We start from the raw sequence: 81,976 nt of genomic DNA on the forward strand, positions 1-81,976 counted from the left end.
ACCTCCGGCACCACCGGTAAGCCCAAGGGCATCCTGCACACCACCGGCGGCTACCTCACCCAGGTGGCCTACACCCACCACGCCGTCTTCGACCTCAAGCCGGAGACCGATGTCTTCTGGTGCACCGCCGACGTCGGCTGGGTGACGGGCCACTCCTACATCACCTACGGTCCGCTCGCCAACGGCGCGACGGAGGTGCTGTACGAGGGCACGCCGGACACCCCGCACCAGGGCCGCTGGTGGGAGATCGTCCAGAAGTACGGCGTCTCGATCCTCTACACCGCGCCCACCGCGATCCGCGCCTGCATGAAGTGGGGCGACGACATCCCCGCCAAGTTCGACCTGTCGTCGCTGCGCGTCCTGGGCTCGGTCGGTGAGCCGATCAACCCCGAGGCGTGGATCTGGTACCGCAAGCACATCGGCGCCGACCAGGCCCCGATCGTCGACACCTGGTGGCAGACCGAGACCGGCGGGATGATGCTCAGCCCGCTGCCGGGCGTCACCACCACCAAGCCCGGCTCGGCGCAGCGGCCGCTGCCCGGTATCGCCGCGACCGTCGTGGACGACGAGGGCCGCGAGGTACCCGACGGCGCCGGCGGCTACCTCGTGCTGACCGAGCCGTGGCCGTCGATGCTCCGCACCATCTGGGGCGACGACCAGCGCTACCTCGACACGTACTGGTCGCGCTTCGCGGGCAAGTACTTCGCGGGCGACGGCGCCAAGAAGGACGAGGACGGCGACATCTGGCTGCTGGGCCGGGTCGACGACGTCATGCTCGTCTCGGGCCACAACATCTCCACCACCGAGGTGGAGTCGGCGCTGGTCTCGCACCCGAAGGTCGCCGAAGCCGCGGTGGTCGGCGCCACCGACCCGCAGACCACCCAGGCGATCTGCGCCTTCGTGATCCTGCGCGGTTCGGCGGATGCGGAGGACGAGTCGCTGGTCGAGGAGTTGCGGGCGCATGTCGCCCAGCACCTCGGGCCGATCGCCAAGCCGAAGCGGATCATGCCGGTCGCGGAGCTGCCCAAGACCCGCTCCGGCAAGATCATGCGCCGGCTGCTGCGGGACGTCGCCGAGAACCGCGACCTCGGTGACGTGAGCACGCTCACCGACTCCTCCGTCATGGACCTCATCCAGGCGAAGCTGCCCGGCGCGTCCAGCGACGACTGATCCGTGCGCGGCGAGCGCCGCACCGGCCCGTGGGGGCACCGGCGAGACGGCCGGTGCCCCTTCGGCGTTCCCGCTCTCGGCGAGGACCCGCGACCCTTCCGATATGTCCGTAAAGTAAAAAACGCCCCGCAGCGCCTTGCGCCCGCCCGGTAGAGTGGGGAGCGGCGTCAAGAAAACGCCAAGATCTCAGGGTGCGCCGGGAAGTCTGGTCGGCAACTACCACAGCCGTACTCAGCTGCCGAAACCGCCGGAGGTCAGCCCCCGTGAGCGCACCCCAGAATCGCCGTTCCCTCTTCCTCGGCCGACTGCCGCTGCCGGAACGGAACTTCCTCACCAATGCGCTCCGCACCGAGACGGTCGGCGGTGTCCTCCTTCTCATCGCCGCCATCGCCGCGCTGATCTGGGCAAACGCTTTCGGCGACAGCTACGAGGCGGTCCGCGGCTTCCACCTCGGCCCCGCCTCCCTCGGCCTCAACCTCTCCCTGGAGCACTGGGCGGCCAACGGTCTGCTCGCGATCTTCTTCTTCGTCGCCGGTATCGAGCTGAAACGCGAACTCGTCGCCGGTGAGCTGCGCGACCCCAAGGCCGCCGCGCTCCCGGTGATCGCCGCGCTCTGCGGCATGGCGATGCCCGCCATCGTCGACCTCGTCGTCAGCGGCATAGGCCACGGCTCGCTCGACGGCTGGGCGGTCCCCACCGCCACCGACATCGCCTTCGCGCTGGCCGTCCTCGCCGTCATAGGCACGTCCCTGCCGTCCGCGCTGCGCGCCTTCCTGCTCACCCTGGCCGTCGTCGACGACCTCTTCGCCATCCTGATCATCGCGGTCTTCTTCACCTCGCAGATCAACTTCCTGGCGCTCGGCCTCGCCGTCGTCGGCCTGGGCGTCTTCTACCTCCTGCTGCGCAAGGGCGTCCGCGGCTGGTACGTCTACGTGCCGTTGGGCGTCGTCATCTGGGCGCTGATGGAGAACAGCGGGGTGCACGCCACGATCGCGGGCGTCGCGATGGGCCTGATGCTGCGCTGCGCCCCTCGCGAGGGCGAGACCCACTCCCCCGGCGAGCACATCGAGCACCTGGTCCGCCCGCTCTCCGCGGGCCTGGCCGTGCCGCTCTTCGCGCTCTTCTCCGCCGGGGTGGCCGTCTCCGGCGACGCCGTCCGCGAGGTCTTCACCCGCCCCGAGACGCTCGGTGTGGTCCTCGGTCTCGTCGTCGGCAAGACCCTCGGCATCTTCGGCGGTACGTGGCTGACCGCCCGCTTCACCCGCGCCCGGCTCAACCCCGACCTCAAGTGGCCCGACCTGTTCGCCGTCGCCACCCTCGCCGGCATCGGCTTCACGGTCTCGCTGCTCATCGGGGAACTGGCCTTCGGCGACAACCCGGCGCTCGCCGAGGAGATCAAGGCGTCCGTCCTGCTCGGCTCGCTGATCGCCGCGGCCTGCGCCACCATCCTGCTCAAACTCCGCAACAACAAGTACCGCGCCCTCCTCGCCGAGGAGGAGCGCGACGAGGACCAGGACGGCATCCCCGACGTCTACGAGGAGGGCGACCCGGCGTACCACCTGCGGATGGCCGCGATGCTGGAGGCGAAGGCCGCGGAACACCGGCGGCTTGCCGAAGTGGCCTCCGGCGCCGAGCCCGGGGACGATGGTCCGGCATGATCTGAGAGGCTTTGCCTACGCAGCAGACATAAGGGAGACGGCGATGAGTTCAGCCGACGACGGCGCAGACCGCAGCCTCGGCCAGTTGGTGGCGACGGCCACCGCCGAGTTGTCCGCACTCGTGCACGACGAGATCGCACTGGCCAAGGCCGAGCTGCGACTGGACGCGAAGCGGGCGGGCATCGGCGGCGCCGCCTTCATCGTCGCCGGCGTGCTGATCCTCTTCGCCCTGCCGGTGCTGAGCTTCGCGGCGGCGTACGGCATCCACAACCTCGGCCTCGGCCTGGCCTGGTCCTTCCTCATCGTCGGCGGCGCCTTCATCGTCATCGCGCTGCTGCTGGCCCTGATCGCGCTGGCCAAGGTGAAGAAGATCAAGAAGCCGGAGAAGTCGATCGCCTCCGCCAAGCAGACCGCGGCCGTCCTCCAGAACGCCAAGCCGCACCCCCGCCCGGAGCCCGCGGACCACCCGGTCCTGGAGTCCGTGACACGCACCTCGGCATGACGGTCCCCGACAGCACCGCACCGGTCGTACGCCCCGACGGTCCCTGGACGCACCGGGACGTCGCGGCGAACGGCGCCCGTTTCCACATCGCGGAGATGGGCGACGGCCCGCTGGTGCTGCTGCTGCACGGCTTCCCGCAGTTCTGGTGGGCCTGGCGGCACCAGCTGCCGGCGCTCGCCGAGGCGGGCTACCGGGCCGTCGCGATGGATCTGCGCGGCGTCGGCGGCAGCGACCGCACCCCGCGCGGCTACGACCCGGCCAACCTCGCCCTCGACGTCACCGGCGTCATCCGCTCCCTGGGCGAGCCGGACGCCGCGCTCGTCGGCCACGACCTGGGCGGCTACCTCGCCTGGACGGCGGCGGTGATGCGGCCGAAGCTGGTGCGCCGCCTCGCCGTCGCGTCGATGCCGCACCCGCGGCTGTGGCGCCGCGCGATGCTCGCCGACGCCCGGCAGACCCGGCGCAGCGCCCACATCTGGAGCTTCCAGCGGCCCTGGCTGCCCGAGCGGGCGCTGGTCGCCGACGACGCCGCCCGGGTCGGCGAGATGCTCCACGACTGGTCGGGCCCGCAGCCCCCGGACGAGGACGCCGTCACCGTCTACCGGCGGGCCATGGGCATCCCCTCGACGGCCCACTGCTCCATCGAGCCGTACCGCTGGCTGGTCCGTTCGCTGGCCCGCCCCGACGGCCTGCAGTTCAACCGCCGGATGAAGCTGCCGGTACGCGTCCCGACGCTGCATCTGCACGGCTCGCTCGACCCGGTGATGCGCACCCGCACCGCCGCGGGCTCCGGCGCGTACGTCGAAGCGCCGTACCGCTGGCGGCTCTTCGACGGGCTCGGCCACTTCCCCCACGAGGAGGACCCGGTGGCGTTCTCCACGGAGCTGGTCAACTGGCTCCGGGACCCCGAGCCGGACCGCTGACGGGGCCCCGCCCAGCGCCCCGGAAGCGGCCCGGCGAACCGGGGACGAACACGGCGGTGACGGGTGGCCAATTGCCCGGCGCATAGGCCGATTGGCGGGCCGCCCGGCGGTTACGGACCTCGGGCCACGGGCAGAGTCGAGGGTATGGGCTGGACGCACGACTACCGTGACGTGGCACGCAACCGCCGCAGCAGTGCCGCTGCCGTGGGTACGCGGGACAGGGGCACTCCCGACCTCCGGGCCGGCGGGCCCGCGGGTCCCCCGCACCCGGACTCCGCGCACCCGATGGGCATCCCCCGCATCCTGCGCCGCAGAGCGCGGTGGATGTCTGCCCGGCTGCGCCATCCCCGCGGCTGAAACGCCGACGGCGGGCACCGCACGGAGCCCGTGCCGGTACCCGCCGCCTTCCGGTTGGTTCAGATCGCGCATCCTTGACTGTCGACGGGCCGGGTGGCCTGCCGCCCCTTGACGACGTCCTGGCGGACCTCGTCGGCGGTGAGCGCATAGCCGGTCTGCGCGTCGTCCAGGGACTTGGCGAACACCACGCCGTACACCTCGCCCTGCGGAGTGAGCAGCGGGCCGCCGGAGTTGCCCTGCCGCACCGTCGCGTACAGGGAGTACACATCGCGGGCGACCGTGCCCCGGTGGTAGATGTCCGGGCCGTTGGCCTGGATGCGGCCGCGGATACGGGCCGAGCGGACGTCGTAGCCGCCGTTCTCCGGGAAGCCCGCGACGATGGCGCTGTGGCCGCTCTGCGCGTCGGTGCCGGTGAACTTCAGCGCGGGCGCCCGCAGCGCCGGGACGTCGAGGACCGCGATGTCGCGCTCCCAGTCGTAGAGCACGACCTTGGCGTCGTACGTGGTGCCCTCGCCGCCCACCTGCACGGTCGGCTCGGAGACGCCGCCGACGACATGGGCGTTGGTCATCACGCGGTGCGGTGCGAAGACGAAGCCGCTGCCCTCCAGGACCTTGCCGCAGCTGGGCGCCGTGCCGACGACCTTGACGATGCTCTGCCGGGCGCGCCCCGCGACGGGGCTGTGCGCCAGCTTCGGGTCGGGCGCCGGGACGGAGGTGATCGGCTCGTTGGAGAACGGCGTGAAGACCTGCGGGAAGCCGTTCTGCGCGAGCACCGAGGAGAAGTCCGTGAACCATGTCGTGGCCTGCTGCGGCATCACCCGCGAGACACCCAGCAGCACCTTGGAGTTGCGGACCTCCTTGCCGAGCGTCGGCAGCGACGTACCGGCCAGCGCGGAACCGATCAGCCAGGCCACCAGCAGCATCGCCACGACGTTGACGAGCGCGCCGCCGGTGGCGTCCAGCGCCCGCGCCGGTGACCACGTGATGTGGCGGCGCAGCTTGTTGCCCAGATGGGTGGTGAGCGCCTGGCCGACCGAGGCGCAGATGATGACGATGGCGACGGCGGCGATGGCCGCGAAGGTGCCGGGGGTGGCGTCGTCGGTGACCTCGTTCCAGATGACGGGGAGTACGTAGACCGCGATCAGGCCACCGCCGAGGAAGCCGAGCACGGACAGGATGCCGACGACGAAGCCTTGCCGATAGCCGACGATCGCGAACCACACGGCGGCGACCAGCAACAGGATGTCCAGGACGTTCACGCCGGACACCGTCTCACGCGCTCCGGTCCAGCGGGACCTGCTTCGTGCGGTCCCACGGAATCTCCCAACCCGCGAAGTGCAGCAGGCGGTCGATGACCCCGGCGGTGAAACCCCAGACCAGGGCCGACTCGACCCGGAACGCCGGACCGGTGTGCCCCCGCGGATGGCGGGCCGTCACCCGGTGGGCCGGGTCCGTGAGATCTGCCACGGGGACCGTGAACACCCGGGCGGTCTCCGCCTGGTCGACCGCGCCGACCGGGCTGGGCTCGCGCCACCAGCCGAGCACCGGCGTCACCACGAAGCCGCTGACCGGGATGTAGAGCCGCGGCAGCACGCCGAAGACCTGCACGCCCGCCGGGTCGAGCCCGGTCTCCTCCTGCGCCTCCCGCAGCGCGGCCCGCACCGGACCGCTGCCCTCCGGATCGCCGTCCTCCGGGTCGAGCGCGCCCCCGGGGAACGAGGGCTGCCCGGCGTGCGAGCGCAGCGTCCCGGCGCGCTCCATCAGCAGCAGTTCGGGGCCACGGGCGCCCTGCCCGAAGAGGACCAGCACCGCGGACTGGCGGCCGCCGTTCTCGGGCGGCAGAAACCGGCTGAGCTGGTGCGGTTCGACGGTCTGCGCCGCCCGGACGACCGGGTCCAGCCACTCCGGCAGCCCCTCGGTGCTCACCCGCGCCTGCGGGAGCCGCCCGGCGCCGGGGGCCTCGGGCACCGCGGGCGGCACGCCGGTGGCGGTGGGCGGCACGCCGGGCCCGGACGGGGCCTCCGGACCGTCGCCGGGCAAGATCCGGCCGCTCCCCGGGGCCGCCGCGGGCCGCCCCTCCCCGGCCCGGCCGCCGGTCCGTTCGCCGGTCCGTTCGCCGTACTGCTCCCGTGCACTCGTCATACGCGCCCCCTCAAGGCCCTGGTTCGGTGTGCGGCGCCCGGGCGCGGGGCCGCGCGGCCCGCCTCCGGGGCCGCCGGTGCGGCCCGTACCGCCGGTGCGGCGGTGGCCGGTGTCATGAGGCCGTGGCCCCCAGCGGGGGCGCGGGACGGCCGGGAAAACCGGCGGGTGGGTTGAGCCGCTGCCCCGGCTGCCCGCCCAACTCGTACTTGAGCAGCTTCTTCGCCTTCTCCGGATCGGTCTCGCCCTCGCCGTACGACGGGCAGAGCGGGGCGATGCCGCAGGCGCCGCAGGCGGGCTTGCGGGAGTGGCAGACGCGACGGCCGTGGAAGACGACGCGGTGCGACAGCATCGTCCACTCGCTCTTGGGGAAGAGCGCGGCGACGTCCGCCTCGACCTTCTCCGGGTCCTCCTGGGCGGTCCAGCCGAAGCGGCGCGCCAGCCTGCCGAAGTGGGTGTCGACGGTGATGCCGGGCACTCCGAACGCGTTGCCGAGGACGACGTTGGCGGTCTTGCGGCCGACGCCGGGCAGCGTGACCAGGTCCTCCAGCCGGCCGGGCACCTCACCGCCGAAGCGGTCCCGCAGCGCCGCCGACAGGCCGAGCAGCGACCGTGCCTTGGCCCGGAAGAAGCCCGTCGGCCGGATCAGCTCCTCCAGCCGCTCCGGGTCCATCGCCGCCATGTCCTCCGGTGTGGGGCAGGCGGCGAAGAGCGCCGGGGTGGTCTGGTTGACCCGCAGGTCGGTGGTCTGCGCGGAGAGCACCGTCGCGACCAGCAGCTCGAAGGGGTTGGTGAAGTCCAGCTCCGGGTGGGCGTACGGATACAGCTCCGCCAGCTCCCGGTTGATCCGCCGCGCCCGGCGCACCAGCGCGACCCGCGATTCCGGCTTACGGGCGGCGGTCTTCTTGGCGGTCTTCTTGGCGGCGGCCGGCTTCTCGGTGGCAGCCGACTTCTTGGCGGGCGTCTTCTTGGCGGGCGCACCCGCCGCGGCCTTCTTCGCGGCCTTCTTCGCGGCCGCCTTCTTGACCGCCGCCCTCGACGTGGCCGCCTCCGCGCCGTTCCGCCCGGCCGGGGGTGCGGTCGTCTCCGTCGTCTTCGCTGGGTGTTTCACGCCGCCCTCTTCCGTACCGACTCGTGCCGTGCCGACTTCCGTACCGGGTCCGCCGCCGGGCGCCTCCCGGGGCGCGCCGCGACGGGGGTCCGCGGCGTCCGCGGTGCCTGCCACGCGTGCCTCGGCGGGACCGGCGATTTGGTGCTTACGTGCGCTTCCGGGGCGTTCACCGACGGCCGTTCGCCCAGAGCGGAATCACATTCGGCGGTCACTCGCCCAGCCCCCCTCGTCCCGTGTTCTCACCGGCGTGTTGGACACTCGGCCAGACTACGACCACCCACCGACATCCGACTCGATCACCGGTTTTCACCACCCCGATCGGCCCCCTGGCGTAGGGCTCGGGCCATCGGTCCGGCAAACTTGTGATTGATCGCACTGTTTTGCATTCCGGCATGATGGGGACCACAGTCCCCCGGAGCATGTCGACAAGGAGAGATCTCGTGGACGACGTTCTGCGGCGCGCACCGCTCTTCGCGGCGCTCGACGATGAGCAGGCGGCGGAGCTGCGCGCCTCGATGGGAGAGGTCACGCTCGCTCGCGGCGACGCCCTGTTCCACGAAGGGGACCCCGGCGACCGCCTGTACGTGGTCACCGAGGGCAAGGTGAAGCTGCACCGCACCTCCCCGGACGGCCGCGAGAACATGCTCGCCGTCCTCGGCCCCGGCGAGCTGATCGGTGAGCTGTCGCTCTTCGACCCGGGCCCGCGTACCGCCACCGCCTCCGCCCTCACCGAGGTCAAGCTCCTCGGCCTGGGCCACGGCGACCTCCAGCCGTGGCTGAACGCCCGGCCCGAGGTGGCCACCGCCCTGCTGCGCGCCGTCGCCCGGCGCCTGCGCAAGACCAACGACCAGATGTCCGACCTGGTCTTCTCGGACGTCCCCGGCCGGGTCGCCCGCGCCCTGCTGGACCTGTCGCGCCGCTTCGGCGTGCAGTCCGAGGAGGGCATCCACGTGGTGCACGACCTGACGCAGGAGGAGCTGGCCCAGCTGGTGGGCGCCTCCCGCGAGACGGTCAACAAGGCCCTCGCCGACTTCGCGGGCCGCGGCTGGCTGCGCCTGGAGGCCCGTGCGGTGATCCTCCTCGACGTCGAGCGGCTGGCGAAGCGCTCCCGCTGACCCCCGGGCGCCGCCCCCGCGGCGGCGCCCCGCTCCCGGCCCGTACGGCGCCGCGGACCGGCTGGGTGCGCCCAGGTCCGCCGGGGCCGGGAAAACCGCCTGAGCGGCCGCGTACGGCGTCTGAGTGGGCATGTACGCGCCCAGGCCCCACGCTCCCGGCCGCGAAATCCGGTGGCCCGGCCGTCGGCCGCGTCGTCATGCTGGCGCCATGACCGACTCCACCGGCCCGGGGCTCGACCAGGACGGCTACATCCTCCGGGAGGGCGCGCTCTCCCTGATCACCGACGAGTTCGCCCCTGTGGCGGCGGCCGCGCGCGAGCGGAGCGCCGCGCGCTTCGGCGACCGGCTGCACAGCGCGTACCTCTACGGCAGCATCCCGCGCGGCACCGCCGTCCCCGGGGTCTCCGACCTCGACCTGCTGCTCGCGCTCCACGCACCCCCCACCCCGGACGACCACGCCACGGCCGACGCGCTGGGCGCGGAACTCGACGCGGAATTCCCGCAGATCGACGGCGCCGGGGTCCTGACCGAGGGCGTGCCACGGCTGCTGAGCGCGCCCGAGCGGTACGACCTGGGCTGGTTCGTGGCCTGTCTGTGCACCCCGCTCAGCGGCCCCGACCTGGGCGAACGGCTGCCCCGCTACCGTCCGACCTCACTGCTGGCCCGGGAGACCAACGGGGACCTCTTCCGCGTACTGCCCGGGATGCGCGAGCGCGCCGCGGCGGCGCGTACGGAGGCGGAACGGCGGCGGCTGACCCGCGGGATGAGCCGGCATCTGGTGCGTACCGGCTTCACGCTGGTGATGCCGCGGTGGGGCGGCTGGACCAGCGATCTGACCGAGATGGCCGAGGTGTTCGGCCGCTACTACCCGGCGCGCGCCGAGCAGATGCGCGCCGCGGCCCGCGCCGCCCGCGCCCCGGCGGACCACCCTGAGCTGCTCGACGCGCTGCTGGCCGATCTCGCGCCCTGGCTGGCCGACGAGTACCTGGCCGTCCACGGCCCGAAGGCGCCCCGCCCCTGAGCGGCCCGGCGCGCCCCGGGTGCGTCAGATCAGCCCGTGCTCCCCCAGGTACTCCAGCTGCGCCCGTACCGACAGCTCGGCGGCGGGCCACAGGGAGCGGTCGACGTCGGCGTAGACCGCGGCGACGACCTCGGACGCCGTGCGGTGGCCGTTCTCCACCGCGGTCTCCACCTGGGCGAGCCGGTGGGCACGGTGCGCCAGGTAGAACTCCATCGCGCCCTGGGCGTCGTCGAGCACCGGGCCGTGCCCGGGGAGCACCGTCGTCACGCCGTCGTCGACGGTCAGCGAGCGCAGGCGGCGCAGCGAGTCCAGGTACTCGCCGAGGCGTCCGTCGGGGTGGGCGACCATCGTGGTGCCGCGCCCCAGGACGGTGTCGCCGGTCAGGACGGCGGCGTCGGCGGGCAGATGGAACGAGAGCGAGTCGGCGGTGTGCCCCGGGGTGGGCACGACGCGCAGCTCCAGCCCGCCGGTGGTGATCACGTCACCGGCGCCCAGCCCCTCGTCCCCCAGGCGCAGCGCCGGGTCCAGGGCGCGGACGGCCGTGCCGGCCAGCTCCGCGAAACGGGCGGCGCCCTCGGCGTGGTCGGGGTGCCCATGGGTGAGCAGGGTCAGCGCGACGCGTTTGCCGGCCTGCTCGGCGGCGTCGGCGACGGCCCGCAGATGGCCCTCGTCGAGCGGCCCGGGGTCGATGACGACGGCCAGCGGGGAGTCGGGTTCGGCGACGATCCAGGTGTTGGTGCCGTCCAGGGTCATCGCCGACGGATTGGGCGCCAGGACGCACCGGGCGCGGTCGGTGGCCGGCCCGGAGACCACCGCGCCCCGGGGCTGTCCGGGGAGCGCTGCCGCGTCGGTCATGCCCGGCCCCCTTCGGCGGGGCCGGCCGTCCCACCGGGCTCGATGTGCTTGGTGAACTCCTCGTGCCCCGGCCAGCTCAGCTCGATCTCGCCGTCGCGCAGCCGGGCGCGGGCCAGCACCGGCGTCAGATCGCACCGCCCGGCCGCCTCCAGGGCAGCGGCGGCGGACCCGTGCGGCTCCAGGGCGCGCAGGGTGGCGAGGGTCGGCGGCATCATCAGCAGCTCGCCGCGCTCGTATCCGGCGATGGCGTCGGCCGGGCGGGTCCACACGGTGCGGTCCGCCTCCGTGGAGGCGTTGCGGGTGCGCTGCCCCTCGGGGAGCGCGGCGACGAAGAACCACGTGTCGTAGCGGCGCGGTTCGAACTCGGGGGTGATCCAGCGCGCCCAGGCGCCCAGCAGGTCGGAGCGGAGCACCAGCCCGTGGCGGTCGAGGAAGTCGGCGAAGGAGATGTCGTGCGCGACGAGAGCGGCGCGGCCGGCCTCCCAGTCGTCGCCGGTGGTGTCCGCGACGACGGTCGTCGCGGACGGGCCCGCGAGCAGCACCCCGGACTCCTCGAACGTCTCCCGTACCGCGGCGCAGACGACGGACTGCGCGGCGGCCTCGTCGACGCCCAGCCGCGCGGCCCACTCGGCACGCGACGGCCCGGCCCAGGCGACCGGCCGTTCGTCGCGCGGGTCCACCGAGCCACCCGGATAGGCGTACGCGCCTCCGGCGAAGGCCATGGAGGCGCGTCTGCGCAGCATGTGGACGGCGGGGCCGCCGTCGCCGTCCCGCAGCAGCAGGACGGTCGCGGCGCGCCGGGGCTCGGCGGGGGTCAGCTCACCGTTCACGAGCGCCCGGATGAGGCCCGGCCACTCCGGCGGGTACCACTGGCCATTGGTCGTCGACGACATGGCCGGATGCTATGCGCTCACGCGCGGATGTTCGAGGGGCTCTTTTCGGCGCCCCGCCGCCGGCGCCCGCTGCGGGCGCGGCGCGGATGTCCGCCCGCGCCGCGCCCGGTTCCCCGGGGCGGCCGGGCGTACGGACGGCCGGAGGTGCGGACTACTCCGCGATCTCGACCTGGATCTCGACCTCGACGGGCGCGTCGAGCGGCAGTACCGCCACACCGACCGCGGACCGGGCGTGCACGCCCTTGTCGCCGAGGATCTCGCCGAGCAGCTCGCTGGCGCCGTTGATGACACCGGGCTGGCCGGTGAAGTCGGGCGCGGAGGCGACGAAGCCGACGACCTTCACGACGCGCTGGATCCGGTCCAGGTCGCCGACGACGGACTTCACGGCGGCGAGCGCGTTGAGCGCGCAGGTCGCGGCCAGCTCCTTGGCCGCCTCCGGGGTGACCCCGGCGCCGACCTTGCCGGTGGCCGGCAGGGCGCCGTCCACCATGGGCAGCTGGCCGGAGGTGAAGACGTAGTTCCCGGAGCGCACCGCGGGCTGGTAGGCGGCCAGCGGCGGCACCACCTCGGGGAGCTTCAGCCCCAGCTCCGCGATCCTCGTCTCGACGGCGCTCACGCCTTGGCCCGCTTCAGGTAGGCCACCAGCTGCTCGGGGTTGTTCGGGCCCGGAACGACCTGGACCAGCTCCCAGCCGTCCTCGCCCCAGGTGTCCAGAATCTGCTTCGTCGCGTGTACGAGAAGCGGCACGGTCGCGTATTCCCACTTGGTCATGGGGCGAGCGTAATGCCTGCCGGGACGGCCCCGGACGCCGCCGCCCCCCGGCGTCGCGGCGGCGGACGCTCTCCGCCGGGAAGCGCGGGTCAGGCGGCCGGAGTGCATGGTTCCGCCCCGGCCTCCCCGTCCGCCGCCCGGCGCCGCAGGCGCTCCAGGCGCGAGGGCGTCCAGCATTCTCCGGCGACCTGCCCGCGCATGCCCCGACCATGTCCGGACAGCACCGGGAATGCCCGCCGCGAGCGCACTCCCCGCACCCGGCGGGCCGACCCGTAGGGGAACGTCTCCGGGACGGATCCGGGGTCGTCCCGTGCGTAGCCGCGGCGGGGACTGGTTAGGCTCCTTGACGTGAGCAGGCTCCATGTCGTCAGCGGCAAGGGCGGCACCGGAAAGACCACGGTCGCCGCTGCCCTCGCCCTTGCCCTGGCCGCCGAGGGCCGCCGGACCCTCCTGGTCGAGGTCGAGGGCCGCCAGGGCATCGCCCAGGTCTTCGAGACCGAGGCCCTGCCGTACGAAGAACGCAAGATCGCCGTGGCACCCGGCCCGGACGGCGCCGCGGCCGGTGACGCCGCCCGCGGCGGGCGCCGCCCCGGTGAGGTGCACGCCCTCGCCATCGACGCCGAGCGCGCGCTGCTGGACTACCTCCAGATGTTCTACAAGCTCGGCAGCGCCGGCCGGGCCCTGAAGAAGCTCGGCGCGATCGACTTCGCCACCACCATCGCCCCGGGCCTGCGGGACGTCCTGCTGACCGGCAAGGCGTGCGAGGCGGTGCGCCGCAAGGACAAGCAGGGCCGGTACGTGTACGACGCGGTGGTGATGGACGCCCCGCCCACCGGCCGCATCACCCGCTTCCTGAACGTCAACGACGAGGTGGCGGGCCTGGCCAAGATGGGCCCGATCCACAATCAGGCCCAGGCGGTCATGCGGGTCCTCAAGTCGCCCGAGACCGCGGTGCACATGGTCACACTCCTGGAGGAGATGCCGGTCCAGGAGACCGCCGACGGCATCGCGGAGCTGCGCGCCGCCGGACTCCCGGTCGGCGGCGTCGTCATCAACATGACCCGTCCCGCCGTCCTCGGCACCGGCGATCTCGACATCGCCGCCCGCGGCGCCCGCGCGGGCGTGGCCAAGGCGCTGTCCCAGGCGGGGCTGGGCGGGGCGCGCCGCGGCGGGCTGGCCGAGCGGCTGATCGACCCGCTGCTGGAGCAGGCCCGCGAGCACGCCGAGCGCGTCGATCTGGAGCGCGCCGAGCACGCCGAGCTGACCGCGCTCGGCCTGCCCACCTACGAGCTGGAGCTGCTCCCCGAGGGAGTGGACCTCGCCGGTCTCTACCGCCTGGCGAGGGAGCTGCGGAGACAGGGGCCCATATGACCGCCGACGACCCGACGCTGGACGCCCCGGCCCCGTGGCTGGAGGTCGACGCGCTGCTCGACGACCCCGGCACCCGCATCGTGGTGTGCTGCGGCTCCGGCGGTGTCGGCAAGACCACCACGGCCGCCGCGCTGGGCGTACGTGCCGCGGAGCGCGGGCGCCGGGCCGTCGTCCTGACCATCGACCCCGCCCGCCGGCTCGCCCAGTCCATGGGCATCTCCGAGCTGGACAACGTCCCCCGCCAGGTCAAGGGCGTCGACGGCGCAGCCGGCGGCGAGCTGCACGCGATGATGCTGGACATGAAGCGCACCTTCGACGAGATCGTCGAGGGCCACGCGGACGCCGCCCGCGCCCGGGCCATTCTGGACAACCCCTTCTACCAGTCCCTGTCGGCCGGTTTCGCGGGCACGCAGGAGTACATGGCCATGGAGAAGCTCGGCCAGCTCCGCGCCCGCGACGCGTGGGATCTGATCATCGTCGACACCCCACCCAGCCGCTCCGCGCTGGACTTCCTGGACGCGCCCAAGCGCCTCGGGTCGTTCCTGGACGGCAAGTTCATCCGGGTGCTGATGGCCCCGGCGAAGGTCGGCGGCCGGGCCGGGATGAAGTTCCTCAACGTCGGCATGTCGATGATGACCGGCACCCTCAGCAAGCTGATGGGCGGCCAACTGCTGCGCGACGTCCAGACGTTCGTCGCCGCGATGGACACGATGTTCGGCGGCTTCCGCACCCGCGCGGACGCCACATACCGGCTGCTCCAGGCACCCGGTACGGCGTTCCTGGTGGTGGCGGCGCCGGAACGGGACGCGCTGCGGGAGGCGGCGTACTTCGTCGAGCGGCTGGCGGCCGAGCGGATGCCGCTGGCCGGCCTGGTGCTGAACCGCGTGCACGGCAGCGGGGCGGCGCAGCTGAGCGCGGAGCGGGCGCTGGCCGCCGCCGAGACGCTGACCGACCGCGCCGCGGAGGAGGCCGAGGCCGACGCCTCCGGCGGGGACGCCCCGGGCCCGGCGGAAAATCTTGCGCCGGGCGGCATTGTGGATCACGGCGACGGGAAGGCTGCTTCCGGTACCGCCGACGGCCCCTCTCCCGCCCCGGCGGCGCCTGACGGACACCCCCCGGTCTCCGCCGAGCAACTCGCCGCCGGTCTCCTGCGTCTGCACGCCGAGCGCATGCAGGTGCTCGACCGTGAACGTCGTACGCGGGATCGTTTCACCGCTCTGCATCCGGAGGTCCCGGTCGCCGAGATCGCCGCGCTCCCCGGTGACGTCCACGACCTCGACGGTCTGCGGCTGATCGGCGCCCGCCTCGCCCTCGACCCCGCCCGCACCGGCACAACCGACTGACCTCGCTCCCCCGGCCGCCCGCCCCGGCAGACGCCGGTCCGGTGGCCCGGCCCGTCCCACCCGCCGTTCGTCCCACCTGCCGTTCGCACGCACGGCGTTGGCGCCGTACGGACACGGCGGACATGACGGCCCGACAGCCCTGCTGTCGACACGGCGAACTCACGGCCCGGCTCGCGCGCTGACGCGTCGCCGGCCCGGTGGCCGTGACGTCTCTCTGCGGTCAGCTGACCGCCGCATAGGTGTCGTACGCCTCGTCCTCGCACTCCACGGGCAGCATGCCGGTGGAGCGCTCGTACTCCGTGCGCGCCGTCTCCAGCAGGCGCCGCCATGACGTCACGGTCGGACGGCGGCGGAGCAGCGCGCGGCGTTCGCGCTCGGTCATGCCGCCCCAGACGCCGAACTCCACCCGGTTGTCCAGCGCATCGGCAAGGCATTCGGTGCGTACCGGACACCCGGTGCACACGGCCTTGGCGCGGTTCTGGGCCGCCCCCTGGACGAAGAGCTCGTCCGGGTCGGTGGTGCGGCAGGCTGCTTGTGCGTTCCAGTCGGTTACCCAGCTCATGCTGGCGCCGTCCTCTCCCGAAATCGAGGCTCCCCCACGGCGGCAAGCGGCATATTCACCGTTGCCAGTTGAGGACGTTACGGAAGGCAGGCAGGGCGCAACACCCCCTTCGGGCCCAATCTTGAATGGTCCTAACGGACTATGCGTACGCGGCAGATCACCCAACGGAGTGAGCGAGCGGCATACGTCGCTTTTCTCGCATAGCAGGACAGGTCGCCGGGGGCATACCGGAATTCCGGCGACACGAGCGGATGTTCGGGGCGCGGCCCCACGCGCGGGCGGACCGGAAGGGGGAGGACGGGCACGCTGGGGCGGAAAGCTCCGCTGTGGCAGATGTGAAACAGCGTAGGCGAACAGTTGCGCCCCTGTCCGGCGATTGAGAACGTAGGGTGCCCTCATGGGTAAGAAGCGCGACGGCAGGGGTCTGAGCAAGACCCAGCAGGCCGCGAGATTCCTGGGTGTCAGCGTGCTGGCCGGAGCCGTTCTCGCGGGTCTCGCCCTTCCCGCCGCCGGAGCACTGGGCCTCACGGCCAAGGGCACCGTCGAAGGGTTCGACGAGATCCCCTCGGACCTCAAGGCGCCACCGCTGAGCGAGCGGACGATCATCCAGGACGCCAACGGCACCGAGATCGCCAAGATCTACTCCCGTGACCGCACGGTCGTGGATCTCAAGAACATGTCGCCGTACGTCCAGAAGGCGATCGTCGCGATCGAGGACGCGCGCTTCTACGAGCACGGCGCGGTCGACATGAAGGGCATCCTGCGCGCGGTCAACAAGAACGCGCAGTCCGGCGGCGTCTCCCAGGGCGCCTCGACGCTCACGCAGCAGTACGTGAAGAACGTCTTCATCGAGGAAGCCGGGAACGACCCCGACAAGGTCGCGCAGGCCACGCAGCAGACCATCGGCCGCAAGATCAAGGAACTGAAGTACGCGATCCAGGTGGAGAAGGAGCTCGGCAAGCGCAAGATCCTGCAGAACTACCTGAACATCACCTTCTTCGGACAGCAGGCGTACGGCGTCGAGGCCGCCAGCCAGCGGTACTTCAGCAAATCCGCCAAGGACCTCAGCCTCGGCGAATCGGCTCTGCTCGCCGGTCTCGTACAGTCCCCGACGCGCTACGACCCGCTCAACAACCGCGACGAGGCCACCCGCCGCCGTAACACCGTGCTCCAGCGGATGGCCGACCTGAAGGACATCACGCAGGCCGAGGCCGACGCCGCGGCGAAGCAGCCGATCAAGCTGGCCGTCAGCCGCCCCAAGAGCGGCTGCATCACCGCGACCGACGGCGCCGGCTTCTTCTGCGACTACGTCCGCAACGTCTTCCTCAACGACAAGGCGTTCGGCAAGACCGCCAAGGCGCGCGCCAAGCGGTGGAACCAGGGCGGTCTGACCATCCGCACCACCCTGGACCCGCAGACCCAGAAGTCCGTCCAGGCGTCGATAGGCGGTCATGTCCACAGCGACGACCAGGTCGCCAGCGCCGCGACGATCGTGGAGCCCGGCACCGGCAAGATCCTCGGCATGGGCCAGTCCCGCCCCTACGGGTTCGGCAAGAACGAGACGGTGCTGAACCTCTCCGTCAACCACGACATGGGCGGCGGCGCCGGGTACCAGCCCGGTTCGACGTTCAAGCCGCTGGTCGCCGCCGCCGCGCTGGACCAGGGCATGAGCCCGTACCAGGAATACTCCTCGCCGTACCGGATGCAGTACCCGAGCCCGGTGCAGACCTGCGACGGCGAGTGGCAGGGCCACGACTCGACGCAGAACGAGAACAAGTCGGAGGTCGGCCCGTACGCCATGAAGGAGGCGACCGCGAAGTCGGTCAACACCTACTTCGTGCAGCTGATCAGCGACATGGGTATCTGCCCGGCGGTCAAGATGATCGACAAGCTGGGCATCGAGCGCGCCGACGGCAAGCCGATGCAGGAAGTGCCGTCGATGACCCTCGGCGTGCAGGAGATGTCGCCGCTGACCATGGCGGGGGCCTACGCCGCCTTCGCCAACAACGGCACCTACTGCACGCCCGTCGCCATCGCCTCGATCACCGACGCGGCCGGCAAGCCGATGAACGTCCCGCAGACCGACTGCAAGCAGGCGATGTCCGAGAACACCGCCAAGACGATAAATGCCCTGCTCAAGGGCGTGGTCGAGGACGGTACGGGTAAGGAGGCCGGGCTCGGCGGCCGGGACAGCGCGGGTAAGACCGGCACCAGCGACAGCCGCTACGCCGCCTGGTTCGTGGGCTACACCCCGAACATGGCCGGTGCCGTCTGGGTCGGCGACCCGATGCACAAGCGGAAGATGTTCAACATCACCATCGGCGGCACCTTCCACGAGAAGGTCTACGGCGCCGACACCCCCGGCCCCATCTGGCGGGACGCGATGAACGGCGCCCTCGCCGGACGTCCGGCACCGGACCTGCCGACCGTCCAGATCGACGACCCCGGCGACCAGCCGGCGGACGACGGCAAGGGCAAGCCCGCAAAGGGCAAGGGCAAGCCGGGGAAGCCGGGCAACCACGGCAACAAGCCGGGCGGTGGCTGGCACCTCCCCGGCGACATACTGGACCGCCTCAAGCAGCACCACTGAGGCCGCTCGCCGAGCACGCCGAAGGGGCGCCTTCCCACCGGGGAGGGCGCCCCTTCGGCGTGGACGGCCGGCGCCTCAGCCGGCCAGCAGCTTCTTGACGACCGCGGCGACCCGGCCGCCCTCGGCCCGGCCCGCCACCTTCGGGTTCACGATCTTCATGACGGCACCCATGGCCTTCGGGCCCTCGGCACCGGCGCCGGTGGCCTCCGCGACGGCGGCCGCCACCAGGCTCTCCAGCTCCTCGTCGGTCAGCTGCTTGGGCAGGTAGTCGGCGAGGATCTCGCCCTCCGCCCGCTCGCGCTCGGCCGACTCGGCGCGCCCGCCCTTGTCGAACGCCTCGGCGGCCTCGCGGCGCTTCTTCGCCTCCCGGCCGATGATCTTCTCGACCTCGGCGTCGGACAGCTCGCGCGCCTCGGTGCCCGCGACCTCCTCCTTGTGGATGGCGGTCAGCGTGAGACGGAGGGTGGCGGAGCGCAGCTCGTCGCGCGCCTTGATCGCGACGGTGAGGTCGTCCTGCAGTCTGGACTTGAGCGTGGTCATGCCGTCGAGTATGCCCGCCCCCACCGGCAACCGTCGCACCTTTTCCCTGCCCGACGGCCCCTTGTCACCCCCGGGAACAGCCGGAACGCCGGGCCTTCGCCGCTGCCGCCGCGGGCCCGGCACTCTGCGACGATGGAACCATGCGCGCGCGATACGGAGTTCCCCTGTCCCTGACCGCAGTCGGCGCGGCCGGCCTGGCCTACGCCGCCGGCTTCGAGGTCCGCTCGTTCCGCCTGCGACGCGTCACGGTGCCCGTACTGCCCCGGGGCATGCGGCCGTTGCGCGTCCTGCAGGTCTCCGACATCCACATGGTCGGCGGCCAGCGCAAGAAGCAGCGCTGGCTGCAGTCGCTCGCCGGGCTGCGCCCCGACTTCGTGATCAACACCGGGGACAACCTCTCCGACCCCGAGGGCGTCCCCGAGACCCTCGACGCCCTCGGCCCCCTGATGGAGTTCCCCGGCGCCTACGTCTTCGGCTCCAACGACTACTACGGCCCCAAGCTGCGCAACCCGGCCCGCTACCTGATCGAGAAGGTCCAGGGCCGCCACGGCCTCAACGGCAACGCCCCCGCCGTCGGTGTCGTCCACAACCCGTGGGAGGAGCTGCGCGACGCGTTCGAAGCGGCCGGCTGGGTCGGCCTGTCCAACACCCGCGGCCGCCTCAAGCTGGAGGGCGTCGAGATCGCCCTGACCGGTCTGGACGACCCGCACATCAAGCGGGACCGCTACGCCGAGGTGGCCGGCGGCCCGGAATCCGGCGCCGACTTCTCCCTGGCCGTCGTCCACGCGCCGTACCTGCGCACCCTGGACGCCTTCACCGGCGACGGCTATCCGCTGATCCTCGCCGGGCACACCCACGGCGGTCAGCTCTGCATCCCCTTCTACGGGGCGCTGGTCACCAACTGCGATCTCGACACCAACCGCGTGAAGGGCCTGTCCACCCACACCGCCGAGGGCCGGACCTCCTTCCTCCACGTCTCCGCCGGCTGCGGCACCAATCGCTACACCCCGGTCCGCTTCGCCTGCCCGCCCGAGGCCACCCTCCTCACCCTCACCGCCAAGGAGTGACCCCTCCGCGGGGCGCCCGACGAACCCCAGGCGGGGCGCCCCGCACCGGTCCCCCGGGAGCGGATTTCACCTCTGGGGATCAGTCCGCTAAAGTAGAGCTCGTTGCTTCGGGGTGTAGCGCAGCTTGGCAGCGCGCTTCGTTCGGGACGAAGAGGTCGTGGGTTCAAATCCCGCCACCCCGACTGAAGGAACACAGGTAAGAGGCACCTACCGGATTCGGTAGGTGCCTCTCCTGCGTTGGGGGCGATCAACTGCGTGACCGGGTCTTCCGATTCGCTCGGGAGCAGTTCTGTGATGTGACTCACTCGCCTTTCTTTTCCCTGAGGGTGCCGTTCGCCCTCGGGGTGATTTCTTTTGCCGGCGGATGGCGGCGGTCGCGGTGAGGGGGATACCCCCACTCCCTGGAGGGGGCCCGCCCCATGGGCAATGACAGGTGCGGGCGGCGATCGTGTCGTCTTCGGGGCTCCGCTCGTCCGGTGGCGGCGAGCCGGGTGGGTGGTGGCGGGAGCCGACTGCCTGTCAGGTGTTCCGGGGCCACTTCAACGATCACGAGGGGGAACGGTGGATCGTCCGGGAGAACGGGGCATTGCGCGGCGCGCGGTGCCGGCCGGGGTGGCCGGGGCGGGGGTCGCGTGGGGAGGTGGCGGGAGGGCCGTGGCCGGCGGATGGGCGCAGGGGCTGCCGCAGGGGGTGGTGGACGGCGAGGTGGCGCGGCTGGAGCGGGAGCTGGTCGGGCTGCGGCGGGACATCCATCGGCATCCCGAGGGGCCCGGGCAGGAGCGGCGTACGGCCCGGGTGCTCGCCCGGCGGCTGCGGGGCCGGATCGGTCGGGGTGCGGTGGTCGAACTCCGTGCGGCCTTCCCGCCGTTCAGCGGTGAGGACTTCGCCCTCTACCTGGACCGTGTGCCCGGCACGTTCACCTTCCTCGGTGTCCGCGCCCCGGGCGCGCCCGTCACCACCTGCTACCCGCACTACCCCGACTTCGCCCCGGACGAGCGGGCCATCGGCATCGGCGTACGGGGTATGGCGGGGTGGATCACGGAGCGGAGCGGGAGCGGCAGTGCGGTGAGGGCCTGATCCGCGGGCGCGGGGCAGGCTCTCGGTCTCGCCGGGCGGCAGCAGGCCGGCGGCGGCAGGCGGAGCCGCCCGGGAACGCCGCCCGGCCCCTGGACAGCCCGAAGGCCCGGCCCCGTCGGATGACGGAACCGGGCCCCACGCCGGGCCATCGGCGTTCGGCGGCTGGTCAGACGCGGTCCGCCGCGATCAGGACGTACTGGAACGAGCCGTCCTCGTAGGAGTTGATGAAGGCGTCCTCGATGCCGGTGACGAGGGAGGACGTGGCGCGCAGCTTCCAGTACGGGAGGGTGGCGGGGGTGAGGTCGATGACGGCCTGGGGGACGAGGCGGTTGTCGGCCATGGCGCGGAGGTATTCGCGGCGGGAGTGGATGTTGCACTCGAAGTGCGCGTTGATCTGCGAGACCCACTTCGAGGGCTGGCCGTAGCGCGGGTTCCAGCAGCCGGTGATCGTGACGTAGCGTCCGCCGACGCCGAGGATGCGGGAGTGCTCGGCGAAGAGGTCGTGCAGGTCGACGTACATGCTCGACTCGTTGTTCCACGAGGCGGCGGCCTGGCCGGTCTCGAAGGGGGTGTCGAGCATGTTGCAGACGCGGGCGCGGACGTGGTCCTCGATGCCGAGTTCCCGGGCACGGTTGTTGGCGAAGTCGGCCTGCTTGGCGGAGAGCGTGACGCCCTCGACGTTGCAGCCGAACCGCTGGTGGGCCATGACCATGGAGCCGCCGCGGCCGCAGCCGGCGTCCACCAGGGTGTCGCCGCTGTTGATCGCGCCGAGGTTCTCCAGAAGGACGTCGGCCTGGGCCGACTCCAGGCGGTGGAGTTCGGCGATCAGCTTCTTCTCGTACTCGCTGTCGGCGGGGTCGCCCAGCGCGGCGTGGTCGACGGCGCCGATGCCGTAGTGGTGGTGGTAAAGCCCGTCGACATCGCCGAGGCGCAGGTTCACGGGCCTGGCCTCCTGGTCCCAGTAGCGGGCGATCTCTCCCTGGTAGGGCGAGGCCGCGCCGGGGATGAACACAGAGGTGCCGGTGGTGAGCTCGGTGCTGGTCACAGAGAAATCCACTTCTTACCAGAAATCGGGCAGGCTGTATCGGTAGGTGTTGGTCTGGTGCCAGTAGTGGTTGCCGTCGACCCATACGGCGACCCCGCGCAGGAAGCGGAGCACGGTCGGCACGGGACAGGCGGCGGCCAGGGCGGCGGCTTCGGATTCGAAGGTGTGCATGAGGTCGTTGTGGACCTCGACCGCCTTCAGATAGGCGTCCCGGTCGGAGACGCCCTCCCGTTCGGCGATCACCACGGGCAGATTGAGGTGACGGCCGGGGCTGTTGAGTTCCTTGGTGTACGAGTAAAGGTCGTTGACGATCGTGGTGGCGTTCCCGGCGAGCGCGATCACCCGCTGCATGGCGGGCAGCGCGTGCAGATCGGCCGGAAGTTCGTAACCGCCGACGGTGTCGGTGATGGTCGGGCAGGGGCGGAAGTTGTTGAACTGACGCATCGCCAGGTACTCCCACACCTCCGGCACATGGTCCTCCTGCGCCCAGGCGGCCTCGGCGAGGTAGCCGAGGTGCAGGCGGGCCATGTCGTGCCGGTACCGGTCGGCCTGGGAGTCGCTGGATTGCCGGACGAAGTACTCCATGGCGGAGCGGTAGGCGCGCCGGGGGGCGTCCGACTGGAGCGAGGCGAGCCACGCCGGTTCGTACTCGCTCGTGGTGTGCAGCGGGTCGAGGGCGGTGTGGGCGAGCAGGAGGCGGCTGCCGAGGCCGATGGGTGAGCCGCCGTGGTCCTCGCAGTAGCAGTCGTCGACGGCGTTCTCGGCGACCATCAGCCGGGTGGCGATCATCAGGTGGTCGACGGTCGGCGCGTCCGGGTGGCAGGCGACCATGTAGCGGCCGACGGAGAACCCGTCGAACTGGTCCTCCCACTCCGGTGGGTACGCCTGAACCTCGTCGACCGCCCACCGCTTGATCCGTTCGCCGACCTCCTCGACGCGCACCGGGTCGGGCTCCGGCACCGGGTGGTGGTAGAGCCCGGGGATCGGCGAGCCGGCGGCGGGCGGGCCCGACGGGGCGGGCTCCTGCGGCGCGGCCGGCTCCTCCCGGCGGCGCGGCCGCAGGCCGACGGTGCCGAGGCCGCTGGGGCCGCGCAGGATCCTTTCGACAGCGGGCCGTTCCACCGCGGCGGCGCCCTCCCGCGCGGCGCCGCCGGCCTGCGCGCCGCCGGGCGCGCCCGTGCGGACGGTCCGGGCGAACGAGGGCGGGCCGGGCAGCGCGGACCGGGCGCCCGCGGCGGGGCGGGCCCCGGCGCGGGCCGCAGCGGCGGGAAGACCCGGCTGCAGGGAAGAAGGCCCGGGATCGGACATCCGTAGCTCCTTGGTGAGATGGGGTGGGCTGCCCCGGATCCCGGGCGTGCTCGCCCGGGAGGGTCCGGGCCGTCGTGGCCGGTGCGGCCGCCGTCCCGCCGTCCGCCCGCGGGACCGGGCGGAGGGGCCCCAGGGGGTGTCTTTTCGGTCTTCGAGGATCAGGTCGTGGCGTCCGGTGCCGTGGATCGCAAGGCGGAGCCTCTCCCGCGGACTGGTCGTCCGTGGGTGGGGCGGCAACGCGGCGAGGTGCGGTGCCGGGCGTCACGACCCCACGAAGACCGGGAAGACGCCCCCTAGCTGCGCCGATGGGCGATCTGCACGTTCTCCAGCACGCCGAGCGCGTCCGGTACGAGTACGGCGGCGGAGTAGTAGGTGGAGACCAGGTACGAGATGATCGCCTGCTCGTTGATGCCCATGAACCGCACGGACAGGCCCGGCTCGTACTCCTCCGGCAGGCCCGTCTGGTGGAGACCGATGACGCCCTGGTTCTCCTCGCCGGTGCGCATGGCGAGGATGGAGCTGGTGTTCTCCTTGGTGACGGGGATCTTGCTGCACGGCAGGATCGGGACGCCGCGCCAGGCCGGGACCTGCTGGCCGCCGAGGTCGACGTGGTCCGGGTAGAGGCCGCGGGCGTTGAACTCGCGCCCGATCGCGGCGATCGCCCGGGGGTGGGCGAAGAGGAACTTCGTGCCGCGGCGGCGGGAGAGCAGGTCGTCGAGGTCGTCCGGGGTGGGCAGGCCGGAGTGGCTCTGGATCCGCTGCTTGAAATCGGCGTTGTGGAGCAGGCCGAACTCGCGGTTGTTGACCAGCTCGTACTCCTGGCGCTCGCGCAGCGCCTCGATGGTGAGCCGGAGCTGTTCCTCGGTCTGGTTCATCGGGCCGTTGTAGAGATCGGCGACCCTGGTGTGGACCCGCAGGACCGTCTGTGCGACGGAGAGTTCGTACTCGCGGGGGTTCAACTCGTAGTCGACGAAGGTGCCGGGGAGTTCGGGCTCGCCGGTGTGGCCCGCCGACATCGCGATCTCGGCCTCACCGTGCTTGTTCTGCCGCTGGTGGGGCAGGGAGCGGACCTGCTCGACGTGGGCCCGGAGCTGCGGTGCGTTGTCCATGACCGCGTCGAAGTCGGCGCGGGAGAGGGTGAGGAGGGTACCGGCGGTCTCCGCGGTGGCGGTGGTGTCCCAGGTGGCCTCGCCGTCCAGGAGGGCCTGCTCACCGAAGTGGCCGCCGTCGGCGACGATGTTGACGGGGACGTCGCTGCCGTACTTGCCCTCGGCGGTCTGGCTGATCCGGCCGTGGGCCACGAGGTGGATGCGTTCGGCGGGGGCGCCGCGCTCGGCCAGCACCTCACCGGCGCGGAAGTCGCGCTGGACGCAGCGGTCGGCGATGGTCTTCAGCACCTGATCGTCGTCGAAGCCGCGCAACACGGCCAGTTCGCCCAGCTCGCGGGGGATGACGCGGACGTCGGAGCCGTCCTGGACGAACTCGATGCAGCCGTCCCCGAGGGTGTAGGTGAGTCGGCGGTTCACCCGGTAGGCGCCGCCCTTCGCCTCGACCCAGGGCAGCATCCGCAGCAGCCAGCGGGAGGTGATCTCCTGCATCTGCGGGGCGGACTTGGTCGTGGTGGCGAGATTGCGGGCAGCCGCGGTGCTCAGGCTGGACTGCTCGGAGGGGGCCGGCAGGGCCTCCTGGCCGGTCTCAACGGTCATCTGGCGAGCTCTCCTTCGCAGGGGGTGGCGGCGTGCGCGGGCCACCGAGAAAAGGTGGAAAGAGGATGGGGGGCGCGGGGAAATTGCGGTAAGCGGACGGATTTCAGAATTCCGTCCGACTCCCGGAGACCAGTAAAGGGGCAGGACTCCCAGCTCACGCAAATAAGAGCGCCGGTGTTACCTCGATGCGGTGACCTTGGGCGGCTTGAGGTTTAGCAGACGGGTCACATGTTTTCGGACTTCCCGATACGGAGCAGGTCAGCAATACGAAAAGGGACCTGCGGGGAATCACTCTTCTGATATATGGGGGAACTTATTTGACGCCCCGTTGGCCCGTGACGAACGGGGCGGGCCGGGGCGGCGGGGCCCCGTAGGTGCGTCTCCTCACCGCCCCGGCCCCCGTCGGCCGCGCCCGGCACGCCCGGCGCACCCGACGGCCCGCATTTGACATTCACCGACACATCGCAAAAAGTAGATGCGACGCGTCCGAGGTGGACGCGGCGACCGGAGCGGAGGGAGCGGCACCATGGACCCCCTGGCGATCTACAAGGCGCTGGCCAACCCCGCGCGGCTCCAGTTCCTGGAGTGGCTGAAGGATCCGGCCGCGCACTTCGACGAGGACGCCTACCGCCGGCAGGGCCTCGGCTTCCACATCGGGGTCTGCGTCGGTCACATCCGGAGCCGGTCGGGCCTCTCGCAGTCCGTGGTCTCCAGCTATCTGCAGATCCTGCGGGACGCGGACCTGCTGGAGTCCGAGCGGATCGGCAAGTGGACCTACTACCGGCGCAACGAGCGCACCATCGAGGCGTTCGCGACGTACGTCCGCGAGACACTCTGAGTCGCCGGACCCGGCCCACACCCCGGCCCGGCCCGTGAACCGGCGAGCCGCCCGTAACCCCTGAGCCCCCTGAGCCCTGACAGGCCCGGGAGCCACACAGGCAAACATATCGAGAAACCCCGGTACGTAGATCAATGGATGCCGCTGCCCGCTGCACCGCTGCTTCTACGGACAGGAACCCACCCCGAAGGAAAGGACCCGGCGATGAGGAGAGAGGCGGTGGCGCTTCCGGCGCTCGCGTTGGGGGTGTTCAGCATCATCACCACGGAAATGGGGATCGTCGGCGTCCTGCCGGAGATGGCGGCCCGGCTGGGGGTCGGCACCGGCACCGCGGGCCTGCTCGTGGGCGTGTTCGCGCTGGTCGTGGCGGTGTCCGGGCCGTTCATGACGCTGGTGTCGTCGGCGGTCGACCGACGGGTCGTGCTGGCGGTGACCATGGGCGTCTTCGCCGTGTCGAACGCCGTCTACGCGCTCAGCACGAGCTTCGGGCTGACGCTCGCCTTCCGGGTCGTACCGGCGCTGCTGCACCCGGTCTTCTTCTCCGTCGCACTGGCCACGGCGGTGCGGCTCGGCGGGGCGGCGGAACCGGCACGGGCGACGGCGCGGGTCTTCGCGGGCGTCACCGTCGGCTTCGCCTTCGGGGTGCCGCTGACGTCCTACCTCGCCGACCACTTCTCCCTCCCCGCCGCCTTCTGGTGCGGCGCCGCGGTCAACCTGCTCGGCCTGGTGGCCCTCGTGCGGTTCCTGCCCGCGATGCCGGTGACCGAACGGCTCTCGTACGGCACGCAGTTGGGGGTGTTGCGCAGCGGCCGGACGTGGCTGACGCTCGGTTCGGTCGTCCTCGTCTTCGCGGCGCTGTTCTCCGTCTACGGCTACTTCGCGGCGTATCTGGCGACCGTCACCGGTATGAACGGCTCCTGGATCAGCGCCATGCTGCTGGTGTTCGGCGTGGTGATGATCTTCGGCAACTTCGCCTTCGCCGCGCTGCTGCGCCGCGGGGTGCGCCGCACCGCCGCCGCCTTCCCCGTCCTGTGCCTGGCCGTCTTCGCGGCGCTGTTCGCCCTGGGGGCGCGGCTGCCGGCCGTGGCGGCGCTGGTTCCGGTGTGGGCGGTGGTGCACTCCGGCGGGCTGATCGTGTGCCAGAGCTGGCTGGGGCGCGATACGCGGCAGGCGCCGGAGTTCGGCAACAGCCTCTTCGTCTCGTTCTCCAACCTGGGCATCACGGTGGGCACGACGGTCGGCGGCTGGTCGCTGGCGGCGCTCGGCACCCGCGCGCTCCCCTGGACCGGCGCCGCGTTCGCCCTCGCTGCGCTGGTCGCCGTGGCGCTGCGGCTGGCATGGGGCGAGCGGCCGGGCGCGGCGCCGGAGCACGGCGCGGTGCCCGCCGGGCCCGACGTGGAGGCGGCGACCGCCGGCGACGTATTCCCCTGACACCGCGAACCGCGGCCGGGTACGTTCCTTGGCGACGCCGACGAGATGAGGGAAGTCCCCGTGTCAGAGCACCAATGGAACGCCGTCGAAAGCTACTTCGCCCCGCTGCTCGCCCCCCACGACGCCGCCCTGGACGCGGCGCTGCGCGCCAGCGACGCCGCCGGGCTGCCGCCGATCGCCGTCTCCCCTACCGAGGGCAAGCTGCTGCACCTCCTCGCGCAGACCCAGGGCGCGCGCCGGATCCTGGAGCTGGGCACCCTCGGCGGCTACAGCACCATCTGGCTGGGGCGCGCGCTCCCCGCCGACGGGCGGCTGATCTCCCTGGAGGCGGACGTGGCACACGCCGAGGTGGCGCGCGCCAACCTCGACCGGGCGGGGCTGTCCGGGGTGGCCGAGGTCCGGGTCGGCCCGGCGCTCGACTCGCTGGCGGCGCTGGCGGACGACGGCGCCGAGCCGTTCGACCTGGTCTTCATCGACGCGGACAAGCCCAACAACCCGCACTACCTGGAGTGGGCGCTGCGGCTCACCCGCCCCGGGTCCTTGATCATCTGCGACAACGTCGTCCGCGGCGGAAAGGTCGCCGACCCGGCCGCCCCGGAGCCCGCGATCCGGGGCACCCGTCGCTGCCTGGAGATGATGGCCGCGGACCCGAGGCTGTCGGCGACCGCGATCCAGACCGTCGGCAGCAAGGGGTACGACGGTTTCGCGCTGGCCCGGGTGGTCGCGTAGGGGTACTCCCGCGGGGGCGCCCGCCGGGGGCGCCCCCTGTCCGGTCAGGCGGGCCGGGTGGCCTTGAGGGAGTACATCAGCGGGATGCGCGGGCGGCCGGCGGGCAGGCGGTAGAAGCCGTCGGCGTCGCGTTCCAGTGCGCCGAAGCGCTGGAAGAGCGTCATGTCGTGCTCGTGGAGGAACTCGATCCGCAGCCCCGTCGCGGCGACCGCGCTGACCACGTCGCCGATCGGGTGCTGCCATTCGACGGAGCGGTTGTTGACCGTCGGGGCACCGAAGTCCGTGTACGAACCGGAGGTTTCCTCCACCCACGCGTCGCGGCTGAAGTAGTCGTGCGTGACCCGGGAGCCCGTGGAATCGTCCAGCGCGTCGCACAAGGGGTGGAACTCGGCGAGGTAGAGGAAGCCGCCGGGGGCGACGAGGGACGCGGCGGTCTCGGCCCACCGCTCCACGTCCGGCAGCCAGTTGAGGGCGCCGAGGCCGGTGTAGACGATGTCGTAGGCGCTGTCGGGCACCGCCTCCACCGCGTCGTACACATCGGCGACGACGAAGGAGGCGCGGTCGGTGTCGTGGCCGAGGTCGGCGGCGGTCTCGCGGGCGGCGTCGACGGCCGGTTCGGAGAAGTCCAGGCCGACCACGCGGGAGGCGCCGCGGTGCAGCCACGAGAGGGTGTCCTGCCCGAAGTGGCACTGCAGGTGCAGCAGGGAGCGACCGGTGACCTCGCCGACCTCCGCCGCCTCGAAGGGGCGGATCGCGTCCCGGCTGCGCCGGAACCCCTCGTGGTCGTAGAAGTCGCTCTCCAGGTGGAGCGGGACCCGCTCGTCCCACCGTGCGCGGTTGGCCTCGCGCCAGTCGTCGGGGCCGGTGTGTGGTCGCATACCGCGAAGCTATCCACCGGTGTGGACGGTCGCCACACATTTTGCGGGCGCCGGTGCCGACCGCCGCCGCCGGGCACCGCGTCCTCCGGGGCCGTGTGCCGGCCGGTCACGACGGGCCCGGGAACCGCCCGTGGAACGGCCCGTGCACCGTTTGCGGCGTATCAGGTTTGATAGGGAGCATGACTGACGCTGAGTCCATGCCCACCTGGGAGAAGCGGTTCCGCGCACCGCGCGTCTCCCTGCCCGACTGGGCGGAGGACGCCCCCGACCGTTCACTGTTCGTCTCCAACGCGACCGGCACCTTCGAGCTGTACGCCTGGGACCGGAAGACCGGTCACCAACGTCAGGCCACGGACCGGCCGAACGGCACCACCGACGGCACGCTGTCGCCCGACGGCGAGTGGATCTGGTGGTTCTCGGACACCGACGGCGACGAGTTCGGGGTGTGGCTGCGGCAGCCCTTCGACGGCGGCGCCGACGAACCGGCCACGCCCGGTCTCGCCCCCTCCTACCCCGCCGGACTCGCCCTCGGCCGGGACGGCTCCGCCGTCGTCGGCCGCTCCACGGACGAGGAGGGCTCGACGATCCATGTCGTGCGGCCCGGCCAGGAGCCGGTGGAGATCTACCGCCACCAGGAATCGGCCGGCGTCGGTGACTACTCCCACGACGGTTCGCTGATCGCCATCGAGCACACCGAGCACGGCGACGCCATGCACTCGGCGATCCGCGTCGTCCGGCCGGACGGTTCGACCGTCGCCGAGCTGGACGACACCAAGGGCGGCACCGAGGAGCTGGGGCTGTCCGTGATGGGCTTCGCGCCGGTCGCCGGCGACACCCGGCTGCTCGTCGGCCACCAGCGGCGCGGCCGCTGGGAGCCGATGATCTGGGACCCGCTGACCGGCGTCGAGACCGCCCTCGGCATCGACCTCCCCGGCGACGTGGGCGCCGACTGGTACCCGGACGGCTCGGCCCTGCTGATCGAGCACGAGTACCAGGCCCGCAGCGAGCTGTGGCGCCACGGCCTCGGCGCGGACGGGGCCGGACTGACGCGGGTGGACACCCCCGCGGGCACCGTCTCGGGCGCGACGGCACGGCCCGACGGCACCGTGGAGTTCCTCTGGTCGTCCGCCGCCCGGCCGCCGGAGGTCCGCTCGACCGGCGGCGCGGTCGTCCTCGACCCGCCCGGGATGAAGGCCCCGGCCTCGGTCGAGGTCACGGACGCCTGGGTGGAGGGGCCGGGCGGCCGGATCCACGCCCTGGTCCAGCGGCCCGCGGGCGACGGCCCGTTCCCCACCGTCTTCGACATCCACGGCGGTCCCACCTGGCACGACAGCGACGCCTTCGCCTCGGCGCCCGCCGCCTGGGTGGACCACGGTTTCGCGGTCGTCCGCGTCAACTACCGCGGCTCGACGGGGTACGGCCGCGCCTGGACGGACGCGCTCAAGCACCGCGTCGGGCTGATCGAGCTGGAGGACATCGCCGCGGTCCGCGAATGGGCCGTCTCCTCCGGCCTCGCCGACCCCGAGCGGCTGATCCTCTCCGGCGGCTCGTGGGGCGGCTACCTCACCCTGCTGGGCCTCGGCACCCAGCCGGACGCCTGGGCCCTCGGCCTCGCCGCCGTCCCGGTCGCGGACTACGTCACGGCGTACCACGACGAGATGGAGGCCCTGAAGGCGATGGACCGCACCCTCCTCGGCGGCACCCCGGAGGAGGTCCCGGAGCGCTTCGAGGCGTCGTCCCCGCTCACCTACGTGGACGCGGTGCGGGCCCCGGTCTACATCTCCGCGGGCGTCAACGACCCCCGCTGCCCGATCCGGCAGGTGGAGAACTACGTCGAGCGCCTGGAGCAGCGCGCCCACCCGCACGAGGTCTACCGCTACGACGCGGGCCACGGCTCCCTCGTCGTCGAGGAGCGCATCAAGCAGGTCCGCCTGGAGCTGGACTTCGCGCTGCGGTACCTCAAGGAGCGGGAGAGCTGAGCCGAGGCGCGGAGGGGGAGCCGCTAACCGGCCGGAACGCCTTCCGGCTCCCCCTCCGCCACATCGGCCCCGATCCCCAGCGCCGCGTCCCGGGCCGCCTCCACCTCGCGGCGGAGGAGCCGGAACCACATGAAGGCGACGAACCCGCCGAAGACGAACCACTCAAGGGTGTAGCCGAGGTTCTGGAACGCCTTGAGGTCGAGTCCGCTGCCCTCCGCGGCGGCCGGCGGTACGGCCTTCAGCGGCGCTGAGGTCTCGCCGAGCGTGATCCAGGCGTCGTAGACCGGGTACGGCACGATGTTGACCAGCGAGGCGGCGCTGATCATCCCGAGCTGCCCCGCGGGCAGGCCGCCACCGGACCGCACGCCGCTGGTGCCGACGTTCTCGGACGCCTGGAGGGCGCCGGTGACGGTCACCTCACCGGTCGGCGGGGCGGGCACCTCGGCGGTGTCGGCGGGGTTGTCCGCGTCACCGGGCAGCCAGCCGCGGACGACCGGCAGCGCCTTGCCGCCGTCGGTGCGCAGCGGCGTCAGGACGTAGAAGCCCGGGCGGCTGCCGGCCTTGCGGTCGAGGGTGCGGTCCGGGACCAGCAGCTGGTGCCGGGCGTCGTACGTACCGCGGGCGCGGGCCTGGCGGCCGGAGGTGACCTGGTCGACGGGGAGAAGGCTGTCGAGCGGCCGGGCGGCGGCCGTCTCGGCGGCCGCGGCCCGGTCCGCCTGCTGCTGATGCGAGTCGACGCGGTCCTCGAAGCGGCCGAGCTGCCAGCTGCCCATGAAGACGCAGAAGGGGATCGCCAGTACGGCGAAGACGTTGATTCCCCACCACCGCGGGGTCAGCAGGAACCGGTACACGCCTCCCACGGTACGGGGCCCGCGCCACGCTCCCGCACCGCCCCCTCGCAGAGCGCCGCCCCCTGCCGGGCCCGCCGGAGGCGGCCCCCACGGCGACCGGCCCTTACCCGTACCGGCTACTTCCCGTACCGGCTCTTCCCCGTACCGGCTACTTACCGTTGAGCACGCCGGTCCGGTAGACGGTCCCGGCGCAGGCATCGGTGAGGGTGGCGTCGGCGGCGATCGGGTCGCCGGATTCCGGGGTGTGGCTGAGGACGATGCCGCCGGCCGCGGCGCCACCGCCGCCCGAACTGCCGCCGCTCCCCCCGCCGGAGTCACCGCTCCCCCCGCCGGTGTCCTGCCCGTTGTCGTCGGCGGCCGGGGCCTCCGAGGGGCTGGACGGGGAGGCCGACGGCGAGGGCTTGGAGCCGTTGCAGCCACCGGACGCCGGAATCCAGGCGAACTTGATCTCGTATGCCTGCCCCGGCTTGAGAACGAGCTGGTCAGGGGCGGTGGCAGGGTCGGGCAGGCCGGTGGCCTCATCGCCGCTGGTGTGGTCGACGACATGGATGCGGGCGGTGTCGGCGGCGCCCTGCGCCACGACGTCCACGGTGCCGGCGCCGTCGACGGAGCAGGGGGTGGCCGAGGTGTTGACGACGCGGAAGGCGCCGTAGACGCGGCCCTCGGAGTCAGCCGGGGCGACATTGCCGGTGCCCTTGCCGAGCTGGTCGCGTCCGCAGGCCGGCGAGGTGACGTCATCCGTCTCGTACGGGTCCGGGCTGCCCGCGCCGTGGCCGTCCCCTGGGCGGTGGGGCTCCGCCGAGGTGCCACGGCCGCCGGCGGGGTGGCCGCTGCCGCCGTCCGCCGCGCCGCCGTCGGCGGGCTTGCGTCCGCGGGTGGTGGCGCCGCCGTCCGGAGCGCCGTCGGTGGCGTCGGTCTGCCGGTTCCCCGCGGCGTTGGCCGGCCGGTCGCCGGGGGCCTCGTCGAGGTGGACGACCTGCACCATCGCCGGGATGGAGGTGCCGCCCAGCAGCAGGGCCGCGGCGGCGCCGACCACGGCGTGCCGGCGGCGCTTGCGCCGGGCGGGGACCGCGTGCCGGATCTGGTCCAGGGCGTCGGGCGCCGGTTCGAGGTCGCCGACGGAGGACTGCAGCAGCCGCCGCAGCGCCTCCTCGTCGCCGAATCCGTCGCCGCCGGAGCCGGGGCTCTCGCCGCGGTGGCCGGCGTCCCGGGCGCCCTGCGCCCAGCCGGGACCGGCGTGGCCGCCGTCCCCACTTCCGGAATGCACGACATCTCCGGCACCGTCCGGGCCGACGGGATCGCCCGCCCCGGAGTGTGCACGGGCCGGGTCGAGGGGGTTGCCGTTCATGCCGGTGCCTCCATCGCGACGCGGAGCGCCGCGATACCGCGTGAGCCGTACGCCTTGACCGAGCCGAGCGATATGCCCAGCGTCTCGGCGACCTGCGCCTCGGTCATGTCGGCGAAGTAGCGCAGCACCAGCACCTCGCGCTGGCGGCGCTGGAGCCCGCGCATCGCCCGGATCAGCTCATCGCGTTCCAGCAGGTCGTAGGCGCCTTCCTCGGCGCTGGCCATGTCCGGCATCGGCTTGGAGAGCAACTTGAGGCCGATGATGCGGCGGCGCAGCGCGGAGCGGGAGAGGTTGACGACGGTCTGCCGCAGATAGGCGAGCGTCTTCTCCGGCTCGCGGACGCGGTTACGGGCGGAGTGGACGCGGATGAACGCCTCCTGGACGACGTCCTCGCAGGACGCGGTGTCGTCGAGGAGCAGCGCGGCGAGCCCGAGCAGGGAGCGGTAGTGGGCGCGGTAGGTCTCGGTGAGGTGGTCGACGCTGGTGCCGGTGGCCGCCGGGTCGTCGGCGTCACCGCGCTGGTCGGCGTCGCCACGCGGGGCGGGGAGCTTGCCGGGCCGCGTGGTGGGCCAGGGCGCGATCACCGGCATGCCCCCGGCGCCACGGGCGTGCGGCGGACGCACTGCCGCGCCCGCTGCGCCCCCCGGGGCGATCGTGAATGCGAGAACCTCTGCCACGCCTGTTGGACACACATCTCCCCGTCAGGGTTGTACGCGCACGCCACCGTCTCCGGTGTCGCGTTGTATGCCCTCATTGCGCCCCAGCTCTTCCTCGGTGCCCCATATATCCCGACGCGTCCACTCCGGCCTCAGCTGCGCCGGGACCGCCGCCGGTACGCCGCGACCACCCGGGCGCCGCGCACCCCGGGGCCCTCGCCCGTCCCGACGCCCCGCGGGGCAGGGCCCAAGACGCTCCGCTCCCGACCGCCGGTTCCCGGACGGTTCCGGGCCTCCTGACCGGATGCGCCGAGACGCCTCTGACCAGGCACAGGACACCGGAATCCCTGGCCCGATCACAGAATCTTCACACGTTTCGCAAGTATGTCGTAGGGGGTCGGCGCCGCGACACCCGAATCCCGGAACGCCTTTCGGAACGCCTTTCCCCGACCGGCCGGTGACGCTCCGAAGCCGCCCGGCGCCGCCGCTCCGCGCCGGCCAAAAAAGCGGGCGGCCCGCCCCCGCGTCACGCGCGGGGAGCGGACCGCCCGGTCCGTACCGGTGGGTCAGCGCCCGGTGCCGCCGTAGACCACGGCCTCGTCGCTGTCCGTGTCGAGCCCGAAGGCGGTGTGCACCGCGCGCACCGCCTCGTTCACGTCGTCGGCGCGCGTAACCACCGAGATACGGATCTCGGAGGTCGAGATCAGCTCGATGTTCACCCCGGCGTTCGACAGCGCCTCGAAGAACGTCGCGGTGACGCCCGGGTTGGTCTTCATCCCCGCGCCGACCAGGGAGATCTTGGCGATCTGGTCGTCGTAACGGAGCGAGTCGAAGCCGACCGCCGCGCGGGTCTTCTCCAGGGCGGCGACGGCCTTGCGGCCCTCCGCCTTGGGGAGCGTGAAGGAGATGTCCGTCAGTCCGGTCGAGGCGGCCGAGACGTTCTGGACGACCATGTCGATGTTGACCTCGGAGTCCGCGATGGCGCGGAAGATGCGCGCGGCCTCGCCCGGCTTGTCCGGCACGCCGACGACCGTGACCTTCGCCTCGGAGGTGTCGTGTGCGACGCCCGAGATGATTGCCTGCTCCATCGGCTGGTCCCCTTGCGGTTCGTTGCTGACCCACGTGCCCTTGAGCCCCGAGAACGAGGAGCGGACGTGGATCGGGATGTTGTAACGGCGTGCGTACTCGACGCAGCGGTGCAGCAGCACCTTGGAACCGGAGCTGGCCAGCTCCAGCATGTCCTCGAAGGAGATCCAGTCGATCTTCCGGGCCTTCTTGACGACCCGCGGGTCGGCGGTGAAGACGCCGTCGACGTCGGTGTAGATCTCACAGACATCGGCGTTCAGCGCGGCGGCCAGCGCGACGGCGGTGGTGTCCGAGCCGCCGCGGCCGAGCGTCGTGATGTCCTTCTTGTCCTGCGAGACGCCCTGGAACCCGGCGACGATGGCGATGTTGCCCTCGTCGACGGAGGTCTGGATGCGGCCGGGCGTCACATCGATGATCCGCGCCTTGTTGTGCACGGAGTCGGTGATCACACCGGCCTGGCTGCCGGTGAAGGACTGCGCTTCATGACCGAGGTTTTTGATCGCCATCGCCAGCAGCGCCATGGAGATTCGCTCTCCGGCGGTCAGCAGCATGTCGAACTCGCGCCCCGATGGAATCGGGGACACCTCCTGAGCGAGATCGATCAGCTCGTCCGTCGTGTCGCCCATCGCCGAAACCACCACGACAACCTGGTTGCCGTTCTTCTTGGCCTCGACGACTCGCTTGGCAACGCGCTTGATGCCCTCGGCATCCGCAACGGATGAGCCGCCGTACTTCTGCACGACAAGGCCCACGTGCGCTCCTCGCAACTGTCTCTTCGGGAGTTTCCTCCCGGACCCCCGGAAATGGGGGTACTGCGGTCGACTCAGTTTAACGAGCAGGCGGAAACCGCCTCGCTGATACCGCATGGTGAGACACAATGCTCAGCCATCGATCATCTTCGTACGCCGATGATCACCGTGTCCCGCGGCGGCTCCGCGTGGCGCCCCGTCGCGCCCGCTCGGCCAGCACATGCCCGCTCCGGCACGGAGCACACGGGAACGTAAGCCAGGTCACACACCGCCACGGCCCCGGCGCACACGGTTTCCGCCACTCCGGCCGCGCCCCGCCCACCCCTCCGGTACCGCCCCGCACACCGGCCACGGACCGCGCCCCCCGGAGGCTTCGCCACCGCTTCGGCCCGGCCGTCCGGAGACCGCCGGGCCCGGCGGCTCAGGCCCGGTCCAGCCCCAGCGGCCCGGCGATCTCCGCCGCCATGACCTTGCCCGCCTCCTCGGCGAGCCGCTCCTCGTCGCCGCCGGCACCGCTGTCGGTGTCCAGCCCGTCGAGCGCGTCCAGCGGCTGGTCCAGGCGGACGTGCGCGACCAGCGACTGCAGCGCACGCAGCGACGCCGACGCGGTCGGACCCCAGTTGGTGAGGTAGGAGAACTGCCACCACCACAGCGCCTCGCTGACCCGGCCCGCCCGGTAGTGCGCGAGCCCGTGCCGCAGATCGGTGACGATGTCGGCGAGGTCGTCGGAGATCCGGCAGGCCACCGGCTCGCTGCGCGGCACGTACGGGTCGAAGACCTCGGAGTACACGTCGACCGGGTCCAGGAGGCGGGCGAACTGCTCGCGCAGCTCGTCGGCGTCCGGCTCCGGGCCGCTGTCCGGTTCGTATCGCTCGTCCGGGACGATGTCCTCGTGGGCGCCGAGGCGTCCGCCGGTGAGCAGCAGCTGGGAGATCTCCAGCAGCAGGAACGGCACCGCGCTGTCCGGCTCGTCACCCTTGGCGACCTCGGTCACCGCGACGATGAAGCTCTCGATCGAGTCGGAGATCGATACGGCGAAGTCATCGGGATTCTGCGTCGCGTTGTGCAGCGTGGCATCAGACATCGAGAAGTCTCCTCCCTTCGAAGGCCCGCCCGAGCGTGACCTCGTCGGCATACTCCAGGTCTCCCCCGACCGGCAGTCCGCTGGCCAGTCGCGTCACCTTCAGCCCCATGGGCTTGATCATGCGTGCCAGATAGGTGGCGGTGGCCTCGCCCTCCAGATTCGGGTCGGTGGCCAGGATCAGCTCGGTGACGGTGCCGTCGGCGAGCCTGGCCAGCAACTCCCGGATCCGCAGATCGTCCGGCCCCACGCCCTCGATCGGGCTGATCGCCCCGCCGAGCACGTGGTACCGGCCGCGGAACTCCCGCGTCCGCTCGATCGCCACGACATCCTTGGGCTCCTCGACGACGCAGATGACCGCCGGGTCGCGGCGCGGGTCCAGGCAGACCCGGCACTGCTCCTCCTGTGCGACGTTGCCGCACACGCTGCAGAACCGAACCTTCGCCTTGACCTCCATCAGCGCGTTCGCGAGCCGGCGGACATCGGTCGGCTCGGCCTGCAGGACATGGAAGGCGATCCGCTGCGCGCTCTTGGGACCGACGCCGGGCAGCCTGCCCAGCTCGTCGATCAGATCCTGAACCACGCCTTCGTACACGGAACGTCTTCTTTCTCTTCTGCCCTGCTCAGTACGCTAGTTGGCCACCGCCGGAAAGGGGAGACCGCGGCCGGCCCCGGGCCTCAGAAGGGCAGGCCGGGGATTCCGCCGCCCAGGCCCTGCGCCAGCGGGCCGAGCTTGCTCTGCTGAAGCTGCTGGGCGCTGGCGTTCGCGTCCCGGACGGCCGCGAGCACCAGGTCGGCGAGGGTCTCGGCGGTCTCCTCCGCGGAGTCGACATCGACCGCCTTCGGGTCGATGACCAGGCTCTTCAGCTCACCGGAGCCGGTCACCGTCGCCTTGACGAGGCCGCCGCCCGCCGAACCCTCGACGGGCGTCTCCGCCAGCTCCTGCTGGGCGGCCGCAAGGTCCTGCTGCATCTTCTGGGCCTGCTGGAGCAGCTGCTGCATATTGGGCTGACCACCGGGGATCACGACGTGACTCCTGCCATACGACAACGATTGGTGCGGTAGCCCGAGCCTACGTGCTTCCCGGGACCGGCGCCTTACGCCGTACGGACGAGCCGCCACCCGTCCGCCCGGCCTGCTCCGTCCCCTCATCCTCCCCCTACGGGGTGAACGGAACGGAGCCGTCCGACCACCCGCGGCGGTACGGGCGGCGGCTGCCCGCCGGAACCTGCGCGGAGCGGCCCGGCGGGGTCCCGGACACCTCACCCGGGCCCGGGGCACCCCGCCGTCTCACTCGTTGTTGAACTCCTCCACCACCGTCGCGCCCAGCTCCCGCACGATGAGGTCGTGGCCGCTCAGGGCGGAGTCGACGAGATCGGGGTCGTCCTCCTCCGGCATGTCGTACTCGACGGACACCGGCGGCGGCTCGGGCGAGACCTCGGGCTCCGGGGAACGGCCGCCCGGGCCGCCGGCCGACGGCGACGACACGGCCTCCCGCGCCATCCGGGCACCCTGGCTGCCGCCGGAGGCGCCTCCCCCGGCCGCCGGGCCGCCCTGCGCGGGCGCGGACGACGGCGGGCCGGAGTGCGCGGGGCCGCCGTAGCCCCCGCCCTGACCTGCGCCGTAACCGCCGCCCTGGCCGCCGAAGCCACCCCCGCCGCTGCCACCGCGGGCGCCACCGGCCGGCGGGTTGGCGCCGCCCGAGGGGTCGACGATGGCCTCGACCCGCCACTGCACATGGAACGTCTCGGCGAGCACGTCCTTGAGCACGTCCTCACTGCCGCCGTTGGCGAAGCTGTCACGTGCCCCGGCGTTGGGGAAGCCGATCTGGAGCGTGGTGCCGTCGAAGCCGGAGACCTGGGCGTTCTGGCTCAGCAGAATCCAGGTGAAGCGCCGGCGGCCCTTGACCGCATCCAGGATCTGCGGCCACATCTGCCGTACCTGCGCCGCGCCCTGCCCGCCCCCGGCCGGGGCCCGCGGTGCGGGCGCCGCCGCGGCGGGCTGCTGCGGAGCCGCTGCGGGCACCGGGGCGGCCGGACGCGTCCCCTGTCCCGGGGCCGCGGCCGACGGCCAGCCACCGGGCCGCCGCGCGGTCTCGCCCTGACCTGCGCCACCGCTGCCGGGCCAGGCACCGGGCCGCGCGGGAGCCGGGGCCTCGCCCGCCGCGGCGGGCGCCGCAGCGGCCGTCTCCGGCGCACCGGCCGCCGGGCCGCCCGCACCGCCGGGCCAGGCGCCGGCGGGGCGCGCCTGCTCCCCGGCCTGCTCGGCCGCGTGCGAACCGCTCCGCGGCGCCGCGACCTCGGCGGGCCCGGCGGCCGGCGGCTGAGCGGCCGCGGGCGGAGCCGCGGCGGGCTGGGCCGCAGCGGGAGCGGCCGGAGCGCCGGTCGCCCCGCGCACCGCCGCCCGCGCCGCCGCCGGACCCGCCGGACCCGCGGGCGGGCCCACCGGATGTGCCTCCGGCCCGGGCACGTACCCGACGGCGGGGCCGCCGCCCTCGACCACCGGCGCACCGCCGCCCGCGAACGCGGCCCCGCCGCCCCCGGCGAGCCCGGCCGCGCCGACACCGCGCTCCAGCCGGTCCAGCCGGCTCTGCACGGACCGCTCGTCGTCGTACGCCGCGGGCAGCAGCACCCGGGCGCAGATCAGCTCCAGCTGGAGGCGGGGCGAGGTGGCGCCGCGCATCTCCGTCAGACCGGTGTTGACCAGATCGGCGGCGCGGCTCAGCTCCGCGGCGCCGAACACGGACGCCTGTGCCGTCATCCGCTCCACGACATCGGCGGGCGCATCGATCAGCCCCTTCTCCCCCGCGTCCGGCACCGCGGCGAGAATGACCAGGTCACGCAGGCGTTCCAGCAGATCGGCGACGAACCGGCGCGGGTCGTTGCCGCCCTCGATGACCCGGTCGACGACCTCGAAGGCCGCGGCGCCGTCCCCGGCCGCGAACGCCTCGACGATCGCGTCCAGCAGCGATCCGTCGGTGTACCCCAGCAGCGCCGTCGCCATGGCATACGTCACACCGTCGTCACCGGCGCCGGCGAGCAGCTGGTCCATGACGGACATCGAGTCACGCACCGAACCGGCACCGGCGCGCACCACCAGCGGCAGCACCCCGTCCTCGACCGGCGCCGACTCCCGCTCACACACCTCGGAGAGGTAGTCCCGCAGAGTCCCGGGCGGCACCAGACGGAAGGGGTAGTGGTGCGTACGCGAACGGATCGTCCCGATGACCTTCTCGGGCTCCGTCGTCGCGAAGATGAACTTCAGATGCTCCGGCGGCTCCTCGACCACCTTCAGCAGGGCGTTGAACCCCGCCGAGGTGACCATGTGCGCCTCGTCGATGATGTAGATCTTGTACCGGCTGGAAGCGGGCCCGAAGAACGCCTTTTCCCGCAGGTCACGGGCGTCGTCCACGCCACCGTGGGAGGCGGCGTCGATCTCGATCACATCGATCGAGCCCCGGCCGTTGCGCGCCAGGTCCACACAGGACTGGCAGGTGCCGCACGGCGTGGGGGTGGGACCTTCCTCACAGTTCAGGCAGCGCGCCAGGATGCGCGCACTGGTCGTCTTGCCACAGCCGCGCGGGCCACTGAACAGATACGCGTGGTTGACGCGGTTGTTCCGCAGAGCCTGCTGGAGCGGATCGGTCACGTGCTCTTGCCCGATGACCTCGGCGAAGGTCTCGGGTCGGTAGCGGCGGTACAGCGCGAGGGACGACACGCATACGACGATATCGGCCCCCACCGACAATCGGGCCGCCCGCAAACGCAAACGCCCCTCACGCACCCGCCAGAGCCGACCTACCCTTGCTGCCTTCCGGCCCTGGGGGAGTTCAGTCAGATAGCGCCACGTGAGGGGCTGCGCACCACAGTAGCCGATCCCCGCCCCCGAACACGACCCGCCCCCACCTGCGACTCCCTCTCACCCCCACCCGGATCCCCGCCCTCCGGATCATGGTCGCGAGCACCCCTCAACGTCTTGTATTGTTTGCGGCGGAGGATTCGCCTAGTGGCCTAGGGCGCACGCTTGGAAAGCGTGTTGGGGGCAACCCCTCACGAGTTCGAATCTCGTATCCTCCGCCAGTGCCTCACCGGGCACGATGTTGAAGGGCCCCGCTGCTTGCAGCGGGGCCCTTCGGCGTTCCTCAGACCTCGTTGGCCTGGTTTTGTCCACAAGAGCTTTGGGCGAGGGCCCCGGATGGCCTCCGCGAGCTTCTGCGCCACGTTCTTCAGCATGGCGTCGGGCACATGCAGGTACCGCGCGCTCATCCGGGCGGATGTGCCCGCCTCCCGACCCGTGATCGAGTCGATCACGACGTCCGGGACGCCGAGAATCAGGAGCACGGTCGCGGCGGTGTGGCGAGCGTCATGAGGACGGCCGTCCCGTGCGCCCGCATCCCGAAGGGACCGCTTCCGGACGTGGAAGTTCGGTGTTCGGGCTCAGCGGTCCACCTACCGGTGAGGCGAACACGTACCCCTTGCCCTCCCCGTCGGCGTCGGCCGCGACCTGTTCCCGCTCCTGTACCTCCTGGCGCCGGCGAAGGATCTTGATCAGCGGATCGGGCACGGGCTGGGCAGGTCACCTGAAGGTTCACCACTAAGATCCATCTGGCGTGCGAGCAGGGCCAGAAGCCGCTGTCGCCGCTGGTCACGGCAGGCCGGCGGGGCGACAGCCCGCAGTTCGAGCCGGTCCTCGGAGCCATCCGCCTTCCCGAGCCCGGCGATGGGCGCCCCAGACGCAAACCCCTGCGAGTGCGGTGAGACAGGGCGTACTCCCCGCGCGCCAACCGTGCTCACCTGCGCAGACACGGGATCCGGAGCACGATTCCAGAGCCGGCCGATCAGATCCGCGACCGGAAGCACCGGGGACGTGTCCACGGGCCTGACGTCATTTCCGGATCGACGGAACACGAAGCACCCCGGCGGGATTCAGCGGCACAGGGCGGTATCCACCGCGCGTTCGAGGCTCCTCCGGGCCGCCGCGCCGGTGAGCTGCGTGGTGACCGCGACATCGGCGGCGCGGCCGTCGTCGGTGACACCGCCCCGCGTCTCGTACCCGGGGAAACTGCCGCCGTGGCCCCAGGAGAGGCCGCCGCACCGTAGCGGCCTGCTGACGAGTCCCAGACCGTAGCGGGCGCCCGGGCCGAAGGTCGCTTCGGCCGGGACGGTGGCGCGCATCTGGGCGAGCTGGGCCGAGGGCAGGAGGCGGCCGGCGAGGAGCGCGGTGAAGAAGCGGTTGAGGTCGGAGTTGGTGGAGATCAACTGGCCTGCCGCCCAGCCCCAGGACGGGTCGATCTCCGTGACGTCGCGCAGCGGCGCCTTCGCCGATTCCCGGTAGTAGCCGTGAGGGTGGGGCTCTCGGATGCTCGCGTCACCGGGAGCGGGGAAGTAGGTGTGACGCAGCCCGACGCGCTTGATGATGCGCCGGTCGATCTCGTCGGCGAGTGGGTGGCCGGTGACCTTCTGGACGATCAGGCCAGCGAGCACGTAGTTGGTGTTGCTGTACTTCCAGCTCTTCCCGGGGGCGAATTCGGCCGGGTAGCGGAGTGCTGTGGCGAGCAGTTCACGGGGGGCGTAGTACCGCACGTCGTCCCCGAGATGGCTGCTGTACTCCGGAAGTCCGCTGGTGTGCTGGAGGAGCTGACGGACCGTGATGCGGCGCCCGTCGATGCCCTCTCCGCGTACGAGGCCGGGCAGGTAGGTGTCGACGGAGGCGTCGAGGTCGACTTTTCCCTCGCCGACGAGCTGCAGCACCACGACCGCGGTGAACGACTTGGTGTTACTGCCGATTCTCACCTGACCGTCCCTGGGCACTTTCGACCCGGTGGCCAGGTCACCGGCTCCGGCGGTGTAGGTGCGGGTACGGCCGTTCCGGTCCTTGACGCTCGCCAGTGCGGCAGGCATCGCCTCGTCGCGCACCAGCGTGTTCAGGGCCCGCTGCACGGCGTCCGGCCTGGCGGAGGCGGACGCGGACGCGGAGGCGGAGGCGGAGGGCGGAGCGAGGATGCCCGCTGTCATGACGCCGATGGTGACTGCGGCCGCGGCCGTCACGGCCCGTCGCCGTCGGCCGCACTGGCGCCGGATCGAGAAGCGAAGGCCCTGCCGTGTCTGAGCACGCATAAGTCATCTCCCGGAAGATCGTGGTCGGGACAGGAATCCTGGCTCGCGGGGCCCTTCGGCCACATCGCGGGAAGGCAGGAGAAGTCGCTCCCCCGATCGGGGGAGGCCGCCGGTGGGCCGCCCGGCGATACTGACGGCCATGATCAGGGGATTTCGGCCGTTGCTGCGTGGCTCCACGTACTCAGGTGTGCTGTTCGCCTACTGCGGCGCGTTGGCGAGCCTTCCGCTGCTGCCTTTCGCCCTGCTGCCGGCGCTGTCGTGGCGATCCGCCCCCGAGAACGTGCAGGTCGTCGTGGTCCTGCTGGTCTGGGCGGCGCTGGTCGGCGTGGTCGGACTGGCGCGCCCTGTACGGCGAGCACTGGTCGTGTCCGCCCGCCGGATGCTGCGGGTGCCGCTGCCGAATCCGGTGACCGGCCGCCGCGCCTCCGGTTCACTCGGCCTCGACCGCTGGCGGACCCCGCTCTGGCTGGTCCTGCACGTGGCCGTCGGGTGGACGGGGGCGCTGGCAAGCGGAGTGCTGTTCGTCATGGGCTTCTCCCTGCCGGCGAACTGGCTCGGCGGCGAGGTGCGGGTGAGCCTGTTCGGCACGTCGGTCCGGCTGTCGGGCGGGTGGAGCTGGGTGGCGGCCGCGGTGTGCCTGCTCCTGGCGGTCGCCGTCTGCGTACTGGTGGCGAAAGCCCTGCGGTGGTCGGCACCACGGCTGCTGGGACCGTCGGCGGCCGAACGGCTCGTGCTGGCTGCGGAGCGGGAACTGCTGCTGGCCGAACGCAACCGGATCGCCCACGAGTTGCACGACTCGATCGGGCACACGCTGACGGCGACCACCATCCAGGCGGCGGTGGCCGGCGAGATGCTCTCCGAAGACCCTGCTGCGGCGCGGGCCGCCATGCGCAGCATCGAGGACTCGACGAGGGCAGCGCTGGAGGACCTGGACTACGCGCTCGGAGTGTTGCGGGAGGAACAGCCGGGAGCGGCACCGACCCGCACTCTGGCCGACCTTCCCGAACTGCTGGAACGCCTGCGGCACACGGGGGCGGTGGTGGCACCGGAGGTTTCGGGTGAACTGGCACAGGTGCAGGGGACGCTCTCCCGGGCGGCGTACAGGATCCTCCAGGAGGGCCTGACGAACGCGCTGCGCCACGGGGCGGGCGGCCCTGTCGAGGTCCAGGTGGCGGCCGGACCGGACAGTCTGGATCTCGTGGTGGTCAACCGGACCGGAGCACGGACGGGGCCGGCCCCGGGCCCCTTCTCGACGTCCGGTCACGGCCTGCCCGGACTGGCCGAGCGCGTCAGGCTGCTGAACGGTGAGTTCCGGTCCGGCCCGGACGGGACGGGGCACTGGCGGCTCGCTGTCCGGCTGCCGGTACGGGCGTCGGCGTGAGGGGATCCGGCGCGGACGGCGACATGGCCCTCACCGCAGAAGCCGGCCCCGCCGTCACCCTCCTGATCGCGGACGACGACGAGGTGACCCGCAGCGGCCTGGGCATGCTGCTCGGCGCGCAGCCGGGGATCACGGTGGTCGGCGAGGCCGCCGACGGTGTCGAGGCGGTCGACCGGGCACGGAGCCTGCGGCCGAACGTGGTCCTCATGGACGTCCGGATGCCCCGTCTCAACGGGATTGACGCCACCCGCCGACTGCTGGCCGGAGCGGACGACCCGCCGAAGGTAGTAGTGATCACCACCTTCGAGAACGACGGCTACGTCACCGCCGCCCTCAGCGCGGGCGCCAGCGGCTTCGTCCTCAAACGCCTCCCGGTCCGCCGGATCGCCGAGGCGGTTCGGGTGGTGGCGGCAGGCGAAGCGGTTCTCTTCCCGGCCGCACTGGGCCGCATGGTCGCCGCCCGCCCGAGGGGCTCCGCAGAGGCCCTGCCGCAAGCCGCCCTGACCGGCCGGGAGGAGGAGGTCCTGCGCCTGATGGCTGTCGGGCTCTCCAATCCGGAGATCGCGGAGTCCCTCACGGTGAGCCTGGAGACGATCAAGACCCACGTCGGAAACGTGCTGACCAAGCTCGGCGCGCAGAACAGGACCCACGCGGTGGTGATCGCCTACGAGTCCGGCCTGGTCGTCCCGCGCTTCGCCGAATGACCGGCTTCCGCCCCCCTCACGGCCGCCCGCACGGATCTCCGGTCTCAGCCCTGGTCTCGTTCAGCCCCGTCCGGAGACGTTCGGACGAGGACAACTCACACCCTCAGCCGCAGGCCAGGACAGGTACGGCCCCCGCCGCAGGCGCACACCCCTCGGTGCCCGTCAGCATCGTCGCCGCTCACTGTTCACCGCGTGGCTGCTCGTCTTCCTGGTACGTGCGCACCGTTCCGGACGCCGCGAAGGAGATATCCGACATGACGTCGGCCACCGTGGAGAAGACCGTCCTGACGCGCCCCGTCGGCGGGGGGCCGACACCCGGGAGCCCGACGGCATGGCCGTCGCCTCCTTCGTCCTCGGCCTTCCCGGGCTCCTGGTGGCCAATGTCTTCCTCGGCCCCGCCGCCGTCGTACTCGCCGTCCTGGTGGTGTTGGTCACCGCGGGCGGGACGGTCTCATGGGTTCTGTGACGCCCGGCGGCACCACAGCAGCGCGGCGGCGGTCAGCACCGCCGGCCACACCAGATACACCCCCGTCAGCGCGAGCAGGACGCAGATGAGCAGAAGGGAGACGAGGGCGGCGGCCGTGCCCCGGCGGGTGCGGGTGCGGAGGATGCGGGCGCCGGCGGCCGAGCCGACGGCGTAGACGGCGCCGAGGCAGGCGGTGGTGCTCAGGACCAGGGGTTGTACGGGGGCTCTGGTGAGGGTGGCCGCGGTGAAGACGGTGGTGGCGATCGCGGCGACCACGGCCAGGCTGCGGCGGGGGACGCCGCCCGGTTCGGCGCCGGTGCCCAGGGCGCGGGGCAGGGCGCCGTCACGGGCCAGGGCGGCGCCGAGTTTGGCGGTGCCGGCGATGTAGGCGTTCATGGTGCCGAGGGTGGTGAGGATCGCGATCACCCCGGCGAGGACCGCGCCCGGCGGGCCGAAGCCCAGCTCCAGCAGGGCGGCGAGGGAGGTCGCCGAGGTGCCGGCGGCGGCGTCGAGGGCCAGCACCGTGACGGTGGCCAGGGCGAGGTAGAGGACACCGATGGTGAGCAGTGCGGCGGCGGTCGCGCGTTTGATGTCGCGGCGCGGGTGGGCGAACTCCGCGGAGAGGTGCGTGACCGTCTCCCAGCCCGTGAACGACCAGACGAGGAGCGCCGCGGCGGGGCCGACCGCCGACCAGCCGTGCGGGGCGAAGGGGTGCAGCCGCGCCGGGTCCGTGTGCGGGAGCGCCACCAGGATGCCGAGGACGAGCAGCAGGGCCAGGGAGCCGGAGAGGAGGAGCTGGACGCGTCCGGAGACCCGTACGCCGAAGGCGTTGGCCAGGAAGCCCGCGGCGAGCAGGGCCGCCGCGTAGCCGGTGGTCGCCGCGGGGCCGCCGCCGGTGCTGCGTTCCAGGTAGGACGCGCCGAACAGGGCCAGCGCGGGGATGCCGACCGGGGCGCCGAGGTAGAACCACCAGCCGACGACGGTGGCGGCGCGCCCCCCGAACGCCCGTCGTACATACGTCGACACGCCGCCCGGGTCGGGCTGCCGGGCGGCCAGTGCGGCGAAGGTCGCGGCGAGCGGCACCGACAGCACGACGAGCGCCGCCCAGGCCACCAGCGACGCGGGACCGGCGGCCCGTGCGGTCAGTCCGGGGAGGGCGAGGACGCCGGTGCCCAGCACCGCCCCGACGTAGAGGGCCGTGCCCTGCGCGAGGCTGAGCCGCCCGGGGCCGGCCGGAACGGGGGCCGCGGGGTGCGGTGAGCGGGGCGGTCGGCCCGGATGCGCGGGGCGGTTCCGGGGCGGGGTGGCGGGCGCCATTTCGTCCTCCTTCGCGTCGGCTTCACGCTAGGGCGCGCGTCTGCCGCCCCCACAGGGGAAGTTGAAGGAGTTCGGCGGCCTTCACCTGGGAAATTTCCGTATTCTTGGCCGATGGCTGAAGAGGTGAAAGCGGCGCTCGACGCGACCGATTGGCGGATCCTGGAGGAATTGCAGGCCAACGCCCGCATCACCTTCAGTGAGCTGGGACGACGGGTCTCCCTGACGCCTCCGGCGGTCACCGAGCGGGTCCCGCGGCTGGAGCAGTCCGGGATCATCGAGGGATACCGGACGCGGGTCAATCTGCCCGGGCTCGGACTGCCGATCCTGGCCATCGTCAACATCGTGTTCCCGGGCAGCAATTACCAGGAATACCTCCGCGTATTCCGCGACTGCCCGGAGATCGTGGAGTGCCACCACGTGACCGGCAGCGACTGCTTCGTCGCCAAGGTGGCGGCCCGTTCGATGGGCCATCTCGAAGAGGTCACCGCGCGCATCACGAAGATCGGTTCGCTGTCGACGACGATCGTCTACTCGACGAACGTGAGCGACCGGGTGATCACCCGCGAAATGGCCGAGCCCGGCCGCCGCGCCCGGCCGCCCGTGCACGTCGACGGGGGCGGAGGCGGAGGCCGGGCCCGGCCCGGGGACAACACCTAGGGGGAACGGGCCCGGTGCCGGGCCCGTGGTCACTCGTGGGCGCTGATCTCGCCGCCGGCGGTGAGGACGATGGAGATGCCGTTGGCGTCGACGCCGTCGGCGTGCTCGTTCGCCTCCAGGGTGGCGTCCACCGATCCCTCGTGGCCGATGATCTCGGCGCGGAAGTGGAGTTCGCCGACCTTGGTGACCTTGGCCTGCCAGCCGCCCGCGAGGGTGAAGGTGCCCGGTCCGGTCTGTGCGCCGCCCTCCCAGGAGTGGACGTCGCCGCCCATCGTGAGCAGGACGTACATGCCGTTGAGGTCGGCCGCGGCGTCGGAATCCTTCGTCTCCAGCGTGGTCAGGACCTCACCGTCGTGGACGATTCGGGCGCGGAAGTTCTGGTTGCCGAGGTCGTAGACCTCGGCCTTGCTGCCGTCCACCAGGGTCACGGTCTTGTCCGGGGCACCCGACTCACTCCTGGCGGACGTACCGCCCGACCGCGTGGCCTCGGCGCCGGACCGGGTCTCGGCCGCGTTGCCCGCCCCGGCACCGGAGCCGGCCTTGGCACCGGCGGCGGCGCCCGTCCCCCCGGCCTCGGCGGCAGCCGCCTGGCCTGCGGGCTTGCTGGCGGCGGCGTCCGCGCCGGAGCAGGCGGTCAGGGTGAGTCCGGCGGCCACGGTCAGGGCGGCGAGGGCGACGCGCAGGGTGCGGCGGCGCGGGGTGCGGGCGGTGGTGCTGGCGTTCATGCGGGGTCTCCCCGGGGCGTCGGTGTCGTGATCTCCTCGGTACGGCACCGACTCTGCCGGGGGCCGCTACCGCCTGACTGCCCCGTCGCTAACACCCGGCTAACCGTCCGGTCCCGGCGGCGGCCGGCGCCGGGAGGCTGTGGTCGGCGGCCGGGTCGGTGAGGACCGACTCCAGGACCGGGCGGAGCAGGTCGCCGCGGAGGGGCGGGGTGTCGAGCGCCGCGGAGAACTGCGACTGACCGCCCGGCCGGTGCAGGAAGATCACCATCTCCCGGGCGATCTCGCGGGCCACCTCCGCACCGTGGTCGTCCTCCACCAGCGCGAGCGCCAGGTCGATGCCCGCGCTGATGCCCGCCGAGGTGACGTACCGGCCGTCGCGGAGGTGGAGCGCGTCCGGCTCGACGCGTACCCGCGGGTGGCGGCGGGCGAGGGCGGCGGCGTGCCGCCAGTGGGTGGTGGCGCGGCGGCCGTCCAGCAGGCCCAGGCCGGCGAGGACGAAGGCGCCGGTGCAGACGGAGGCGATACGGGCCGCCCCGGGGACGAGCGCACGGACGGTCGCCAGGAGGGCGTCGTCGGGCGGCTCCTCGGCGAGGCGGTCGCCGCCGGCGACCAGCACCGTGTGGATCGGCCCGGCCCGCTCTGCCGTGACGGTGCCGGTCAGCGCCGGTCCGGCGGCGGTGGTGACCGGCCCGCCGCCGGGTGCGACCAGCACCACTTCGTACGGGCACCCGAGGCGGCCCGCCTGGTGCAGTACCTCCGACGGGCCACTGACGTCGAGGAGGGTCACCCCGTCGAAGACGACGAACGCCACCCGCCGGGGCGTGGCCGCGCCCCGGCGGGATGTCCGAATCTGTGGTTCATCCGGCCGTGAGGACATGGCATCAGGGTAGGGACGGGGGTGAGTCTGGGGGGGAGCGGAAGAGAGGACGGGTACCCATGAGTGCATCGATCGCGGGAGTGCGGATCCCGGACAGCGCGCTGGCGCGGGAGGCCACCGAACTGGTGCGGGAGGCGGCGTCGCCGCTGGTCTTCGACCATTCGCGGCGGGTGTTCCTGTGGGGCGCGCTGCGCGGCCGGGAGCAGGGGCTGACGTTCGACCCGGAGCTGCTGTACGTCGGGGCGATGTTCCACGATCTGGGGCTGACCGCGCGCCACCGCCGGACGGATCAGCGGTTCGAGATCGACGGTGCCGACGAGGCCCGCCGGTTCCTGCACGCCCACGGCGTCACCGGCGAAGCGGCCGACCGGGTGTGGACGGCCGTCGCGCTGCACACCACACCCGAGATCCCGCTCCACATGGCGCCGGAGATCGCGCTGGTCACCCGGGGTGTGGAGCTGGACGTGCTGGGCATCGGCTACCACGCGGTCTCCGACGAGGAGCGGGCCGCGGTGGTCGCGGCGCACCCCCGGCCGGACTTCAAGAACGGCATCCTCGCCGCGTTCACGGAGGGCATCAAGGACCGGCCGGGGACGACGTTCGGCAATGTGAAGGCCGATGTGCTGGCGCATTACGTGCCCGGGTTCGTCCGGGGCGACTTCGTCGAGGTGATCAAGAACTCGGAATGGCCGGAGTGAGACCGCACCGCTCGGCCCCCGCCCCGGGAGAGGTCCGGCCTTCCCGGGGCGGGGTGCCGCTCACCGCCCTCCGTTGATCTCCGCCCGCTCCACGGCGCACTCCGCCACTCCCCACTTGCCGAGGATCTTCCCGTAGGTGCCGTCCTCGATGAGCCGGTCCAGGGAGGCGCGGACCGCGTCGCGGAGCGCCTGCTGGGCCTTGGCGACGGCGATGCCGAAGGGGCGCGGGGCGATCTGCCCGCCGGTGGTGACGAGGGCGGTGTGGACGGTGAGGGTGCGGACGGCGACGGGGTACTCGTCGAGGCAGGCGTCGGAGCCGCCCTTGAGGACGTCGGCGTACGCCTCGTCGGCCGTGTCGAACGCGCGGACCTTCGGCTTCCGGTGGCCGAGCCCGGCCAGGTGCTCACCGGCGGCCGAAGCCCGCTGCACCGCGACCGTCCTGCCGGTCAGATCGTCGAGCCCCTTGATCGTCGCGTGGGCGGTGCGGGGGACGACGAGGGCGAAGCCGGAGCGGAAGTAGTCGATCAGGTCGACGCCGCCGCCCGGCTCGGAGGGGGTGCCCCGCTGCCGTTCCACGGTGTCGGTGAGGGCGGAGAGCACCAGGTCGTAGCGGCCCGAGGCGAGACCGGGCAGGAGCGAGTCGAAGGAACCGTTCATGATCTTGACGTCGATGCCCAGGTCGCGGCCGAGGGCCCGCGCCAGCTCGATGTCGAGCCCGGCGGGTTTGCCCTCCTTGACGAACTCCATCGGCGCGTAGCTGAGGTCGGAGCCGACGACGAGACGCCCGCGGTCCCGGACCTCGGCCGGCAGCCCGGCCCTCGGCGAGCCGCCGGACGACGGCTTCCGGTCGGGCGGTGTGGAGCCGACGGACGGATCCCGGCCGGCCTCCCCCGCGGGCCACAGGAACCAGGCCAGGGCGCCGGCCCCGACGGCGGACAGCCCGGCCAGCGCACGGCGGCGGGTGGGGCCGCCGGGGCGTCCGCCGGGGGCCGTCCCGCCCGCGCCGCCCGTTCCCCCCGGGTACGGGGCCGGGCCGTCCCCCGGGGGCGGCATGACCGGCGCCGGACCGTACCGGCCCTGCGGCGGCGTCGGGGCGAGGCCGTGGGACGGGCCGGGCGCGCCGTGTGGCGGGGCGGCGGGGGCGGTGGGGAGCGCGTGGGGCGGGGTGGCGGCGCCCGGGACGGCGGCGCCCCAGGGCGCGGCGGGCGGAGTGGCGGCGCCGGGGGCGAGCGGGCCGGCCGTACGGTCCGCGCCGTCCGTCGCGCCCTCCGGCCGCCGGGGATCACGCAATCGCTCGGAGAGGCCGCGGAGCTGCGCCATGACCGGCTCCGGGAGCCAGTTCCCGTACGGGCCCGGGGCGCCCACACGGGCCGCGAGGTCCGGCACCGAGGGCCGCCGCTCCGGCTCCTTCACCAGGCAGGCCGCGGCCAACGCCCGGACGGCTTCCGGGACTTCGTCGAGCCGGGGCCGTTCGTGGACGGTGCGGTACATCAGGATCTGCGGTTCGGCGGCGCCATACGGGCCGCTGCCGGTCGCCGCGTGAACGAGGACGCCGCCGAGGGCGAAGACGTCGGCGGCGCCGGTGATGTCGCCGCCGGAGAGCGTGAGTTGTTCGGGCGCCATGAAGCCCGGGGTGCCGAGGGCGGTGCCGGTGGCGGTCAGGGCGGTGTCGGTGGCGGAGTGGGCGATACCGAAGTCGATGACGCGGGGGCCATCGGCGGTGAGCAGGATGTTCGACGGCTTGAGGTCCCGGTGGACCAGGCCCTGCGCATGGACCGCGGCCAGCGCCTGGAGCAGCCCGGCCGTCAGCGCCCGCACGGTGGGCACCGGCAGCGGCCCGGTGTCGTGCACGGCGTCGCTGAGCGAGACGCCCGGTACGTACTCCGTCGCCATCCACGGGATCTCGTCGTGCGGCGCCGCGTCGACGACCGGCGCCACGAACGGCCCGCCGACCTGCCGGGCCGCCGCCACCTCCCGCGCGAACCGCTTGCGGAACCCGCGGTCGTCGGCGAGTTCGGCCCGCGCGGTCTTCACCGCCACGGTCCGCCCGTCCGCCCCGCGCCCCAGATAGACCCGCCCCATCCCGCCGCCCCCGAGCAGCCCGACCAGCCGGAACGGCCCGATCTGCCGCGGATCCCCCTTACCCAGCGGACGCACCGCTTCCCCCTGCCTGTGGCGTCAGTTGCGTAGGCAGTATCGCGGACGGGATGGGGTGGGGTGGGGTGAGAGGGGCGGTTTCGCGGGGCCCCGGGCGGCGGGGCGGACGGTGCTCACTCCGCGGGTGAGGTGCAGCGGCAGGCCGCGAGGTGCTGCCGTATCTGCGCCGCGGCGGCAGTCCGGCCGACTGCGGCGGTGGCGCGGGCGAGGCGCTTCGCGTAGGCCGCACGCTCCGGTGAGCCCGGTGCCAGACCGAGGGCGTCGACCAGCCGGACGGCGTGCTCCGCCGCCGCGTCGTCCGGGTGGGGGTGCCGGCTCCGTTCGAGAAGGCGGTGGAGTTCCCGGGCGCCCGCCTCCTTACGGAGCCGGGACAGCTCCGCGAGCCGGGCGCGATCGGCCTCGTCCAGGTTCAGGTCCGTGTCGTCCGCGCGGACGGTGATCCGGGCCGCGGGATCGGTGTACGGGCAGCCCAGCTCGCCCCGGAGCAGCAGCAGGGCCGTCTCCCGGTGCTCCGGGTTCTCCCCGGCGACGAGGGCCCGGGCCCGGGACACCACGGTGGACACGGCGAGGTCGGCGAGGCCCGGGTCCCGAGGACTCGCGTCGGTACGGGCGGGACGCCACCGGACGGTGGCCGAGAACAGGAAGGGGTGGTCGGGCCGGGCGCTCTCCAGCCGGACGGGGTCCACCCAGCGTTCCTGCCACGGCAGTTCCGCCGGGAGCGGGGCGGGTCCGGTGTGGTGCGCCCGCTCCCCGGCCCGGAACCGGTCGACAGCGGCGAGAGACGGGACCAGTGCGGCCAGATCGTCGGCGATGCGCCGGAGATCGGCGTCGGCGGTGCGGTGGTGGAGCCGCCGGTACTGGAGGTCCGCGAGTGCGGCGAGCGCTTCGGGCAGTTCGGTGCGGCGGAGCCGGGCGACCGGGCCGACCAGCACCGGAACGACCGTCGTCGCCGCTCCGAGCGCCTCTTGGAGCTCCCGTTGCGTCCAGTCCCCGGGGGTGCCCGGCGCGCCGCCGTCGGCGGGGCGGGCCTCCGTCCAGCGGGGGCCGATCACCGCGAGCAGGACGTGGCACCGCCGGACGGCCGTGAGCAGCGCCTGCGGGAAATTGCGGCCCGCTGCGATGGACTTGCTCGCGCGGAAGATCCGTTCGCTGCCGAAGCGCCGGGACAGTTCACGGTCGAGCAGGGTGGCGGTGGCCTCCTCGTCGCCGGTCCGGTAATTGATGAAGACGTCGGGCACGGTGGGTTCCTCTTCGTTCCGTTCGGGTGCGATCCCCTGCGGGATCGCCGGATCGGAACGTCAACGGATCGAGGACGGCGTGGAGTTCGGCTGCCCGACGGTACTGAAATCGCCCGCCCGGCCCCAGCCGGACGGGCGCCCCCTCACCTCACCCCTTCCGAACCACCTCCCCCAGCGCCACGTTCAGCTCCAGCACGTTCACCCGGGGCTCGCCCAGGAAGCCGAGGGTGCGGTTGGTGGTGTGGGCGGTGACGAGGCGGGTGACCTCGGGGACGGGGAGGTGGTTGCGGGCCGCTACGCGGTGGATCTGGAGGGCTGCGTAGGCCGGGGAGATGTCGGGGTCCAGGCCGGAGCCGGAGGAGGTCACCGCGTCGGCGGGGATGTCGGACGGCTTGGGGGTGTAGCCCGGCGCGGTGTTGTCGGCGAGGACCGCGGCCTTGGCGGCCTTGACGGCCTTGACCAGGTCGGGGCTGTCGCCGGCGCGGTTGGTGGCGCCGGAGACCTGGAGCTTGTACTGCGTGTTGACGGTGTTCTCGCCGAGGCCGTCGGACGGGCGGGGCTGGAACCAGCGCAGGTCGGGGGCGGGGGTGGAGTCGCCCTTCGTCAGCGGCAGGTCGTAGCGCTGGCCGATGAGGGAGGAGCCGACGACCTTGCCCTCGCTGCGGACTTCGGAGCCGTTCGCCTGGTGCGGGAAGAGTGCCTGGGCGAGGCCGGTGACGGCGAGGGGGTAGAGGACACCGCACACGACGGTGAGGGCGAGGAGGGCGCGGAGCGCGGCGCCGGTGAGGCGGGCGGTGGTGGCCAGGGAGGTGTTCATGGTGGGCGTCACCCGATGCCAGGGATGAGGGTCAGGAGCAGGTCGATGAGTTTGATGCCGAGGAAGGGCGTGATCAGGCCGCCGAGCCCGTAGAGGGTGAGGTTGCGGCGGAGCATGCGGTCCGCGCTCATCGGGCGGTAGCGGACGCCCTTCAGGGCGAGCGGGACCAGCGCGACGATGACGAGGGCGTTGAAGATGACGGCCGACAGGATCGCGGACTGCGGGGACGTCAGGCCCATGATGTTGAGCTTGTTCAGGCCCGGGTACACGACCGCGAACATCGCGGGGATGATCGCGAAGTACTTGGCGACGTCGTTGGCGATGGAGAAGGTGGTCAGGGCGCCGCGGGTGATCAGCAACTGCTTGCCGATCTCGACGATTTCGATGAGCTTGGTGGGGTCGGAGTCGAGGTCGACCATGTTTCCGGCCTCCTTGGCGGCGGAGGTGCCGGTGTTCATGGCGACGCCGACGTCCGCCTGGGCGAGGGCGGGGGCGTCGTTGGTGCCGTCGCCGGTCATCGCGACGAGTTTGCCGCCGGCCTGTTCCCGTTTGATGAGGGCCATCTTGTCCTCGGGGGTGGCCTCGGCGAGGAAGTCGTCGACGCCCGCCTCGGCGGCGATGGCCTTGGCGGTGAGCGGGTTGTCGCCGGTGATCATGATGGTCTTGATGCCCATCCGGCGCAGCTCGTCGAAGCGCTCCCGCATGCCGTCCTTGACGACGTCCTTGAGGTGGATGACGCCCAGGACGCGGGCGCCGTCCGCGTCGTCGACCGCGACGGGCAGCGGGGTGCCGCCCGCCTCGGCGATGGCGGTGGCGATCCGGTCGACGTCGTCGGCGACGGTGCCGCCGCGTTCGGTCACCCAGGCGGCGACGGAGGCGGTGGCGCCCTTGCGGACCCGGCGGGCCGGGCCCGCGGCGCCGTCCGCGGGGAGGTCGACGCCGGACATCCGGGTCTGGGCGGTGAACTCGATCCACTCGGCGCCGGTCAGCTGGTCCTGCTGCCGGGCGGGGAGGCCGTACTTCTCCTCGGCGAGGTCGAGGACGGAGCGGCCCTCGGGCGTCTCGTCGGCGAGTGAGGACAGCTGGGCGGCGTCGGCGAGTTCGGATTCGGTGACGCCGGGGACGGGGACGAACTCGGCGGCCCGGCGGTTGCCGTAGGTGATGGTGCCGGTCTTGTCGAGGAGGAGGGTGGAGACGTCGCCCGCCGCCTCGACCGCGCGGCCGGACATCGCCAGGACGTTGCGCTGGACGAGCCGGTCCATACCGGCGATGCCGATGGCGGAGAGCAGGGCGCCGATGGTGGTGGGGATCAGGCAGACCAGCAGCGCGGTCAGCACGATCATCGACTGTTCGGCGCCCGCGTACACCGCGAAGGGCTGGAGGGTGACGACGGCCAGCAGGAAGACGATGGTCAGGGACGCCAGCAGGATGTTGAGGGCGATCTCGTTGGGGGTCTTCTGCCGGGCGGCGCCCTCGACGAGGTTGATCATCCGGTCGATGAAGGTCTCGCCGGGCTTGGTGGTGATCTTGATGACGATGCGGTCGGAGAGGACCTTGGTGCCGCCGGTGACGGCCGAGCGGTCGCCGCCCGACTCCCGGATGACCGGCGCCGATTCGCCGGTGATGGCGGACTCGTCGACGCTGGCGACGCCCTCGACGACATCGCCGTCGCCCGGTATGACGTCACCGGCTTCGCAGACCACCAGGTCACCGACGCGCAGGTCGGTGCCGGGGACGCTCTCCTCGGTGGTGCCGGTCAGCCGGCGGGCGACGGTGTCGGTCTTGGCCTTGCGCAGGGTGTCGGCCTGCGCCTTGCCGCGGCCCTCGGCGACCGCCTCGGCGAGGTTGGCGAAGAGGGTGGTCAGCCAGAGCCAGGCGGTGATCGCCCAGCCGAACCACTCGCCGGGGTGGAGCAGCGCCAGCACGGTGGTGAGCACCGAGCCGATCAGCACCACGAACATCACCGGGGACTTGACCATCACCCGGGGGTCGAGCTTGCGGAACGCGTCGGGCAGCGAGCGGACCAGCTGCTTCGGGTCGAAGAGCCCGCCGCCGACGCGGCCGCCTCCGGGGTGTTCGGGGGCGGGCGCGTCCTGCTGCGGCGCCCGGTCCTGGGTGACGGTGGACATCGCATCGTCCTCGTGCTTCTCGGAAGGGGTGGGCGCCTGCGCGCCGGTGGGCCACGTCGTACCGGTGGATCGCCGTGTGTCGGTGGATCGCTGTGCGCCGGTGGATCCCTGCGTACCGGTGGATCGCTGCGTACCGGCGGTCATGACGCCAGTCCCTCGGCGAGCGGGCCCAGCGCGAGGGCCGGGAAGTAGGTCAGACCGGCGACGATCATGATCGTGCCGACCAGCAGGCCGGAGAAGAGCGGCTTCTCCGTGCGCAGGGTCCCCGCGGTCTTCGGGACGGGCTGCTGCTCGGCGAGCGAACCGGCGAGCGCCAGCACGAAGACCATCGGGACGAAGCGGCCCAGCAGCATCGCCAGGCCGATGGTGGTGTTGAACCACGGGGTGTCGGCGTTCAGCCCGGCGAAGGCGCTGCCGTTGTTGTTGGCGCCGGAGGTGTACGCGTAGAGGATCTCGGAGAAGCCGTGCGCACCGGAGTTGAGCATCGAGTGCGGCGGGGTGGGCAGCACCAGCGACGCCGCGGTGAAGCAGAGCACCAGCGCCGGGGTGACGAGGATGTAGCAGGCGGCGAGCTTGATCTCGCGGGTGCCGATCTTCTTGCCGAGGAACTCCGGCGTCCGGCCGACCATCAGCCCGGCGAGGAACACCGCGATGACCGCCATGATCAGCATGCCGTAGAGGCCGGAGCCGACGCCGCCGGGCGCGATCTCGCCGAGCTGCATGCCCAGCATCGTCAGCCCGCCGCCGAGCCCGGTGTACGAGGAGTGGAAGCTGTCCACGGCGCCGGTGGAGGTGAGGGTGGTGGCGACGGCGAAGATCGACGAACCGCCGATGCCGAAGCGGGTCTCCTTGCCCTCCAGCGCGCCGCCGGCCAGGTCGAAGGCCCGGCCGTGGCCGCCGAACTCGGCCGCCCACATCAGGACGGTGAAGCCGATCCAGATGACGGCCATGGTGCCGAGGATCGCGTAGCCCTGCTTGAGGGAGCCGGTCAGCCGGCCGAAGGTGCGGGTCAGCGCGAACGGGATCACCAGGATCAGGAAGACCTCGAAGAGGTTGGTGAAGCCGTCGGGGTTCTCGAAGGGGTGGGCGGAGTTGGCGTTGAAGTAACCGCCGCCGTTGGTGCCCAGCTCCTTGATGACCTCCTGGGAGGCGACGGCACCGCCGCGCCACTGCTGCGTGCCGCCCAGGAACTGGCCGACCTCGTGGACGCCGGAGAAGTTCTGGATCGCGCCGCACGCGACGAGGACCAGCGCGCCGACGACGGAGATCGGCAGCAGCACCCGGACGGTGCCGCGGACCAGGTCGGCCCAGAAGTTGCCCAGTTCGCCGGTACGGGACCTGGCGAAGCCGCGGACGAGCGCGACGGCGACGGCGATGCCGACGGCCGCCGAGACGAAGTTCTGCACCGCGAGCCCGGCCGTCTGCACGACATGCCCCATGGCCTGCTCACCGGCGTACGACTGCCAGTTGGTGTTGGCGACGAACGACGCGGCGGTGTTGAACGCCTGGTCCGGGTCGATCGAGGCGAAGCCGAGGGAGCCGGGCAGGCTGCCCTGGAGCCGCTGGAGCAGGTAGAGGAAGAGGAGGCTGACCACGGAGAAGGCGAGGACGCCGCGGAGGTAGGCGGGCCAGCGCATCTCGGTGTGCGGGTCGGCGCCGATGGCCTTGTAGATCCACTTCTCGACGCGCAGATGCCGGTCGGAGGAGTAGACGCGGGCCATGTGGTCGCCGAGCGGGCGGTAGGCCAGGCCCAGCGCCGCGACGAGGGCGAGCAGTTGGAGCATCGCGGCGACGGCGGGGCTCAGGGCGCCGGAGGCGGCAGCGAGGGAGTTCACCGTCAGAACCTCTCCGGCTTGATGAGGGCGAGGACGAGATAGCCGAGCAGGGCGACGGCCACGAGCAGCCCGATCACGTTCTCGATGGTCTGGGCGCTCACAGCTTCGCCACCCCCTTGGCGATGACGGCCACCAGCGCGAAGACCGCGAGCGTGGTGACGACGAAGGCCACGTCGGCCATCGTGAACTCCTGGGAGGAAGGGACAAGAAGGACGACCGGGTGCGAACACCCGGCCGTGTGGACCTCTCGACGAAACCTCTTTTCGGCCATCCGCCGTAGGCCGTTGACGGGTCCCTTACGGCTCCGGGCTCGCTCTTGACGCGTCCCGTACGCCACCTTCGGCCACGGGCGGCGCGGGAGCGCCCCCGGGGCGGGGTACGAGCCTCGGAGCGCACTCCCCGCAACCGCGGCGCCGTCGCCCCGCCCGACCGTTTCCGCAGCTCAGGCCGTGGTGTCGGCTCACGACCGGGCGCCGCCGGGGACGGTCGGCGGCGGGCGGTGCGCCGCGGCCCCGGGGCGCGTATGGACTCCGTCAAGGTGTGCTCGGGGGCCGTCAGCGCCGTGTCAACGGGCCGTCCGGCGGGCGGTGGCGGGCCTAGCCTCGGCGGCATGGGACGACGTAGTACCCGCTCCGCCGTGCGGCCGGCGGCCGTCACCGTGCGGCCCCCGGAGCGCACCGCGACCGACGAGGACTGGCCCGCCGCGCTGCGCGACGCCGTGGTGAGCGGGGCCCTGCTGCTGGCGGCGCTGGTCGCCGTGGACGCCGTCGCCGGGAGCCTCGACGCGCTCCGCTGCGGGCTGTGGGCGGCGCTGGCGGTGGCGCTCTGCGGGCTGTTGCTGCCGCCGCGGGTGACCGCGGGTCAGGGCTGGCTGGCGGCCCGCGGTCCACTGCGGCGGCGGCTGGTCCGCACCGACCGGCTGGTGTCGGTGCGCTGGTCCGAAGGGGTCGCCCAGCGGCTGGTGCTGCGCGACGACGCGGGGCGGCGGCTGGTCCTCGACCCACGGGTGCTGCTCGCCAACCCGGCGCTCTGGCACCTCTTCGCGACCGGCGCCCGCACGGCGCAGACCTCCGGCGTGCTGCTGTGCGGCGCGACCGCGCTGCGGCAGCTGACCGAGCGCGCCGAGGGGGAGACCGCGCGGACGCTGCTCACGGGGAACGGTCCGGCGTAGGCGCGCCGCCCGCCGGCCCGGGGCCGTCGCCCGGCCCGGCGGCGCCGGGCGGCCGGGTGAGGCCGTAGCCGGTGGCGGGCACCCCGCGGCGGACCGCGCCCGCGCCCCGGACGGTGGGGCGGGCGTGCGCCGAGGAGGTCAGCTGCCAGGGCACGGACGTGACCATCACGCCGGGCGTGAACAGCAGCCGGCTCTTGAGCCACAGCGCCGTCTGGTTGTGCAGCAGGTTCTCCCACCAGCGGCCCACCACGTACTCGGGGATGAAGACGCCGACCACGTCCCGGGGGCTGGTGCGGCGGGCGTGGCGGACGTACGCGACGACCGGACCGGTGATCTCCCGGTACGGCGAGGCGACGACGGTCAGCGGCACATCCGTGTCGAGCCGCGCCCACTGCTCCTCCAGGCGGGCGGTGGCGGCGCGGTCCGCGTCGACGGTGAGCGCCTCCAGCCGGTCGGGGTGGAAGGCGCGGGCGTAGGCGAGGGCGCGCAGCGTCGGCTTGTGGACGTCGGCGACGAGGACGAGCGCCAGCACCCGGGGCGGCGGGGTGAGGTCGGCGCGCGGGTCGGTGACGGTCAGCTCCGCGGCGACCGCGTCGTAGTGGCGGCGGATCGCCCGCATCATCAGCCACAGCACCACCGCCGCGAGAACGGCGAGCCAGGCGCCCTGGAGGAACTTCGTCGCCAGCACGATGACCAGCACCAGTCCGGTGACGAGCGCACCGGTGGCGTTGACCACCCGCGCCAGGTGCCGGCGGCGGCGCAGCGCCGGGTCCGGGTCGGTGCGCAGCGCACGGTTCCAGTGCCGGACCATGCCGGTCTGGGAGAGCGTGAAGGAGGTGAACACCCCGAGGATGTAGAGGTGGATGAGGCGGGTGACGTCCGCCTTGAAGCCGAACAGCAGCAGCCCGGCGACGACGGCCAGCACGAGGATGCCGTTGGAGTACACCAGCCGGTCGCCGCGGCTGTGCAGCTGGGTCGGCAGGTAGCGGTCCTGCGCCAGGATCGAGGCGAGCAGCGGGAAGCCGTTGAAGGCGGTGTTGGCGGCGAGGATCAGGACCAGCGCGGTGGCCGCCTGCACGACGAAGAAGCCGACGGAGTGCGGTCCGCCGAAGACCGACGAGGCGAGCTGGGCGATGACGGTGCGCTGGGTGTACCCGGCACAGCCGGCGAGGCCGGTCAACCGGCAGGGATCCTGGACGATGTGGACCTTGGCGACGATCGCCAGGGTGGTGACCCCGGCGAACATCGTGACCGCGATGGCGCCCATCGCCGCCAGTGTGGCCGCCGCGTTGCGCGGCTTGGGCCGCCGGAACGCCGGGACGCCGTTGGAGATCGCTTCGACGCCGGTCAGCGCGGTACAGCCGGACGAGAAGGCGCGCAGCACCAGCATGACGAGGGCGAGACCGGTCAGCTGCGCCGAGCCCGGGGTGGGCGCGATGCCGTAGCGGGCGCTCTCGGCGACCGGCGCGTCCCCCATCAGGTACCGGATCAGCCCCGTCCCCACCATGATCAGGACGGCGCCGACGAAGAGGTACGTGGGGGTGGCGAAGGCGCGGCCGGACTCGCGGACGCCGCGCAGGTTCATCGCGGTCAGCAGCGCGACGAAGCAGAGCGCCAGCAGCACCCGGTGCCCGGCGAGCGCGGGCAGCGCGGAGATGACGTTGTCGACCCCGGAGGCGACCGACACCGCCACCGTCATCACGTAGTCGACCAGCAGCGACGCGGCCACCACCAGCCCCGACGACGGCCCCAGGTTGGTGGAGACCACCTCGTACGAGCCGCCGCCGCTCGGATAGGCGTACACGACCTGCCGGTACGAGAGGACGACCACGGTCATCAGGGCGACGACGGCGGCGGCGAGATACGGCGTGACGTACACGTAGGCGAGGCCGCCGAGGGTCAGGACGAGGAGGATCTCCTGGGTGGCGTACGCGACCGACGACAGCGGGTCGGAGGCGAAGACGGGCAGCGCGAGCCGTTTGGGCAACAGCGTCTCGCCCAGCTCCTCGCTCCGCCGGGCCCGGCCGAGGAGCAGGCGTTTGAACAGTCCGGTCACGGTGGCCACGGGGCGAGATTAGGCAGCGGTACGCCCCGGGCCGTGGCGGCGCGGGCGGGGCGACGGCGGATGGAGCAGCGCGGAGCGCCGGGCGGGCGCGGCGGGGCCCGGGCGCGGCGGACCGTGGGGGCGTGCGGCTCGCCGGCGGGGGGCGCGGGCCGCGGCGCCGCGGGCCTCCCGTCGTCAGGCCCTCCGGTACGGCTCCGCCGGGCGGGCGGGGCCGAGGCGGGGCCCGTAGCGGGACCACAGGGCGCGTTGGGCGGCGAGGGTGAGGGTGCCGGAGACCAGCATTCCGGCGATGTTGACGCCGAGCTGGACGAAGGAGGCGCCGACCTCGTCCCAGTGGCCAAGGGCGAGGGCGAGGGCGATGTTCCCGGCCGCCGGGACGGTCGTGACGGAGATGAAGACGCCGATCAGCGAGGACGACTTCCCGGCCGTCATCGACAGGATCCCGGCGGCCCCGGCGAGCACCGCCACGATGAACGACCAGCGGTCGGGGTGGACGATGAAGCCGGTCAGCGGCCGGGCGCCGAGCATGTCCGGGGTGATCCAGCCCAGCAGCCGGCTGACCACCGCACAGGCGAGCGTGACCGCCATGGCCGCCCCGAAGCCGACGGCGAGGGTCCGCACCGCGACCCCCGCCTGCCGGACGTCCCGCCGCAGCGCCGCGAAGCAGAGCGCCGCCAGCGGCCCGAACTCCGGCCCCAGGACCATCGCGCCGACGATCAGGATCGGCTGGTCCAGCAGCGCGCCGATCGCCGCGATCTGCGTGGCCAGCGTGAGGAAGGCGAGAAACGCCCAGGTCATCCGGGACTCGGCGGCGGTGCGGGCGGTGAGTTCGGCCCAGACGACGGCGTCGTCCGGATCGCCCGGCGCCGACGCCTCGGCGCGGTCGGCCGCCGCCGACACGGTCAGATCGAGCTGCTCGACGGTGATGCCGCCGCTCTCTTCGAGGCCGAGAGCCCGCAGCTGCGCGAGGACGTCGTTGGCGCCCTCCCGCGCCACGTCGAACTCGACGCAGTCACCGGGCGGCACACAGGCGGCGCCCGGCAGCCGGATGAGATGGGTGGCGGCCTCGCAGGCGGCGACGGTCCGCACCACCTCGTCGGCGCGATCGGCCGGGGAGATCACTCGTACGTGCAACACGGCGGTCATTGTGCCGCCCGGAGGCGGACGGGGTACGGGAAACGGCCCGGCCCGCCGGAAGGGGCGCGCGCCCGGCTCCCGGGCGCCCGGCTCCCGGGCGCCCGGCGCCCCCGCGCGCCCGGCTGCTCCCGCGCGCCCGGGCCGGGACGGCAGGCGGCGGGGCGCGCGCCCGCCCTGCGCGCGCCGGTGCCGGACCACGCCCGCCCCACCCCTGTCCCGTTCCCGACCGGCTGCCAGCACTCGTTCGATCCGTGGGAGGGGGGCACACTGAGGTGATCGGTCCGTTCGACGTACGGAGTGTTCAGATGGCCGTGCCACGACCGGAGCCGCCGGCGCCGATGACGGGCGTCGTCGCGGTCGTGATCGACGAGAACGGCCTGGTCACGCACTGGACGCGGTCCGCCGCGCAGCTGCTGGGCCATGAGCCGGACGCGGTGCTCGGCACGCCCGCCCGCGCGCTGGTCATGCCGCGGTCCGCACAGCCCGTCCCCCGTACGGGCGAACCGTCCGGCGTCCCAGGCGGCCGTGTCCTCCCGCTGCGCCACCGCGACGGGCACCCCGTCCCCGTATGGGTGCGGCTGCTGCCGCTGGCCGGTGCCGGGGTGCTCGCCCTGGGGCTTCCCGCGGAGGCGCTCACCACCTGGAGCGACGAGACGGCGGTGGGCCGGGCGCTGCTCGCCCAGGACCTGTGGCAGTTCACCGTGCACGGCTCCGACCTGCGGATCCGCCAGGCCAGCCCCGCGGTCGGCCGGGCCGGACGGCTGACCGCCGACGGCCACGACCCGCTGTGCGCGATGCCCGGCCTGGAGGGCGGCCGCACGGGTCAGGAGCTGCTGCGGCACGTGATGGACAGCGGCGAGCCGGTGGTGGACGCCTCGGGTGTGCTGCACTCCGAGACGCCCGGGAGCCAGGACCTGGTCTACTCGCTGACCGCGGCGCCGCTGTACGACCTGCGGGGCCGCCCGAACGGTGCGCTGACCTCGCTCGTCGACGTCACCGAGCGGTACCGCTCCGCGCGCCGCCTCGACCTCGTCTACCGGGCGACGCGGTCCATCAGCGGCAGTCTGGAGGTGGAGCGCACCGCCCAGGACCTGGTGGATCTGCTGGTGCCGTCGATGGGCGACCTGGCGGCGGTGGAGATCACGGAGGCGACGCTGCGCGGGGGCGAGCCGCCGCGCAGCGTGGCGGGCGTGCACGGCGACTTCCGGCGGCTGGCCGTCAAGCACGCGCACGGCCCCTGGCCGGAGGAGCTGATCCAGGCGGGCGAGATGCTCCCGGACATCCCCAACGGCCCCGGCTTCCGCGATCTGGAACGCGGCAAGGTCCTGGTCGTCAACGAACCGGACGCCTACGCCGCGATCCTCGGCAACGGCCCGGCGGTGCCGCGGATGGTGCCGGCGGAGCTGTGCGCGTCCATCGGGGCGGCGCTGGTCGCGCGGGGGCTGGTGCTCGGCTACGTCCAGGTCTACCGCGTGCGGCAGGGCGCCCCGTTCGACAGGCAGGACGCCAAGCTGCTCCAGGAGATCGTCAGCCGCGTCGCGCTCGGCATGGACAACGCCCGCCGCTACACCCGTGAGCACCGCATGTCGGTGATGCTCCAGAACAGCCTGCTGCCGCCGGTCTCCCGCTCCACCGCGGCGGCGGAGACCGCGGGCATCTACCTGTCGGCGGAGGGCGAGGCCGGGGTGGGCGGCGACTGGTTCGACGCGGTGCCGCTGTCGTCGCTGCGGACCGCGCTGGTGGTCGGCGACGTCATCGGTCACGGGCTGTCCGCGACCGCCACCATGGCGCGGCTGCGCACCGCCGTACAGACCCTCGCCGACCTCGATCTGAGCCCGGACGAGCTGCTGACCCGGCTGGACGACCTGGTGCACCGGATGGCGGAGGAGGCCGAGAACCCGGACACGATGGGCGCGTCGTGTCTGTACGCGGTCTACGACCCGGTGGACCGCCGGTGCCAGGTGGCGAGCGCCGGCCATCTGATGCCGGCGGTGGTGCATCCGGACGGCACGGCCCGGTTCATCCATGTCGCGCCGGGGCCGGGGCTCGGCGTCGGCGGGATGCCGTTCGAGGTGACGGAGGTGGAGATCCCGCCCGGCAGCGTGCTGGCGCTTTACACCAAAGGGCTGATCGAGGCGGAGCGCCGCGGCACCTCCGACTCGTTCGAGGACGCGGAGGCGGCGGTGCTGCGGCGGCTGGCCGAGGCGGCGGGCCCGGGGCGGTCGCTGGACACCATCGGGGAGGAACTGATCGCGCCGGTCCGCTCGGCGCCGCACCGCCCGGACGACATCACGGTGCTCCTCGCCCGCACCCGCGCGATCCCGGCGGCCTCCCTGGCCGCCTGGCAGTTCCCCGCCCGGCCCACCGCGGTCTCCCTCGCCCGCGAACTGGTCACCGGGCAGCTGACGGAATGGGGCCTGGACGCCCTGGTGTTCAGCACCGAACTGGTCATCAGCGAGCTGGTCACCAACGCCCTGCGCTACGCCCGCGGCCCGATCGGCGTCCGCCTCGTCCGCGACCAGGTCCTGGTCTGCGAGGTCACCGACTCCTCCAACAGCCAGCCCCGGCTGCGCCAGGCCCGCGACACCGACGAGGGCGGCCGCGGCCTCTTCCTCGTCGCCCAGCTGACCACCCGCTGGGGCAGCCGCTACGGCCCGACCGGCAAGACGGTGTGGACGGAGCAGGCGCTCGAAGGGGTGGAGGGCTGAACATGCCGCGCCGCTCCTGCGCGTACGCCACACAGGCCCGCGCCAGGGCCGCCACCTGGCCGCGCGGGGTGTCCGCACCCGCGACCGCGGCCCCGGACCGGGCGCCGAGGTCCTCGAAACCACGCCGGGCGACCGCCGAGAGCAGCGTCTGGTGGGTGGGGAGGTACCGGCGCGGCGCCCCGTGCGAGACCCCCGCCCGCCAGTGTCACCGAAGGCACGAACCGGCCCGCCCGCCCCGGCAGTTGCCGACGGCCCCCGGCCGTCCTCTCACCCCGCCGCCCCCACCCCGAAACACTCCTGCGCCCGTTCCGTCAGCAGGGCGATGAAGTCCGCGACCGCGGGCGTCGGGGTGCGGGCCGTGACGCGGGTCAGGCCGACGGTGCGGTGGGCCGCGGGTTCGTCCATCGGGAGGTCGACGAGGCCGGGGACGGCCACCGGGGAGGGCGGCAGTACCGCGACGCCCAGGCCCGCCGCGACGAAACCGCGGATGGTGGCGATCTCGGCGCCCTCGAACGCCACCCGGGGCGTGAATCCGGCGTCCGCGCAGAGGCCGTTGACCAGGCGGCGCAGGCCGTAGCCCGAGGTGGCCATGACGAAGTCCTCGTCGGCGGCATCGAGGAGACGGACCCGGGCGCGGCCGGCCAGCCGGTGGCCCGCGGGGACGACCAGCCGGAGCGGTTCGCGGGCGACCGGGACGGTGGTGATGCCCGCCTCGTCGGGCAGCGGGGACGTCAGGCAGAGGTCGACCTCCCCGGCGCGCAGCCGGGCCAGCAGCCCCTCGGCGTTGTCCTGCACCAGCTGGAACCGGGCCTGCGGATGGCGCTCGCGGAACCAGCTGACCAGCAGCGGTACGGGGGCGGTGCCGAGCGCGGGCAGGAAGCCGAGGGCGACGGTGCCGGGGGCGCCGGTGGCGAGCCGCAGCTCCTCGCAGCCGGTGGCGATCTCCTCCAGGCCCCGCTGGACGCGGGCGAGGAACGCCCGGCCGTGCCGGGTCAGCCGCAGCCCGCGCCCCTCGCGGTCGAAGAGCGGGGTGCCGACCGCCTTCTCCAGCCGGGCGATGCCGCGGCTGACCGTCGACTGCGGGGCGTCCAGCTCGTCGGCGGCGGCCGAGAGATGTTCCAGCCGGGCGACGGCCACGAACCGCACCAGGTCCGGGCAGACCGCCGCCAGCGGCCCGGCCGCCCGCGGACCGGGAAGGCCCCGCGCCCCCGGCAGCCCCGTCAGCTCGGGCAGCCCCCGCGGCTCCCACGGCGCCCGCCCGCCGGGGGCCGGCCCCGTACGACGTGCCCGCGCCGCTCCGTCCCCACCACCCTGCTCGCTCACCTGTTCCATATCCGGAACATACCTCGCCGATCCATGCATTGGACGCATCATTTGCCCCGTGCCTACCGTCGCCGGGTGACCGACGCAGCCGCGATACCCGCCGCCCACCTACGGGGCGCCCCCGGCTTCCGGCGCGCCACCGGTGCGCTCTTCGCGGCCGGGCTGACCACGTTCATGACGCTCTACTGCGTCCAGGCGCTGCTGCCCGCGCTCTCCTTCGACCTGCACCTGACCCCCGCCGCGTCCTCGCTGACCGTCTCCGTCTCGACCGCGTCGATGGCGCTCGCCGTGGTGCCGCTGACCGCCGTCTCCGACGCCTGGAGCCGGACCGGCATGATGACGCTCGCGCTGAGCTGCGCCGCCCTCCTCGGCATCGCCGCCGCCTTCGCCCCCAACTTCCCGGCGCTGCTGGTGATCCGCGTCCTCCAGGGCCTCTCCCTGGCCGGACTCCAGGCCACCGCGATGTCGTACCTCGCCGAGGAGGTGGACCGCTCCTCGCTGGGCCAGGCGATGGGCCTGTACGTCGCGGGCAACGGCATCGGCGGGATGGCGGGGCGGCTCGTCGCGGACGGGGTGCTGGAGGTGACCGGCAGCTGGCGGTGGGCGATCGGCGCGGTCGGGGTGGTCGCGGCGGTCTGCGCGGTCCTCTTCCGGCTGACCATCCCGGCGTCGGTCCGCTTCGTCCGCCGCGATCCGCGCCCGCGCGCGCTGGCCGCCGGGATCGGCCGGGCGCTGCCGGACAGCGGACTGCTGCGGCTCTACCTCATCGGCTTCGTCGCGATGGCCGCGTTCGTCACCGTCTACAACTACCTGGGCTTCCGCCTGATCGCGGCGCCCTTCCACCTCTCCCAGACCGCCGCCGGACTGCTCTTCGTGGCGTACGCGGCGGGGTCGTTCTCGTCGGCGGCGGCGGGCCGGCTCGTGGACCGGTTCGGCCGCCCGCGGGTGCTGATCCCGGCGCTGCTGACCACCGTCGCGGGGCTGGTGGTGATGCTCGTCCCGCACCTGGGCGCGGTCGTGCCGGGGCTGGTGGTCTTCACCGTCGGGTTCTTCGCCGCGCACGCGGTGGCCAGCGGCTGGGTCGGCGGCCGGGCCACCGCGCTGGGCGCGCAGGGCGCCGCCGTCTACCTCTTCTTCTACTACATGGGCAGCGCCGTCGGCGGCACGGTCGGCGGCGTCGCCTACTCCGCCGCCGCCTGGCCGGGCGTCACGCTCTACTGCCTCGGCCTGATCGCCCTGGCCCTGCTCAGCGCCGTCACGCTGCGGCGGCTGCGCCCGGCCGCCCGGCCGGAGCCCGCCGGGGAGCGGACGCCCGGGGCGGCCGCGACGGCGGCACCGGAGACGGAACGGGGCGCCTGAGCGCGCACCCGTCTCACCGGCGGCTCACCGGGGGGACGGTGCGCCCGCCGGCACTCCCGCGGCCCTCCGCGCCGCCAGCGCCGCCAACGCCTCCGGGGCGCCCGCCTGGCCGCGGACTCCGGGGAAGGCGTTGATGTCGACGATGACGGGGGCGCCGCCGCCCGCGTCCAGGAGGTCGACACCGTAGACGTCGAGGGCGAAGACCTCGCCGACGCGGTGCACCACCTCCGCCCATCCGCAGGGGAGTTGACCCGGTGCGACGGTGGTGGTGGCGCCACGCCCGCCCGGGGCCAGTTCCGAGCGGCGGACGGCGGCGAAGAGCCGGCCGTCGATCGCCCACAGCTTGTGGTCCCAGCCGGCGTTCGGGGTGAACTCCTGGACCACGACGGGCTCATCGGGCCAGGCCGCGGCGAGCCGGCGCAGGTCGGCGGCGGTGTCGGCGCGGGCGACGAGGTCGCCGCGGCGGCTGCGGCGGCTCTTGACGACCAGCGGGGCGGGCGGCTCCCCGGCCGCCGCCAGCGGCCCGAGCCGGTCCAGCGTCCGGGTCGCCGCGAACGGCAGGCCCGCCGCCCGCGCCAGCTCCGCCATCTCCGTACGGTCCTGGCACCGCGCGGTCGCCGCCGCGGAGTTGACCACTGCGGCGCCCTCCCCCTCCAGCCGCGCGGCGAGCGCCAACGCGCGCGGCGTGTGCGCCTTGAGGAGATAGACATCGGCGCGCGGGACCCCGGGCGCCTCCGGGCCCTCCGCATCCGGGTCGTACGCCACCACCGTGCCCCGCTCGGCCCACAGTGCCGAGGCCGCCGCCAGCAGCGGATGGCCGGGCTTGTCCGTCAGCAGACAGACCCGCACCGCACCCCTCCCGTATCCCATCCTGACCTCATCCCACCGGACCCGGCCGCCACTCCGGCGCCGGGCCCCTCTCCTCGTCCGACCTCGTCCCCGCGCCTCCGCGCCGTTCCGCACGGCCGACGCACCACTCCCACGACGACCGACGCCCCCCGGCAGTTCCGCCCCCGCCGGCCGCGGCCCCCGGATACCGTGCCCCCACCCACCCACCAGGAGCCCCCATGACCAGCAAGCCCCCCAGGAACGGCGCCCCGCACGGCACGGGTGCGCCCGGCGCCGGAAAGCCCCCGGGCGCGCCGCCCGGCGCCCCCCGCCCCGCCTCGTTCGACGAGCTCGACCGGAAGATCGTCGCGGCGCTCATCGACAACGCCCGGACCAGCTTCGCGGAGATCGGTACGGCCGTCGGGCTCTCCGCCACCGCGGTCAAACGGCGGGTCGACCGGCTCCGTGACGCCGAGGTGATCACCGGGTTCACCGCGACCGTGCGGCCCTCGGCGCTGGGGTGGCGGACCGAGGCGTACGTCGAGGTGTACTGCGACAGCGCGGCGCCGCCCCGGCGGCTGGCCGAGGTGGTCCGCAACCACCCGGAGATCGCCGCCGCGATGACCGTCACCGGCGCCGCCGACGCGCTGCTGCACGTCCGGGCCACCGATGTCGCGCACTTCGAGGAGGTGCTGGAGCGGATCCGCGACGAACCCTTCATCCGGAAGACGATCAGCTATCTCGTGCTGTCCCATCTGCTGCCGGACTCCGCGGAGGCGGGCGCCCGCCGGGCGGCCCCCGACGACCCACCGGCCGACGCAACGATCCTTCCCTGAGGGCTCTGATCACGCAGCGATGCTGCGTCCTCGCGCAGCATGTTCGTCTTGTCCCGCGCATCGGGCGCTCCCTACCGTGGAGACGTATCCGGCAGTCCCGCGGTCGCCCGCCGCGGGCCGACCGGTCGTGCCCCGTAAGAAGCGGAGGTTCTGCCGTGCCGACGAGTCATGCGCCCGCCCCGATGAGCCACGAGCCCGCACCGCCCACCGCGCCCGCCGCCGGAACGGCCGTGGCGACGCCCGGCAGCCCCACCGGCCCGGCCACCCCGGCCGGCCACCTCGCCCCCACCGCCGCGGACGCCGCCCTGCGCGCCACCGTCGACGCGCTCCCCGCGCCGCGCCGCACCGCCCGGCCGCGCCGCTTCCTGATGTGCCCGCCGGACCACTTCGACGTCCGCTACGCCATCAACCCCTGGATGAGCGGCGACGCCCCCGTCGACACCGTGCGCGCCGCCCGGCAGTGGGAGACGCTGGCCGCCGCCTACCGGGCGCACGGCCACACCGTCGACACCGTGACGCCCGAACCGGACCTGCCCGACATGGTCTTCGCCGCCAACGCGGCGCTCTGCCTGCACGGCAAGGTCTTCGGCTCGTCGTTCCACGCCCCGGAGCGCCGCCCGGAGTCCGCCGCGTACGAGAAGTGGTTCGCGGCGGACGGGCAGGCGGTGCGCCGCCCGGAGTCGTCGTGTGAGGGCGAGGGCGATCTGGTGCCGGTCGGCGGGCTGATCCTGGCCGGTACGGGCTTTCGCACCAGCCGCGCGGCGCACGCCGAGATCCAGGAGTTCTTCGGCGTCCCCACGGTCGCCCTCCAGCTGACCGACCCGTACTTCTACCACCTCGACACCGCGCTGTTCGCCCTCGACGACGAGAACGTCGCGTACCTCCCCGAGGCGTTCTCGGCGGGCAGCCGGCAGGTGCTGGAGCGGCTGTTCCCGCGGGCGGTGCGCGCCTCCCGCGACGACGCGATGGCGTTCGGCCTCAACTCCGTCTCCGACGGCCGTCATGTCTTCGTCGCCCCGCAGGCCACCGGGCTCGTCGACCGGCTGGCCCAGGAGGGCTATGTCCCCGTCCCCGTCGACCTGTCGGAGTTCCACAAGGCCGGCGGCGGCATCAAGTGCTGCACCCAGGAGATCCGCTGATGACCGCTCCCGTACAGACCGGCCCCGCCTCCGGTGCCGCCGCCTCCTCCGCGTCCGTGATCGCCGCCGAGGCGCCCGTCCTCGCGCACAACTACCACCCGCTGCCGGTGGTCGTGGCGCGCGCCGAGGACGTCTGGGTCGAGGACGTCGAGGGCCGCCGCTACCTCGACATGCTGGCCGGCTACTCCGCCCTCAACTTCGGCCACCGCCACCCGGCGCTGACCGCCGCCGCCCACCGCCAGCTCGACGCGCTGACGCTGACCTCGCGCGCCTTCCACCACGACAAGCTCGCCTCCTTCGCCGCCGGGCTCGCCCGCCTCACCGGCCTGGACATGGTCCTGCCGATGAACACCGGCGCCGAGGCGGTGGAGAGCGGCATCAAGCTGGCCCGCAAGTGGGCGTACGAGGTCAAGGGCGTCCCGGCCGACCGGGCGACGATCGTGGTGGCCGCGGACAACTTCCACGGCCGCACCACCACGATCGTCAGCTTCTCCACCGACCCGGTCGCCCGCGACGGCTTCGGCCCGTTCACCCCGGGCTTCCGGATCGTCCCGTACAACGACCTGGCCGCCCTGGAAGCGGCGATCGACGAGACCACCGCCGCGGTGCTGATCGAGCCGATCCAGGGCGAGGCCGGCGTCGTGATCCCGGACGACGGCTATCTCACCGGCGTCCGCGAGCTCACCCGGCGCCACGGCTGCCTCTTCGTCGCCGACGAGATCCAGTCCGGGCTGGGCCGCACCGGCCGCACCCTCGCCGTCGACCACGAGGACGTCGTCCCGGACGTCCTGCTGCTGGGCAAGGCGCTCGGCGGCGGCATCGTGCCGGTCTCCGCCGTCGTCGCCCGGCGCGACGTGATGGAGGTGCTGCGCCCCGGCGAACACGGCTCGACGTTCGGCGGCAACCCGCTCGCCGCCGCGGTCGGTTCGGCCGTCGTCGGCCTGCTGGCCACCGGCGAGTACCAGCGCCGCGCCGCGGAGCTGGGCGAGGTGCTGCGCGAGGGCCTGGCCGCCCTCACCGGCCGCGGCGTCGTCGCGTTCCGCTCCCGCGGCCTGTGGGCGGGCATCGACATCGACCCGTCCCTCGGCACCGGCCGCCACATCAGCGAACTCCTGCTGGCCGAAGGCATCCTCGTCAAGGACACCCACGGCTCCACCATCCGCCTCGCCCCGCCCCTGACGATCACCCGCGAGGACCTGGAGTCGGCGCTCGGATCGCTGGCGAAGGTGCTGGGGTAGCCCCGGTTCGTACGAACGGACGCGGCCCGGCGGGTGATCTCCGCCGGGCCGTACCGCTGCCAATATCAGGTCTGCTGCCGGGGCCGCGTTCGGTTTCCGGCAGCGCTCGGCGGCGCGGGCATTCCTGCGCTCAGGCCGCGTGGGCGGTGAAGACAACGGTCGAGGTGCCGCTGTCGAGCGCGATGTTGAGAGAGGCGTCCAGGGCGTCGGCGAGCCGTGCCAGGAGCGGAAGGGTGGGGACCGTGCCCCCGAGTTCGAGCTTCGAGATCTGCGGCTGGGTCATCCTCGCTCGTTCGGCGAGTTCACTCTGCGAGATCCCCAGCTCCGTCCGACGGTCGTACACGGCCTGTCCCAGGTCGAAGGCGAGGCGGATCTCACTGCGCATCGCCTCGGCCTCGGATGCATCGGCGTCGCCTTCGGACATCCTTCGGTCACGCGCGACCTTCCATCGGGCGTGGTTCATCGTCCCTCTCCCCTCGACATCTCACGGGTGAACTCGTCATGAGCGGTGTGCCCCTCTGCCGCACAGCGCTCCCGCGCCTGCTGGGCCCGCTTCACCTCAGCGTCTTCGCGCATACGGGTCTTGCGGAACACCGTCAGGAAGACGATGCGCCGCCCCGGCGCAAGCCAATAGGTCATCCGAACGGCGTCGCCGTCATGCCCGAGGTGAAACCGGAGCTCCCGTAACCCCTTGCCCAAATGGCGGGAGTACGGCTCACCCAGGGTCGTAGGGGAGGCCAGGAGGCGTTCGGCGATGTGCTCGGCGTGCAGGTAGCCACGGTCGGACAGGGTGTCCAGCCAGTGTCGGACCTCGGGTTCGATCTCGATCTCCCAGGCATCGGCCATATAGTGAAGTGTATATCCACCAGTGTGGCCGAGCAGAGACGGAATTCCGGCGCCGTACTGCTGCCCCGCTCCGCCCGCCCGCCCGCGTCAAAGTCAGGTAATGCCCGTCCCCGGGTCCGCTCCGGCGCGGGTAAAGGGCCTGGCCGGGGGCTAAGGTCGGCTGCAGGACCAGCAAGGCGAGGGGGAAGCCGTCGATGGCGCGGGACGAGGCCGTGATCGGCTGCATCGGGGTGCTGCTCATCGGCACCCGGGGCGAGGCCGGGCCCGGTGAGGTCCAGGTGCGGATCAGGGGCGGGTCCGAGACGTTTCTGGCCTGGTCGGCGGAGCCCCTGGCGACCGGCACGGAGGTGCTGGTGATCGCCTCGCGCGGCACCCGGCAGGTGGATGTCCTCGCCTGGTCCGATCCGTTGGACGCGCTGAACGGTTAGGGAGCCTCCGTGCGCGTGCGCCCCGCGCCGCGGACCGCCCCCGGGCCGGCGGCGCCGGTTGAGGAGACGAGAGATGTTCGGTTACCGCGTACCGGCCCCGGATGAGGCCATGTTGATCTCGGGCGGTCGGCGGGGGCACGGCGACGCCCCGTTCCGCGTGGTGATCGGCCACGGAAAGTTCGTGCTGCCGGTCTTCCGCAAGACCCGGTTCCTGACGTTGGCGATGTGCGAGTCGGAGGTCGCCGAGACCTGTGTGACGAAACAGGGCATCGCGCTGACCGTGCGCGCCGTGATCGCGTTCAAGGTCGGCAACGACACCGAGTCGATCGTCAACGCCGGACAGCGCTTCCTGTCCGACCAGGACCAGATGTCCGTGCTGACCGGCCGGATCTTCGCCGGCCATCTGCGGTCCATCATCGGCTCGATGACCGTCGAGGAGATCGTCACCGAGCGGCAGAAACTCGCCACCGAGGTGCTGGAGACCTCGAAGACGGAGATGGCCAAGATCGGCCTGATCGTCGACTCGTTGCAGATCCAGTCGATCGACGACGGCGAGACCGGATACATCGAGGCGATGTCCGCGCCGCACAAGGCCGCCATCCAGCGGCAGGCGCAGATCGCGCAGGCCAAGGCCACCCAGGCGTCGGCCGAGGCGCAGCAGGAGGCGGCGCGGAACCAGGCCGAGTACTCCCGGCAGACCGCGGTGGTCCAGGCGCAGTACAACGCCGAGGTCGACCGGGCCCAGGCGCAGGCCGCACAGGCGGGCCCGCTGGCCGAGGCGCACGCCCAGCAGGAGGTGCTGGCCGCCCGTACGGAGCTGGCCGAGCGGGCCGCGTCACTGCGCCAGCAGGAGCTGGTGGCGGAGGTCGTCAAGCCGGCCGAGGCGGAGGCGGAGCGGATCCGGCTGCTGGCGCTGGCCGACGCGGAGCGGATGAAGATCCAGGCGGAGGCGGCGGCGTCGTACGACCGGGTGGCGCTGGACCGGATGCTGATCGATCAGCTGCCGCAGATCGTCAAGGAGGCGTCGGCGGGCCTGTCCGGCGCCAACGTCAACGTCCTGAACGGCGCGGACGGCCTCGGCGAGATCGCCGCCGGTCTGGTCGGCCAGGGCCTGACCATCCTCGACTCGGTCCGCCGCAACCTGGGCGCGCCCGAGACCACCGGCGAGCAGTCCGGCGACGCCCGTCCCCGTACGGGCGCCTCGGCCGACGCCCGCCGCCCGGAGGACGACGGCCGGATCGGGATCGAGTAGCCGGGAAGCCGCCGGTCGGCCGGTGAGAAGCCGCTGACCGGCACCGTTCGGCCCCGTACGGGTCTTTCCGTACGGGACCGAGCCCTGTGCGGGGCCCGTACGGGGCCCGGCCTCGCGCACCGCCGGGCCCCTGCGGGACCGCGCCCGCCTCGGACCGGTCCCCTACGGGCGGGCCCCGCCGGGGCCGCCGCTCACCCCTCTCCCGCCTCCCGCTCCCGTACGTGCTCGGTGAGCCGGTTCAGGACCTCGGCGGTGATTGCCACGTCACGGGGGTCGAACCCGTCGAGGGCCTGGTGGAGGGTGTGCTGGCGGGCGCCCTGGAGGCGGCCCAGGACCGTGCGGCCGTGCTGGGTGATGGCGACCAGGCGGGCCCGCCGGTCGAGCGGGTCCGGGGTGCGGGCGACGAGTTCTTCCGCCGCCAGCCGGCCGATCTGGCGGGTGACATGGGACGGCTCGACCATCAGGTGGTCCGCCAGATCGCCGACCCGGCTCACGCCCCCGACGCCCTCCAGCGCCATCAGCAGCCACAGGTCCGACCGACGGGCCGAGACCCCGGCCCGCTCGGCGAGGCGTTCGTGCGCCTGGGAGCGGGTGAGCAGGTAGGACAGCATGACCAGCGCGCGTTGCAGCGCGACGACGGGGTCCTGGTCCGGGGCGGGATCCGACATGCAGGAACCCTAGCGGTCCCCCGCCAACCGCCCCTTACCGCACGGGAATCGGCCACCGTCGAAGCGGCCGGAATGCACTCTTACGCCCCTGGCGCGGGCGCGTTAGCGTGGCCTCGATAGTTGCTTTAGTCAGGTAACAGTCGGAGCGCGGGCACCACCGCGACCGGTCGGCCGACCCCCCGCGCCGGCCGGTCGCCGCCCGCGCGCCGATGGCGTCACCCGCACCGTTCACCGCGGCGCCCCGTGCCCGAACGTGGAAGGACCCGCCATGACGACCGCACCCCACACCGCCCCCGCAACGACCTCGGCCCCCTTCGCCGTCCCCGCGACCCGCGCACCCGGCTGCCCCTTCGACCCGGCGCCCGCCGTCGACCGTGCCCGACAGGAGGCGCCGGTCACCCGGGCCACCCTGTGGGACGGCTCGCCCGTCTGGCTGGTCACCCGCCACCAGGACGTCCGCGAGGTGCTGGGCGACCCGCGGTTCAGCGCGGACACCAAGCGCCCCGGGTTTCCCTTCCTCACCGCCGGCACCCGGGTGCTCGCCGAGGACAGCTCGTTCAGCTTCATCCGCAAGGACGACCCGGAGCACGCCCGGCTGCGCCGGATGCTGACCGCCGACTTCATGATCAAGAAGGTGGAGGCGATGCGGCCGCAGGTGCAGGAGATCACCGACGACCTCCTGGACCGGATGACCGACGGCCGCACCTCCGCCGACCTCGTCGCGGAATTCGCCCTGCCGCTGCCGTCCCTGGTGATCTGCCTGCTGCTCGGCGTCCCGTACGAGGACCACTCCTTCTTCCAGGACCGCAGCCGCGTACTCCTCAGCCTCCGCTCCACCCCTGACGAGGTCCGCACCTCGCAGCGCGAACTCCTCGACTACCTCACGCGGTTGGCGGCGAAGAAGCGCGAGGAGCCGGACGACGGGATCATCAGCCGGCTCGTCGCCCGCGGTGAACTCTCCGACGAGGCCATCGCCGGGATGGGCCGGCTGCTGCTCATCGCCGGTCACGAGACCACCGCGAACATGACCGCCCTCGGCACCCTCGCGCTGCTGCGCAACCCGTCCCAGCTGGAACTGCTGCGTGCCGAACCCTCCCTGATCAAGGGCGCGGTGGAAGAGTTGCTGCGCTATCTGACGATCGTCCACAACGGCGTACCGCGCACCGCCACCGAGGACGTCACGGTCGGCGGGACCACCATCCGGGCGGGCGAGGGCGTGCTCTGCACCCTGAACGCCGCCAACCGCGACGAGGCCGTCTTCCCCGGCGGCGACAGCCTCGACGTGACCCGCGACGCCCGCCTCCACGTCGCGTTCGGCTTCGGCATCCACCAGTGTCTGGGCCAGCCGCTGGCCCGCATCGAGATGCAGATCGCCCTGGAGACGCTGCTGCGCCGGCTGCCGGACCTGCACCTCGCGATCCCCTTCGAGGAGGTCCCGTTCCGCCACGACATGGGCATCTACGGCGTCCACGCCCTCCCGGTCGGCTGGTGACCAAGAGCCCTCCGGCCCCGCGTCCCGCCGACCCTTCCGGCGCGTACGGCACTTCGGCCGTGCGCGCCACCGACCGAACCACCGGTCCACCGACCCACCGGCACCGGGCGGCCCGCCGCCCGGCCCCACCCGAGGAGCAACCCCATGCGCGTCACCGTCGACCAGGACAAGTGCTGCGGCGCCGGTAGCTGTGTGCTGTCCGCCCCGGACGTCTTCGACCAGCGCGAGGAGGACGGCATCGTCGTCCTCCTCGACGCCCGGCCCCGCGCCGAGCTGCACGAGGCGGTCCGCGAGGCCGCCGCGGTCTGCCCCGCGGCCGCCATCGCCCTGGAGGAGGCCACCGAACGCGTCTGACCGGGCGGGGCGGGCCGCCCCCGGCGGCCCGCCCCGCCGCGTCCGAGAGGAGTCGCGATGACCTTGCGGCACGCCGTGCTCGCCGCACTGCTGGACGGGGAGTGCAGCGGCTACGAACTGGCCAAGGAGTTCGACACCCGCGTCGCCAACTTCTGGTACGCCCGCCCCCAGCAGCTCTACACCGAACTCTCCGGGCTGGAGCGGGACGGCCTGGTCACCGGCCGTCAGGTGGTGCAGGAGATGCGCCCGAACAAGCGGCTGTTCACGGTCACCGAGGCGGGCATCGGCGAGCTGCACCGGTTCGCCGCCGCCACCGTCCGGCCGTCCTTCCTCCGCGACGACCTGCTGGTCAAGGTGCAGGCCGTGGACCGGTTACCGGCCGCCCCGGTGATCGCCCAGCTCACCGAGCGGGCCCGGATCGCCGCCGGGCGCACCGAGATCTTCGACCGGGTCCTGGAACGGCTCCGCGGCGATCTCGACGAGGCCACCTTCCTCCTCCGCGGCACCCGTATCGGCCCGTATCTGACCTGTCTGCGCGGCCTCGCCTTCGAACGCGAGACCCGCGCCTGGTGCGAACGGATCGCGGCGGTGCTCCGCAGCCGGGAGACGGCGGCGCGCCCGGCGACGTGACGCCGCGCGCCCGCCGGCGGAACAGGGGGCTCCCCACCGCCCGGTCGGGGCACCCTCGCCGCACGCGCCGGGCCCCGCCACCGCACGGCTGTCGGGCCCCGCACTCCTTCGTGTGAGGCGCCCCGGGGGCGCACATCTCCCCGCCCGGTGTGGGCAGTTCCTCCCGGCACGCGCCCCGCTACGGGGTGCGTCCGTTCCCCGGAAGGAAACACCCATGCGCCTTCGCCACTCCGTGGCCGCCGCCCTCGGTGCCCTCGCGCTCACCGTCGCCCTGCCCGCCTCCGCCGCCCAGGCGGCGACCGGCTCGTTCACGTACCTCGTCGACGCCCAGGACGGCGCCGTGCACGAGGGGACCCTGGCGGATCCGCCGAGCGGGGTCTGCCTGACACTGCCCGAGGTCGCGCAGGACTGGGTGGCGCCCGCGCACACCCCGCGCAACGACACCGACGACTTCGTGACGGTCTTCACCGGCGCGGGCTGCGACGGCGACTCCTTCACCCTCCGCCCGGACGGCGGCCACGCCACCGACCGGCTCAAGCTCCGCTCGGTGCTCTTCCACCGCCGCTAGACCTACGGCCGCGGCTGCGCGTCGTCCCCGGTCCGCGTCCCGTCCTCCGCCCCCTCCGGGCGGGGCCGGGCCGGCTCCAGGGACCAGGAGGCGAGCAGCCGCAGCGACTGCGCGGACGGCGAGCCGGGCTCCGCGTGGTAGGCGATCAGCTGCTGACCGGGGTCGGCGGGCAGGCTCAGCGTCTCGTACGCGAGGGTCAGCCGGCCGACCACCGGATGCCGCAGCACCTTCGTGCCGAACCCCTTGTCCTGGACGTCGTGCGCGGCCCACAGCCGCCGGAAGTCCTCGCTCTTGAGGGAGAGCTCGCCGATCAGCGAGGCGAGCGCCGGATCGTCCGGGTGGCGTCCGGCGTCCCGCCGCAGGTAGCCGACGACGTCGGCCGCCTTGGCCTCCCAGTTCTCGTACAGCGCGCGGGCCGCCGGGTCCAGGAAGACCTGCCAGGCGAGGTTGCGCTCCTTGCGCGGCAGCGCGGGGAAGTCGCCGAGCAGCGCGCAGGCCAGACCGTTCCAGGCGATGATGTCGAGCCGCCGCCCGATGACGTACGCGGGCACCGCGTCCATCGTGTCCAGCAGCTGCTGGACGGCGGGCCGCACCCGCTGCGGGCGGACGGCGGGGCGGGCCCGGCGGCGCGGCACCGGGCGGGCGAGGTGGGCGAGGTGGTCGCGCTCCGCGCCGGTCAGCCGCAGCGCGTCGCCGATCGCGTCCAGTACCGCGGCGGAGACGTTGCCGACCCGGCCCTGCTCCAGCCGGATGTAGTACGCGACGCTGACCCCGGCCAGCTGCGCCAGCTCCTCCCGCCGCAGCCCGGGCACCCGCCGTCTGCCGTACTCGGGCAGCCCGACGTCCCCCGGCCGCAGCCGGGCCCGCCGCGAGCGCAGGAACTCGCTCAATTCGGTGCGCTGGTCCATACCCGAAGTATGCGTACGGACCGCCGCACCGGGAAAAGCGTCCGGGTCCCGCTGGGTGTCCCTCCCGGTGGTAGGAACGCCGGTCATACGTTGCAGGGGGCACTGGCTACGCTCCGGCCGCCCTTGCATCCTCGGGAGCATGACCCACACCTCTGTCGCCGCGTACGCCGCGCCCGCACCGAAGGCACCGCTGGAGCGGACCACCATCCCGCGCCGCGAGCTGGGTGCCCACGACATCCTGATCGACATCAAGTTCGCCGGAATCTGCCACTCCGACATCCACACCGCCCGCGCCGAATGGGGCGAGGGCGGCCACTTCCCGCTCGTTCCCGGCCACGAGATCGCCGGTGTCGTCGCCGCGACCGGCTCCGCCGTCACCCGCTACGCGGTGGGCGACCGCGTCGGCGTCGGCTGCTTCGTCGACTCCTGCCGCGAGTGCGAGAACTGCCGCGCCGGTATCGAGCAGTACTGCACCGGTGACCTGGGCAACGTCGGCACGTACAACGCCGTCGGGCGGGACGGCGAGCCCACCCAGGGCGGCTACTCCACCCACCTCGTGGTGGACGAGAACTACGCCCTGCGCATCCCCGAGAGCATCCCGCTGGACGCCGCGGCGCCGCTGCTGTGCGCCGGGATCACGGTCTACTCGCCGCTGGCCCACTGGCAGGCGGGCCCCGGCAAGAAGGTCGCCGTGGTCGGCCTCGGCGGTCTCGGCCACATGGGCGTCAAGATCGCGCACGCGATGGGCGCCGAGGTGACGGTGCTCAGCCAGTCGCTGCGCAAGAAGGACGACGGTCTTCGCTTCGGCGCCGCCGACTACCGCGCGACCTCGGACCCGGACACCTTCAAGGAACTGGCCGGCACCTTCGACCTGATCATCAACACGGTCTCCGCCGACCTCGACCTCAACGCCTACCTCTCGCTGCTGCGCACCGACGGCACCCTCGTCCAGCTCGGCGCCCCGGAGAAGCCGCTGACCGTCGCGCCGTTCGCGCTGATCGGCGGGCGCCGGTCGTTCGCCGGTTCGCTGATCGGCGGCATCCGCGAGACGCAGGAGATGCTCGACTTCTGCGGTGAGCACTCCCTCGCCGCCGACATCGAGGTGATCAGCGCCGACCGCATCAACGAGGCGTACGAGCGCGTCCTCGCCAGCGATGTGCGCTACCGCTTCGTGATCGACACGTCGACGATCTGACCTGACGCAACGGGTCGTACGGGAGCGGCGGGCCGCCGCTCCCGTACGACCTCAGGGAGGCAGGACTTTATATTTCACATCGTACAGAGCCCCGCCGCCCTCGAATCTCTTCGACAATTCCCCCACATTGACTTCGTCACGCCTGAGGAATATCGACCCCAGGGAAATTGGGTTCCCCGGCTGGTTCACCGCTTTCAGCGTGAGTTCGACGTCACCGTCGCCGAAGGGCACGAAGACATCCTCGCTGTCCAGGTCCAACGCATCACCTTGACGCACGGTAATGAGACCGGAAGAGGGGAAGAACTGGAAGTCTCCCCTGGTCAGGACCACCCTGTCCTGATGGTCAGGGGATTGGGTCTTTTCTACGTCGAGTTCCAGAAGCTTGCCGAGAGGAAAGTCCATGAGATGCTCCCGCCGCTCTCGAACGAGTCTCTCGTTGGCGTAAGCGCCAGCATGCTACTAATCCACCGTCACCCACGCTACGCTTCACGAGCAAGCTCAGCAATCGCTGCACCCGAGCCCCCTCCACCGCGCGCCAAGAATTCTTTCCGAAAAAGCCCCGCCCGGCCTCGAACTCAGGAGGCCGAACGGGGCTTTCGCCGTACGCGGCCCGGCTCAGGCGCGGAACGCGTCCGCCTTCACGCCCGCGACGAAGGACGCGAAGGCGGTGGCGTCGACGCTCAGCGCCGGGCCCTGCGGGTCCTTGGAGTCACGGACGGGCACGGTGCCACGCGAGGCGACGAGGTTGGCGGCGACCTCGATGCAGTTGCCGCCGTTGTTGCTGTACGAGGACTTGAACCAACGGGGGAATTCGGTCGTCACGGGGTGCCCTTTCTCAACTGGCTAATCATGGCCACGGTTTCCGCCTGGGAGAGCGCTTGGGCCTGTAGTTGATGGTAGGTCGTCAGGACGGGCATGACGGACGTGGATTCACGGTCGACGAACCCTTGAGCCTGAGACTCCGCGTAGTACATGACGGACCGGTCGGCCATGGTCAGCAGGTTCACCGGCAGGTCGAACGGTCGGTGCTCTCCTATGTTGAACGGCGCCACCTGGAGAACCGTATTGGGCCGGCCGGCGAACTCGATGAGCCTGTCGAGCTGCGCCTCCATGACCTCGTCCCCGCCGACCCAGCGCCGGATGCAGCTCTCGTCCATCACCACCATCACCATGGGCGGGCGGGACCGCTCCAGCGCTGCTTGGCGCTCCGCGAGGAAATCAACGCGTTCCAGCGCCTGTTCGGGCGAGATGGCGCCCCGGCGCACGGAGCTCTCCGCCAACACTCGTGCGTACTCCGGCGTCTGCATCAGTCCGGGAATGATCCCGATCTCGTACAGCCGCAACTCCACCGCCCGCCCCTCGTACCCCACGTACTCCGGGAAGCCCTCCAACAGGGAGCCCTGCCGGAGTTCGCGCCACTGGCGCACGAAGGTATCCGCACCCTCCAGGCCGAATGCCCCGTCCGCGCTACGCGAAAGGCGCAGAGTGGGAGGCTTGCGCGCGGTTTCCACAGCCGAGATGTGGACGCTGGAATAGCCCATGTGCTCGGCCAGATCGTCCTGTGTCCAGCCGCGCGACTCCCGCAGGCTGCGCAGACGGGCGCCGTAAGCCGCCCTGAGCGACGCGTCCGGGTTCAACTCCTTGCGATTCAAGGGCTCTCACCAACCTTCCATCCTCTTCCGGCTCGGTTGAACGACCTCCGACGCTAGGCCAGCCTGAACCTCCCTGGTAGTGGAATGACTACAGAGAGGAACCTTCGTGTCTGTCGAACGGGAGTCCGGAAAGCGCGATCAGGTCCCGTACCGCCCGGCAGTCGGTGAACTCGTCGCGGACGCCGAGCGGCGCTGTCTCGGGATCGCCAAGGGGGAACTGGCGGGGGCGTGGTCGCTGCGGTCGCTGACGGGCGGTGTGGAGTGGGTGGTCGACGCGGCGCACATCCGTCGTGCGTCGCGTGCCGAGCGGTT

General features: G+C 72.8%; 78 protein-coding genes, 2 tRNA genes, 1 other RNA gene and 1 pseudogene (1 of these 82 cut by a window edge). 37 read left to right on the forward strand and 45 right to left on the reverse strand.

The genetic code is table 11. The annotated features are described in order from the left end of the window. The 5 genes from acs to ACF1BH_RS25380 all read left to right on the forward strand — a co-directional run. Positions 1-1,170 carry the 3' portion of an acetate--CoA ligase gene (acs, locus tag ACF1BH_RS25360; protein ID WP_391645919.1) on the forward strand. Its footprint begins 798 nt before the window's first position, so only the last 1,170 of its 1,968 coding nucleotides appear in the window; its start codon lies beyond the left edge, outside the window; the stop codon is at positions 1,168-1,170. Positions 1,171-1,433: 263 nt separating this feature from the next. Beyond that, positions 1,434-2,828 carry a Na+/H+ antiporter NhaA gene (gene nhaA, locus ACF1BH_RS25365; RefSeq protein WP_391645921.1) on the forward strand — a complete coding sequence of 465 codons (1,395 nt, stop codon included), beginning with the start codon at positions 1,434-1,436 and terminating at the stop codon, positions 2,826-2,828. A gap of 43 nt (positions 2,829-2,871) precedes the next feature. Continuing rightward, positions 2,872-3,330 carry a phage holin family protein gene (locus ACF1BH_RS25370; protein ID WP_391645923.1) on the forward strand — a complete coding sequence of 153 codons (459 nt, stop codon included), beginning with the start codon at positions 2,872-2,874 and terminating at the stop codon, positions 3,328-3,330. Further along, entirely contained in the window at positions 3,327-4,253 is a 927-nt protein-coding gene (locus ACF1BH_RS25375) for an alpha/beta fold hydrolase (RefSeq protein WP_391645925.1), read from the forward strand. The genes ACF1BH_RS25370 and ACF1BH_RS25375 overlap by 4 nt, the downstream gene beginning before the upstream one ends. 144 nt (positions 4,254-4,397) lie before the next feature. Further along, complete coding sequence (locus ACF1BH_RS25380) at positions 4,398-4,610, forward strand: hypothetical protein (RefSeq protein ID WP_384594303.1); 213 nt, start codon at positions 4,398-4,400, stop codon at positions 4,608-4,610. Between the two features lie 59 nt (positions 4,611-4,669). Here ACF1BH_RS25380 and ACF1BH_RS25385 read toward each other — a convergent pair whose 3' ends face one another. From ACF1BH_RS25385 to nth, 3 genes are all read right to left on the reverse strand, one after another. Next, the gene (locus ACF1BH_RS25385) at positions 4,670-5,869 is read right to left on the reverse strand and encodes a MarP family serine protease (protein ID WP_391645928.1); all 1,200 of its coding nucleotides are present in this window, start codon (positions 5,867-5,869) and stop codon (positions 4,670-4,672) included. 13 nt (positions 5,870-5,882) lie between these two features. After that, entirely contained in the window at positions 5,883-6,578 is a 696-nt protein-coding gene (locus ACF1BH_RS25390; protein WP_391646062.1) for an NUDIX hydrolase, read from the reverse strand. Positions 6,579-6,864: 286 nt separating this feature from the next. Next, the gene (gene nth, locus ACF1BH_RS25395; protein ID WP_391645930.1) at positions 6,865-7,860 is read right to left on the reverse strand and encodes an endonuclease III; all 996 of its coding nucleotides are present in this window, start codon (positions 7,858-7,860) and stop codon (positions 6,865-6,867) included. Positions 7,861-8,300: 440 nt separating this feature from the next. On the opposite strand from nth, the gene ACF1BH_RS25400 reads away from it, so the two are divergent. Next, entirely contained in the window at positions 8,301-8,975 is a 675-nt protein-coding gene (locus ACF1BH_RS25400; RefSeq protein WP_006604164.1) for a Crp/Fnr family transcriptional regulator, read from the forward strand. A 208-nt stretch (positions 8,976-9,183) separates the two neighbouring features. Further along, positions 9,184-9,996: a nucleotidyltransferase gene (locus ACF1BH_RS25405; protein ID WP_391645932.1), complete on the forward strand. Its 813-nt coding sequence runs from the start codon at positions 9,184-9,186 to the stop codon at positions 9,994-9,996. Between the two features lie 24 nt (positions 9,997-10,020). On the opposite strand, the gene ACF1BH_RS25410 is transcribed toward ACF1BH_RS25405, so the two are convergent. The 4 genes from ACF1BH_RS25410 to ACF1BH_RS25425 all read right to left on the reverse strand — a co-directional run bounded on the left by ACF1BH_RS25410 (position 10,021) and on the right by ACF1BH_RS25425 (position 12,515). After that, positions 10,021-10,851 carry an MBL fold metallo-hydrolase gene (locus ACF1BH_RS25410; protein WP_391645934.1) on the reverse strand — a complete coding sequence of 277 codons (831 nt, stop codon included), beginning with the start codon at positions 10,849-10,851 and terminating at the stop codon, positions 10,021-10,023. Continuing rightward, positions 10,848-11,744 carry an NUDIX hydrolase gene (locus ACF1BH_RS25415; protein ID WP_391645936.1) on the reverse strand — a complete coding sequence of 299 codons (897 nt, stop codon included), beginning with the start codon at positions 11,742-11,744 and terminating at the stop codon, positions 10,848-10,850. Before ACF1BH_RS25415 ends, ACF1BH_RS25410 begins: the two co-directional genes overlap by 4 nt. 151 nt (positions 11,745-11,895) lie before the next feature. Next, positions 11,896-12,360 carry a RidA family protein gene (locus tag ACF1BH_RS25420; protein WP_391645938.1) on the reverse strand — a complete coding sequence of 155 codons (465 nt, stop codon included), beginning with the start codon at positions 12,358-12,360 and terminating at the stop codon, positions 11,896-11,898. Continuing rightward, the gene (locus ACF1BH_RS25425; RefSeq protein ID WP_020129281.1) at positions 12,357-12,515 is read right to left on the reverse strand and encodes a DUF4177 domain-containing protein; all 159 of its coding nucleotides are present in this window, start codon (positions 12,513-12,515) and stop codon (positions 12,357-12,359) included. Before ACF1BH_RS25425 ends, ACF1BH_RS25420 begins: the two co-directional genes overlap by 4 nt. Positions 12,516-12,863: 348 nt before the next feature. On the opposite strand from ACF1BH_RS25425, the gene ACF1BH_RS25430 reads away from it, so the two are divergent. Both ACF1BH_RS25430 and ACF1BH_RS25435 read left to right on the forward strand, forming a co-directional pair. Continuing rightward, the gene (locus ACF1BH_RS25430; RefSeq protein WP_391645941.1) at positions 12,864-13,886 is read left to right on the forward strand and encodes an ArsA-related P-loop ATPase; all 1,023 of its coding nucleotides are present in this window, start codon (positions 12,864-12,866) and stop codon (positions 13,884-13,886) included. Beyond that, positions 13,883-15,229 carry an ArsA family ATPase gene (locus ACF1BH_RS25435; protein WP_391645943.1) on the forward strand — a complete coding sequence of 449 codons (1,347 nt, stop codon included), beginning with the start codon at positions 13,883-13,885 and terminating at the stop codon, positions 15,227-15,229. Before ACF1BH_RS25430 ends, ACF1BH_RS25435 begins: the two co-directional genes overlap by 4 nt. Before the next feature lie 220 nt (positions 15,230-15,449). Here the strand turns inward: ACF1BH_RS25435 and ACF1BH_RS25440 are convergent, their stop codons facing one another. Next, a complete protein-coding gene (locus ACF1BH_RS25440; RefSeq protein ID WP_143939745.1) occupies positions 15,450-15,791 on the reverse strand; it encodes a WhiB family transcriptional regulator in 342 nt (113 codons plus the stop codon). 397 nt (positions 15,792-16,188) lie between these two features. On the opposite strand from ACF1BH_RS25440, the gene ACF1BH_RS25445 reads away from it, so the two are divergent. Then, on the forward strand, positions 16,189-18,381 hold the full coding sequence (locus ACF1BH_RS25445) for a transglycosylase domain-containing protein (RefSeq protein ID WP_391645945.1): 2,193 nt from the start codon (positions 16,189-16,191) through the stop codon (positions 18,379-18,381). Between the two features lie 75 nt (positions 18,382-18,456). Here the strand turns inward: ACF1BH_RS25445 and ACF1BH_RS25450 are convergent, their stop codons facing one another. After that, the gene (locus ACF1BH_RS25450) at positions 18,457-18,921 is read right to left on the reverse strand and encodes a GatB/YqeY domain-containing protein (protein ID WP_391645947.1); all 465 of its coding nucleotides are present in this window, start codon (positions 18,919-18,921) and stop codon (positions 18,457-18,459) included. A gap of 140 nt (positions 18,922-19,061) precedes the next feature. On the opposite strand from ACF1BH_RS25450, the gene ACF1BH_RS25455 reads away from it, so the two are divergent. From ACF1BH_RS25455 to ACF1BH_RS25465, 3 genes are all read left to right on the forward strand, one after another. Next, complete coding sequence (locus ACF1BH_RS25455) at positions 19,062-19,988, forward strand: metallophosphoesterase (protein WP_391645949.1); 927 nt, start codon at positions 19,062-19,064, stop codon at positions 19,986-19,988. A 108-nt stretch (positions 19,989-20,096) separates the two neighbouring features. Then, positions 20,097-20,170 (forward strand) — tRNA-Pro (locus ACF1BH_RS25460). 472 nt (positions 20,171-20,642) lie between these two features. After that, complete coding sequence (locus ACF1BH_RS25465; RefSeq protein WP_391645951.1) at positions 20,643-21,065, forward strand: hypothetical protein; 423 nt, start codon at positions 20,643-20,645, stop codon at positions 21,063-21,065. A 166-nt stretch (positions 21,066-21,231) separates the two neighbouring features. Here the strand turns inward: ACF1BH_RS25465 and ACF1BH_RS25470 are convergent, their stop codons facing one another. The 3 genes from ACF1BH_RS25470 to ACF1BH_RS25480 all read right to left on the reverse strand — a co-directional run bounded on the left by ACF1BH_RS25470 (position 21,232) and on the right by ACF1BH_RS25480 (position 25,124). Further along, positions 21,232-22,110: a geranyl diphosphate 2-C-methyltransferase gene (locus ACF1BH_RS25470; protein WP_391645953.1), complete on the reverse strand. Its 879-nt coding sequence runs from the start codon at positions 22,108-22,110 to the stop codon at positions 21,232-21,234. Between the two features lie 15 nt (positions 22,111-22,125). Continuing rightward, positions 22,126-23,418, reverse strand: coding sequence for a family 2 encapsulin nanocompartment cargo protein terpene cyclase (locus tag ACF1BH_RS25475; protein ID WP_391645955.1), 1,293 nt, complete (start codon positions 23,416-23,418; stop codon positions 22,126-22,128). Positions 23,419-23,711: 293 nt separating this feature from the next. Next, entirely contained in the window at positions 23,712-25,124 is a 1,413-nt protein-coding gene (locus ACF1BH_RS25480; RefSeq protein ID WP_391645957.1) for a family 2B encapsulin nanocompartment shell protein, read from the reverse strand. A 526-nt stretch (positions 25,125-25,650) separates the two neighbouring features. Here ACF1BH_RS25480 and ACF1BH_RS25485 point away from each other — a divergent pair. The 3 genes from ACF1BH_RS25485 to ACF1BH_RS25495 all read left to right on the forward strand — a co-directional run bounded on the left by ACF1BH_RS25485 (position 25,651) and on the right by ACF1BH_RS25495 (position 28,122). Then, positions 25,651-25,962, forward strand: coding sequence for an ArsR/SmtB family transcription factor (locus tag ACF1BH_RS25485; protein WP_391645959.1), 312 nt, complete (start codon positions 25,651-25,653; stop codon positions 25,960-25,962). Positions 25,963-26,166: 204 nt separating this feature from the next. After that, on the forward strand, positions 26,167-27,393 hold the full coding sequence (locus ACF1BH_RS25490; protein WP_391645961.1) for an MFS transporter: 1,227 nt from the start codon (positions 26,167-26,169) through the stop codon (positions 27,391-27,393). A 60-nt stretch (positions 27,394-27,453) separates the two neighbouring features. Next, on the forward strand, positions 27,454-28,122 hold the full coding sequence (locus ACF1BH_RS25495) for an O-methyltransferase (protein ID WP_391645963.1): 669 nt from the start codon (positions 27,454-27,456) through the stop codon (positions 28,120-28,122). Between the two features lie 44 nt (positions 28,123-28,166). On the opposite strand, the gene ACF1BH_RS25500 is transcribed toward ACF1BH_RS25495, so the two are convergent. Further along, complete coding sequence (locus tag ACF1BH_RS25500) at positions 28,167-29,000, reverse strand: class I SAM-dependent methyltransferase (protein WP_391645965.1); 834 nt, start codon at positions 28,998-29,000, stop codon at positions 28,167-28,169. 179 nt (positions 29,001-29,179) lie between these two features. On the opposite strand from ACF1BH_RS25500, the gene ACF1BH_RS25505 reads away from it, so the two are divergent. Then, on the forward strand, positions 29,180-30,979 hold the full coding sequence (locus tag ACF1BH_RS25505) for a S9 family peptidase (protein WP_391645967.1): 1,800 nt from the start codon (positions 29,180-29,182) through the stop codon (positions 30,977-30,979). A 23-nt stretch (positions 30,980-31,002) separates the two neighbouring features. Here ACF1BH_RS25505 and ACF1BH_RS25510 read toward each other — a convergent pair whose 3' ends face one another. From ACF1BH_RS25510 to ffs, 9 genes are all read right to left on the reverse strand, one after another. Next, complete coding sequence (locus ACF1BH_RS25510; protein WP_391645969.1) at positions 31,003-31,830, reverse strand: SURF1 family protein; 828 nt, start codon at positions 31,828-31,830, stop codon at positions 31,003-31,005. Positions 31,831-31,978: 148 nt separating this feature from the next. Next, on the reverse strand, positions 31,979-33,178 hold the full coding sequence (locus ACF1BH_RS25515) for a hypothetical protein (protein ID WP_391645971.1): 1,200 nt from the start codon (positions 33,176-33,178) through the stop codon (positions 31,979-31,981). After that, positions 33,175-33,855 (reverse strand): SigE family RNA polymerase sigma factor, encoded by a 681-nt coding sequence (locus tag ACF1BH_RS25520; protein ID WP_391645973.1) that lies wholly within the window; start codon positions 33,853-33,855, stop codon positions 33,175-33,177. Before ACF1BH_RS25520 ends, ACF1BH_RS25515 begins: the two co-directional genes overlap by 4 nt. Positions 33,856-34,400: 545 nt before the next feature. Continuing rightward, complete coding sequence (locus tag ACF1BH_RS25525) at positions 34,401-35,672, reverse strand: aspartate kinase (RefSeq protein ID WP_391645975.1); 1,272 nt, start codon at positions 35,670-35,672, stop codon at positions 34,401-34,403. Between the two features lie 418 nt (positions 35,673-36,090). Continuing rightward, positions 36,091-36,753: a DUF5063 domain-containing protein gene (locus ACF1BH_RS25530; RefSeq protein WP_030285546.1), complete on the reverse strand. Its 663-nt coding sequence runs from the start codon at positions 36,751-36,753 to the stop codon at positions 36,091-36,093. Then, entirely contained in the window at positions 36,746-37,345 is a 600-nt protein-coding gene (recR, locus tag ACF1BH_RS25535) for a recombination mediator RecR (RefSeq protein WP_030285547.1), read from the reverse strand. The genes ACF1BH_RS25530 and recR overlap by 8 nt, the downstream gene beginning before the upstream one ends. A gap of 83 nt (positions 37,346-37,428) precedes the next feature. Beyond that, the gene (locus ACF1BH_RS25540) at positions 37,429-37,776 is read right to left on the reverse strand and encodes a YbaB/EbfC family nucleoid-associated protein (protein WP_078654103.1); all 348 of its coding nucleotides are present in this window, start codon (positions 37,774-37,776) and stop codon (positions 37,429-37,431) included. Between the two features lie 264 nt (positions 37,777-38,040). Further along, positions 38,041-40,467 carry a DNA polymerase III subunit gamma and tau gene (locus tag ACF1BH_RS25545; RefSeq protein WP_391645978.1) on the reverse strand — a complete coding sequence of 809 codons (2,427 nt, stop codon included), beginning with the start codon at positions 40,465-40,467 and terminating at the stop codon, positions 38,041-38,043. A gap of 44 nt (positions 40,468-40,511) precedes the next feature. Then, positions 40,512-40,610, reverse strand: an RNA gene (gene ffs / locus ACF1BH_RS25550) — signal recognition particle sRNA small type. A gap of 131 nt (positions 40,611-40,741) precedes the next feature. Here ffs and ACF1BH_RS25555 point away from each other — a divergent pair. Then, positions 40,742-40,829, forward strand: a tRNA-Ser gene (locus ACF1BH_RS25555). An 846-nt stretch (positions 40,830-41,675) separates the two neighbouring features. Here ACF1BH_RS25555 and ACF1BH_RS25560 read toward each other — a convergent pair. Further along, complete coding sequence (locus ACF1BH_RS25560) at positions 41,676-42,866, reverse strand: serine hydrolase domain-containing protein (protein ID WP_391645980.1); 1,191 nt, start codon at positions 42,864-42,866, stop codon at positions 41,676-41,678. Between the two features lie 139 nt (positions 42,867-43,005). Between ACF1BH_RS25560 and ACF1BH_RS25565 the strand changes: the two genes are divergently transcribed. The 3 genes from ACF1BH_RS25565 to ACF1BH_RS25575 all read left to right on the forward strand — a co-directional run bounded on the left by ACF1BH_RS25565 (position 43,006) and on the right by ACF1BH_RS25575 (position 45,417). Further along, positions 43,006-44,247 (forward strand): sensor histidine kinase, encoded by a 1,242-nt coding sequence (locus tag ACF1BH_RS25565; RefSeq protein WP_391645982.1) that lies wholly within the window; start codon positions 43,006-43,008, stop codon positions 44,245-44,247. Positions 44,248-44,270: 23 nt separating this feature from the next. After that, entirely contained in the window at positions 44,271-44,951 is a 681-nt protein-coding gene (locus ACF1BH_RS25570) for a response regulator (RefSeq protein WP_391646064.1), read from the forward strand. A 247-nt stretch (positions 44,952-45,198) separates the two neighbouring features. Continuing rightward, complete coding sequence (locus ACF1BH_RS25575; RefSeq protein ID WP_391646066.1) at positions 45,199-45,417, forward strand: hypothetical protein; 219 nt, start codon at positions 45,199-45,201, stop codon at positions 45,415-45,417. Here ACF1BH_RS25575 and ACF1BH_RS25580 read toward each other — a convergent pair. Beyond that, positions 45,403-46,734: an APC family permease gene (locus ACF1BH_RS25580; protein ID WP_391645984.1), complete on the reverse strand. Its 1,332-nt coding sequence runs from the start codon at positions 46,732-46,734 to the stop codon at positions 45,403-45,405. The genes ACF1BH_RS25575 and ACF1BH_RS25580 overlap by 15 nt on opposite strands. A gap of 111 nt (positions 46,735-46,845) precedes the next feature. Between ACF1BH_RS25580 and ACF1BH_RS25585 the strand changes: the two genes are divergently transcribed. Further along, positions 46,846-47,391 carry an Lrp/AsnC family transcriptional regulator gene (locus ACF1BH_RS25585; protein ID WP_391645986.1) on the forward strand — a complete coding sequence of 182 codons (546 nt, stop codon included), beginning with the start codon at positions 46,846-46,848 and terminating at the stop codon, positions 47,389-47,391. Between the two features lie 29 nt (positions 47,392-47,420). On the opposite strand, the gene ACF1BH_RS25590 is transcribed toward ACF1BH_RS25585, so the two are convergent. Beyond that, on the reverse strand, positions 47,421-48,116 hold the full coding sequence (locus tag ACF1BH_RS25590) for a hypothetical protein (protein ID WP_391645988.1): 696 nt from the start codon (positions 48,114-48,116) through the stop codon (positions 47,421-47,423). An 88-nt stretch (positions 48,117-48,204) separates the two neighbouring features. Next, positions 48,205-48,927, reverse strand: coding sequence for a GlxA family transcriptional regulator (locus tag ACF1BH_RS25595; protein WP_391645990.1), 723 nt, complete (start codon positions 48,925-48,927; stop codon positions 48,205-48,207). Positions 48,928-49,052: 125 nt separating this feature from the next. Between ACF1BH_RS25595 and ACF1BH_RS25600 the strand changes: the two genes are divergently transcribed. Continuing rightward, a complete protein-coding gene (locus ACF1BH_RS25600; RefSeq protein ID WP_391645992.1) occupies positions 49,053-49,691 on the forward strand; it encodes an HD domain-containing protein in 639 nt (212 codons plus the stop codon). 60 nt (positions 49,692-49,751) lie between these two features. On the opposite strand, the gene ACF1BH_RS25605 is transcribed toward ACF1BH_RS25600, so the two are convergent. From ACF1BH_RS25605 to ACF1BH_RS25635, 7 genes are all read right to left on the reverse strand, one after another. Continuing rightward, a complete protein-coding gene (locus ACF1BH_RS25605; RefSeq protein WP_391645995.1) occupies positions 49,752-51,848 on the reverse strand; it encodes a transporter substrate-binding domain-containing protein in 2,097 nt (698 codons plus the stop codon). Positions 51,849-51,961: 113 nt separating this feature from the next. Then, entirely contained in the window at positions 51,962-53,086 is a 1,125-nt protein-coding gene (locus ACF1BH_RS25610) for a toll/interleukin-1 receptor domain-containing protein (protein ID WP_391645997.1), read from the reverse strand. Positions 53,087-53,234: 148 nt separating this feature from the next. Beyond that, positions 53,235-53,903, reverse strand: coding sequence for a potassium-transporting ATPase subunit C (locus ACF1BH_RS25615; RefSeq protein WP_391645999.1), 669 nt, complete (start codon positions 53,901-53,903; stop codon positions 53,235-53,237). 8 nt (positions 53,904-53,911) lie between these two features. Then, positions 53,912-56,032 carry a potassium-transporting ATPase subunit KdpB gene (kdpB, locus tag ACF1BH_RS25620; RefSeq protein ID WP_391646001.1) on the reverse strand — a complete coding sequence of 707 codons (2,121 nt, stop codon included), beginning with the start codon at positions 56,030-56,032 and terminating at the stop codon, positions 53,912-53,914. Between the two features lie 140 nt (positions 56,033-56,172). Further along, positions 56,173-57,837 carry a potassium-transporting ATPase subunit KdpA gene (gene kdpA, locus ACF1BH_RS25625; RefSeq protein WP_391646068.1) on the reverse strand — a complete coding sequence of 555 codons (1,665 nt, stop codon included), beginning with the start codon at positions 57,835-57,837 and terminating at the stop codon, positions 56,173-56,175. A 32-nt stretch (positions 57,838-57,869) separates the two neighbouring features. Continuing rightward, positions 57,870-57,968: a K(+)-transporting ATPase subunit F gene (gene kdpF / locus ACF1BH_RS25630; protein WP_391646003.1), complete on the reverse strand. Its 99-nt coding sequence runs from the start codon at positions 57,966-57,968 to the stop codon at positions 57,870-57,872. Continuing rightward, positions 57,965-58,138, reverse strand: coding sequence for a hypothetical protein (locus ACF1BH_RS25635; RefSeq protein ID WP_391646005.1), 174 nt, complete (start codon positions 58,136-58,138; stop codon positions 57,965-57,967). The genes kdpF and ACF1BH_RS25635 overlap by 4 nt, the downstream gene beginning before the upstream one ends. Positions 58,139-58,477: 339 nt before the next feature. Here ACF1BH_RS25635 and ACF1BH_RS25640 point away from each other — a divergent pair, with 339 nt between their 5' ends. Further along, complete coding sequence (locus ACF1BH_RS25640) at positions 58,478-59,038, forward strand: hypothetical protein (RefSeq protein WP_391646007.1); 561 nt, start codon at positions 58,478-58,480, stop codon at positions 59,036-59,038. Here the strand turns inward: ACF1BH_RS25640 and ACF1BH_RS25645 are convergent. Next, a complete protein-coding gene (locus tag ACF1BH_RS25645; protein WP_391646009.1) occupies positions 59,016-61,103 on the reverse strand; it encodes an APC family permease in 2,088 nt (695 codons plus the stop codon). The genes ACF1BH_RS25640 and ACF1BH_RS25645 overlap by 23 nt on opposite strands. A 174-nt stretch (positions 61,104-61,277) precedes the next feature. Continuing rightward, complete coding sequence (locus tag ACF1BH_RS25650; RefSeq protein WP_391646011.1) at positions 61,278-62,249, reverse strand: DUF389 domain-containing protein; 972 nt, start codon at positions 62,247-62,249, stop codon at positions 61,278-61,280. A gap of 296 nt (positions 62,250-62,545) precedes the next feature. Between ACF1BH_RS25650 and ACF1BH_RS25655 the strand changes: the two genes are divergently transcribed. Next, the gene (locus ACF1BH_RS25655; protein WP_391646013.1) at positions 62,546-64,948 is read left to right on the forward strand and encodes a SpoIIE family protein phosphatase; all 2,403 of its coding nucleotides are present in this window, start codon (positions 62,546-62,548) and stop codon (positions 64,946-64,948) included. On the opposite strand, the pseudogene ACF1BH_RS25660 reads toward ACF1BH_RS25655, so the two are convergent. Beyond that, positions 64,947-65,147: pseudogene (locus ACF1BH_RS25660) on the reverse strand (TetR/AcrR family transcriptional regulator); the annotation flags it as partial. The gene ACF1BH_RS25655 and the pseudogene ACF1BH_RS25660 sit on opposite strands and share 2 nt — an antisense overlap. Before the next feature lie 68 nt (positions 65,148-65,215). After that, positions 65,216-66,280, reverse strand: a complete 1,065-nt coding sequence (locus ACF1BH_RS25665) for a LysR family transcriptional regulator (protein WP_391646015.1) — start codon at positions 66,278-66,280, stop codon at positions 65,216-65,218. 66 nt (positions 66,281-66,346) lie between these two features. Here ACF1BH_RS25665 and ACF1BH_RS25670 point away from each other — a divergent pair, with 66 nt between their 5' ends. Continuing rightward, a complete protein-coding gene (locus ACF1BH_RS25670; protein WP_391646017.1) occupies positions 66,347-67,630 on the forward strand; it encodes an MFS transporter in 1,284 nt (427 codons plus the stop codon). Between the two features lie 24 nt (positions 67,631-67,654). On the opposite strand, the gene ACF1BH_RS25675 is transcribed toward ACF1BH_RS25670, so the two are convergent. Next, positions 67,655-68,479, reverse strand: a complete 825-nt coding sequence (locus ACF1BH_RS25675) for a RimK family alpha-L-glutamate ligase (protein WP_391646070.1) — start codon at positions 68,477-68,479, stop codon at positions 67,655-67,657. Between the two features lie 218 nt (positions 68,480-68,697). Between ACF1BH_RS25675 and ACF1BH_RS25680 the strand changes: the two genes are divergently transcribed. The 3 genes from ACF1BH_RS25680 (at position 68,698) to rocD (ending at position 71,671) form a co-directional block, all read left to right on the forward strand. Beyond that, positions 68,698-69,294, forward strand: coding sequence for an Lrp/AsnC family transcriptional regulator (locus ACF1BH_RS25680; protein ID WP_391646019.1), 597 nt, complete (start codon positions 68,698-68,700; stop codon positions 69,292-69,294). Between the two features lie 368 nt (positions 69,295-69,662). Next, on the forward strand, positions 69,663-70,433 hold the full coding sequence (gene ddaH / locus ACF1BH_RS25685) for a dimethylargininase (protein WP_391646072.1): 771 nt from the start codon (positions 69,663-69,665) through the stop codon (positions 70,431-70,433). Further along, positions 70,433-71,671, forward strand: coding sequence for an ornithine--oxo-acid transaminase (gene rocD / locus ACF1BH_RS25690; RefSeq protein ID WP_391646021.1), 1,239 nt, complete (start codon positions 70,433-70,435; stop codon positions 71,669-71,671). The genes ddaH and rocD overlap by 1 nt, the downstream gene beginning before the upstream one ends. A gap of 130 nt (positions 71,672-71,801) precedes the next feature. Here rocD and ACF1BH_RS25695 read toward each other — a convergent pair whose 3' ends face one another. Further along, positions 71,802-72,134, reverse strand: coding sequence for a helix-turn-helix domain-containing protein (locus ACF1BH_RS25695; protein WP_391646023.1), 333 nt, complete (start codon positions 72,132-72,134; stop codon positions 71,802-71,804). Then, entirely contained in the window at positions 72,131-72,517 is a 387-nt protein-coding gene (locus ACF1BH_RS25700; RefSeq protein ID WP_391646025.1) for a type II toxin-antitoxin system RelE/ParE family toxin, read from the reverse strand. The genes ACF1BH_RS25695 and ACF1BH_RS25700 overlap by 4 nt, the downstream gene beginning before the upstream one ends. Before the next feature lie 194 nt (positions 72,518-72,711). Here ACF1BH_RS25700 and ACF1BH_RS25705 point away from each other — a divergent pair, with 194 nt between their 5' ends. Continuing rightward, positions 72,712-72,945, forward strand: a complete 234-nt coding sequence (locus ACF1BH_RS25705; RefSeq protein ID WP_391646027.1) for a hypothetical protein — start codon at positions 72,712-72,714, stop codon at positions 72,943-72,945. A 73-nt stretch (positions 72,946-73,018) separates the two neighbouring features. Then, on the forward strand, positions 73,019-74,197 hold the full coding sequence (locus tag ACF1BH_RS25710; protein ID WP_391646029.1) for a flotillin family protein: 1,179 nt from the start codon (positions 73,019-73,021) through the stop codon (positions 74,195-74,197). Between the two features lie 191 nt (positions 74,198-74,388). On the opposite strand, the gene ACF1BH_RS25715 is transcribed toward ACF1BH_RS25710, so the two are convergent. Next, positions 74,389-74,865: a MarR family winged helix-turn-helix transcriptional regulator gene (locus tag ACF1BH_RS25715; RefSeq protein ID WP_391646031.1), complete on the reverse strand. Its 477-nt coding sequence runs from the start codon at positions 74,863-74,865 to the stop codon at positions 74,389-74,391. A gap of 268 nt (positions 74,866-75,133) precedes the next feature. On the opposite strand from ACF1BH_RS25715, the gene ACF1BH_RS25720 reads away from it, so the two are divergent. The 4 genes from ACF1BH_RS25720 to ACF1BH_RS25735 all read left to right on the forward strand — a co-directional run bounded on the left by ACF1BH_RS25720 (position 75,134) and on the right by ACF1BH_RS25735 (position 77,909). Next, positions 75,134-76,357: a cytochrome P450 gene (locus ACF1BH_RS25720; protein ID WP_391646033.1), complete on the forward strand. Its 1,224-nt coding sequence runs from the start codon at positions 75,134-75,136 to the stop codon at positions 76,355-76,357. Positions 76,358-76,501: 144 nt separating this feature from the next. Beyond that, complete coding sequence (locus ACF1BH_RS25725) at positions 76,502-76,711, forward strand: ferredoxin (protein ID WP_391646035.1); 210 nt, start codon at positions 76,502-76,504, stop codon at positions 76,709-76,711. A gap of 57 nt (positions 76,712-76,768) precedes the next feature. Continuing rightward, positions 76,769-77,341 carry a PadR family transcriptional regulator gene (locus tag ACF1BH_RS25730; protein WP_030285957.1) on the forward strand — a complete coding sequence of 191 codons (573 nt, stop codon included), beginning with the start codon at positions 76,769-76,771 and terminating at the stop codon, positions 77,339-77,341. A 214-nt stretch (positions 77,342-77,555) separates the two neighbouring features. Next, a complete protein-coding gene (locus tag ACF1BH_RS25735) occupies positions 77,556-77,909 on the forward strand; it encodes a hypothetical protein (RefSeq protein WP_391646038.1) in 354 nt (117 codons plus the stop codon). A 2-nt stretch (positions 77,910-77,911) separates the two neighbouring features. Here ACF1BH_RS25735 and ACF1BH_RS25740 read toward each other — a convergent pair whose 3' ends face one another. Beyond that, positions 77,912-78,817, reverse strand: coding sequence for a helix-turn-helix transcriptional regulator (locus ACF1BH_RS25740; protein ID WP_391646040.1), 906 nt, complete (start codon positions 78,815-78,817; stop codon positions 77,912-77,914). A gap of 139 nt (positions 78,818-78,956) precedes the next feature. Here ACF1BH_RS25740 and ACF1BH_RS25745 point away from each other — a divergent pair, with 139 nt between their 5' ends. Further along, complete coding sequence (locus ACF1BH_RS25745; protein WP_391646042.1) at positions 78,957-80,012, forward strand: NAD(P)-dependent alcohol dehydrogenase; 1,056 nt, start codon at positions 78,957-78,959, stop codon at positions 80,010-80,012. 51 nt (positions 80,013-80,063) lie between these two features. Here the strand turns inward: ACF1BH_RS25745 and ACF1BH_RS25750 are convergent, their stop codons facing one another. The 3 genes from ACF1BH_RS25750 to ACF1BH_RS25760 form a co-directional block, all read right to left on the reverse strand. Beyond that, positions 80,064-80,414, reverse strand: a complete 351-nt coding sequence (locus ACF1BH_RS25750) for a hypothetical protein (RefSeq protein WP_391646044.1) — start codon at positions 80,412-80,414, stop codon at positions 80,064-80,066. A gap of 213 nt (positions 80,415-80,627) precedes the next feature. After that, positions 80,628-80,834, reverse strand: coding sequence for a DUF397 domain-containing protein (locus ACF1BH_RS25755; protein WP_391646046.1), 207 nt, complete (start codon positions 80,832-80,834; stop codon positions 80,628-80,630). Continuing rightward, positions 80,831-81,664 (reverse strand): Scr1 family TA system antitoxin-like transcriptional regulator, encoded by an 834-nt coding sequence (locus ACF1BH_RS25760; protein WP_391646048.1) that lies wholly within the window; start codon positions 81,662-81,664, stop codon positions 80,831-80,833. Before ACF1BH_RS25760 ends, ACF1BH_RS25755 begins: the two co-directional genes overlap by 4 nt. Positions 81,665-81,770: 106 nt before the next feature. Between ACF1BH_RS25760 and ACF1BH_RS25765 the strand changes: the two genes are divergently transcribed. Beyond that, positions 81,771-81,976 (forward strand): hypothetical protein (locus ACF1BH_RS25765; RefSeq protein ID WP_391646050.1); only part of this gene is annotated, 206 nt, incomplete at its 3' end.

It is taken from the genome of Streptomyces sp. NPDC014733, assembly GCF_043083385.1.
Classification (GTDB): domain Bacteria; phylum Actinomycetota; class Actinomycetes; order Streptomycetales; family Streptomycetaceae; genus Streptomyces.

Bases quoted from the DNA above. Each gene is read 5' to 3' on its own strand.
- ACF1BH_RS25745 (WP_391646042.1), top strand. From the start codon at position 78,957: ATGACCCACACCTCTGTCGCCGCGTACGCCGCGCCCGCACCGAAGGCA.
- ACF1BH_RS25680 (WP_391646019.1), top strand. From the start codon at position 68,698: ATGACCAGCAAGCCCCCCAGGAACGGCGCCCCGCACGGCACGGGTGCG.
- ACF1BH_RS25640 (WP_391646007.1), top strand. From the start codon at position 58,478: ATGGGACGACGTAGTACCCGCTCCGCCGTGCGGCCGGCGGCCGTCACC.
- kdpB (WP_391646001.1), bottom strand. From the start codon at position 56,032: ATGTCCACCGTCACCCAGGACCGGGCGCCGCAGCAGGACGCGCCCGCC.
- ACF1BH_RS25700 (WP_391646025.1), bottom strand. From the start codon at position 72,517: ATGGCCGATGCCTGGGAGATCGAGATCGAACCCGAGGTCCGACACTGG.
- ACF1BH_RS25375 (WP_391645925.1), top strand. From the start codon at position 3,327: ATGACGGTCCCCGACAGCACCGCACCGGTCGTACGCCCCGACGGTCCC.
- ACF1BH_RS25410 (WP_391645934.1), bottom strand. From the start codon at position 10,851: ATGACCGACGCGGCAGCGCTCCCCGGACAGCCCCGGGGCGCGGTGGTC.
- ACF1BH_RS25705 (WP_391646027.1), top strand. From the start codon at position 72,712: ATGGCGCGGGACGAGGCCGTGATCGGCTGCATCGGGGTGCTGCTCATC.
- ACF1BH_RS25380 (WP_384594303.1), top strand. From the start codon at position 4,398: ATGGGCTGGACGCACGACTACCGTGACGTGGCACGCAACCGCCGCAGC.
- ACF1BH_RS25445 (WP_391645945.1), top strand. From the start codon at position 16,189: ATGGGTAAGAAGCGCGACGGCAGGGGTCTGAGCAAGACCCAGCAGGCC.
- ACF1BH_RS25565 (WP_391645982.1), top strand. From the start codon at position 43,006: ATGATCAGGGGATTTCGGCCGTTGCTGCGTGGCTCCACGTACTCAGGT.
- ACF1BH_RS25370 (WP_391645923.1), top strand. From the start codon at position 2,872: ATGAGTTCAGCCGACGACGGCGCAGACCGCAGCCTCGGCCAGTTGGTG.
- ACF1BH_RS25500 (WP_391645965.1), bottom strand. From the start codon at position 29,000: ATGCGACCACACACCGGCCCCGACGACTGGCGCGAGGCCAACCGCGCA.
- ACF1BH_RS25475 (WP_391645955.1), bottom strand. From the start codon at position 23,418: ATGTCCGATCCCGGGCCTTCTTCCCTGCAGCCGGGTCTTCCCGCCGCT.
- ACF1BH_RS25730 (WP_030285957.1), top strand. From the start codon at position 76,769: ATGACCTTGCGGCACGCCGTGCTCGCCGCACTGCTGGACGGGGAGTGC.
- ACF1BH_RS25655 (WP_391646013.1), top strand. From the start codon at position 62,546: ATGGCCGTGCCACGACCGGAGCCGCCGGCGCCGATGACGGGCGTCGTC.
- ACF1BH_RS25590 (WP_391645988.1), bottom strand. From the start codon at position 48,116: ATGAACGCCAGCACCACCGCCCGCACCCCGCGCCGCCGCACCCTGCGC.
- ACF1BH_RS25505 (WP_391645967.1), top strand. From the start codon at position 29,180: ATGACTGACGCTGAGTCCATGCCCACCTGGGAGAAGCGGTTCCGCGCA.
- ACF1BH_RS25425 (WP_020129281.1), bottom strand. From the start codon at position 12,515: ATGACCAAGTGGGAATACGCGACCGTGCCGCTTCTCGTACACGCGACG.
- ACF1BH_RS25715 (WP_391646031.1), bottom strand. From the start codon at position 74,865: ATGTCGGATCCCGCCCCGGACCAGGACCCCGTCGTCGCGCTGCAACGC.
- ACF1BH_RS25615 (WP_391645999.1), bottom strand. From the start codon at position 53,903: ATGAACACCTCCCTGGCCACCACCGCCCGCCTCACCGGCGCCGCGCTC.
- ACF1BH_RS25405 (WP_391645932.1), top strand. From the start codon at position 9,184: ATGACCGACTCCACCGGCCCGGGGCTCGACCAGGACGGCTACATCCTC.
- ACF1BH_RS25485 (WP_391645959.1), top strand. From the start codon at position 25,651: ATGGACCCCCTGGCGATCTACAAGGCGCTGGCCAACCCCGCGCGGCTC.
- ACF1BH_RS25740 (WP_391646040.1), bottom strand. From the start codon at position 78,817: ATGGACCAGCGCACCGAATTGAGCGAGTTCCTGCGCTCGCGGCGGGCC.
- ACF1BH_RS25570 (WP_391646064.1), top strand. From the start codon at position 44,271: ATGGCCCTCACCGCAGAAGCCGGCCCCGCCGTCACCCTCCTGATCGCG.
- ACF1BH_RS25650 (WP_391646011.1), bottom strand. From the start codon at position 62,249: ATGACCGCCGTGTTGCACGTACGAGTGATCTCCCCGGCCGATCGCGCC.
- ACF1BH_RS25450 (WP_391645947.1), bottom strand. From the start codon at position 18,921: ATGACCACGCTCAAGTCCAGACTGCAGGACGACCTCACCGTCGCGATC.
- ACF1BH_RS25600 (WP_391645992.1), top strand. From the start codon at position 49,053: ATGAGTGCATCGATCGCGGGAGTGCGGATCCCGGACAGCGCGCTGGCG.
- ACF1BH_RS25695 (WP_391646023.1), bottom strand. From the start codon at position 72,134: ATGAACCACGCCCGATGGAAGGTCGCGCGTGACCGAAGGATGTCCGAA.
- ACF1BH_RS25635 (WP_391646005.1), bottom strand. From the start codon at position 58,138: ATGGCCGAAAAGAGGTTTCGTCGAGAGGTCCACACGGCCGGGTGTTCG.
- rocD (WP_391646021.1), top strand. From the start codon at position 70,433: ATGACCGCTCCCGTACAGACCGGCCCCGCCTCCGGTGCCGCCGCCTCC.
- ACF1BH_RS25530 (WP_030285546.1), bottom strand. From the start codon at position 36,753: ATGTCTGATGCCACGCTGCACAACGCGACGCAGAATCCCGATGACTTC.
- ACF1BH_RS25490 (WP_391645961.1), top strand. From the start codon at position 26,167: ATGAGGAGAGAGGCGGTGGCGCTTCCGGCGCTCGCGTTGGGGGTGTTC.
- ACF1BH_RS25560 (WP_391645980.1), bottom strand. From the start codon at position 42,866: ATGCGTGCTCAGACACGGCAGGGCCTTCGCTTCTCGATCCGGCGCCAG.
- ACF1BH_RS25725 (WP_391646035.1), top strand. From the start codon at position 76,502: ATGCGCGTCACCGTCGACCAGGACAAGTGCTGCGGCGCCGGTAGCTGT.
- ddaH (WP_391646072.1), top strand. From the start codon at position 69,663: ATGTGCCCGCCGGACCACTTCGACGTCCGCTACGCCATCAACCCCTGG.
- ACF1BH_RS25455 (WP_391645949.1), top strand. From the start codon at position 19,062: ATGCGCGCGCGATACGGAGTTCCCCTGTCCCTGACCGCAGTCGGCGCG.
- ACF1BH_RS25710 (WP_391646029.1), top strand. From the start codon at position 73,019: ATGTTCGGTTACCGCGTACCGGCCCCGGATGAGGCCATGTTGATCTCG.
- ACF1BH_RS25515 (WP_391645971.1), bottom strand. From the start codon at position 33,178: ATGAACGGCAACCCCCTCGACCCGGCCCGTGCACACTCCGGGGCGGGC.
- ACF1BH_RS25580 (WP_391645984.1), bottom strand. From the start codon at position 46,734: ATGGCGCCCGCCACCCCGCCCCGGAACCGCCCCGCGCATCCGGGCCGA.
- ACF1BH_RS25665 (WP_391646015.1), bottom strand. From the start codon at position 66,280: ATGGAACAGGTGAGCGAGCAGGGTGGTGGGGACGGAGCGGCGCGGGCA.
- ACF1BH_RS25415 (WP_391645936.1), bottom strand. From the start codon at position 11,744: ATGTCGTCGACGACCAATGGCCAGTGGTACCCGCCGGAGTGGCCGGGC.
- ACF1BH_RS25440 (WP_143939745.1), bottom strand. From the start codon at position 15,791: ATGAGCTGGGTAACCGACTGGAACGCACAAGCAGCCTGCCGCACCACC.
- ACF1BH_RS25435 (WP_391645943.1), top strand. From the start codon at position 13,883: ATGACCGCCGACGACCCGACGCTGGACGCCCCGGCCCCGTGGCTGGAG.
- ACF1BH_RS25750 (WP_391646044.1), bottom strand. From the start codon at position 80,414: ATGGACTTTCCTCTCGGCAAGCTTCTGGAACTCGACGTAGAAAAGACC.
- ACF1BH_RS25480 (WP_391645957.1), bottom strand. From the start codon at position 25,124: ATGACCGTTGAGACCGGCCAGGAGGCCCTGCCGGCCCCCTCCGAGCAG.
- ACF1BH_RS25735 (WP_391646038.1), top strand. From the start codon at position 77,556: ATGCGCCTTCGCCACTCCGTGGCCGCCGCCCTCGGTGCCCTCGCGCTC.
- ACF1BH_RS25720 (WP_391646033.1), top strand. From the start codon at position 75,134: ATGACGACCGCACCCCACACCGCCCCCGCAACGACCTCGGCCCCCTTC.
- ACF1BH_RS25585 (WP_391645986.1), top strand. From the start codon at position 46,846: ATGGCTGAAGAGGTGAAAGCGGCGCTCGACGCGACCGATTGGCGGATC.